89 protein-coding genes, 1 tRNA gene, 2 other RNA genes and 1 pseudogene (2 of these 93 only partly in view) are annotated in these 115343 nt (G+C 35.8%); 50 read left to right on the forward strand and 43 right to left on the reverse strand.

The genetic code is table 11. The annotated features are described in order from the left end of the window. Together D9V35_RS02830 and ssrA are read right to left on the reverse strand one after the other, a co-directional pair. Positions 1-562, reverse strand: partial view of an SspB family protein gene (locus D9V35_RS02830; protein WP_122123289.1) — the 5' portion only. Its footprint begins 5 nt before the window's first position; 562 of the gene's 567 nt are visible here — the first part of the coding sequence; its start codon is at positions 560-562; its stop codon lies off the left edge, out of view. Between the two features lie 34 nt (positions 563-596). Beyond that, positions 597-907: a transfer-messenger RNA gene (gene ssrA / locus D9V35_RS02835) on the reverse strand. Between the two features lie 115 nt (positions 908-1022). Between ssrA and D9V35_RS02840 the strand changes: the two genes are divergently transcribed. The 4 genes from D9V35_RS02840 (at position 1023) to D9V35_RS02855 (ending at position 5146) form a co-directional block, all read left to right on the forward strand. Further along, the gene (locus D9V35_RS02840) at positions 1023-2426 is read left to right on the forward strand and encodes a hypothetical protein (RefSeq protein ID WP_122123290.1); all 1404 of its coding nucleotides are present in this window, start codon (positions 1023-1025) and stop codon (positions 2424-2426) included. A gap of 1228 nt (positions 2427-3654) precedes the next feature. After that, positions 3655-4578, forward strand: a complete 924-nt coding sequence (gene thyX / locus D9V35_RS02850) for an FAD-dependent thymidylate synthase (protein ID WP_122123292.1) — start codon at positions 3655-3657, stop codon at positions 4576-4578. 38 nt (positions 4579-4616) lie between these two features. Beyond that, complete coding sequence (locus tag D9V35_RS09325; RefSeq protein ID WP_155565153.1) at positions 4617-4757, forward strand: hypothetical protein; 141 nt, start codon at positions 4617-4619, stop codon at positions 4755-4757. 26 nt (positions 4758-4783) lie between these two features. Next, positions 4784-5146 (forward strand): hypothetical protein, encoded by a 363-nt coding sequence (locus D9V35_RS02855; RefSeq protein ID WP_162988549.1) that lies wholly within the window; start codon positions 4784-4786, stop codon positions 5144-5146. Between the two features lie 19 nt (positions 5147-5165). Here the strand turns inward: D9V35_RS02855 and D9V35_RS02860 are convergent, their stop codons facing one another. Beyond that, complete coding sequence (locus D9V35_RS02860) at positions 5166-6335, reverse strand: Mrp/NBP35 family ATP-binding protein (RefSeq protein WP_122123294.1); 1170 nt, start codon at positions 6333-6335, stop codon at positions 5166-5168. 237 nt (positions 6336-6572) lie between these two features. On the opposite strand from D9V35_RS02860, the gene D9V35_RS02865 reads away from it, so the two are divergent. The 3 genes from D9V35_RS02865 to D9V35_RS02875 all read left to right on the forward strand — a co-directional run bounded on the left by D9V35_RS02865 (position 6573) and on the right by D9V35_RS02875 (position 10521). Next, positions 6573-7622, forward strand: coding sequence for an OpgC family protein (locus tag D9V35_RS02865; RefSeq protein ID WP_240993396.1), 1050 nt, complete (start codon positions 6573-6575; stop codon positions 7620-7622). A 263-nt stretch (positions 7623-7885) separates the two neighbouring features. After that, on the forward strand, positions 7886-9454 hold the full coding sequence (locus D9V35_RS02870; protein WP_240993397.1) for a Do family serine endopeptidase: 1569 nt from the start codon (positions 7886-7888) through the stop codon (positions 9452-9454). A gap of 47 nt (positions 9455-9501) precedes the next feature. Then, positions 9502-10521, forward strand: a complete 1020-nt coding sequence (locus D9V35_RS02875) for an FUSC family protein (RefSeq protein ID WP_122123296.1) — start codon at positions 9502-9504, stop codon at positions 10519-10521. Positions 10522-10537: 16 nt separating this feature from the next. Here D9V35_RS02875 and D9V35_RS02880 read toward each other — a convergent pair whose 3' ends face one another. Together D9V35_RS02880 and D9V35_RS02885 are read right to left on the reverse strand one after the other, a co-directional pair. After that, positions 10538-10756: a Trm112 family protein gene (locus D9V35_RS02880; RefSeq protein WP_110438718.1), complete on the reverse strand. Its 219-nt coding sequence runs from the start codon at positions 10754-10756 to the stop codon at positions 10538-10540. A 46-nt stretch (positions 10757-10802) separates the two neighbouring features. Then, positions 10803-11780 carry a thioredoxin family protein gene (locus D9V35_RS02885; RefSeq protein ID WP_122123297.1) on the reverse strand — a complete coding sequence of 326 codons (978 nt, stop codon included), beginning with the start codon at positions 11778-11780 and terminating at the stop codon, positions 10803-10805. Between the two features lie 189 nt (positions 11781-11969). Between D9V35_RS02885 and D9V35_RS02890 the strand changes: the two genes are divergently transcribed. From D9V35_RS02890 to D9V35_RS02905, 4 genes are all read left to right on the forward strand, one after another. Then, positions 11970-12044, forward strand: a tRNA-Gly gene (locus D9V35_RS02890). 396 nt (positions 12045-12440) lie between these two features. Next, positions 12441-13178 carry a DNA/RNA non-specific endonuclease gene (locus D9V35_RS02895; RefSeq protein WP_162988550.1) on the forward strand — a complete coding sequence of 246 codons (738 nt, stop codon included), beginning with the start codon at positions 12441-12443 and terminating at the stop codon, positions 13176-13178. An 89-nt stretch (positions 13179-13267) separates the two neighbouring features. Then, positions 13268-13867 carry a LysE family transporter gene (locus tag D9V35_RS02900; protein WP_122123299.1) on the forward strand — a complete coding sequence of 200 codons (600 nt, stop codon included), beginning with the start codon at positions 13268-13270 and terminating at the stop codon, positions 13865-13867. Positions 13868-13967: 100 nt separating this feature from the next. Then, entirely contained in the window at positions 13968-15086 is a 1119-nt protein-coding gene (locus tag D9V35_RS02905; RefSeq protein ID WP_122123300.1) for a glycerol dehydrogenase, read from the forward strand. Between the two features lie 51 nt (positions 15087-15137). Here the strand turns inward: D9V35_RS02905 and D9V35_RS02910 are convergent, their stop codons facing one another. The 3 genes and pseudogenes from D9V35_RS02910 to D9V35_RS02925 all read right to left on the reverse strand — a co-directional run bounded on the left by D9V35_RS02910 (position 15138) and on the right by D9V35_RS02925 (position 17401). Beyond that, on the reverse strand, positions 15138-15599 hold the full coding sequence (locus D9V35_RS02910; RefSeq protein WP_122123301.1) for a hypothetical protein: 462 nt from the start codon (positions 15597-15599) through the stop codon (positions 15138-15140). After that, entirely contained in the window at positions 15596-16114 is a 519-nt protein-coding gene (locus D9V35_RS02915) for a hypothetical protein (RefSeq protein WP_122123302.1), read from the reverse strand. The genes D9V35_RS02910 and D9V35_RS02915 overlap by 4 nt, the downstream gene beginning before the upstream one ends. Before the next feature lie 165 nt (positions 16115-16279). Then, positions 16280-17401, reverse strand: a pseudogene (locus tag D9V35_RS02925) (asparaginase). Between the two features lie 142 nt (positions 17402-17543). Between D9V35_RS02925 and D9V35_RS02930 the strand changes: the two are divergent. Further along, a complete protein-coding gene (locus tag D9V35_RS02930) occupies positions 17544-19256 on the forward strand; it encodes a hypothetical protein (RefSeq protein WP_122123305.1) in 1713 nt (570 codons plus the stop codon). Positions 19257-19500: 244 nt separating this feature from the next. Here the strand turns inward: D9V35_RS02930 and D9V35_RS02935 are convergent, their stop codons facing one another. Next, complete coding sequence (locus D9V35_RS02935) at positions 19501-19986, reverse strand: ecotin (protein ID WP_122123306.1); 486 nt, start codon at positions 19984-19986, stop codon at positions 19501-19503. A gap of 184 nt (positions 19987-20170) precedes the next feature. On the opposite strand from D9V35_RS02935, the gene grxB reads away from it, so the two are divergent. After that, positions 20171-20821, forward strand: a complete 651-nt coding sequence (gene grxB, locus D9V35_RS02940) for a glutaredoxin 2 (protein ID WP_122123307.1) — start codon at positions 20171-20173, stop codon at positions 20819-20821. 7 nt (positions 20822-20828) lie between these two features. Here grxB and cysG read toward each other — a convergent pair whose 3' ends face one another. Beyond that, entirely contained in the window at positions 20829-22220 is a 1392-nt protein-coding gene (gene cysG, locus D9V35_RS02945) for a siroheme synthase CysG (RefSeq protein WP_230873405.1), read from the reverse strand. Positions 22221-22662: 442 nt separating this feature from the next. Here cysG and D9V35_RS02950 point away from each other — a divergent pair, with 442 nt between their 5' ends. Continuing rightward, positions 22663-24237 (forward strand): inorganic phosphate transporter, encoded by a 1575-nt coding sequence (locus D9V35_RS02950; RefSeq protein WP_240993398.1) that lies wholly within the window; start codon positions 22663-22665, stop codon positions 24235-24237. A gap of 336 nt (positions 24238-24573) precedes the next feature. Here D9V35_RS02950 and D9V35_RS02955 read toward each other — a convergent pair whose 3' ends face one another. Further along, on the reverse strand, positions 24574-25155 hold the full coding sequence (locus tag D9V35_RS02955) for a YqgE/AlgH family protein (protein WP_122123309.1): 582 nt from the start codon (positions 25153-25155) through the stop codon (positions 24574-24576). Between the two features lie 187 nt (positions 25156-25342). On the opposite strand from D9V35_RS02955, the gene D9V35_RS02960 reads away from it, so the two are divergent. From D9V35_RS02960 to D9V35_RS02970, 3 genes are read left to right on the forward strand one after another with little or no spacing between them, the layout of a single operon-like run. Continuing rightward, positions 25343-26098, forward strand: a complete 756-nt coding sequence (locus D9V35_RS02960) for an SDR family NAD(P)-dependent oxidoreductase (protein WP_122124253.1) — start codon at positions 25343-25345, stop codon at positions 26096-26098. A 41-nt stretch (positions 26099-26139) separates the two neighbouring features. Further along, on the forward strand, positions 26140-27123 hold the full coding sequence (locus tag D9V35_RS02965; protein ID WP_122123310.1) for a PPK2 family polyphosphate kinase: 984 nt from the start codon (positions 26140-26142) through the stop codon (positions 27121-27123). 6 nt (positions 27124-27129) lie between these two features. After that, positions 27130-27600: a DUF3465 domain-containing protein gene (locus D9V35_RS02970; RefSeq protein WP_110438732.1), complete on the forward strand. Its 471-nt coding sequence runs from the start codon at positions 27130-27132 to the stop codon at positions 27598-27600. An 86-nt stretch (positions 27601-27686) separates the two neighbouring features. Here the strand turns inward: D9V35_RS02970 and clpA are convergent, their stop codons facing one another. Both clpA and clpS read right to left on the reverse strand, forming a co-directional pair. Beyond that, positions 27687-30014 (reverse strand): ATP-dependent Clp protease ATP-binding subunit ClpA, encoded by a 2328-nt coding sequence (gene clpA, locus D9V35_RS02975; RefSeq protein ID WP_110438999.1) that lies wholly within the window; start codon positions 30012-30014, stop codon positions 27687-27689. A 123-nt stretch (positions 30015-30137) separates the two neighbouring features. Continuing rightward, complete coding sequence (gene clpS, locus D9V35_RS02980; RefSeq protein ID WP_196424101.1) at positions 30138-30458, reverse strand: ATP-dependent Clp protease adapter ClpS; 321 nt, start codon at positions 30456-30458, stop codon at positions 30138-30140. A gap of 532 nt (positions 30459-30990) precedes the next feature. Between clpS and D9V35_RS02985 the strand changes: the two genes are divergently transcribed. From D9V35_RS02985 to D9V35_RS02995, 3 genes are all read left to right on the forward strand, one after another. Continuing rightward, the gene (locus D9V35_RS02985; protein WP_231504074.1) at positions 30991-31947 is read left to right on the forward strand and encodes a D-alanyl-D-alanine carboxypeptidase family protein; all 957 of its coding nucleotides are present in this window, start codon (positions 30991-30993) and stop codon (positions 31945-31947) included. A gap of 107 nt (positions 31948-32054) precedes the next feature. Then, positions 32055-32843, forward strand: a complete 789-nt coding sequence (map, locus tag D9V35_RS02990) for a type I methionyl aminopeptidase (RefSeq protein ID WP_162988552.1) — start codon at positions 32055-32057, stop codon at positions 32841-32843. Positions 32844-33363: 520 nt separating this feature from the next. Next, positions 33364-35025, forward strand: coding sequence for a dihydroxyacetone kinase subunit DhaK (locus tag D9V35_RS02995; protein WP_122123311.1), 1662 nt, complete (start codon positions 33364-33366; stop codon positions 35023-35025). Between the two features lie 79 nt (positions 35026-35104). Here the strand turns inward: D9V35_RS02995 and D9V35_RS03000 are convergent, their stop codons facing one another. Beyond that, positions 35105-36454 (reverse strand): discoidin domain-containing protein, encoded by a 1350-nt coding sequence (locus tag D9V35_RS03000; protein WP_122123312.1) that lies wholly within the window; start codon positions 36452-36454, stop codon positions 35105-35107. A 179-nt stretch (positions 36455-36633) separates the two neighbouring features. Here D9V35_RS03000 and ggt point away from each other — a divergent pair, with 179 nt between their 5' ends. The 7 genes from ggt (at position 36634) to folB (ending at position 43068) form a co-directional block, all read left to right on the forward strand. Continuing rightward, positions 36634-38469 (forward strand): gamma-glutamyltransferase, encoded by a 1836-nt coding sequence (gene ggt / locus D9V35_RS03005; RefSeq protein WP_122123313.1) that lies wholly within the window; start codon positions 36634-36636, stop codon positions 38467-38469. An 87-nt stretch (positions 38470-38556) separates the two neighbouring features. Beyond that, positions 38557-38651, forward strand: an RNA gene (gene ffs, locus D9V35_RS03010) — signal recognition particle sRNA small type. 95 nt (positions 38652-38746) lie between these two features. Beyond that, positions 38747-40738 (forward strand): DNA polymerase III subunit gamma/tau, encoded by a 1992-nt coding sequence (locus D9V35_RS03015; protein WP_122123314.1) that lies wholly within the window; start codon positions 38747-38749, stop codon positions 40736-40738. Positions 40739-40768: 30 nt separating this feature from the next. Next, the gene (locus D9V35_RS03020; RefSeq protein WP_110438740.1) at positions 40769-41092 is read left to right on the forward strand and encodes a YbaB/EbfC family nucleoid-associated protein; all 324 of its coding nucleotides are present in this window, start codon (positions 40769-40771) and stop codon (positions 41090-41092) included. 81 nt (positions 41093-41173) lie between these two features. Continuing rightward, positions 41174-41767 (forward strand): recombination mediator RecR, encoded by a 594-nt coding sequence (gene recR, locus D9V35_RS03025; protein WP_122123315.1) that lies wholly within the window; start codon positions 41174-41176, stop codon positions 41765-41767. An 84-nt stretch (positions 41768-41851) separates the two neighbouring features. Then, positions 41852-42658 (forward strand): SDR family oxidoreductase, encoded by an 807-nt coding sequence (locus D9V35_RS03030; RefSeq protein WP_110438742.1) that lies wholly within the window; start codon positions 41852-41854, stop codon positions 42656-42658. A 14-nt stretch (positions 42659-42672) separates the two neighbouring features. Beyond that, positions 42673-43068, forward strand: a complete 396-nt coding sequence (gene folB / locus D9V35_RS03035; RefSeq protein ID WP_122123316.1) for a dihydroneopterin aldolase — start codon at positions 42673-42675, stop codon at positions 43066-43068. 174 nt (positions 43069-43242) lie between these two features. Here the strand turns inward: folB and D9V35_RS03040 are convergent, their stop codons facing one another. Beyond that, entirely contained in the window at positions 43243-43566 is a 324-nt protein-coding gene (locus D9V35_RS03040) for a TIGR02300 family protein (RefSeq protein WP_122123317.1), read from the reverse strand. A gap of 155 nt (positions 43567-43721) precedes the next feature. Here D9V35_RS03040 and aroA point away from each other — a divergent pair, with 155 nt between their 5' ends. The 9 genes from aroA (at position 43722) to D9V35_RS03085 (ending at position 61503) form a co-directional block, all read left to right on the forward strand. Further along, the gene (aroA, locus tag D9V35_RS03045; protein WP_122124254.1) at positions 43722-45065 is read left to right on the forward strand and encodes a 3-phosphoshikimate 1-carboxyvinyltransferase; all 1344 of its coding nucleotides are present in this window, start codon (positions 43722-43724) and stop codon (positions 45063-45065) included. A gap of 42 nt (positions 45066-45107) precedes the next feature. Next, complete coding sequence (gene cmk / locus D9V35_RS03050; protein WP_122123318.1) at positions 45108-45752, forward strand: (d)CMP kinase; 645 nt, start codon at positions 45108-45110, stop codon at positions 45750-45752. A gap of 244 nt (positions 45753-45996) precedes the next feature. Beyond that, positions 45997-47724: a 30S ribosomal protein S1 gene (gene rpsA / locus D9V35_RS03055; protein WP_110438746.1), complete on the forward strand. Its 1728-nt coding sequence runs from the start codon at positions 45997-45999 to the stop codon at positions 47722-47724. A 242-nt stretch (positions 47725-47966) separates the two neighbouring features. Further along, positions 47967-51320: a glycosyltransferase gene (locus D9V35_RS03060; protein ID WP_122123319.1), complete on the forward strand. Its 3354-nt coding sequence runs from the start codon at positions 47967-47969 to the stop codon at positions 51318-51320. A 95-nt stretch (positions 51321-51415) separates the two neighbouring features. Continuing rightward, a complete protein-coding gene (locus D9V35_RS03065) occupies positions 51416-56488 on the forward strand; it encodes a glycosyltransferase (protein WP_122123320.1) in 5073 nt (1690 codons plus the stop codon). A gap of 9 nt (positions 56489-56497) precedes the next feature. Further along, positions 56498-57502 carry a CgeB family protein gene (locus tag D9V35_RS03070; RefSeq protein ID WP_110438749.1) on the forward strand — a complete coding sequence of 335 codons (1005 nt, stop codon included), beginning with the start codon at positions 56498-56500 and terminating at the stop codon, positions 57500-57502. Between the two features lie 60 nt (positions 57503-57562). Further along, positions 57563-58249 carry a DUF805 domain-containing protein gene (locus tag D9V35_RS03075; RefSeq protein ID WP_122123321.1) on the forward strand — a complete coding sequence of 229 codons (687 nt, stop codon included), beginning with the start codon at positions 57563-57565 and terminating at the stop codon, positions 58247-58249. A 324-nt stretch (positions 58250-58573) separates the two neighbouring features. After that, positions 58574-59032 carry a DUF805 domain-containing protein gene (locus D9V35_RS03080; protein ID WP_162988553.1) on the forward strand — a complete coding sequence of 153 codons (459 nt, stop codon included), beginning with the start codon at positions 58574-58576 and terminating at the stop codon, positions 59030-59032. Between the two features lie 95 nt (positions 59033-59127). After that, a complete protein-coding gene (locus D9V35_RS03085; protein WP_162988554.1) occupies positions 59128-61503 on the forward strand; it encodes a P-loop NTPase fold protein in 2376 nt (791 codons plus the stop codon). A 60-nt stretch (positions 61504-61563) separates the two neighbouring features. On the opposite strand, the gene D9V35_RS03090 is transcribed toward D9V35_RS03085, so the two are convergent. The 4 genes from D9V35_RS03090 to bfr all read right to left on the reverse strand — a co-directional run bounded on the left by D9V35_RS03090 (position 61564) and on the right by bfr (position 67086). Beyond that, positions 61564-62247, reverse strand: a complete 684-nt coding sequence (locus tag D9V35_RS03090) for a M16 family metallopeptidase (RefSeq protein ID WP_240993399.1) — start codon at positions 62245-62247, stop codon at positions 61564-61566. A 71-nt stretch (positions 62248-62318) separates the two neighbouring features. Next, positions 62319-63572 (reverse strand): DUF6250 domain-containing protein, encoded by a 1254-nt coding sequence (locus D9V35_RS03095; protein WP_122123325.1) that lies wholly within the window; start codon positions 63570-63572, stop codon positions 62319-62321. Between the two features lie 81 nt (positions 63573-63653). Continuing rightward, entirely contained in the window at positions 63654-66368 is a 2715-nt protein-coding gene (locus D9V35_RS03100; RefSeq protein ID WP_122123326.1) for a M16 family metallopeptidase, read from the reverse strand. Between the two features lie 229 nt (positions 66369-66597). Further along, complete coding sequence (gene bfr, locus D9V35_RS03105; protein ID WP_110438757.1) at positions 66598-67086, reverse strand: bacterioferritin; 489 nt, start codon at positions 67084-67086, stop codon at positions 66598-66600. 219 nt (positions 67087-67305) lie between these two features. Here bfr and D9V35_RS03110 point away from each other — a divergent pair, with 219 nt between their 5' ends. The 3 genes from D9V35_RS03110 to D9V35_RS03120 all read left to right on the forward strand — a co-directional run bounded on the left by D9V35_RS03110 (position 67306) and on the right by D9V35_RS03120 (position 69160). Continuing rightward, positions 67306-67485: a (2Fe-2S)-binding protein gene (locus D9V35_RS03110; protein WP_110438758.1), complete on the forward strand. Its 180-nt coding sequence runs from the start codon at positions 67306-67308 to the stop codon at positions 67483-67485. Positions 67486-67642: 157 nt separating this feature from the next. Continuing rightward, positions 67643-68167: a hypothetical protein gene (locus D9V35_RS03115; RefSeq protein ID WP_122123327.1), complete on the forward strand. Its 525-nt coding sequence runs from the start codon at positions 67643-67645 to the stop codon at positions 68165-68167. A gap of 195 nt (positions 68168-68362) precedes the next feature. Further along, positions 68363-69160: an STM4504/CBY_0614 family protein gene (locus tag D9V35_RS03120; RefSeq protein WP_122123328.1), complete on the forward strand. Its 798-nt coding sequence runs from the start codon at positions 68363-68365 to the stop codon at positions 69158-69160. Here D9V35_RS03120 and ccmI read toward each other — a convergent pair. From ccmI to D9V35_RS03155, 7 genes are read right to left on the reverse strand one after another with little or no spacing between them, the layout of a single operon-like run. After that, a complete protein-coding gene (gene ccmI, locus D9V35_RS03125; protein WP_162988555.1) occupies positions 69142-69870 on the reverse strand; it encodes a c-type cytochrome biogenesis protein CcmI in 729 nt (242 codons plus the stop codon). The genes D9V35_RS03120 and ccmI overlap by 19 nt on opposite strands. Positions 69871-69885: 15 nt before the next feature. Then, positions 69886-70344 carry a cytochrome c-type biogenesis protein gene (locus tag D9V35_RS03130; protein WP_122123330.1) on the reverse strand — a complete coding sequence of 153 codons (459 nt, stop codon included), beginning with the start codon at positions 70342-70344 and terminating at the stop codon, positions 69886-69888. A 3-nt stretch (positions 70345-70347) separates the two neighbouring features. Continuing rightward, on the reverse strand, positions 70348-70896 hold the full coding sequence (locus D9V35_RS03135; protein ID WP_122123331.1) for a redoxin family protein: 549 nt from the start codon (positions 70894-70896) through the stop codon (positions 70348-70350). Further along, positions 70893-72887 (reverse strand): heme lyase CcmF/NrfE family subunit, encoded by a 1995-nt coding sequence (locus tag D9V35_RS03140; protein ID WP_122123332.1) that lies wholly within the window; start codon positions 72885-72887, stop codon positions 70893-70895. Before D9V35_RS03140 ends, D9V35_RS03135 begins: the two co-directional genes overlap by 4 nt. Positions 72888-72902: 15 nt before the next feature. Further along, positions 72903-73397, reverse strand: a complete 495-nt coding sequence (gene ccmE / locus D9V35_RS03145; protein ID WP_122123333.1) for a cytochrome c maturation protein CcmE — start codon at positions 73395-73397, stop codon at positions 72903-72905. Further along, the gene (gene ccmD / locus D9V35_RS03150; protein WP_162988556.1) at positions 73387-73527 is read right to left on the reverse strand and encodes a heme exporter protein CcmD; all 141 of its coding nucleotides are present in this window, start codon (positions 73525-73527) and stop codon (positions 73387-73389) included. The genes ccmE and ccmD overlap by 11 nt, the downstream gene beginning before the upstream one ends. Positions 73528-73529: 2 nt before the next feature. Next, positions 73530-74309: a heme ABC transporter permease gene (locus D9V35_RS03155; RefSeq protein ID WP_122123335.1), complete on the reverse strand. Its 780-nt coding sequence runs from the start codon at positions 74307-74309 to the stop codon at positions 73530-73532. Between the two features lie 127 nt (positions 74310-74436). On the opposite strand from D9V35_RS03155, the gene D9V35_RS03160 reads away from it, so the two are divergent. Continuing rightward, positions 74437-74730, forward strand: coding sequence for a YciI family protein (locus D9V35_RS03160; protein ID WP_122123336.1), 294 nt, complete (start codon positions 74437-74439; stop codon positions 74728-74730). Here D9V35_RS03160 and D9V35_RS03165 read toward each other — a convergent pair whose 3' ends face one another. From D9V35_RS03165 to D9V35_RS03175, 3 genes are read right to left on the reverse strand one after another with little or no spacing between them, the layout of a single operon-like run. Further along, entirely contained in the window at positions 74731-75501 is a 771-nt protein-coding gene (locus D9V35_RS03165; RefSeq protein WP_122123337.1) for an ABC transporter permease, read from the reverse strand. Then, positions 75498-76238 (reverse strand): ABC transporter ATP-binding protein, encoded by a 741-nt coding sequence (locus tag D9V35_RS03170; protein ID WP_122123338.1) that lies wholly within the window; start codon positions 76236-76238, stop codon positions 75498-75500. The genes D9V35_RS03165 and D9V35_RS03170 overlap by 4 nt, the downstream gene beginning before the upstream one ends. Next, positions 76231-78240 (reverse strand): glycosyltransferase, encoded by a 2010-nt coding sequence (locus tag D9V35_RS03175; protein ID WP_122123339.1) that lies wholly within the window; start codon positions 78238-78240, stop codon positions 76231-76233. The genes D9V35_RS03170 and D9V35_RS03175 overlap by 8 nt, the downstream gene beginning before the upstream one ends. Before the next feature lie 186 nt (positions 78241-78426). Here D9V35_RS03175 and D9V35_RS03180 point away from each other — a divergent pair, with 186 nt between their 5' ends. The 3 genes from D9V35_RS03180 to D9V35_RS03190 all read left to right on the forward strand — a co-directional run bounded on the left by D9V35_RS03180 (position 78427) and on the right by D9V35_RS03190 (position 83257). Next, positions 78427-79968, forward strand: a complete 1542-nt coding sequence (locus tag D9V35_RS03180) for an OprO/OprP family phosphate-selective porin (protein WP_122123340.1) — start codon at positions 78427-78429, stop codon at positions 79966-79968. A 211-nt stretch (positions 79969-80179) separates the two neighbouring features. Then, the gene (locus D9V35_RS03185) at positions 80180-81574 is read left to right on the forward strand and encodes an OprO/OprP family phosphate-selective porin (RefSeq protein WP_122123341.1); all 1395 of its coding nucleotides are present in this window, start codon (positions 80180-80182) and stop codon (positions 81572-81574) included. Positions 81575-81754: 180 nt separating this feature from the next. After that, a complete protein-coding gene (locus D9V35_RS03190; protein WP_122123342.1) occupies positions 81755-83257 on the forward strand; it encodes an OprO/OprP family phosphate-selective porin in 1503 nt (500 codons plus the stop codon). A 4-nt stretch (positions 83258-83261) separates the two neighbouring features. On the opposite strand, the gene D9V35_RS03195 is transcribed toward D9V35_RS03190, so the two are convergent. The 3 genes from D9V35_RS03195 to D9V35_RS03205 form a co-directional block, all read right to left on the reverse strand. Further along, positions 83262-87836, reverse strand: a complete 4575-nt coding sequence (locus D9V35_RS03195; RefSeq protein WP_122123343.1) for an AAA family ATPase — start codon at positions 87834-87836, stop codon at positions 83262-83264. Between the two features lie 21 nt (positions 87837-87857). Further along, the gene (locus D9V35_RS03200; RefSeq protein ID WP_122123344.1) at positions 87858-88490 is read right to left on the reverse strand and encodes a thioredoxin domain-containing protein; all 633 of its coding nucleotides are present in this window, start codon (positions 88488-88490) and stop codon (positions 87858-87860) included. 153 nt (positions 88491-88643) lie between these two features. Further along, positions 88644-88988, reverse strand: a complete 345-nt coding sequence (locus D9V35_RS03205; RefSeq protein WP_110438778.1) for a DMT family protein — start codon at positions 88986-88988, stop codon at positions 88644-88646. Between the two features lie 260 nt (positions 88989-89248). On the opposite strand from D9V35_RS03205, the gene D9V35_RS03210 reads away from it, so the two are divergent. Beyond that, on the forward strand, positions 89249-90208 hold the full coding sequence (locus tag D9V35_RS03210; RefSeq protein WP_122123345.1) for a carbohydrate kinase family protein: 960 nt from the start codon (positions 89249-89251) through the stop codon (positions 90206-90208). Positions 90209-90238: 30 nt separating this feature from the next. On the opposite strand, the gene D9V35_RS03215 is transcribed toward D9V35_RS03210, so the two are convergent. The 5 genes from D9V35_RS03215 to D9V35_RS03235 form a co-directional block, all read right to left on the reverse strand. After that, a complete protein-coding gene (locus tag D9V35_RS03215; protein ID WP_122123346.1) occupies positions 90239-91222 on the reverse strand; it encodes a hemolysin family protein in 984 nt (327 codons plus the stop codon). A gap of 2 nt (positions 91223-91224) precedes the next feature. Next, positions 91225-91722, reverse strand: a complete 498-nt coding sequence (gene ybeY, locus D9V35_RS03220) for an rRNA maturation RNase YbeY (protein ID WP_122123347.1) — start codon at positions 91720-91722, stop codon at positions 91225-91227. A 14-nt stretch (positions 91723-91736) separates the two neighbouring features. Beyond that, positions 91737-92822 carry a PhoH family protein gene (locus D9V35_RS03225; RefSeq protein WP_408869336.1) on the reverse strand — a complete coding sequence of 362 codons (1086 nt, stop codon included), beginning with the start codon at positions 92820-92822 and terminating at the stop codon, positions 91737-91739. A 12-nt stretch (positions 92823-92834) separates the two neighbouring features. After that, positions 92835-94217, reverse strand: coding sequence for a tRNA (N6-isopentenyl adenosine(37)-C2)-methylthiotransferase MiaB (gene miaB / locus D9V35_RS03230; RefSeq protein ID WP_122123348.1), 1383 nt, complete (start codon positions 94215-94217; stop codon positions 92835-92837). Positions 94218-94492: 275 nt separating this feature from the next. Further along, positions 94493-95272, reverse strand: a complete 780-nt coding sequence (locus D9V35_RS03235; RefSeq protein ID WP_162988557.1) for a lysophospholipid acyltransferase family protein — start codon at positions 95270-95272, stop codon at positions 94493-94495. A 458-nt stretch (positions 95273-95730) separates the two neighbouring features. Between D9V35_RS03235 and D9V35_RS03240 the strand changes: the two genes are divergently transcribed. Together D9V35_RS03240 and D9V35_RS03245 are read left to right on the forward strand one after the other, a co-directional pair. Next, complete coding sequence (locus D9V35_RS03240; RefSeq protein WP_240993400.1) at positions 95731-97770, forward strand: autotransporter assembly complex protein TamA; 2040 nt, start codon at positions 95731-95733, stop codon at positions 97768-97770. Beyond that, complete coding sequence (locus D9V35_RS03245) at positions 97770-102050, forward strand: translocation/assembly module TamB domain-containing protein (RefSeq protein ID WP_122123350.1); 4281 nt, start codon at positions 97770-97772, stop codon at positions 102048-102050. Before D9V35_RS03240 ends, D9V35_RS03245 begins: the two co-directional genes overlap by 1 nt. A 145-nt stretch (positions 102051-102195) precedes the next feature. Here D9V35_RS03245 and dld read toward each other — a convergent pair whose 3' ends face one another. The 3 genes from dld to D9V35_RS03260 form a co-directional block, all read right to left on the reverse strand. Further along, positions 102196-103926, reverse strand: coding sequence for a D-lactate dehydrogenase (dld, locus tag D9V35_RS03250; RefSeq protein ID WP_122123351.1), 1731 nt, complete (start codon positions 103924-103926; stop codon positions 102196-102198). Between the two features lie 204 nt (positions 103927-104130). Beyond that, positions 104131-104718, reverse strand: a complete 588-nt coding sequence (locus D9V35_RS03255) for a CarD family transcriptional regulator (protein ID WP_122123352.1) — start codon at positions 104716-104718, stop codon at positions 104131-104133. A gap of 97 nt (positions 104719-104815) precedes the next feature. Then, positions 104816-105697: a bestrophin family protein gene (locus D9V35_RS03260; protein ID WP_122123353.1), complete on the reverse strand. Its 882-nt coding sequence runs from the start codon at positions 105695-105697 to the stop codon at positions 104816-104818. A gap of 407 nt (positions 105698-106104) precedes the next feature. Here D9V35_RS03260 and D9V35_RS03265 point away from each other — a divergent pair, with 407 nt between their 5' ends. Together D9V35_RS03265 and D9V35_RS03270 are read left to right on the forward strand one after the other, a co-directional pair. Continuing rightward, positions 106105-108048, forward strand: a complete 1944-nt coding sequence (locus D9V35_RS03265; protein WP_122123354.1) for a site-specific DNA-methyltransferase — start codon at positions 106105-106107, stop codon at positions 108046-108048. Positions 108049-108058: 10 nt separating this feature from the next. After that, a complete protein-coding gene (locus D9V35_RS03270; protein WP_122123355.1) occupies positions 108059-110704 on the forward strand; it encodes a restriction endonuclease in 2646 nt (881 codons plus the stop codon). 94 nt (positions 110705-110798) lie between these two features. Here the strand turns inward: D9V35_RS03270 and D9V35_RS03275 are convergent, their stop codons facing one another. Both D9V35_RS03275 and D9V35_RS03280 read right to left on the reverse strand, forming a co-directional pair. Next, a complete protein-coding gene (locus tag D9V35_RS03275) occupies positions 110799-111518 on the reverse strand; it encodes a GNAT family N-acetyltransferase (protein WP_122123356.1) in 720 nt (239 codons plus the stop codon). 113 nt (positions 111519-111631) lie between these two features. After that, positions 111632-112543, reverse strand: coding sequence for an AraC family transcriptional regulator (locus D9V35_RS03280; RefSeq protein WP_122123357.1), 912 nt, complete (start codon positions 112541-112543; stop codon positions 111632-111634). Between the two features lie 187 nt (positions 112544-112730). Between D9V35_RS03280 and D9V35_RS03285 the strand changes: the two genes are divergently transcribed. Both D9V35_RS03285 and D9V35_RS03290 read left to right on the forward strand, forming a co-directional pair. Continuing rightward, complete coding sequence (locus D9V35_RS03285) at positions 112731-113756, forward strand: aldo/keto reductase (protein ID WP_122123358.1); 1026 nt, start codon at positions 112731-112733, stop codon at positions 113754-113756. A gap of 77 nt (positions 113757-113833) precedes the next feature. Next, a complete protein-coding gene (locus D9V35_RS03290; RefSeq protein ID WP_122123359.1) occupies positions 113834-114823 on the forward strand; it encodes an aldo/keto reductase in 990 nt (329 codons plus the stop codon). A 131-nt stretch (positions 114824-114954) separates the two neighbouring features. Here the strand turns inward: D9V35_RS03290 and rlmN are convergent, their stop codons facing one another. Next, positions 114955-115343 carry the end of a 23S rRNA (adenine(2503)-C(2))-methyltransferase RlmN gene (rlmN, locus tag D9V35_RS03295; protein ID WP_122123360.1) on the reverse strand. 817 nt of this gene lie beyond the right edge of the window, so the window shows 389 of its 1206 coding nt (coding positions 818-1206); the start codon falls outside the window, past its right edge — the gene reads right to left on this strand; it ends in the stop codon at positions 114955-114957.

Below are 115343 nucleotides of genomic sequence, written 5' to 3' on the forward strand. Positions count from 1 at the left end.
CGGTTTTTTTTCTAAAAGCATCTAAACTTATAACCTGTGATTTCTCTTTCAATGCGTTACTTTCCTTAGAAGGTTTAGCATCTTTTAATTCTTCCATATTATTTGTAACTTTACGGAGTGTTTGAACAGGTGTCTTTTCTTCAGATTGAATCACGGTTAGACTAGAAGGAATAGGCTGAAAATTAAATGCTAGATTAACAAACGGATCTGCAAACCCAATAATAGATCCGAATGGAATAACCAATATACTCCCAACTCCGCCAAATGAAAGACCAACAGACATTTGCTGTTTAATTCTGTTGATTTTCAGATCCCAAAATTGATGTTGTAAAACAATCGTCATTTCTTCTGGATATTTTTCTTTAAGTTGGGGTGGAATAATCACATTAGGATAGTCGGTTTTAAACTGGATATAGAAATTATGACTCCCAGGTAGTCCATTTTTTGCAACTGATTCCAGAGCTTTTAACATGACCTCACGATAGGCAGCTTCAATCCATTCATTATATGGTAAAAGGGAAGGAGGGTTTTCGTTAGAACCTGAATTATCTGAATTGGTCATTGTCTAAACTTTAACTATAAAATCAATAATCTAAAGTGAAGGGTTTCTGTTGCCCGGCACCCTTCAAGCCGCGCTTGTCACATTGGCTTATTAGGCCGCGATAGCGTGTGCCTCGAAATTATCGTTGGCATTTGTAAAAAACAGTCCGATAACGGTGGTACAATACCGAGCAAAAAATATATCTTTACTACGCGTGTCGATCCTGTTTCGTCCCCATAAGCTTTATGGTGGAGACGCCGGGTACCGCCCCCGGGTCCACTACGCCTATTTCATATACCGTTTATTGCCATAGTTGGGTAAACCAACAATTTTAATATAATAATATTTCACTAATAAAAAAAGGGGAAATTAATTTTTTTTGATCCAAATTAAATTTCTGGGTAACCGTAATTAATTTCCAATTGTTTTTACTTATTATTTCTTTATAATTTTCCGTAATAATCTTAACAGGAAATAAGCGATGAAAAAATCAGTAATCTTTGGAACAACCGCAGCCATTCTTGTACTAGGTTCAAGTCTTGGAGGTGGATATATCTATCTTCAGCATCAGCTACATAATCGTCTTGATGCGGGAATTAAAATGTTGGAGCAATCCTTTCCGGGTTCTTCTATTGTTTATGATCGCAGTGTAACCAATGTATTGACACGTAGTGCCATTTTGGAAAAAGTGAAGATCAAAGGCCAGTCTGGGCAATTATATACAATGGATAAATTGAATATCAAATCTGGTTCACGTAATGGATTGATGAGCGCTACAATTGATAATTTTGAAACAAAAATTGATAGTGACTTGATGATGAATAACGGGCAGATTCACGTTGATCATATTGATTTTAACAATTTTGTTCCCAGAAAGGATTTGCTTGACATCGATGCATCTGGAAAAATCAAGAGTGTTTATTTTTCAAAGGCAAAATTTGATTTATTAAATCTGAAGAATATTACAATGAAATTATCTTCTGGATCGGAAAAGATAGCAATAGCTCAATATCAAATTAAAAATTATGGATTAGATCGAAAATCCGACCAAACTTTGAATGATTTCCGTTATTATGATAAAATTAATAATCGGGACAATTATTTCAATATTCAATCACTTCAGATTAAGGATTTGAGTTTTGCTAAATTTTTCCAAAATATTGAAAATGGAAAAACGTTTGAATTTGCAAGTGACGAACCTAAACTTTTTCATATTAAAAATGTCGAATTAAAAATTGATGCTGCACGATACCAGCTTGGTGACATGCAAATTTCGACAGAAAAAGATGGAAAAAACCGTTTGTTTAGAGGTAATAAATTCGATAACTTACAATTACAAACCGATAGTGATCCAAGACTGTACGCTTTAAAGCAATATGGTTATGATCAACTAAATATGTTCGGGAATTTGTCCGCGCAGTATCATTATGATCTGCAAGAATGGAATCTTGAACCGTTCCAGATTGGTGCAAAAAATATTGGGAATGTAAAAATTAATGCTCGTGTAAAAGGTCCGGAAAAACCATCAGCAAATAATGAAATGGCAATGATAAATGATTATAAAATTGTATCCTTTACAATGCATTTTCGTGATGATGGATTAATACAACATTTGGCTGATCTTAAAAGCCGTGAAAAGAATGAATCCGTTGATCAGATTAAGCAAGAATGGATTGAGGATTTACAGAAACCTGATAGAGATTTTCCGGAATTGTCTAAACAAGCTGGAAATGCTGTCATTGATGTTATTCATCATCCGGATCATGAGCTTACAATTGAGGTTAATCCGGATAAACCTTATTCATTTTTAGATCTAACTTCATATAATGCCAGTCAGATAATTGATCATTTGAATATTAAGGTTCACAGTGATTCTAAGCATTAATAATGGATTTCATAAAATAAATTCATGAATTTATTCGGCTGGATTGAATAAACTTACATAAATTACATTTTCAAGATGTGCAAAATGAATAAATTGAAAAAAAAGTATTTTTTTCTCTATTTGTTTTGCTTTTTTATTTATTATAGGAATGAATTTATATAATAGTACGTTATGGGGAGGTCCAGTTCATATTAGAATACACGCATAATGCCCTGATACGGATTGCAGGAAAAAAGGGCATTATTCATATTCTAGGGCGTTTGTCCTTAAAGTTTTCCAAATGGTCATTTTTGAGAATATAAATGTGACGCTTGAAGATGGTGTAGTCATTTAAATGTTAAGAAAATAGGGATTCAAATAACGCTTTCTGGGAAACATCAATATAAAAAGTCGTTTTAAACAAGATTCATGTGAACTTTGATATTGGCAGAATAAATATTGAAAATTGGCAGATTAAAATTTTATCCAACCATGAAAATTCTTTTTCCCATCAGCTAAGCGGGATAGATTATTTTTACAAGACCAGAGTTTCGGAAAAGTCAGGGTATCAAATTTATATTAACTATTTGAGAACAGAGGGGGTACCAAAATTACTTTGGAAAGTATAGCCAATTTTTTATTTAAAACAGGCTATCATTCAATTACGGCTGATTTAACGGTTGATTTTTCATATGATGATAATCAGTTTTTTTTTACTAATGAAGCCTGCTATATATTTCGGAAAAAATTTTGTCCACATTGATCTTTCCTGTTTATTGGGTTTGAATTTAAAGCCGCAAAATTTTGATATGGATATTTTATATAATCGATTAATTTTAAAATCCGGAGAACTATTTATTAAAGATCCCGGTTTAAAAGAGCAATTTCTAAGGGAGAGAGAATACAAATCTAATCTTTCCAGAACGGATATGATCGATAAAATTTATTAATCTTGAATCTTTCCAACAGGGAAAAAATTTTACTCTTGATTATCATTTTTATCAGAGTTTGCCAAAATCTTTAGGGATCCACATAATGGAATGAAAAATATCAGCTGATTTTGGAAAGGGTGTGAAAGTTAATGATTTGTTTAAAAGCAGTTTTCTTGATTTTTTTTAAATAGCTAACGAGGGGAATATGCAAATCATGGCTGTTAAAAACCATTAAAATCATATATTTTAGGAAAATAGTTTTATATTGTTTTATAAATAATTTCTTAGTCGTACTTAAAATGAGTAAATAGATTATTATGGCACTTACAGAAGAACAACAGGCAGATATTAAAGCGCAGTCAAGTCAGCAACTTTATACAAAACGGCCAATTTCACCGGGTTTGGAAGAAATGCTTTATCAAGCTTTTCCAGTACTGGATCATGGATTTGTCAGGGTTGTCGATTATATGGGTAATGATTCTGCAATTGTTCAGGCAGCCCGAGTTTCATATGGAACCGGTACAAAAAAAGTATCGGAAGACCGTGGTTTGATTCGATATTTAATGCGTCATTATCACACAACCCCTTTTGAAATGTGTGAAATTAAGTTTCATGTTAAATTACCAATTTTTGTAGCACGACAATGGATTCGTCATCGTACGGCTAGCGTGAATGAATATTCGGCCCGATATTCAATAATGGATAGAGAATTCTATATTCCCGAACCTCGCGTATTGGCAATGCAAAGTAAGGTTAATCATCAAGGTCGTGGAGAAGTTCTTTCTGCTGATCAATCAGAGGCAGTTCTATCGCTTTTACGTAATGATGCGCAAAAATGCTATGATGATTATGAAAAAATGCTTCGTAATCCTGAAGAAAATGGTTTTGGGCTGGCTCGTGAGCTTGCCAGAATGAACTTGACCTTGAACAGTTATAGTCAATGGTACTGGAAGGTTAACTTACATAATTTATTTCATTTCTTGCAGCTAAGAATTGACTCGCATGCACAATATGAAATCCGTGTTTATGCCGAAGTAATGCTGAAAACGGTTCGGGCATGGGTTCCTCTGGCTTGTGAGGCATTTGAAGATTATCGCAAAGGGGCTGTAACATTTTCCTCGACCATGATGAATGTTATTGGCAAGTTGTTAAATGGACAATCTGTTGATCAAGCTGACAGTGGATTAAGCAAACGTGAATGGACAGAAATGATGCAGATTCTGGATCATTACAAATCCTAGAGTTAATGTGTATATAAAATCTCTTGGAAAGATTGAAAATGGAAAAACTTTTATATGTTGCTGGTATTATCATTTTATTTATCGGCATTGTTGCAGCGATGTGGTTTCTTCCTTTTGGACGTAATCTGGATGCGGATAATCAGTATCTACATGAGACTTTTTATACAAAGAAAAAATGAACTATGCTAAATATTTGATTATAAATATGAAAGTAGTTGAAAATTTCATTATGGATTATAAAGATAAAAAGAATTTTCCTGTCGATGAATATGAGTATGAATTACCTGGTAAATCCGTCCATTCATCATCTGAATCAATGGGAGAAAGTTTTTTTACCCAACCTTCAAATCTTGATTCTAATATTAAACCTCTAGATCCAAATCAAAAAATCGAATTTGCCACTTTACGCCCTTGGTATATTGCCTGTACTTTCGTTTTGGTTTTGGGGTTGATTTTTGAATTTGGAATTTTAGGAAAAAACGGAAAGCAGGGACCTTTATGTCGGTATATGCCAAAAAATAAGGTTTGTTATGTTTTGGCAGGTCCTGGATCTTCTTTAGAGAAATAGATTCGGGGTGACAGGGTTTTTAGGAATTTTTGCTATTTGCAAGTCCTGTTTTACAAATGGCGGGATAAATTAAATCTGCAATAGCATGGTAGGCTTGACTTTCTGGGCCATCAGGTTGTTGAACGGTTATGGGAATTCCCTCATCTGATGCCGTACGGATCGCAGGTAAAATAGGTATTTCCCCCAAAAAAGGGATATTCAAAGCTTTGGCTTCTTTTTTAACACCATCCTGTCCAAATATATAGGTTTTTTCCTGACAACGAGGGCAAAGAAAATAAGACATATTTTCAATGATACCCAATATAGGGGTTCGCGTTTTCTGAAAAAGAGAAATACCTCTTTTGGCATCCAATAAAGCAATATCCTGAGGTGTAGAAACCATTATCGCACCATCTAATTTAATGGATTGGCCAAGGGTAATTTGAACATCACCCGTCCCAGGAGGCATATCAATTAACATGATATCCAACTCTCCCCATTTTACGTCTGACAATAGTTGTTTGACCGCTCCCATTACCATGGGTCCCCGCCATATAACCGCCTGATTCGTGGGAACCAGCATGCCAATGGAAATTGCTGAAATACCCCATGCCGTCATTGGGATCAGTTTGTGGTCTCTTACTTCTACCTTGCCTTTTAGATCAAGCATATGTGGAATGGAAGGGCCATAGATATCAGCATCCATGATGCCAACCTTTAATCCTTTTTGAGACAAGGCAATCGCAAGATTGACAGTTGTTGAGGATTTTCCAACCCCTCCTTTTCCCGAAGCGATTGCAATGACACATTTAACCGAATTGAGAGTTTCAATGGATTTGGCATTTTTTATATTATTTGCTTTTATTGAAGTTGTATCTGATTTGGTATGACCGGTTTGTTTGGGTGGGAATACCAAGCGTTTTGATATGGTTGGATCACGTAAGCCGGAAGAAATGGCATTCATAAAAACACGAGCTTGTTCCACATCTTTAAGTTGACTTAAATGGTGTTCGATTTTTGCCCGTAATGGTTCCACTTGAGCGGGATCGACATTGGGGACTTTTAACGTTATATGTATTTTTTGGTTTTCAATATGAAGCGTTTCAATCAAATCAGTGTCTAGCAGCCGAATATGGGGAGACCATGGAAGCGTAAAATCTTTCAAAGCCTCTTTGACTTTTTGCCGGTTAATTGAAATAGGGTTATTCATGTAAAACCTTGAAGAAACAATCATTAAAAAATGTAATTATCAAGTTTATTTTAAAAAGTATATAACAGATTTGTAAAGTTGTAATGAAGCTCTGAAACTAATTTTCTACATTTTATTTAGAAAAAAAAATGTAGAATTAATTGGAAAGAATCGTTAAGGAATAAAATTCTGATCAAACAGCAAAAAAAATCAAAAAGGGATCATCGTATCGATGCTTTGCGTGGATTGGCGCTGATCATGATGTATATTGACCATATTCCTGAAAATCTTCTAAATCGTTTTACCATGCGGAATGTAGGGTTTGCCGATGCAGCAGAAATTTTCGTATTATTAGCTGGATATGCTTCTTGGCTTGCATATGGAAGAAGGATTCCGCTTGATGGGTTTTGGAAAATTTGCAAAAGGATTTTTGCACGTTGCTGGAAAATTTATCTTTTTCAGATAGGCTTGGTATTAATTACATTATTCAGCATCTATCAGTGGCGTCGAATATGGATATTGCCAGTTGATTTTTTAGAGCCTGAATTGGCGCATGGTCACAGTATCTTAAGAGTATTCTGGCGGTTGTTACTTCTGGACGCATTGCCAAGTAATCTGAATATTTTGCCACTCTATATCATTTTACTCGCCTTTTTTCCCATCCTTTATTTAATCATGAAATATCGTTGGTGGTTGGCGTTGGGAATAAGTTTTTTGCTATGGGGTTGGGTTAATCTTGATCCATGGTTCAATTTTCCTAACTGGCTTGATCCTGATGGTTGGTTTTTTAATCCTTTAGCATGGCAGTTTTTATTCACGCTTGGGATTTATGGTTCTATTCTTGCAGGTAAGCATGAAGGTGATTTTCCATATTTTGTATGGTTACAGGGACTTGCTATCGTTTATTTAATCTTTTCTTTCTTAGAAGCGTTTCCATGGGGATATTGGGGATTACCTGATTTGAGATTGATAGAACTGCATACTCCTGCAAAGGCTTATCTTTCACCATTGCGATTGATGGACGTTATCGCAATATTTTACCTTGTTCAATCTTCAAAATGGACCAAACAATTTTCTGAAAATAAAATTGGGCAGCTTTTGGCTTTATATGGTCGACACTCGCTGGAGGTTTTTTCTTTGAGTACGGTTTTTGATCTATGGGGGCGTTTGATGTTCGCTAGCTGGGGACAATCAGTATTTTTGCAGCTAGGTATAAATTGTATCGCAATATATATTCTTTATCTCCTGTCTTTATATCTTGATAAAAAAAGACAACGATTAAGAACTACCAATCTAAGATCCCAATAATATTATTAAAGTTCAATAATTTCAAAAATCAGGATTTATTCAGAAATAAGCTTATCATGAATTCATGTCTAAGATGTTAGAATTTTAAAACAGTGTAACCATAAAATCATGATTTTAGATAGATTTATATTTATTTTAATGAATTTTATGGTTAAATTAATTCAGTTATTTGATCTCTGCATGATTTTTAGAAAAGAGATAAGTTTGCGCATGAAGTAACCTGTAATAATGCTGTTATTATTTTTAATGAATAAAGAATAAGTATGTCAAAAAATCTTTTTCAAGGGGATTTGACACGTTGTTTGATCCTTACCATGGGGATATTCGGTTTGGTTTCAGCTCATCGGTTGCAAGCTCAACCTGCTGTTAACTTACCTTTTATAGGTCGTTTAACTTGGCCAGATAAATTTAGTTCTCGATGTTCTTCTGGTAGTTTTGCAAATGTTGCCGAAAAATTATTGCCAACGGTGGTTAATATCTCAACCAGTCGAGTTCTTAAACCGGGGCAGCATGACGATGAAGATGATGACAATACGGAGGATACCGCTTCTGATCCAGATTCTCCTTTCGAAAAATTCTTTCAAAACTATATGAATGGCAAGAGTGGTCCTGATGACGGTATGGATCATCTTCAGGCGTTGGGTTCTGGTTTCATTATTGATTCATCAGGCCTTATCGTAACAAATTATCATGTTATTAAAGATGCCGATCAGATTTTGATAACTTTACAGGATAATCGGACGGTTAAAGCTGTATTAAAGGGATATGACGAAAGAACAGATATCGCCTTACTTAAGATTAATGTGAAAGAACCATTAACCATTGCGCATTTTGGCAATAGTGATTATTCAAGGATAGGTGACTGGGTTTTGGCGATTGGTAACCCATATGGTTTATCTGGAACCGTGACATTCGGTATTATTTCATCAAGGGGAAGGGATATAGAACAGGGGCCATATGACGATTTTATTCAGACAGATGCCCCAATCAACAAGGGAAATTCCGGAGGTCCCTTATTTAACATCAGGGGAGAGGTCATAGGCATTAATACAGCTATTTTTTCACCTTCTGGAGGGTCAATAGGCATTGCTTTCGCCATACCTGCCAATGAGGCAAGGGATATTATCAATCAGCTTCGTGTAAACGGCAAGGTGACTCGTGGATGGATTGGTGTTCGTATCCAGGAAATTAATGAAAGTATAGCGAGTAGCCTGAATGTAAAACCGTTTCAGGGAGCCTTGGTTGTAAAAATTGAGAAGGGTAGTCCTGCTGATAAAGCTGGATTAAAATCTGGCGATATCATAGAAAAAATAAATAGCCAGGTTGTTACAGTCCATACAATGCCAAGGATAATTGCTGCCGCTCCCATTCATTCACAAATTAATTTAACAGTTATAAGACGGGGAAAAGTTGTTGATTTACCCATAGAGATACAAAATCTTGAAGAAAATGAGGAAAGTAAGGAGAGTGATATTCAGGATGAAAAGGCAAGGGTATTAGTAATTAAAGATCTGAATATTACGGTCAGTACGATAACGAATTTACTAAGACAGAAATATAATCTGGCAGAAAAACAGCAGGGCGTTGTGGTGACCACCGTACATCATAAAGAGAAAAATTTGATGCAGCGTTTAAAGCCTGGAGATGTAATTGTGGGAACAAATACTAAAACTGTAAATGATGTTGATATGCTTCAACAGGCAATCACAAGTGTAAAAAAAGAAAACAGAAATCCTGCTTCAATGCTTTTGCTGGTTCAAAGCGGTTCCGTTATGCATTGGGTTGCAGTCCCGTTCGTTTCCGAAAGAAACAAAAGCGATCATAAACGATAATTCTGATCATGGATTCCAGGATTTACGGTTAATCGAGCAAGGTATAAATGAGGTTTGGAATTAAAAGGCTGAATTTATATCCCGCTGTTATTCAAAGTGTTCGGTTATTATTATCTGTAGCAACAGCAAGCCTACTTGCACATCTATGTAAATTGAACGAACCTTATTGGGCTTTAATTACAGCTGTTATCGTGACGCAAAGTCGTATCGCTCAAACTCTTCAGACCAGTCGTGATCAAATTATTGGTTCTCTGATTGGTGGAATTGCAGGGATCATAGCCATTGCCTTGCAGATTTATTGTGGCTGGTCACCGATTATAGTGTTTACAATCGTAATGATTCCGATGGTTATGTTCGTTTCATGGCGTCCCACCATGAGGCTTGGAGTTGTGACACTTGCAGTCGTTTTTCTATTCCCTTCACCCGGAGGGATTTTTGAAAGACCTTTTGATCGTATCTTTTCAATTGTTGTAGGTGTATTGGCCTCTTTATTGGTTAGTTATTGTATATTGAGACCTCAGGCTAGATATCATGCCTTTTTACATGCCAAGGAAGCTTTTAGTAAATTATATAAATTATTGCACGCTGTATTGATTGAAGGAATTTCATGGGATGCTGTTGAAGCCAAAAATGATGAAATCATTACAGAACTTCGCGAATTGGCCAGTGATATAGATGAAGCACGTAAAGAACGGCCTACCTGTGTTTTGGAAGAAACGGATCCTGTGCTTGTGCAATTATTTCCAATTTTGCGACGTTTGCAAAGTGATAGTATTTTTGTGGCAAGAGCAATGGAGGCTTATGGTCAAAAATTACATCCCAATACCGAAAAAGCCTTGGAACATGCTTTAAAAGAAATATTTTATTTTTTTAAAATTCAGTCTGTAAGACAGGCCAACGGCAAACATAAAAAATTGCGGAATGCCTGTGATATTCATGTTGATTTTGATTCCTTGTTAAATCCACTGCTGGAAGAGGCTAAAAAATCTTGCCCTTCCATCATTCAATTTACATTAAAGGCGCTTTGTAATGATTTTTGCAGAGGTCATGATATCTTTTTCTCATGAAATGCTTTTAACGATATTATTTTGGTTTCTTATAGTTTGAGATTTCATCATCGCTTAATGTTCTTGCTTCATTGGCAAGCATTATTGGTATGCCATCCCTAATTGGATAAGCCAGACCTGCATTGCAACTGATCAGTTCATCAGCTTTACGATCATAAATAAGAGGGCCTTTTGTCACAGGACAGACAAGGATTGAAAGCAGTTTTGGATCAATGGGAGGGGTATTTTGAGACATTTGTTTATCCTTTAATGAATTAGATAAATTCTATTGGCAATCGGGCTTAAGAAAATAATAAGGTTGATAATTGACGACGCCCCTGTAACGTGGCTGGATCGTCAAATCCCCAAGATTCAAAAAAACGTAACAATTGTTTTTTTGCAGCTTCATCATTCCAGCTTTTGTCTCTTTTCATAATTTCAAGCAATTCATGTGCGGCTTCATTTCTTTTTCCGGCACCATTTAAAGCGGTAGCCAGTTCATAGCGTGCCTGATAATTATCTGGATCCGATTTGATTTTATCCATTAATGCCTGTGTTTCCCCAGTGTTTTTTTTACCTTCCAGAGCAAGCTCAATGGCAGATTTCGCACCTATAATTTCGGCATGATCCTGTATGGATTCCGGAACTTGTTCAAGACTTTCCTGTGCCGCTTCTGGTCCTGCACTGGCAAGAATTGATCGTATCAACCCGCCCCATGCTTCCGGTTTTTCAGGTTCCAGTTCAAGGGCTTGGGAAAAAACACCCATTGCCTCATCGAATTTTTTGTCATGCAACAATGTTTGTCCCTGTTCAATTAAATCCGTGCTGGGCATTGCACTGCCAGCGGTTTTTAATAATTGACTGACAAATTGTTGAATTGCACTTTCAGCTTGCACCCCTTGAAATAAATCGACTATTTGCCCCTGCCAAAAAGCAGCAACCAAAGGGATAGACTGAATGGGAAGGCCGATCTGCATCAATTGTTGGACAAGGGCTTGATTCGCGTCTATATCGATTTTTACAAGTTTCACGCGTCCTTGAGTGGCATTTGCAATTTTTTCCAATAATGGTGTAAGTTGTTTGCAAGGGTTGCACCAATTTGCCCAAAAATCAACTAAAACAGGAATTTTTTGGCTGGCTTCAATGACTTCCTGAACAAAGTTATTTTGATTACCTTCAATAATACTCGTTTTGGAAGAAGAAGCCGATGAAATGGCTGTTCCATGTTCAGTCAAAAGTTGACCTTTTGCAGGTTGGGACGGGGAGTTAAAAAGCGCCATAAATCATATCCTGTTTCATTTAAATGAAAAATTTGATTCTCATATGTTTAACAATTTCTAGATATTAGAATTGATTTTTGTATATATTATAGTGGATGAGAGACAGGAAATAAAAATAATTTTTAATTTTTGTTTTTTCCGCTTGCATCTTTAATAGAAATATCATAAAAGGCTTTTACGCTCTTCAGAGCGGGCGTAGCTCAGGGGTAGAGCACAACCTTGCCAAGGTTGGGGTCGTGGGTTCGAATCCCATCGCCCGCTCCAATTAATAATTTATTAAGTTAAATCTTACTTAATATAGATTAATCTTTTAATCAAATAATCATTATATTTTCTGTAGCGTAAAAAATTATATGAAATTAATTCATATATTGTTATTAAATGTATAAACGGTTGAGAATTAGATATTATCGTCATAATTTGATATTTATTTTAAATATTCCAATTAAATATAGTTCGTAATAAATCAAAAGGTTATATGATTTTTTATTTCAAAAATAATTCATAGAAACTGAAAATTTCCATTATTAATTTATATCGGAATTTATTATTTGAATTTCTATCAGAAAAATATTGTCTTTATATTGTGCAATAAGTTCGCAGTAATTATGTATCAATCATTATTTTTTTAATGGACTTGATAAAGATTGAAGAGTAATTGTGAAAAAAAAGTTATTGGTTTTACTTTTTATTTTATTGGGATTTGGAATTTGTGTTCAAGCGCAAATTCCATGTCAAAATAAGTTTTTATATGGAAAACCGCCAGTTATTGAATGGCCGATAAAAACAGTCTGCTTCAAAGATTATGTCGCTTCTTTTTCAGATATAACTTTAGGGAATATTTATTCAGCTGAATTTTTGACAAAAAATCAGGTAATGGCCAGTAAGAATATGAAAAGATATGGTAAATTTGATAATCGTGATCCTGTTGTCAGGGATTACAGAGGATCAGGTTTTGATCGTGGTCATATGACGCCTAGTGGGGATATGCCTGATTATCAATCTCAGTTACAGACTTTTATCTCCAGTAATATTGTACCTCAGACAAAGCAGCTGAATAGTGGAAAATGGAACTGGATTGAACATAATGTAAGGAAAATGGCAATATCCTATGATCAGTTATATGTTATAACGGGTTCTTATTTTCAGGAACCGGTCAAAAGAATCGGTTATGACGGAGTATGGGTTCCTTATGCAGTCTGGAAAGCGGTTTATATTCCGTCCTTAAAAAAGGCTGGGATTTATTTTTGTAAAAATTCACATAGGCCTGTATGTTATCGCATGAGTATAGCTTTTTTCATTTACAAAACCGGGATTGATCCTTTTCCAGCGTTATCCAATGATATCAAGGAAAATAAATTTCCCTTGCCTAAACCTGTTCGTCCAAGGGTTAAGTAATATTTTTATATTTTGAAGACAAGAATTGAATTTAATATGGAATACTGTTTCTGACCTTTTTGAATAGTTAATGAGAATTTTATTGTATTATGCTTTTTATCAGCATATTTTTCATACACTTATGTGTATTGGTAGTACCGGGCCCTGATTTTCTATTAAATTCAAGAACAAGGTTAATAGGCAATAAAAAAGCTGTCATTCAAGTTGTAACGTGTACAACATTGGGGGCAATTATCTGGGCTTTGTTCTCGTTGTTGGGATTGCACCTTATTTTTCAATATTACCCTTTTTTACGAGAATTAGTTTTATTTGGCGGGTTAGTTTATTTATTTTATCTGGCATTTCAGATTTACAGATCGGCTGATTTACCATTGCCAGCAGAGCACGGCATTGGTCATTCATATTTTTTTACCGGATTGCTTACCAATTTAACCAACCCGAAAGCTTTACTTTATTTTTCAAGTATTTTTTCAATTATTCATTTTGGGTCAAATCCTTCCAATGTTTTTTTTATTTTTATTATGATAACGCTTGAAAGCCTGATCTGGTTTCTTTTTGTAGGATTGGTTTTTTCACATTCCGGGATACAGGCCTTTTATCAAATCTATAAGTTCAGGATAGATAGATTGTCAGCATGTGTTTTTATAATGTTTGCATGCTCAATTATATTTAAATTATTTGTAAAATAAACTATCCTTATTATGTATAATTAAGTTGGTATTAAACTATTTAGTATATTCCATGGTTGTGAATATTTGAAAATAGGAACACATAATCAGAGGATTTGTGATGTTAACGATTATTCAATCTCCGTCAAAATATATCCAAGGTGCTGGTGCACTTGAAAAAGTTGGTAAATATGCCTTGATGCTGGCCAATAGTTATTTGGTTGTCGCTGATAGTTTTGTAATGAATTTGACACAAGCCACATTGGAAAAAAGTTTCCAGATTTCCTCGGTGCAGGCATATTTTGAAATTTTTAGGGGAGAGTGTTGTAAAAAAGAGATTAATCGTTTAGGTGAAATTCTAAAGAGACACGGTTGCAAAGGGGTTGTCGGTGTTGGTGGCGGGAAAGCCCTTGATACAGCGAAAGCCATTGCGTTTTATAATAAGGTTCCGGTTATAATTGTGCCGACAGCTGCATCGAATGATGCGCCAACCAGCGCTTTATCTGTAATTTATACCGAAGATGGCGCTTTTGAGGAATATTTGATGTATCCTTCCAATCCTGATATGGTAATTATGGATAGCACAATTGTTGCCAATGCACCCCTTCGTTTATTGATTTCAGGAATGGGAGATGCATTATCTACCTATTTTGAAGCCAGAGCCTGTTATGAGGCAAGAGCTGTCTCCATGGCAGGGGGGCAATCAACATTGGCAGCCTTGAATTTGGCCAGGTTATGTTATGAAACCTTGTTGGAAGAAGGGTTGAAGGCGAAAGCGGCTGTCGAGGCTGGAGTTGCTATAAAAGCTGTCGACAACATTATCGAGGCGAATACGTATTTAAGTGGCATCGGATTTGAAAGTTCTGGCTTGGCAGGGGCACATGCAATCCATAATGGATTAACCGTTCTTGAAGAATGTCATTCCATGTTACACGGTGAAAAAGTTGCATTCGGCACTTTAGCTCAGCTTGTACTTGAAAATGCGAAACAGGAAGAATTGGAAACCGTTCTTGATTTTTGTGTACAAATAGGTTTACCGGTTACTCTTGACCAAATTGGTATACAGGATAATGATGATCTTAAGGGAAAAATAATGAAAGTGGCAAAGGCAAGTTGTGCAAAAGATGACACTATACACAACATGCCTTTCGAAGTTTCTGAAGATCAGGTTTATGCCGCTATTATGGCTGCTGATAGAATTGGTCATAAATGGTTAAAAAACTATAATATTGTTTTGTAGTTGCATTCAATCATACGCAATTTCGTGAGATTGTGTATGATATTTTGTTAATTATTCTGTATTGGATTGAAAATTAATTTTTCTTAAATTAGAAAGCGCCTTAAAATTACATTCCTTGACATGATAAATCATACATGCTTCAGTTTCATGTGGATTTTTTAGGGATTGTCCATCCTGGTCAAAAGATATCCTGCATTTCTTATAGCTGATAATTAATTTATTTTTCTTGAGTGCAAAAGGATCAACAAAACCCGTAATCTCAATTTTGCAGCTTGGAGTGTTATAATGAATCATGCCATAAGCGGGATAGTATGGCATATAACCTACAGCCGCATAATTACCCTGAGTTCTGTTTTCATAGAGGATCAGATTAACGGTGTCCTTTTCGACAGTTTGTTCTGTAATGGATTGTGAGGAATGAGATGGATTCATTGCCATTGTGGGTAAAGATAAAATAATGCAGATAATTGTATATGCATATTTTATTTTTGATATCAAGGATAAGGATTTCATTTGGGTTGACCCTTTTCTTCGGATTTGCTTGAAGAAATATTCTCTTTAATCGTTATCGGATAAATACGGTTTACTATTGGCAATGTTTCAAAAGAGCAAAAATCCCCATGCCATGTACTACAAGGAATTGTCTCACTAAGTATTTTCAATTGATGGTTTTTTGTAATTTGCATAGATATTTTGCAATAGGGATCTTCTTTGGCAGTGAATTCTAGTTTTGATGGATCATGATGGTTGAATTTCGTATTTCCATGGGTATTTGCCTGACAGGTAGGAGAATTGTAGGCTATTAAAGTTGCTCCAGGATGGATGGGATCTAAGGCTATGACATAATTTTTGCTTATGCCGACATGGCTTTCGAAAATTTCTATTTGTGGTAAAATTCTAGACGATTTATTTAATGGACCGATTTTAACACTGGATTTTGTATTTACAGATCTTGCATATGCCAAATTCGATAAAACAGTCAAAGAGATTATTAGAGACAGGATTGTATACGATAAAAATTTTATCAATCTAAAACTCCACATTTGGGTTTTAATAAAAATTATTCTAAATGAAGGTTTAGGATAAACGTAATCTTGTTCTGATTTCAAGCTTGTAAAAAAAATTAAAGCTTACGAATCAAATTGTGAAAATTAGGATGCCATATTTATAATAATAATGGCATTTATTTTAACTCAGTTCATTTCATAAAAAAGTTGTTGAATAGTATCTAATTCATTAATCTTGTTTGCCAAGATAAGTTGTAACAAAATTCTGGCTTTTTGCGGGTTTAAATCAGCTGCGGCTATAAATTTGTTGGCATCATCATTAACTTCAACATTACGATTGACAAATCCGCTTCCCGTTCTGCTGGATCGAACAACAATAACACCCTTGCTGGCGACCTCTTTCAATGCTTGTATTGCCTAGGTTGATGTATTTCCATCACCAACGCCAGCAAGGATTATGCCTTTTGCACCTCTTTTGACCGCATCATGAATAAGATCTCCATCCATCTGGATATGAGAATAAATAATTTCAACACGCGGAAAAGGGGCTTTCTCAGGTATGGCGTAAATATGTTTCCTTGCATTACTGGACGTACGGTAAAAATATACATGATCATTATTGATAATGCCGATTGGCCCTGTATTGGGGGATTGAAAAGTTTGGAGGCTGGTTGTATGGCTTTTTTGAACAGAATGTGCATCATAAATCATGTCATTCATTACAATCATGACAGGTTGGTGATAAGCCTCGGGGCGTGTAGCCAATTTAACAGCATTGACAAGATTGGATGCACCATCTGAACTGATAAAATTGGTCGGGCGCATTGCACCCGTCAAAATAATTGGTTTTTTCGAATTTATAAGTTTATCAAGAAAAAACGCGGTTTCTTCCATGGTATCAGTGCCGTGGGTAATGACAATTCCTGATATTGAAGGATCATTTTCAGCAGTCTGAACTTTTTTGGCCAATTTTAATAAAATTGTATCAGACATATCCTGAGAACCGATTTGCGCCACGGGATCAACATGAATTTTTGCCATGTTTTGTAAATCAGGTATGGAAGCGACAAGATCTTCTCCTTTGGTGTTACCTGCTTTATATTCGAGCTTGTCTGTTGTCGCTGATCCTGCGATGGTTCCTCCGGTAGTTAGTACAAGAACCTGTTTTTTTTCAGGTCTGATAACACGATCTATATCATTCATCGGTTTATCTTTCTCAGTTTTTGCATAAGAAGGGGAAAGTAAAATCAGACTTAATCCCATGAGGATAATTAAAAACTGAAAGAGGGGTCTAGGTAAAATATTCATTATATCAGAATTAATTTTATATAATTTAATTATATTGATTGATCCAGGTTACTACCTTACCCATATTCAATATACTATTTTTCTATTAATTAAAAATATTATTGTTAATATGCTCTAATAAAGAGACAAGGTACAGGTTAAAATGGTTTTGAGTGTGTTCAAAAAAGGCTGTAAACGGTTCATGATGCCTTATTTTTCACAGTGGAAGATGACAATTTTACCTGTTTTGCAAAAAGGATATAAAACAGATTTTATACAGGTAACTGAAAATTGTGACATGACCTGTTTAATTGATCTATCTTACGCCCTGCATCCGCAATCATTAATTAATACGATAGAATTTGAATGTGGAGATCCTACGATAATTCTGAATGAATTCTTGATTTCAAAACGTAAATTTTCAGTCAATATTTCCGGAGGAAAAATAAATACGAAATCGACGATTGCATTTAAAATCATTACTGATACAGGATTAGAGCAAATTTTTACGGTTTTACTGGATGTTATTGGTCAAAATAAAACAGTTTATAATCAAAGACATGGTTTAAGAAAACCTGAATTATGGGTTATTAACAGCGATCCAGATCAACATTATAAGCAGGAATTTGGATTATCCTGGATTGAAGGTGATTTATTATTAAATCTTAAAACATACAATCTCTGGCAATATGATCCTAAAATTAATTCAAAATGGTTCAAGATTTTTACAATGCAGGGGGTCGTTAAGCCGGTTCCAATTGAATATAACCTTTTTGACAAATCTTATTTATCGCAAATTGAAAAATCATCAAGACCTGATATAAAAAGGAATTCATTGTGTAATGAGAATATTGATGTCAAGTCCATTCATACAGATGCATTTATATCAGGGAATCCTATAGGAAAAGGGATTTCTGTCGTTACAGAAGGAATGATTGCCGGACAAAGTCTTTATATTGGAACAGCAGGAATAAAACCTAAAAATATTTATCTTGGTTGTAATGGGGTTGTTTCGACTAAACATCTTTCAGCAGATTTTTTGCAACTCGCATTCTTTTCCATTAAAGAACTACCAAATTATGTTCCAATAGGCACATTAATATTATGCCATGATTATCCAGGTTATTCTTCACCAGTTTTACTTTGCTCCATCAAGGATAAACCGAAAAATTCTGGGGAATGGAATATTGTTAATGATAAAGTCTTGGTAAAAAATAACATATCGGGAAAACCGGATTTAACTGTAGTTTCTTCCAATTTATCATTATTGGATGATGATAAAATTGTAGAGATAAGACCCTCGGTCACAAATATTTCAAATCGGACTGTTAAGCCTGTTTCATCAGAAAAATCTTTTTCTGCAAATGATCACCATTATATAAGGTTGTCATCCAAAGATTCAATCATACCATATTCAAAGAAAATAGAAAATTCATGGACTAAACTTAAACTGGATAAAATATCCCCTGTTCAAAACATTTCAGATGAATGGCAAAATAAAAATGAATTATGGCAAATTCCCGCAACGGGCTTGTTACAAATAAATGGCTCATTCATATTCAAGGAAGAAAATATGGATTTGTCAGGACCAATCTCTTTTCATGGAGGCGATCAATTGGTTTTAAAAATTGTTAAAACCGATAAAACAATTCGGTTTCAACCTGTTAATCAAATTGAATTTCCCCTGATTCCTTATATCAACGATGTGATGAATACAATTTGTGCCAGTCCAAAGCTAACTTTTTCTAATGCGATTCCTGTAACAAAAGGAGATCAAATAAGTTTTGAAACGGTTTATTTGCATCAGCCTGATACCTTGAAAAACAATCTGGACCTGAAAATTAGTAAAGCTGTTTTCGAGATATATATCTTATAAGTAATTTTATCAGGTTCAAAGTGAAAAATAGTTGAATAACCATATGATTCTATAGCCTGAAACATATACTCATCGATAAATCCAAATTTGTTTGTAAAATATATGACATTATGACCAAAGAATATAAATCTTATAAATCAATGGGAAGTTATTTAAATAAATATTCAGTTTTGCTGAGGTAGATGAACCAAAAAATTTTGTTTCAATCTTATCTTTGTTGTTTCTATGAAGTTATGCCGCAAATTTATTTATTTCTAGCTTGATGCATTGAAGAAGATGTCCAAATCCGATAAGCAAGGGTTATATCGTTTGGCACATAAACAACGAGGGGTAGTTTGCTATTGTAGTTTATAAAGTTTAAATTGGTCGTAATTGAAACCTGCTTCTCTTGTTTAATGTTCTGTGGACAGGCCATCAGGGTAGAAGCAGGTTTGCTGATCCTGTCTAATCTGTAAAAATCATATCCCCATCCTTGAATTGTTTGTGTTGTCATATGACCGTGGATTATGACCGTGTTACAGTCTGATTTAATTTTTTTCTGGGGAATCAATTCAACACGTGCATTGTATTCATTGGAAAGGGGTGGTAGTTGAATTACGATTCTTTGATATCCTTTTTCTGCTTTAGGCCATATGGATAGTTGATTTTTACCAAGATTAGCGGAAGCATGATATAGTGGTATTAAATAACACATGGATAAAAGAAGAAGAAATTGTTTTCGAATTAACATTTTTATTTCCTAAATGATAATTTTAGTTTTTAATTATAAGTTATGATAGTAAAATTATTCAACAAGACCTTGTAATTTTAATCTCAAATATAATTTTTAATTAAAGTAAAAGGGATTTAAATATATTAATTTAAATTTTGACAATTTGCAGGGTTGATCATTTGAGGGGTGTTGTTTAATTGCTATGAAACTTTATATTTACGAACATTGTCCTTTTTGTGTCATGACGAAAATGATTTTTGTTTTGAAAAATTATCCCGTCGAAATATCATATTTACTATATGATGACATTCATGGTCCCATGCAAATGGTAGGGCGCAAACAGTTGCCTATATTGGAATATCAGCAAAATCGCTTTATGCCGGAAAGTCGTGATATTATTAACTATATTGATACAACCATAGATAAGCCAAAGATTACGTTGCCTGATAATGAAGAAATTATGGAATGGATCAGTCATGTTCAACGTTTTATTTATCGCTTGACCTATCCTCGTTGGGTAAATGCACCGTTTCCTGAATTTTCCACAGAAGAGGCAAAGAAATATTACCGTAAAAAAAAGGACCCCTCTGGCGGGGGATTTGTTTCTGATCTGGCTGATCCTAGCTTGATCCAGAGAACTCAAAAGGCGATTGACTGTCTGGAACCCTTAATGAAAAATTATCCTTTGTTGGATTTGAAACGGCAGCTATCTTGGAACGACTTTTCACTTTACAGTATGCTTCACTCGCTATCGATTATCAAGGGGATTACCTATGGCGTCAATGTTGATCGATGGCGTAAGAAAGTTTCTGAAACATGTTCCATTCCTTTGAATGATGCTTTTGCAAACTGAATGTGTTTTATGTAACTCTGTGATGAATGACTTGACCGATTATTATTAAAACGGGACTACCTATTTTTTTTTGCATAACCAAATCAGGTAAGGTTTTTAAATTTCCGATAATTACCTGCTGATCGTGAAAGGTTCCTTTTTCAATCGCAGCAGCAGGCCATGTTTGTTCCAATCCTTTATCAATAAGTGTTTTACATAAAAGAGGTAAAGAAGAAAGTCCCATATAAATGACCAAGGTTTGGTCTTTAAATATCATGTTCTCCCATGGTAGGTTAAGTTGATCTGTTTTCTTGGTATGACCGGTTAAAAATAAGCAGGCCTGTGCACATTCACGATGTGTTAGGGGAATTCCGGCATATGCCGCACAACCATTAGAAGCGGAGATGCCGGGTATAATTTTAAATGGAATTCCAGCATGCATTAATGCCTCGGCCTCTTCCCCACCGCGACCAAATATAAAAGGATCACCACCTTTCAATCGTAAAACACGTTTGCCTTGTCGTGCATATTTGATTAGTGAATCATTTATTTCTTCTTGTTTTAAAGTATGGTGATTTTTTTGTTTTCCTACAAAAAATAATAATGCATCACGACGTATGTAATCTAGGATTTTGGGTGATAATAAATTATCATATAAAATAACATCAGCATTTTGCAGGTGATGAAGTGCTTTTATGGTTAGTAAATCCGGATCACCCGGTCCTGCCCCAACCAGCCATACCTCACCTTTCTTCAAAAAAGATTCTTTTGCAATATTCTTGAGAAAATCAAATGCTTGTTTTTCTTTTTGTTGGCTAATAAGGGAAGTGCCATAGCCATCAATGAATCTTTCCCATAACCGTTGTCGTTCTTGATGGGTTGATAATATTTCCTTGGCCCAATTCCTGTGTTTTCCGATGAATGAAGCTAATGGACCGATGACTTGTCCGAGTAGAGGTTCAATTTTTTGACGTATTCGCCGTCCCAATACAGGAGCGGAACCTCCTGTGGAGATGGCGATCTGCACGGGATCACGATCAATAATCGAAGGGGTGATAAAGGTAGATAATTCCGCATTATCAACGGTACAGACGGGAATATTTAATTTTTTTGCCCATAGGGAAATAAGAGTATTATATTCATGATCGTCAGTCGTGATAAAAATTAAGGTAGCGTCTTTCGCATTTTGAATAAAATCATTTTCGTTTAGTAAAGGGGAACAAAATTTAATCAGTTTTTCTTTTTCATAGGTTTGCAATTCTTTATTAAAGGTTTGCGCATAAACTTCAATTTGTACATTTTTTCTTAATAAAAGCCTGATTTTACGTGCCGCAATTTTACCCCCGCCAATTATCACTATTCGCGTTCCATCTATACGCAAAGTTATTGGAAAATAAGAGGGAACTTCCGAATTTATCAAATTGTCATTCATGGATAGTAGAGAGTAAATAGAGTTTCAACTGAAGAAATTGATCTGACAAAAAGCCTCATATTTATTTAAACAAATAATTTGTAAAAATAAAGAGAAAACAGAAAAAACACGTAAGAAAATAGTTCTTAATTGTTCGGGGTGTATCTTTGCGATGACGGATATGATTTTTTATTCATAAATGTGAAAGATATAAATCTCATATCTTGAGAAGCATATTTTTCTTTTGTAAAAAAAGATTGATGATGATAAATATGAAAACATTATAAATTAAGGTTTGGATGACTATATGAAGACCTATGATAAAGGGGTCAGGCCATTGTAAACAATTAATCTATCCGTAAACAATTCTATCCAACTAAATTGTAGCGTTTCTGAAATAAAGTTAATTTTATGATCAATTTGATGATGCAAGAAACGGATTTTGTCTATAGTGAAAAAAGCCTTGAATATGATCCTACCTAATAATCCACGTTTCAACAAGATCGCTTTTATCTTAGTTTTATTGGGTAGCATAATCTATATTATCCTTCATTTGCGTGAAGACATAATAGGCGTTACCAATCCATCTTTTCTGGCATTTGTATTATTGGCTCTGGCTCTTGTTATTGCTTTGGGTTTTGAATTCATAAATGGTTTTCATGACACGGCCAATGCTGTTGCAACTGTAATTTACAGCAATTCCTTGCCGCCAATTGTAGCTGTTGTCTGGTCAGGTTTATGGAATTTCCTGGGTGTTTTGTGTTCAAGCGGCGCTGTTGCTTTTACAATAGTTTCTCTTTTACCTGTTGAATTAGTTCTCAAGGTTGGAAGTGAAGCTGGATTTTCAATGGTTTTTGCATTACTTCTGGCTGCAGTGATCTGGAATCTGGTAACCTGGTTTTTCGGGATTCCGAATTCTTCATCTCATACTTTAATTGGTTCGATTTTGGGCGTTGGTCTAATGAATCAGTTGCTTATGGGAAATAACAGGGCAAGTGGTGTTGACTGGGGACAGGCTTTACAGGTTTTCAAGGCCCTTGTATTCAGTCCTTTGGCAGGATTTACGATTGCATTACTGGGAATGTTTCTGTTGAAGAATATTTTGCCCATCACCTCTTTTTACAAAGTACCTGAAGCAGGAAAGACACCTCCTTGGCCGATCCGTTTATTATTGATTCTTACATGTACCGGTGTAAGCTTTAGTCATGGTTCAAATGATGGGCAAAAGGGTATGGGATTAATCATGCTTATTTTGATAGGAACCGTACCAACCGCATATGCGTTGAATAATGCGGTTTCATCAAAACAAGTCGAGAATTTCATGAATAAAGCGGTAGTTATTGATCAAGTTCTCATGAAATATAATAATAATCCTGATTTACCTACAATTGATCAAAGTCGTCAAATTCTGACAAAAACAATTCAGTCCAGTAAAATTTTTCCCGAAACTATTCCTGCTATTCGGATGATGTTGCAATCCATTCAGCATGATGTAAATAACAAGGAAACTTTTAAGCAAGTCCCTGTTGAATATCAGGCCAATTTAAGAAACGATTTGTATTTGGTTGAACAGAATCTGGTGCATTTTACCAAGGTATCTCCCTTGACATCTTCTCAAAAGGATTTATTTGAAAAATTCGAGAAAGAGATTGTCACGGCAATACAATTCATTCCTCCGTGGGTCAAGGCTGTAATTGCAATTGCCCTAGGTTTGGGAACAATGGTTGGATGGAAAAGAGTGGTTGTTACAGTAGGCAGGAAAATTGGTAAAAATGAAATGAGCTATGGTCAAGGTGCGGTTGCAGAAACTGTCGCAATGACAATGATACAAATGGGAAATCAGTTTCATATGCCTATTAGCACCACACATGTCGTGACTTCTGCGGTGGCAGGAACTGCACTGGCCAATGGTGATGGTATTCAATGGAGAACAATACGTAATATGGCAATGGCGTGGATTTTAACCTTGCCTGTTTCAATTATGTTATCTGCAGTTTTATTTTGGATATTTTTAAAATTTTTTTAGTTTGGAATTTATGTTCAATAAACGAATAAAATTTTTGTGTAAAATGTCTATCTACTACTTGAAATAAATAAAAAATCTGTAAATAATTTGGTAAAATTACATATCGTTTTTCTATATTTGTATATAGAAAAACGTAAAGATAAAAATCTGTTTATTGTATGTTTTTATTTCTTTCAATAACAAACTGTAAAGAACTAACAAATGTATCATTAAATAATCAAATTTGTTTTGTCATATTAGAAAAAAATCATAACATGCTTTGTTAAAGTTGAGCTGGCTATTCAGGAAACGGAAACGATTAAATATTTGAGTTATTTTTTTATGTATCAAACTAAATCACGCTTCTCCGGAATATAAAGATATTTTTCTTGGATTTGTTAGAATGGATTTATAGCAGTCTGACCATTTATTCTTGAAATTTTTGTTGTATAAAATGCTTTCCTGACAGGGAGCAACATACCAAAGATTATTATTAAGTTCCTCTTCCAGCTGTCCTGGTGACCAATTGGCATGACCAAGGGCTAGTAACGCTTTTGAAGGACCATGCCCTTCTGATAAATCACGTAAGATATCCAGGCTTGTACTCAATTTGATTTGTTTTGTTACATAGACTGATTCCTTACCTTTCCAGTCATTTGTGTGCAGAACCAGACCATGGGCATTTTCAATTGGACCACCCGCTGTAATAGAAAAATTATTTGATGTTGGCATCGTTTTAATTCCAAGCTGATTTAGCAATTCTTTTGGAGTTGGTTTGGCAATATGACGGTTAATGACAATGCCCATTGTACCTTCCTTCGGAGAATATGCACAAATAAAAACAACCGTCTGTGCAAATGCGGGTGAGGTTGTAAAAGGACTTGACATTAGAAAACAGCCTGCCAATCCTTTGGTAAGATCAAGGAAAGAATGTGTCATTTTTCAAAGAAACCAAATATAATAATTTATTTAAAATGAGATGATTCAAATTAAACTATACTATCAGATTTAATGAAATGTAAATGAACAGCTTTTAATGGTCCGTTTCAAAAAAATAATTTATAATTGCGGTGATGTAATTATTATAATTTACTTAGTTTTTTTTATAGTTAGGGGAACGAAAATCATGAGGGGAACGGTACTGGTCACAGGTGCATCGGCTGGATTTGGAATGGCAATAGCCGAAGTATTGGTGCAGGAGGGTTATCAGGTTGTTGCAGCGGCACGTAGGATGAATAAATTGGAATCCCTATCAAGCAAACATCCTGGAAAAATTTTTCCACTTGAAATGGATATGACCAAATCAGAATTGTTTTTGCGTCAATTAGGTAGTTTACCAGCCAAATTTCAGAATATTGATGTTTTGGTCAATAATGCAGGATTGGCACTTGGCGTGGAGCCAATTCCCAATATTGATTTAAAGGATTGGGATCGGATGGTTCAAACAAATATTATCGGATTAATTCATTTGACTCAGTTGGTTATTAGTGGAATGCTTGAAAGAAAGAGGGGACATATTATTTCCTTGGGCAGTATTGCAGGTACGTATCCATATCGTGGTGGGAATGTTTATGGTGCGACAAAGGCATTTGTTAAACAGTTTATGTTAAATCTTAAAACTGATCTGGTTGGCACTGCATTGAAGGTAACGAATATTGAACCGGGTCTTTGTGGTGGAACCGAATTTAGCGAGGTAAGACTAAAAGATTCTGCTAAAGGTAAAGAAGTTTACAAAGGTACAATTCCCTTAACAGCTATGGATATTGCTGAAACGGTACGTTGGATTTTAAGTCTTCCCTCTCATGTCAATGTTAATCGAATTGAACTTATGCCTGTTTGCCAAGCGCCGGGTGGGGTTGCAGTAGTAAAAACAGGGAATTGATATGTCGTAATAATTTATTGTTAACATTAAAGGAGCTTTAAATGTCGGATCAATCAATACGTGAGTTGTTAAGAACAAAATATCGTGTAGAGGATGGAAAAAAATTCCTTATAACGGATTATAATGCGGATGATACTGCCGGATTATCCCTATCTCCCAAAGAAGCAAAAAAAGTGCTGAAAAAACGTATTAAACGGTTAAGCTATTTACAAGAGCTGTTATTTGCGAATGGACATTCAGCTTTATTGGTCGCTTTGCAGGGTATGGATACTTCTGGTAAGGACGGCACGATTAAACATGTCACTTCTGGAATAAATCCGCAGGGTATTACGATTACTTCATTTAAGCAGCCTGGGCCTGTAGAATTGATGCATGATTATTTGTGGCGTATTCATATGGCCGTTCCTTCCAGAGGTAAGATTACGATTTTTAATCGAAGTCATTATGAGGAAGTGCTTGTTACCAAGGTTCATCCCTCTATTTTGGCCAATCAAAAACTACCGTTGCGGGTGCTTAACAATAAAAATTTCTGGTCTGACCGTTATGAAGATATTCGTAATTTCGAAAAATATATTTATCGACAAGGTATTGGAATAGTTAAATGTTTTTTAAATATATCCAAAGAGGAACAGCGCAAGCGTTTATTGGCACGTTTGGAAAATAAAGAAAAACAATGGAAATTTTCCCCCAATGATCCAAAAGAGCGTCAATTTTGGGAAGAATATCAAGGTGCATATCAAGAGGTTATTGTACAGACAGCGGCACCAAACGCCCCCTGGTTTGTGATTCCTGCCAACAACAAATGGTTTGCACGTTTGGTTGTTGCGGAAATCATGATTGATGAATTGGAAAAACTTCATATTCCAGAACCCAAGCCAAGTCAAGAAGTTCTGGAATCTTTAAATTCACTGAAAGCTGAATTAGGAGGTAAATTTTCTGACAATAAAGTAGGAAAAAAAATCAAAAAGAATAAAAAAATCGGTAAAGATAAAAAAATAAAAAATCTAAATAAGTCTAAGGAATAATCTTCAATGATTATTGAAGCTCGTTTTTTTTCTTGGCTGTTCATATTGTCCAGCCTCTTTTTTTACTCTTTTCAAAGTCTGGCACAACCTGCTTCTGATAAATGTGATAATGAAAATTTTTTACATATTCAACAAGAGTATGAAAATAATATTGAACATTTAACTTTCAAGGATGTTCCTGTTCATCTTTGTGGTAAGGTGATCACAGTAAGTGATGCACGTTATACCAGAAGTGGCTTACATGGTTATTTTTATCTTTATATCGGGAAAGGTGTATCTATTCGAATTGTGAATAATCTCGATGAAATGAAAGCTCCAACCTGGCCTTGGGTAAAAAGAGGGGACTATGCTGAAGTTGTCGGGCGATATTATTATGATAGTCCAAGACATCAGGGAGTTGATTGGACGCATAAGGGAGCAAGCAGAAAATGGCCCTATCCAGGTTATGTGATTATAAATGGTATAAAATATTATTAATTCAATTAGAATTTTAAATATAAAAATAAGATTATGCGTTTTGAAACATCATTTTTTGAAATTTTGATGATAAAGTAGAATATATTTTAAACCAGCTCGTTTTTTCTTGATAGAATTGAATTTATTTCTTTTATGCAATTAAGGAATATTTTATTATTTTTTACTATTACATGAACTTTGCCACCTTTTGTTAATGTACCAAACAATATTTCATTAGAGAGGGGTTTGTTAATAAAGTCCTGAATAATACGATGCATAGGGCGTGCTCCATATAATGGATCATATCCATTTTCAACCAGCCAATCCTTTGCCGATTTGGAAATTTCTATAATAATGTTTTTATTTGATAATCTAGTGTTTAATTCATTAATGAATTTATCAATAATTTGAGCAACGATTGGTTTTGATAAAGGTCTAAAATTAATAATCGCATCAAGACGATTTCTGAATTCTGGTGAAAATTTTTCGTTTATGGCCTCGTTTGCATATCCTGCTTGATGATTTTTTACAAAACCAATTGCTGAACGAGCAAATTCTGTTGCCCCTGTATTGGTGGTCATAATAATGATAATATTTCGAAAATTAATTTCCTTACCATTATGATCTGTTAAAATACCATGATCCATTACCTGTAAAAGAATATTATGTAAATCAGGATGAGCTTTTTCAATTTCATCAAGAAGAAGAATGGCATAGGGATTCTGGTCAATTATATCTGTCAACAATCCACCCTGATCAAAACCGATATAACCGGGTGGTGCACCAATCATTCTTGAAACAGAGTGTTTTTCCATATATTCAGACATGTCGTATCGGATAAGCTTGATGCCAAGATGAATTGAAAGTTGTCGAGCGATTTCTGTTTTTCCAACGCCTGTTGGTCCTGCAAAGAGGTAGTTACCTATTGGTTTTCTTTCGGAACGCAATCCTGCACGGGAAATTCTTATGGCTGAAGCTAATGTCTCAATTGCTTGATCCTGCCCAAAAATAACTTTTTTCAGTTTATTATCAATTTGAGAGAGAACCTTTTTATCACTGGTTGAAACAGTATTTTCAGGAATGCGGGCGATATTAGCAATTGTTTTTTCAATGTCATTGACTGTAATCGTTTTTTTGCGTTTTTTGGCAGGGGAAATGGCCTGTATAGCACCAACCTCATCAATTATGTCTAATGCTTTATCAGGAAATTTACGGTCATGAATATATCTGGCAGATAGGGTAACCGCTGTTTCAAGAGCATCATGAGTGTATTTTACATTGTGATATTTTTCATAATTTTTTTTAAGACCTTTTAAGATGTTGATTGTTTCATCTATCGAAGGTTCGGGAATATCGATTTTTTGAAATCTTCTGACTAAGGCATGATCTTTTTCAATATATTGCCGATATTCCTTATAGGTAGTTGATCCGATACATTTTAAACTGCCTTCGGCGAGTGCAGGTTTTAAAAGGTTTGATGCATCCATGGATCCGTTTGAAGTGGAACCAGCCCCGACTATTGTATGAATTTCGTCAATAAAAAGAATGGCATTTTTTTCTTGTTTAATGGATTGAATGAGGGATTTTAAACGTTCTTCAAAATCACCTCTATATCGTGTACCAGCCAATAAAACTCCCATGTCTAATGCATAAATTATAGAATTATGCAATAACTCAGGTGCTGTCTTGTTTACAATCTGTAAGGCGAGACCTTCTATAATAGCGGTTTTTCCTACACCAGGATTTCCAACCAATAATGGATTGTTTTTTGTCCGGCGTGCCAATATTTGGATTGCACGCTGAATTTCATATTGCCTTCCAATCAAGGGATCAATACGGTTTTGACGGGCTTTATCGTTTAGATTAACGCAATAAAGTTGTAAGGGATTGGTATTCTTAGAGTTTGAATTTTCTTTTTCAGTATAGGTAAACAGATCATTCAACTGGTTATCGATATCATTCTGAGGTAAAAAATTTGATCCAAAAAAATGGGTGGATTCTGTATTTTTTGTTATACCATGTGCGATAAAATTCAGAATGTCCAATTTTGACAAATTATGCATTTGTAAAAAGTAAACCGCATGACTTTCCTGCTCAGAAAAAAGAGCAATTAAAACATGCACGGCACTAATTTTTTCACTTGGGTCTGAAGAAAGATGGACAGACGCGTTTTGAATGACCCTTTGAAATGCATGCGTGGGTTTGGGGGATGGTTTTTTTTCAGTTACTAGAATATTCAGGTCATTTTTAATAAATGTGAAGATATCTTGACGTAATTTTTCAAGATTTATCTGACAGGCTTCAAAAATTACAATAGCATCGGGATCGCCTGTCAATGCATAGAGCAAATGTTCAAGCGTCATGTATTCATGTTGAAAATTTAAAGCAAACTCAAAAGCTTGTCGTAAGGAATGTTCTAAGTTATCAGATAACATCATTTAAACTTTCAAACTGTGAAATATCGAAAGAGAAATCCTACATATTCCTTTTATTTATTATATAGTTATTGAAAAGGGTTTATACAGTTAATATTTTGATCAAATCATATTTAATTAAATTTATTCTTTTTCTAATAGGCATTGCAGTGGATATTGATGTTGTTTGGCAAGATTCATAACCTGCATAACTTTTGTTTCAGCAACCTCGTATGTGAATATACCACATATTCCTATTCCATTGTGATGGATTTTTAACATGATTGAAACAGCATTTTCAGTTGTTTTTCTGAATATTGTTTCCAATGTGTAAATGACAAAATTCATGGGAGTGAAATCATCATTGAGCATAAGAACTTTATACAGGGTGGGTTTCTTCAAATTTGTTTTTGTCAGCGTTTTTGTGTTCTTTCTAGAATCATGCTGGTTCTGGTTGGAAGTCATACAATAAAGAGAAAATGATTTACTAAAGGGATTCATTATGATGTATTTGGAGTGCATTTTATAAATTTCATAAAATATTTTGTTAAGGTTCAAATTAAGGAAGAATCAAATTGTATGATTTTGATTTGGACTTGTATGGTTGCAAAATATGGCGTAAATTCAGATGTATATTTTTTATATGAATATAAAGTTCCAAATATATATTCGTAAAGATAGTAGTGCAATTTCTTGTAACGTTTTGTTTAACATGGGGATTTGATTCCAAAAATAAACAAAACAATTTAAGAAGTTAATCATTTTTAAAGGTTAAGTAAACGTTTAATGAAAAAGAAGCTGGAAAATTAAAGTGTCCACTTATTGCAATCATATAAAAAAATTGAAACAGTTAAACTTTACCGTAAGTCTTAAGAAAATTATGAGAAAAACGTCTAGGAATTTTTTCTTAGTTTTTTTTACGGCTGTATATTCTTATACACTATTTTATGCGCATTGTGCGCATGCCCAGTATGTAGGACGAATCAGTTCAATTGTAATGGACGTTAATGGCCGAGTCTTGTCAGAACAGGATGCTGATTTGAAACGGTTTCCAGCCAGTTTGACAAAAATGATGACCTTATATATGGCATTTCGTGCCTTAAATGCCAATGCCATACGATTTGATCAGAGAATTCCTATAACCATTCATGCAGCTTCAATGGAACCTTCCAAATTAGGAGTCCGTCCAGGTTCATATATTACTGTCAGGGAAGCTGTTTTAGGCTTGATTACTAAATCCGCGAATGATGCGGCTAGCGCTCTTGGTGAATTTATTGGAGGTGGAGACGAAGAACGCTTTGCCAAAATGATGACACAACAGGCCAAAGTTTTGGGAATGAATCGGACACGTTTTTATAATGCTTCTGGCCTTCCAAATCCTGGGCAACTAACAACTGCGCGTGATTTGGCAATTTTGGCACAACATTTGATTTCGGATTTTCCTCAATATTATCCTTTGTTCAGAACACCTTACTTTTATTTTCGTGGACGGACAATTCCCAATCACGATCCCTTGTTAAAAGGTTATGCTGGCGCGGATGGGTTAAAAACAGGTTATACAGCTGCGGCAGGGCATAATCTTGTAGGATCAGCCGTTCATGATAATGTCCGTTTGATTGGTGTTGTTATGGGTGCACCAAGTAATGGTTCACGAAATCAATACATGATGAGTGCACTAGATGACGGATTTGCAAAAAGTGGTGTGGCTCCTGTTGCTAGACCGGTTTATCTGGCAAGAACAAATTCCTTGAAAAAACACCCACGTTATAATAAACATCCAAAAGTAATTCTTGTTCGTGCAACCCGTACTACAAGAGGTAAAAAGTCGGTTGAAGTGGCACAGGCCTCGTCACGTACTTCAATTGCAAAAAAACGGGATTCGATTTTTAAGCGTAATATCAAAAAGGCGGCTGTGAGACATCATACCATATCCAGACATAATCGGAAAAAGTAAGACTGGACAGGGATCATAATCCTAGCTAGGTATATAAGAAAAGTTCGTAAATTATACCAAGTTATTTATTATTGGTAATTTGATAAAGTCTTATTGGAGAGTTAGGAATGACAGATCGTCGCATGATGTTTTACACTCAAGAGGATTTTGTTGGGTTAAGAGCTGTGGGACGTTTGGCAGCAGAAACACTTGACATGATTACTCCTCATGTTCAGGAAGGTGTTACAACAGACGAACTTAACCAGATTATTCATGATTATACAATTGATAAAGGTGCCATTCCAGCACCACTTAACTATCGTGGTTTTCCAAAATCTTGTTGTATATCTATCAATCATGTAGTTTGTCACGGTATTCCTGGAGATCGTAAATTAAAAAATGGAGATATTGTTAATATCGATGTTACATCTATTCTTGATGGATGGTTTGGTGACAGTAGCCGTATGTATGTCGTTGGCAAGGCCTCACGTTTGGCACAACGATTGATAGATGTAACCTATGAAAGTCTGAAAAGGGCAATAGATATTGTTAAACCCGGGAACACTTTGGGAGATATAGGTTACGTCATTCAGCAATATGCAGAATCACAGCGTTTTTCTGTTGTACGCGATTTTTGTGGTCATGGAATTGGACGCGTTTTTCATCAAGAACCCAATGTATTGCATTATGGAAAAAAGGGGCAGGGACTTGTGCTAAAACCAGGAATGGTTTTCACTATTGAACCTATGTTAAACGCTGGTAAGGCAGACGTTAAAATTCTTGATGATGACTGGACAGCCGTAACGCGTGATCGATCTCTCAGTGCGCAATTTGAACATATGATGGGAGTAACTGAAGATGGATGTGAAGTATTCACCTATTCACCCAAAGGTTGGAATTGTCCTCCTTATATTTGATGATTTTTATCAAAATGGAAATTAATAAATCAAAATTTGATAAAGAGTTATATAAAATGAATATTTGTTTGAAATTCTAATTTAAGACTAATAAATTCATCAAAACAATATAGATGAGAATTTCAAAAACGTTGTAATATTGAGTTATTTAGAATTTCTAGATAGAGTTGAAACTTAATTTCAATCAAGTTTTTTATTTTTGGAAACTCCAAATAATTATTTATTTATAAAATTATTATAAATTAAAGTATTTACCATAGGATAAGAATGCTTTGGTCTTGTATTTAAACAATATATCAAGACCAAAAGTTTTAATTAATGTTTTAAAAACGTTCATTAAACTGGCATTATTATAAAATTGACTATCGAGCATTATAAATGATGTTAATTTGTTTAGTTCAATTAAAATTATAAATAATAAAACAAACGGTTGTCTTATTAAGTCTTTATTTAATTATTATATATAGATATTATAAGTCAATTTATAGTGATTTGAACTTTCAAAAATGAAAGATATAAAATGTCCAATTTCTTTTTTAATGATCGTGCTTCATTAGTGAATGATGCTATTGAAGGTACATTAGTCACAGCTCCCTATAATAATCTTGTGAAACTTGATACTGACCCTTCTATGCGAATTGTGGTTCGTAAAGACTGGGATAAGAAAAAAGTTGCCGTTATTTCGGGGGGGGGATCTGGACATGAGCCTACTCATTTGGGATTTGTCGGTAAAGGGATGTTGACAGCCGCTGTATGTGGCGATTTGTTTGCCTCTCCTTCAGTTGATGCCGTATTGACCGCCATTACAACAGTAACAGGTGAAGCTGGCTGTTTATTGGTAATCAAAAATTATACAGGAGATCGTTTAAATTTTGGACTTGCGGCTGAAAAGGCAAAACAGTTAGGCTACAAGGTAGAAGTTGTTATGGTTAAGGATGATATTTCTTTACCTGACAATAAACAGCCACGTGGTATTGCTGGCACTATTTTTGTCCATAAAATGGCCGGTTATGCTGCCGAGACCGGGTATTCTCTTGAGGAAGTTAAAAAATTTGTTGATTATGCAAATAGGCAGATTTTTAGCCTGGGAGTTGCCATGACTGGGTGTGATTTACCCCAGTCCCAAAGTGATGATAAACGAATTCCGGAAGGGTCTATTGAACTGGGTCTTGGTATTCATGGTGAACCAGGCGCCACGACAATTAATACTCAAAATAGTCGTGAAATCATGGATATCATGACAGCAAAAATCAAGGCTTGTATAAATGATTCGGATCGTCTTGCCGTCATGTTGAATAATCTGGGCGGTGTTTCGGTTACAGAAATGGCCATTTTGGCTAAAGAACTTTCATATTCTGCACTTGCTTCAAATATTGACTGGATTGTAGGACCAGACTGGTTTACGACAGCGCTTGACATGAAGGGTTTTTCATTATCAGCCATGGTTTTGGATGACAAGATCGTCAGCGCTTTGACAGCACCTGTTGAAATTACAGGATCTTTTAAGGCTGTTCAACCTGCTAAAATTGTACATATGCCTGTTAATCCTGTTGAAACTAAAGTGCAATTCACACCTTCTGATAATCCAGTTGTGGCACATATTATCGCCGTTGTTACAAAGACATTAATTGATCTTGAAGGAAAATTGAATGATCTGGATGCCAAGGTTGGGGATGGAGATACAGGTTCAACATTTGCTGCAGGGGCAAGAGGTATTGCCGAATTGTTAAATACCAATCAATTACCCCTAAACGATCTGACAAAACTCTGTCTAGTCATTGGTGAAAGACTGGCTGTTGTTATGGGGGGCTCCAGTGGCGTTTTAATGTCGATTTTCTTTACTGCAACAGGTCAAAAAATAGCTGAAGGTTCATCATTTGTTGAAGGTCTTGTATTTGGCTTAAAACAGATGAAACATTATGGTGGGGCTGACCTGGGGGATCGTACGATGATTGATGCGTTACAACCTGCTTTGGAAATATTGCTTAAAGATCAGAATGATTTAAAAGGCGCCGTTCAAGCGGCTGAAAAAGGCGTTGAAAATACGGCAAAAGCAACGAAAGCAAATGCAGGACGTTCATCCTATTTGAACAGTGGTAGTTTGGCGGGAAATCCTGATCCGGGTGCTGTAGCTGTCGCAGATGTTTTTACAGCCTTGTCAAAACAGTGTCCAAATAGATAAGTTATAAATTATTCTTGAAAAGCTGGCTATGTTGTAATAACAAGCTAGCTTTAATTTTTGGATAATGAGAAATCAAATTTTATTGGTCATATACTTCTACTTGATTTAAATGTAATATATTTTCGTCATAAAGACTTATTTTGACATACTGGGCGTTAATATTATTCACTCTTATAATTAATGGATTGCCATCGGCTCCACCAAAAATAATTCCGTCAGGATAATCAGCGACAATTATCCAGTTTTCGTGATCATCAGATATTTCAACTTTTATTTTTGAGGCACGATCTTCAAAGTTTAGACGGTTATAAATTATTATATGTTTAATGTTGATTGTGCGAGGTAATTCCAGTTTCCACCAAGGGTTATATTCCGTTGCAGTATGAAAATTGTAATCTGGACCAATACGTCCATTAACTGCGCCCGCAGCATCTTTGTATATGTCATTGAATTTTGAATGTGCACAAACGGATGATTGTGAAGCTTTACCACCAAGCGCCCAGTTCACGGCCTCAGGTTTTTTTATCCATCTTTCCTGAAGTGCAATTTCATTGAATTGTTGATAAAAACCCACATTTCCTGTCTTTTTTATTGTATCATGAATATATTGATAAAAGTCACTGGGCTTAAGATTCTTTAGACCTCTTCTTAATGAAGAACGTGGATTGAAAATTGGATTGATACCGTCATGTGTTATGCAACGTTCCACAAAATCCTTGCCTTTGACAGGATGGCATATCGTTCCATGAATATTAACATATGGATCAAGATAGTAATAACCACTACAAAAATCATATGGTTGTAATTTGCAGAAATTGCGCAATTCTTCTACAATAGGGTTTTCCATTTCAAAAACAGCTGATGGAATAAATCCCTCACAATATGGCCATATGATGGAATTATCATTATTGTATAGGTGTGAAATTTCCTGTTTTTTTACAAGAAGATGGTCAATTGCCCGGGCGGATAGTGCCAATACTGGTAAAAAACAATATTTAGAATTTTTAAAATAGGGTGTTATCGTATCTTTGAAAACCCAATGATCTGGTATACTTAAAATGTTGTGGGCAATTAAATCTGTCTGTTTTTTTTCAAGGGATGTTATTAAGGGGTCTAGATTAATATTTATTAAGACATCATTTTCAATCATTATATAATGATTATAGTTAGGCAAGGCTTTGCGTAAGGCATATAAAGGATAATCAGCGTTATACCATAAAGTTTTTTGACCGGGAATATTCGGGATATTGAATTCAGAAAAATCAGAGGTATGACCTATTTTAGGAAAATCACCTACATCCAAGATCTCCCTGCTTTCATCAGCAAGAATAACAAAATCAGCTTTGCTAAAAGAACCTTTAAGGCGTCTTGCCATATATTCGATATCATCATTCCAAATATGAGTTCTAAATGCAATAATAACACTCATTGAAAAAACCTTAAAATAAAATATTGAAAGTTAATATATATTTTGTAAGTGTTATTTTGTCTATTTTTATATTAAAAATAAAATTGTGTTATGTTTGTTTATGCAAGATATAAAGAATATTTCTTTAATAGATTTTTTCAGAAATATTTTAATTAAATAATACACGTTCAGGAAGTAATATGAAAAGCGTAATTAAAGAAATAAGACAAAAAAAATATAAATATTCATTAGGTATATTACTCCTTTCAAGTGGTTGTTTTTCTGGGGTAGTTTATGCGCAGGTTGGTAATGGGGTTGATGCCTTAGCATTTGGTGAGGTTGCTCAAGAAACTATGTCTTCAGAACCTGTTGTGGCGTCAAAAGGAATGGTTGTTTCGGCAAGTAATCTTGCTGCAAAAATTGGATCTGAGGTTTTAAAGAATGGTGGAAATGCAGCTGATGCAGCTGTGGCAGTTGCCTATGCAATGGCGGTTACCTATCCTGCCGCTGGAAATTTAGGGGGCGGGGGGTTCCTCACGCTTCGTTCACCAAATGGACAGGCTTATTTTATAGATTTTCGAGAGAAGGCGCCAAAAGCAGCAACTTCCAATATGTTTGTTGACAGTAATGGAAAGAAAATTCCCAATGCTTCTATATTGGGATGGAAAGCTGTTGCTATTCCGGGAACGGTGGCAGGTATGGAAATGTTGCGTAAACGATGGGGAAGCAAGTCTCGTGCGGAATTAATGGCTCCAGCTATTAAACTTGCGCAAAATGGATATATCCTGACGCAGGAAGATATCGATCTGATGGCGACTTCTCTGTCTGATTTTGCCAAAGATCGCAATGCAGCTAAAATTTTTCTTAAATCAGACGGAAATCCATGGAAAAAAGGGGATATCTTTCGTCAAAAAGATTTGGCAGATACCTTGCAAACTATTTCAAAGCATGGGGAAGATGTTTTCTATCATGGTTCAATTGCAAAAAAAATAGTTGATGCCAGTAAAAAGCATGGTGGAATATTGTCCTTGAAAGATTTTGAAAATTATCATCCACGAATGATGCTGCCATTAACTTGTTCTTATCGAGGTTATCATATTGATACAGCCCCGCCTCCAAGTGGAGGGGGAATAGCTTTGTGCGAAATGTTAAATATTTTATCCGGTTATGATTTACATAAAATGGGTCTTCAGACAGTTCCTGCGGTGGAAAGACAGGTTGAAGCAATGCGTCGGGCCTATTCAGATCGGAGAGATTTGGGGGATCCAGAATTTGTTGATAATCCTGTAAAACACCTGAATGATCCCGATTATGCAGAAAAAATACGTCAAAGCTTGACCTTTAAAAAAGCGGTTAATTCCTCTGATTTGATTCCCGGAAAGGTTACCGAGGTAACATCGTCGAATAAGAAGGAAAGAAAAGCAGTAATATCACATGAAAGAAATGAAACGACGCATTTTTCTGTTATTGACAAGGATGGCATGGCGGTTTCATTAACCTATACGCTTAATGGCTGGTATGGAGCGAGGGTTGTTGCTGGCAATACCGGTATAATTATGAATGACGAAATGGATGATTTCTCCACGGTGCCAGGTGAAGCAAATATGTATGGAATAATCGGGGGTAAGGCTAATGAAATTGCCCCGGGAAAAACGCCCTTATCTTCAATGACACCAACAATAGTTTCCAAAGACAATAAGGTCTTTATGGTAATAGGCAGTCCCGGGGGGTCAAGAATTCCCACTATTATTCTTTCTGTGATAACAGGTGTCATTGATTACAAAATGAATATTCAGCAGGCGATTAATCTCCCCCGTATACATGAACAATGGCAGCCTCAGGGAATTCAGCTTGAACATAATGCGTTAAGTGGTCAAGTTCGTAAAATTTTAAAAAGAAAAAACTATCCCTTGGATCTTTACTCTACTTGGGGAATTGCCGAAGGGATTCTTGTTGGACATGATAAAAACGGAAAGACTGTTTATTATGGCGGGATGGATTATCGTCATGCTGGCGGGGGAGCGATAGGATATTAATTTTTGATTATACATATAAAAAATAATTTTTTTGAAAATCAAAAAAAATACTTGCCAATTTTTTTTAATTTGTAATAGAAAGAAACTGGAAAGCTTGGGTGGACGAACACCTTGTGAACTCGGTCAGGTCCGGAAGGAAGCAGCCATCACGAGTATCGTTTGGGTCATTCAAGCTTTCCTTGGATTTAAGACAAATAAATTAGAATCTCAGGTAATTTAGTGGTATAATCAAAATTCGCAAAACCTGATTTTATCATATTTTCTGGAATGGTTGTTAATGAAAGATATTCCGGACGAGCAATTACCCACCCCAGATATAGAGTCTGCTGGATTATTTGAATCCTTATCGAGCGATGATTCTGAGGTCAAACCCTCATCTGATGAAAAGTTCTATCGTGTCTTGGCACGAAAATATAGACCTCAGGATTTCAAGGATTTGATCGGTCAAGAAACGATGGTACGCACTCTGCGCAATGCTTTTGCAATGGGTAGAGTTGCTCATGCTTTTATGCTTACGGGAGTTAGAGGAGTTGGCAAAACAACAACCGCCCGTATTATCGCGCGTGCATTAAATTGTATAGGGGTTGATGGTCAGGGTGGACCTACGGCAGATCCCTGTGGTGTTTGTCCAAATTGCAAGGCAATTTTGGCAGATCGGCATCCTGATGTATTGGAGATTGATGCAGCTTCTCATACGGGTGTTGATGATGTAAGGGAAATTATAGACGGTTCACGTTTCCGTCCCATTCAGGCCAGGATGAAGGTTTATATCATTGATGAAGTTCATATGTTATCGCGTAATGCGTTTAATGCATTGTTGAAAACACTCGAGGAGCCACCTGACCAGGTTACATTCATTTTTGCGACAACTGAAATTCGCAAGGTTCCCGTAACGGTATTATCACGTTGTCAACGGTTTGATCTGCGACGTGTCCCGCAGGATCAGCTAAGTCAATTTTTTCAAAAAATTTCAAATCGGGAAAAAGTAAACATATCTGATGAGGCTATTCATTTGATTGCGCGTGCAGCTGATGGATCGGTCCGGGATGGTTTATCCTTGTTAGATCAGGCTATTGCACTTGGCCGTGCCACTATCCCTGATCAGCCAGAAAATGATAAACTGGATCATGAAATAACGGCTGAAGCTGTTTCAGGCATGTTGGGATTTGCGGATAAAACCCTAATATTCGATTTACTTGAAGCAATTATGTCAGGAAAAGCTGATCAGGTTCTAAGCTTGACTGAACAGGCTTATGCAGGCGGCGTTGACCTAGGTGTGTTATTATCCGATCTTCTGGAACTAATTCATCTTCTTTCAAGAATGAAATCATTGCCAAATCTGCGAAATGGTTCTGAATTATCAGAACTTGAACGAAATCGTGGTGGTCATATGGCTTCCATGCTTTCCATACCCGTATTGGGTCGCGCATGGCAAATGCTGCTTAAAGGGATCAAGGAGGTTGATATGGCTCCCAATCGTAAGGCAGCAGCTGAAATGATTTTGATTCGTTTATGTTTTATAGCCGATTTACCCACTCCTGGTGAAATAATCAATCATTTATCCAATTCCCCGGAACAGAAGTCAGACCAATATTCTCATCATTCCTCATTATCATCTTCAGATATGCAATCATCAAAGCCAATGTCATTGGTATCTGTATCAAAAGAGGGTGGCAATTTTCATGGATATGGTAAAACTTATGCCTCAAATTCTTTGATACAACCAAAATCTGAAGTCCTGTCATTACCTAAACAAAATCCCGAGATCGAAAACCCCAAAATTTTATGGAACAGTTGGCGGGAAATCATATCTTTTGTAAAGCAGCAACAGGCTGCAATTTTGCATGCCCATTTACGTAACGCGGTTCATCTGGTTAAATTCGCACCACCAATGATTGAAATAAGAATTGAAGATAGGGCTCCCGCAAATCTGCCCCAACAATTATCAAGATTGTTGAATGAACATTCAGGGTTGCGATGGACAATTGTTCTTTCCCAGCAAAAAGGTGAACCAACCTTGATGGAACAGGAATCTTTACAGGTTCAGGCCGATTTTGACAAAGTTGCATCTGAACCAATCGTAAAAGAAATTATGCGTATATTTCCTGGGGCTGTTGTTAATAAGGTTATCAATCCACATCTTGATGAATATGGTCTATTTCCAGAACACAATTCATTTACAGACAGGGATGAGCAAAGTATGTCAGATCTTGAAACTGAAAAAAAATCAGCAATGATAGATGATTTTGACGAATTGACATATAATTAGTCCCAAAATTAAATTTTGAAAGAGAATTGAATGAAAAATTTTGCCAATCTTATGAAACAAGCTTCTCAAATGCAAAGCAAGATGACCGAGATGCAAGAAAAGCTTGCCGCCATTACAATTGAGGGTGTATCAGGGGCTGGTATGGTAACTGTAACATTGGGTGGAAAAGGTGACATGAAATCTATAAAAATCGATCCGAAATTGGCTGATCCAGCTGAAATGGAAATGTTGCAGGATCTTATTGTTGCAGCTTACAGTGACGCACGTAGGCGACTTGATGAAACAACACAGGAGGAAATGCAGAAAGTTACCGGGGGAATAAATCTTCCTGAAGGTTTAAAATTTCCTTTCTAATTTGACCAGAAGTTATTTTGTGAATATTGGTAATAAAGGTAATTTGTTGTTAGTTAATTATCTTGGTAAGAAGAGGGTATCGTGGGTGGTCCTGAAATTGAACGGCTAATTTCTTTATTTGGTAAATTACCTGGTTTTGGACCACGTTCGGCGCGTCGTGCTGTTTTGTCATTACTAAAACAGCCACATTCCCGTATGATTCCCTTGGCAAACGCGTTAGAACAGGCAGCCAAGATGGTGAGAATCTGTTCTTCCTGTGGTAATTTGGATAGCAGTGACCCATGCCAGATCTGTAATGATTTAAATCGTAATCGTGACTTGATTTGTATCGTTGAGACAGTTGGGGATTTATGGGCACTGGAAAAAACCGGAGCGTTCAGGGGATATTATCAGGTGTTGGGCGGCACCTTATCCCCCTTGGCTGGGGTAGGGCCAGAGGATTTAAATCTAGCGCCTCTTTTAAAAAGGTTGAAGCGCAATGAAGTCAAGGAAATTATTCTTGCACTTGGTGCTACGGTTGAGGGTGTAACAACTATGCATTGGCTATATGATCAATTGTTACCCTGGCATGTAAAAATTACCCGTGTTGGTCAAGGCATTCCAATGGGTGGCTCACTGGAAATTCTTGATGAAGGAACCCTGACAGCGGCTTTGACCGCCAGACGTCCAGCTTAGTTATGCAAATTCGTAATTTTTTACTGCAAAAATCATGTTGTTTATGATAATAAGTTGCATCTTTACAAAATAAAGGAAAGTTCTGTGTCCAATCAAGGGAGATCAACTAATTTTTTCCCAGTTTCTGATTCACTCCCTAAAGTTGCTTTTATTACGGGGGCGACCGTAAGGTTAGGGCGTGAAATTGCTTTAACCTTGGCAAGATTTGGATTTGATATTGTTTTACATGCCCGTAAGCGCACTCAAGAAGCTGAAACATTGATAGAGGAAATTCGGCAGCTTGGGAGAAATGTAATTCTACTGACAGCCGATCTTTCCGATGCTGATCAGGTTAAACGCCTGATGGGACTGGCAGTAGAGCAATTGGGATCAATGGGTATTCTGATTAATAATGCAAGTGTATTTGAGCGCGATGAATGGGATAGTGTAACCCTGCAATCCTGGCAAGAACATTTAATGCCCAATTTATGGGCCCCTTTTCAGTTAATTCAGGATTTTGCAAAATTATTACCGAAGCAATCTAGTGGATGTGTTATTAATTTGCTTGATCAACGTGTATGGTCTCTAACACCACATTTTGTCAGTTATACAGTATCCAAATCCGCATTATGGACATTAACACAAACAATGGCCCTAGCATTGGCACATAAATCAATTCGAGTCAATGCAGTTGGACCCGGTCCAGCAATGGCCCATAAACGTCAAACCGCCGAACAATTTGCCAATCAATGCAAATCTGTTCCGTTGCAGCGTGGCACGTCTGCACAGGAAGTGGCGCGAGCGGTACTAAGCTTGATATGTTTACCATCTGTGACGGGACAGATGATCGCTTTGGATGGAGGGCAACATTTACAGTGGTCACCGACATTAATGCCAGATAAAAACGAGTAAAACAGGATTTATTTATGAATTTTTCCCTAGTATGGTCAGGGCATTATGACATACCCTTACGTCGTATTTTTATTCGTGACTTAATTTTGATGGCACGTATAGGTGTTTATGATTTTGAACAGGAAAATATTCAGCGTATTCAATTGAATATTTCCATTGGAATTCAGGAAGAAAAAGGCGTTGGTCCAGACATTTTATCCCGGACGGTATCCTATGCGGATATTGTTGATGATGTAAAAGACACTGTTCTTCAGACCCATTTTCATTTGGTCGAAACGTTGGCTGAGACCTTGGCTGACCGTATCTTGAAGGATAAGAGGATTCAGGTTGTTCGCGTCATGATTGAAAAACTGGATATTATTCCGGAGACAGCTGGGGTCGGCGTAGAAATTGAACGATGGAATAGATAAAGTCTGCTATTAATACCAGAAAATTTGCAAAATACTTTTTTATCTTCAATTGATTAAATACAAATTTATTAAAATTCAAGTTTGTTATGATATCAAATGCGATTTAAATGGTAAGACTGGTTGATGTATTTATAACCAGAAAAGAGGAATTCATAATGAATTCCTGTATCATTTTTAAGAATCGTTATCGTCGTCGTTATTTTTAATTGCTTCTATTTCAGAGCCGATAGCATCAACATCGTCCTCAAGATCTGAAGCATCCTCAATTACATCATCGACATCAGCATCTGAATTTTCCAGATCATCAGTATCAATCATGGTATCGATTTCTTTTTCTTCGTCCAGATTGCCACTTCCTTCAATTTGACGATGACGAGGTAGTTCAATGGGTTGTTCAGTGCCACATTTTGGGCATACAGGTAACATTTTGTTTAAATCATAAAAACGAGTCCCACAAGCACAACATGTTCTTTTAATACCCAATTCTAGCTTGACCATTTATGTATCCTGTTCTCTGATCGAAAAAATAAAACATAAATATGGCGAAATGCCAGTTTATTGTCTTATTGTCAAATGATAAAATACGATTTGTTGATTTAAATCAAAGTTTTTTTTGTTTTTATACTCTATTTGTTAAATTGGAAAATAAAATTATGACAGTTACTCACTCAAAACAACCACTTGTTGTTTCTTTTCTACAACAGCCTTTGAAAGGTAAAGTGAATGTTCCAGGTGACAAATCAATCAGCCATCGTGCTCTAATGTTATCGGCTCTGGCAAATGGAGAAACAAAAATCACGGGGTTGCTTGAGGGTGAGGATGTTATGCAAACCGCTCAGGTCATGCGTGCTTTGGGAGCAATTATTCATCAAAAGGCACCCGGTGAATGGCACGTTATAGGCAAGGGGGTTGGATATCTGAATGAACCCGATGATGTTTTGAATATGGGAAATTCCGGAACGTCGGCGCGGTTGTTGAGTGGGATTTTATCAACACATAATATTTTCAGCGTTATGACAGGTGATTGCAGTTTGAGAAAACGCCCCATGAGAAGAGTTATAGAACCCTTGAGCCAGACTGGTGCCCAGTTTATTACGCGCAATGAAGGACGTTTGCCTATGGCGATCAAGGGAGTGGAAAAGGCTAATCCCGTTACATACCGGTTACCTGTTGCGTCTGCCCAGGTAAAATCCGCCATTTTGTTGGCGGGTCTAAATGCCAATGGCATGACAATTGTAGAAGAACCGATTGCAACAAGAGATCATACAGAAAATATGTTGAATCATTTTGGGGTAAAGGTTGATATTAGCACTTTAGCTGAAAAAGGTCGCAAAATCTGTTTGCAAGGCCCAACAAAACTAGTAGCTAAAGATGTTAATGTTCCAGGTGATCCATCCTCTGCTGCATTTTTGATGGTAGCTGGCTTGATTATTTCCGGATCAGAAATACTGATAGAGAATGTCGGACTTAATCCTTTGAGAACCGGGGTAATTGAAGCGTTGAAAATGATGGGAGCAAATTTGCAGATATCTAATAAGCGTCAGGAAGGTGGTGAAATAACGGGTGATATCATTGTTAAAAACACAACATTAAAGGGTGTTGATCTTCCGGCTTCAATTGTCCCATCCATGATAGATGAATTTCCAATTCTATCGGTTGCTGCTGCGTATGCCAAAGGCGAGAGCCGTTTTAGAGGATTGGAAGAATTACGGGTTAAGGAAAGTGATCGGTTTAATAGCATCATAAACATGTTGCGGAAAAATGGTGTTTCTGTTGAATCTCACGGAGATGATATGATTATTGAGGGTACCTTTGGTAATATTCCAGGGGGAGGCGAAGTTGAAACCCATATGGATCATCGATTGGCAATGAGCGCTTCAATCTTGGGATTAGTTGCAAAAAAAACGATAACTATCGATGATATTCGTTTTATACGCACCAGTTTTCCTGGATATTTTGAATTGATGAATTCACTGGGATGTGGATTTCAAATATAAAATATAATTATAACTTAATATAAAGGCTAATAAATATTCATTATGGATAAAAATATAATTATAGCAATCGATGGACCTTCAGGAGTGGGAAAGGGAACATTGGCCAAGTCAGTAGCTGATTATTTTTATTTACCTTATCTTGATACGGGATTGCTTTATCGGGCAGTTGGTAGAAAAATGCTGGATGCAGGTGAAAAACCAGATTCCAAATCTGTCCTGGCTTTTGCTGAAAATCTTCAAGAAAAAGATTGGTTAAGAAATGATCTGCGTATACCTGAAGTGGATAAAGCGGCCAGCCAGGTTGCTGCCAATCCAAAAATCAGAGCCGCTTTATTAAATGTTCAACGCAATTTCGCCATGTTAAGAGGCGGGGTTATGGATGGTCGGGATATTGGAACGGTCATTTTTCCTTCCGCTGATTTTAAATTTTATCTTACGGCCTCACCAAGGATACGGGCAGAAAGACGCTGGTTGCAATTTGCGAATTCTTCAAAAGCGGAAAATAAAGAACAGCAGATTAACAAAATAGAGATGGATTTGAAAACCAGGGATGAAATGGATTCGTCTCGAGAAGTAGCTCCGTTAAAACCTGCAGAGGATGCTATTGTAATTGATACAGATCATTTGACAGCTCTGGAGGTTCTAGAAAAAGTGGTTAATAAAGTAAAAAGACATAATAATTGTTAAAAAGATAAGAAATTTAAATTTATCTTTAATAAAATATTGAAAAAAAAGTAACTTCCTTATATGCTCCCCTCTATTCTTAAAGAATAGAATAAATTATTTTTTCGTTGAAATTGTTTCATGAATTCAATCGTGAAAAAGTCGTATTTTTATAAATAGATTCATTCTATTTTGGAAACGCGCAAATTAAAGTCTGTATATAAAAGGCAATATTTGTCTTTAAATGTGACTGGGATTACAGAAACTCATGGCTGCAGCCACCACACAAACCCCTAATGATCATTTTGGTGGGGAAGATTTTGCTACGCTTTTAGATGAAACCCTTGGACAAGATATTGGGTTCGAAGGCTCCGTTGTTGTAGGTAAAATTGTTCGTTTAACGGATGATTATGCAATCGTTGATGTCGGTTTAAAAAGTGAAGGACGTGTTCCTTTAAAAGAATTTGCACCTGCGGGTGTAAAGGCAGAAGTTAAACCAGGCGATATGGTTGAACTTTATGTGGAACGTTACGAAGATCGTGACGGTTCAATTCTGCTTTCACGTGAAAAGGCACGTCGTGAAGAGGCATGGTCTGCTCTTGAAAAAGCATTTGAAAATAACCAACGCATAAACGGAACCATTTTCGGTCGTGTCAAAGGTGGATTTACTGTTGATTTAGGTGGGGCAATGGCTTTCTTACCTGGATCACAAGTTGATATTCGCCCTATCCGTGATATCAACCCCATGATTGGTGTGGCACAGCCTTTCCAAATTTTGAAAATGGATCGTGCCCGTGGGAATATTGTTGTTTCTCGTCGTGCGGTATTGGAGGAAACACGTGCTGAACAACGCAGCGAGTTGATACAAGGATTAAAAGAGGGCATGATTCTGGATGGTGTTGTAAAGAACATCACGGATTATGGCGCCTTTGTTGATTTGGGTGGTGTTGACGGATTATTGCATGTCACGGATATAGCCTGGAAACGTGTCAATCATCCAGCTGAAGCTTTACAGATTGGTCAGCCGGTACGTGTTCAGGTTATTCGTTTCAATCCTGAAACTCATCGTATTTCTTTGGGTATGAAACAGCTTGAAGCTGATCCATGGGAAAATGTCACAACAAAATATCCTGTTGGCTCACGATTTACTGGTCGCGTTACAAATATCACGGATTATGGTGCTTTTGTTGAATTGGAACCTGGAGTCGAGGGGCTTGTTCATATTTCCGAAATGTCTTGGACAAAGAAAAATGTTCATCCCGGCAAAATTGTATCAACATCTCAGGAAGTTGATATTGTTGTATTGGATGTTGATAGTTCAAAACGTCGTATTTCATTAGGTTTGAAACAGGTTCAACCAAATCCTTGGCAACAGTTTGCTGATACACATCAGGTTGGTTCTGAAATTGAAGGTGAAATCCGCAATATCACCGAATTCGGCCTGTTTATCGGTCTATCAGCCGATATTGATGGTATGGTTCATATGTCTGATCTTTCATGGGATGAACCTGGTGAAGTTGCTATTACTCACTTTAAAAAAGGTGACGTTGTTAAAGCAAAAGTACTTGATGTGGATGTTGAAAAAGAACGTATTTCATTGGGTATCAAACAGTTAAGTGAAGATTCTGTTGCAGATGCACTTGCAAAAGTCAACAAGGGCAGTATTGTTACATGTACCATTACCGGTATTCAACAAAATGGTATTGATGTAAGTGTTAATGACATTTTAAGTGGATTCATACGACGTACCGAACTTTCTCGTGACAAGGCGGAACAACGTCCGGAACGTTTTAACGTCGGTGACCGTGTAGATGCTAAGGTTGTTTCAATTGATAAAAATGCACGTCGTTTAACCTTAACGATTAAAGGACGTGAAGTTGAAGAGGATAAACAGGCTATTTCTGATTATGGGTCTTCAGATAGTGGCGCCTCCTTGGGAGATATTCTTGGAGCAGCTTTCCGACGCCGGAATGAAAATGAACCGGATGTAGAATAAGTTTTTATTATTTTTAATTTTTAAAAAACAGGCTTTGTAAAAAGTCTGTTTTTTTATTGATACAATTTATTCTTTTAATGAAAACTGTTAAAAGATAATTTTTATAATTTTAAAAAATTATAATTCAAATTGGTTGTGATTACGCAATCTTTTGTAGTATATCGTATATAAATTATATTTTTTACTAAAATCATAGATTTTGTTACTTTTTCTAATTAATTAAGAATTATTAAGTATTTATCATGGCAGTCATTTACAATACAAATTATACGCATAACTCTAATTCTTACCTAACTCTAGCTGTTTTTTGGGCAGCAAAAAAACTATGGGGGGATGATAATGTTGTTGTAGTTGATAATATGGATATCTTGTCAGTTGCAGCAAGTGGAGAACATGAAGTTATTATTTGTATTGATGGACAGCGAACTGATTATGAATTGATGAAAAGGCTTAGACCGTGTTTTAAAACCATGATTTTCTGGGCTTTTGAAGATCCTTTCATGTTGGATTTCAATGTTCAGGTAACGACTATTTTTGATTATGTGTTTACAAACGACCCTATTTGCGTGAAGGCCTATCAAACAGAAGCATTTTATTTACCTTTGGCTGCAAGTGATCAAATTCATTATCGTAAAGTGAAAGAAACTGATGCGCTGGATTATGATATATGTTTTGCGGGGACAATGTGGCCAAACCGTGTTGATATTTTACGTCGTGTTATAATTGCCTTTCCCCAGGCACGGTATAAATTGATTTGCCCTGGGAATGAATATTTGCCACCTTTGCCAGCTGATTTGAGTGAAAGGGTTATACATAGACCTGTAAGTATTGAAGCGTTTACTGATTTTGCCAATGCAAGTAAAGTTACCTTAACAATGTTTCGCAATTATGCCAGTCATGGAGATATAGGGCAGGCAACTGCACCTGGTCCACGTCTATATGAATTGGGTTTGGCTGGTGCAGCACAGATTGTGGAATTGCCAGCAGGTATGAATGAGAAATATTTAAAAGAGATTAATGGCGTTGCTATTGCTCATAATACTGAAGAAATCATTAAACAGATCGCAGAGGTGATTGAAAAAAAGAATATCAGAAAGAAAATGGCGATTTCCTCCCAGCAATCTGTAATGAAATCACATTTGTATCAAAATCGTTTGAAAATTATTGAAGATGTGACTCAGGCGGATTTTTCTTTAAAGAAAAAAGAGAAAAAAATTATTGTTGAATCTCAGTTTAAAAAAAAATTGAAGGTCTTATTTGTCACGCATTCCACTATTCGTGAACAAGTATGGGGTGGCATTGAAGTATATCAGCAGATTATTTCTTTTGGACTAGTAAAAGATGTGGAATTTTATTATTGGCTTCGTAGAAGAGGTGCATGTACGCTAACAGATTCCAATGGTCAAGAATTGGAACGGTTTGACATGCCAGATGTGGGCTGGTTGGATTCCATGAATGATGCCGGGGAAGAAACTGCCTTTTCGAATATAATTAATCAATATGGATTTGATGTGGTCCACATTCAGCATTTAGGCCATCACACTCTTTCCTTACCGATTATAGCCAAGGCTTGCGGTGTTGGAACGGTTTTTTCTTTTCATGATTTTCTGGCGGTTTGTTCTCATTATAATCTTTTGAATTACGAACAACGTTACTGTCGTATTGAAGAAAATAAAGATGTTGGAACTTGTGATGTTTGTCTTAAAATTTCTGAAAAGCTGGATTTTGGTGTGCAACAGACACGACGTGCATTTGTTGGAAAGGTCATGAAATCCATTGATGCGTTTTTATATGGAACACAACATTCGTTTGATGTGGCAAAATATATTTATCCTGTTGTGGAAAGTAAAAAAAATTATATTCTTGGTATCCCTTCGCCAGACACAACAATACCTTTGATAAAAAAAGAGTTCAAGCCCTTGGAAGGCAGAAAACTGAAAGTTGCGACTGTTGGTAATTTTATCCGTTCAAAGGGTGCAGATACGATTTTATCCATATTACAGACTGCCAATCCAAATTTGTATGAATTTCATATTTTTGGATATATGCAGCCTGACTATGAATCTGTCCTAAAAGATTTGAAACTTGATAATATTATATTGCATGGTTCATATGGATTGGGTGAAGTTTCGGCATTGCAAGTAGCAGATGTAGCCCTGATATTGTCAATATGGCCCGAAACTTATTGTATATCGCTTTCTGAAGTTTGGCAGAATGGGCTAATTCCCATTGTGACAGATGTTGGTGCGTTAAAAGATCGTGTGCAGGATGGAATTAATGGATTTACGGTTCCCATCGGGGATGTGAATCTGGTTATTGATCGATTGGAACTGATACGTTCGGATGAAATATTGCGTCAGAAGCTTATCAATAACATTTCACCTGATTTATGGGTCAATTCAAAAGATTATGCTGAAAAATTATTGCAAGTTTACGATGAAGTCGTTCCTATAAATATGTTGGGTAACAGCGGGTTGCGATGGGATATAGGGCGGCTTCATTATATTCCACATGCATCTTGGAAAGAGCAGGCACCACCTCGTCATATTTTTGATGCGCCCACAAGTAGCAGTCTTTATATCGAGCTTCCACAGGAAATTGAAGATTGGGCAGTTGTACAGGGAGCACATTTTTATATTGATGATATCTGTTATCATATTCTTAATGTCGATGATGACAGCAAATTTAAAGAGGCAGATGAATTCCATATTCGTGGATGGTTTATTTATCCTGATATGTCCAATGCGGGAAATTTGTATACGGTTTTGATTCATCAGGATAGTGATTTGACAATTTTCTTAAAATGCGATCGAGAAAGTCGGGAGGATGTGGCATCTAATTTTGTTAATGCTCCTGTACGAAATGGATTTTCGTGTAAATCAGCATTGAGAGGAAAATGGTGTGAGGGCCGTTTCAGAATTGGCTTGATTAATGTTGTCAATGGAATAGCGGCATTTCAACTAGCTGGTTACGAAATAAAGGTTAACGCCGGAAAAGTTGTTAAAATCTATAATGAATTTCATGATAATCAGGTTATATTAGATGATTTTCTGCGTATTACTGAAAAAGATGGTATTATGCGTGGAATAAAATTAAATGATATTTCTGAAAATAGATTGTTTCATAAAAATTTAGGTAAACTAGAATATTATATTCAAAATTTATCTACGGATGTTAATCCGGAAAATGAAAAAGCAGGGAATTTGCTTAAAATTTCTGGATGGGCCTTTGATCGCACAACAAGTAAGGCAGGGCAGATATATCTTGCCTTTGTTAATGAATCTTTTAAAAACTGTTTTTTTGTTGCCACATCAAGATTTATTCGTCATGAAACAATTTCAGTTTTTCAAAATGTTCCATTAAACAATGGCTTTTACATACAATTGGATTTACAGAAAGGATATTCTCTAAAATTAGAAGGAAAATTTCAAATTTTTCTGATTAATCTCATTCATAATGAATTTTTGGTTGTTCCAGTGAATATTTCTGTGAATTTTAAAAATAACCAGGTCAGTAATATTATGGATGATATAATAAATGAAGATACAATTGATCAATATACGGATTTTTTGAAAAGAAAATTATTTAGGGAGTGATTTTAATTAATAAAAATAATTTCAAATAAATTTTAACTAGCGATAAGTATAATTATTTAAGTAGCTATTTTAATTAAAATATAAGGTGGTAAATTGTGTATGATAGTGAAGAAAAACAACCCAAATGGATGGTTTTCGACTTAGAATGGTATCGTAATCGGTATAAAAGTTTTTCGTTACTGATACAGGATATATATCAAGGCGATGTTTTTGCTTATCATTCAACTAATGGGTATAAGGTTGGAAATTCGCCCAATCCGTATTTTGATGAAAAATGGTATTTGACAAAATATTATGATGTAAAGGAGCTTATAAAAAAAGGGAAATACACTTCTGGATTTGATCATTACTGTAAAATTGGCTTTAAAGATCATTCACCACATTGGTTATTTTCAGAAACATTTTATAAAAAGCATAATCCAGAAATAAATGACCTGATTGGCGAGGGAAAACCTTATATTAATGGTTATGATCATTATTTACGGGTTGGAGATAAATCCTGTCTTAAAGGAAGTTTTTTTTTCAATCCCTGTTTGTATTTATCCCAAAAAGAGAATTTAGACGAAATCACAGAATATGGTCCATATCAATATGTTTTAACAAATGATACGGATGATTTCGATAAATTCAGACTTTCATGGTTTTTTGATCCAAAATGGTATGGAAATACATATTCAAAGGAAACATTAAAAACCACCAATTATCAATACTTGAATCTTCTCCATCATTATCTATCCAATCCAACACCAACATTATTCTCACCTTTGGAACAATTTTCCGAAAAATTTTATCTTGAAAATCATAAGGATTTATCTCCTTCGATTTTGATGGATGGTCATGGACTTTTTCGAAATGGTTATGAACATTTTATTGTATGTGGATGCAAGGAAAAACGAAAACCATTGAAGGATTTTGATTATAATCAATTTTCTGATGAGATATTTGAAAAAATTGCAAAAGACAATCTATATCTGAATATATTTGAATATTGGGTGGCTCAACAGGATTTGCATCTTTTAAATAAATTCATGGAAATCCAAAAAAAATATTCAAACGATAAAGACAAAATCGAAAATAGTTTTAATATACAAAAATCAGTAAAGAATCAAGAGACCGTTGAATCTGGGGATGTTTCAGACGCCATATCTACGCGAAAAAATGAAAAAGGGTTTCCAGTTATCGAGGATAACATTTCTAATATTGAAAAGGAAATAGCCTCTTCAGATTATATGCCAATATGGCAGGCTTTTGATGAAAAATGGTATGTTCACAAATATGATCATGTAACTTCAAAAATGAAGGCACTGGAAGTTGATAGTGTTGAAGAATATTATAAAACATTTGGTTGTTTTGAAGGTCATTCCCCCAATCCTTATTTTGATGAGGAATGGTATTTACAGAAATATCCTGATGTAAAACTAATGGTTGATTGCCATCAATTTAGCAGTGGTTTTCAGCATTATTGCAAGGAGGGATATCATACCCATGATCCACATTGGTTATTTTCTGAAAAATATTACAAAAAAGTAAATCCACATTTGACAAATGAGAATTTGGAAAGGAATGGATTTGTTAATGGATATGACCATTTTCTGAAAGTCGGAGATATTGAAGGAAATAGTGGCAGTCTTTTTTTTAACAGTAATTTTTTCATTGGAAAATATCAACAGGCCATTAAGGAAGGGTTATCGCCTTATCAACATTATCTAAAATATTTGGATGAAATTGATAGTAAAATACAGGTATCCTGGTATTTTGATCCAGAATGGTATGCGCAGAATTATCCAGAAATAACAAAGGCAATTTCAGAAGGAATATTCAACAATTATATTCATCATTATCTAGTAAACAATCAAGCTTTCAATTTCAATCCAAATGCCTGGTTTGATGAATCCTTTTATGATCAAAAATATAAAAGCCAGCTTGAAAATGTTCAAGCGTTCAAAAAATATAGAAATGGATATGCTCATTTTATTTACGAGGGAATACAGCTTTTTTGGGATCCCTGTGAAGAAATAAATTTACAGCAATATGCTGCGGATAAAGCTGTTAAACAGGATATTCAAAAGGGACTTTATCCAAATGCCTATATTCGATTGCTAGCTAGCGGAACAAATTATGGGGGACAGAATAAAGATTTACCTGTTTCGTCACAATCTGATGGTTTGCCAATTCAAAAAAATATAGAAAATGACAAGGATGCAGTTGATCAAGCATTATGGGCTAAATTTGATGGGGAATGGTATATAAAAACCTATCCTGACCTAAATGAAAGAATGAAAAATTGTGGTTTAGATGATGTGGAAATTTATTATAATCAGGTAGGTTCAATTTTAGGACATTCTCCCAATCCCTACTTTGATGAGGAATGGTATTTACAACGATATCCTGAATTAAGAAAAAATATTGATCGTGGAGCGTTTAAATCAGGTTTTGAGCATTATTGTAATCAGGGTTATTTGACACATGATCCTCACTGGCTTTTTTCAACACATTATTATTTAAAAAATAACGCTGATTTTATTCATGAAGTTATTAATGATTCCCAATATATTAATGCCTATGATCATTATCTGAAAAAAGGGGATGGATTACGTCGTACAGGATCCTTGTTATTTGATCCTTCAATCTATCAACAGGCATGTTATGAACGTGAAGATGTAAAGCACAGTCAAAACCCTTATAGAAATTTTCTTTATTATCTTAGTGATGTTGAAAAAAATACAAATGTCTCTCTTTATTTTGACACATCATGGTATTTAGAAAAATATCCTGATGTAAAACAAAAAATTGCTGATGGTGAATATCTTTGTGCTTTACATCATTATTGTTTGAATGAAACACCAAAACTATTTAATCCATCTCCATGGTTTGAAGAAGAATTTTACCTAGATCATTATAAGGATATAAATCAAGCCATTGAATCAACAGCAAGTTTTAGAAACGGCTATGATCATTTCATACATTATGGTGCGTTAGAACTTCGTTCTCCAAGGATCGATATTAGTCTGCATGAATATTATCTATCAGGGGATATTCGTGATAAGGTTGAAACGGGTATATTTAGGGATGCTTTTGCTGCTTATGTATTTGAACAAAAACTTGATCAGTGGATAAATAAGCAACCTGATGATTCTCATTATCGCTTAACTAATGAAACAAAGGAAAGCAGAACATATTTTAAAAAAAAATCAAGACTTGTTTTACCATCGGTTGTTCATGAAAAGCTTGATTTCTCCTATAAGGGTCAGGCGGATATCTGTGTAATTATGTTGATGCACAATAATCTGACGGTAACATTGACAGCGTTGGCATCCCTTCGCTCTAATTTTAATGGAAATATACAATTGCTTTTGGGTGATAATTACTCGATAGATGACAGTAAATTTATCCAAGGTTGTTTGATCGGTGCTTCCGTAAACCGTTTTCCCTATAATTTTGGCTTTGGTAAGGCATGTAACATATTGATGGAAGACGTTGATGCCCCGATTGTTATCTTTTTGAATAATGACATTAATTTATTGCCGGGAGCAATTGATGCACTTTGTAAACGGTTGACTTCAGCAGATAATATTGGTGCAGTCGGAGGTAAAATAATTCATCCAGATGGATTGCTTCAAGAGGCAGGCCAGATTATTTGGCGGGATGGAACAACGACAGGGTATTTGAGAGGAAAAGACCCATTGATTCCCGAGGCGAATTTTGTTCGGGATGTTGATTATTGTTCAGCGGCAATGTTGGCAGTAAAATCAAAAGTGCTGAAGGAATTGAATGGATTTTCCCCTATTTATTATCCAGCCTACTTTGAGGATACGGACTTTTGTGTTCGGATGATAAAGGCGGGATATCGTATTGTATATGATCCCAATGCAGTTGTGGAACATATGGAGTATTGTTCAAGCAATCCGATTATTTCAAGTGGTTTGATAAAGCGAAACCATCGATTATTTGCCAGAGAACATGCGGATTTTTTAAGGTTTCAATCTCCCCGGCATAGTGACAATGTTTTAATTGCGCGACAGAGACGAAATATAAATAAAAGAATTTTATTCATTGAGGATAGGGTTCCTTTAAAACATCTTGGGTCTGGGTATATTCGTTCAAATGACATTATCTTTCAAATGTCTGAATTAGGGTATGAAGTGACGGTTTATCCTATAAATTACTTTTATCCCCATGTTTATCAGATTTATTCAAGCATGCCTGATACGGTTGAGGTATTGTTCAATCATACAGTTGAACATCTTCGTGATTTCTTTAAGGAAAGGGCGGGATATTATGATTTGGTCTGGATAGGAAGAACCCATAATTTAAATAGAATATTGCCCATGATGGGTGAAGCTAGCCGTTATTTACCCCAGGAAATAATCCTTGATACAGAGGTTGTTGCGACACCCCGGACACGATTGCAGGCAAAGCTATTGGAAAAGGAAATAGACGAAAATTTTCAACAGGCTCTGGAAGAGGAGTTATCCTGTGCAAAACATTGTCAAGAAATTGTAGCCGTTAATGAAATTGATGCAAATTATATTCGACAGGCAGGATTTAACAATGTCGATATCCTCGGACATAGTATCAACATACGCAAATCACAAAAGGAATGGAAAGAGCGCAAAAATATTCTTTTTGTTGGCGCTTTGCATGATGATCAGGCACCTAATTATGACAGTTTGAAATGGTTTATAACTTCTGTGATGCCGATTTTGATTGATAAAATGGGATCGGATTTTACTTTTTCAATTGCAGGCTATGTAAATCCCTCTGTTGATATATCCGCCTTGATTAATTATCCTGATATAGATTTTTTGGGAATGGTGCCAGATTTGTCCAGTTTATATGATGATCATCGTGTCTATATCGCACCAACGAGATTTGCGGGTGGCATTCCCTATAAGTTACATGAAGCTGCATCCTATGGAATTCCTATCGTGGCGTCAAATTTATTGGTGGAACAACTGGGATGGCAAGATGAGAGGGATATTCTTGCAGCCTCCACGGATAATCCGGAATTTTTTGCCTCGCAAATTATTAGGTTGTACCAGACGGAGGAATTATGGAATCAACTGCGTCAAAATGCCCTTGATCGTATTGCTCGCGAATGCAATCGTGAACGGTTTAAGGAGCAGTTGCAGTCAATTTTATCAAAAGTTATTTTACACAGGTGTTAAAAGGTTCATATGGCTATAAAATCAAAAAATAAATTTCAAAAAACTAAAAATGAAAAAGTAATGGTATGCAGTGGTGGACGTTATGAATCGCAAGCCAATGCGCAGATCCGTGAAGCCATTATATCAGGTTGGGAAAGTGTTTTTGGTGAAGGTAATGTAATTTCCACGAATATTGCAGGAGCCGCGGCTGCAATTGAGTATATAAAACCTAAAATTGTTTTTTCAATTGGATCATATTTACCGGAAAGCACCTATTTTGGAGAAGTATGTCACAGGGCAAAAAAATTCGGTGCGATCACCATTTTTTGGGCGACAGAAGATCCGTATGAACAAGATGCCAATTACAGAATTATTGACGATTTCGATGTAATATTTTCCTGTGATCGTTGGGGGACGAATTTTTATAATCATCCACATACCCATTTTTTACCTTTGGCAGCTTGTGAAAAGTTGCATTACCGTCCCATTGACGAAACCATTGAAAAAACGGTTGATGTCATGTTTTGTGGTGTTGCATTTGGTAGCCGCAAGGATGTCATGCGCAGCATAAAACCAGCCCTGACAAATCTAAAAGTAAAAATTATCGGCCCGGGTTGGGGTGAATTCGGGATTGGCTTTTCAGATGCCAGGATAGAGAAAGATCAGTTAATTGAGTTATATCAGCGCTCGAAAATTGTTCTTAATTTGGGTCGTAGCCTTCATTTTGAAAATAAACGGTATATGATTATGCCTTCAAACCCTGGACCAAGAACGTTCGAGGCATCTGCTGCAGGTGCTATGCAGCTTTTTCATGAAGATAATTATGCAATTCATGATTTTTATGAACGGGATGAGGTCCCGGTTTTTTCAACACGTTATGATTTTCAACAACAACTTGATAAATATTTGAATGATCCAGATTTATTATTGGAAACGGCTAAAAAAGCACAGGCACGCACTCTGCGGGATCATCTTTATAATAACCGTATTCAGACCGTTATGGAAATTTTGAAAAATGATGGATTTCTAGATTAGATTATATTTTAGAAAAATTATTTGATATCATTTATTTAAGACAGGAAAAAAATTTTAAATATGCGGGGATTTATACTCAATTTTATTATTCAGACTAATACAGGGTATATCTCAGGCGATGATGGGCAGCGTTACGAATTTAGTGGCGATGAATGGAAAGAAAATATCGCCCCTCAAAAAGGGACCTGTGTTGATTTTCAAGTCAATCAACTCGGTAGGGCTGTTGCAGTTTTTATATTAATTGATGATAAAAATGTTCATTTTATGAATAAAATTCAATCGCGGACCCAATATGAACAACAACTTGAAAAAGAAAAAAACTATACGATCATAGGATGGTTTAATAAATGCATCAGAAATTATGTTAATTTTGAAGGAAGGGCCAGAAGAATGGAATTTTGGTCGTTTCAAATTTGTTACTTGACCGTTTTTTTTATTGGACTACTCATAATTGGCCTGTTATTTTCTGCTACCGTTTTTCAAACGGATACTTCATTTGATGGAATACTAATTTTTGAGGTCTGTCTATATCTATCAATATTCTTGTGGAGTATATTTAGCATTGTAATGTTTATTCCCATGATTTCCGTTGCGGTCAGACGTCTTCATGATATTAATTTGTCAGGTTTTTGGTTGCTTCTTCATTTCATACCCGTTGGTTCAATTGCTGTTTGGATCATGTTTTGCATTGATACTAAATATGAAGATAATCAATGGGGGCTTCCAGCAAAATTAAAATATAGATAACTGATTTTCATCCTTTTTCTTTAACAGTTTTACAGAAAAGGGATTTTTGTTATCAGTCTGGATAATATAAAATAAAAAAAATATAAAATAATCTATGTTAATAATTTTAACAGTATTGTTTGTAATTCTATAGAAATATTAATTCTAATATTATGTAATTATTTTGGTTGTTTGTATAATTATTTATTATTACAATATAAATACAAAGATTGGGATATTCCGGAATATTGACCAGAATATTCAATAATCAGGTGTTTCTGATAATTCGGTGAATGCAAAAAGTCCAGCATTTATCTTTACTGAAAAGGGTGCAAACAGATGAACATGTCAGAGAATAACATTGATGTATCTAACCAATATGATAATGAAGAAAATAATACAATCATTGATTGGTTTAATAGATGTATAAAAAATTATTTGACAATAGAGGGAAGGGCTGGAAGAAAGGAATTCTGGTATTTTCTGCTTATCTTTCTTGCCGTTCTAGTTATAAGCACGGTCGTTCTTTTTTATGTTGTATATAATATAGGATCATCATCCCATCCAGTCTTGTCAATTCTTGTATGGGTTATTTATCTTTTTATTTTCTGTTGGCTTTTATTTACGTTCATTCCCCTGATTTCGGTTTCAATCAGGCGTTTGCATGATATTAATCTATCGGGGTGGTGGTTATTGCTATATTTTACCGTCATAGGGTCATTAGCCCTTATTATCATGTTTTGTATTGATAGCAAACCAACGGAAAACAGATGGGGAAAGCCTGCACATAATATAAATCAATAGTGATTACTTGACTATGAAATAATATCTCATTCATTCAAATTTCAGGTTAAAATATTACAAAATCAAAATAAGTGATATTATGAATGAGATATACTGTGGATAAATTTTCTGACATTTTAGGTGGTGATAATCAGCATATCACTGAATATCTGGATTACTATGTTCTTGATAAAAAAGAGCCAGAATTTGCTGTATTGTTAACTGGTAAATGGGGCATCGGTAAAACATATTATATCGATGCATATTCAGGGGCTGATAAATTACAAAATAGCAAAGTTATTTTAAGCGAGGGAGGATTATTTAAATATATAATTGATATTGTTTATAATATATTGGCATTTATTTGTCGAAAGTTGCTAGCCGTTTGTATAAAATTTGATTATTATCTTGCATTCGAACCTGATCGATTAAATAAAGTATTATCAAGAAAAGTATTATCAAGAAATGAAAAATTAAAAAAATATAATATACGATTTATCAAGATCAGCGTATTCGGTATCAAAACTATAGAAGAGCTTGAAAGTAGATTGACTAAATCAATTTTTGGTAATTTTAATATTCTATCAGATATTGCTTCCTTATTGATTAAAAATTCAAATTTTTCTAATTTTGCCAACCCTTATTTTTCCTTACTCAAGGCATTTATTCCATTAACAACTTTTCCAGATTTTAAAAAAAGATTGAAATCGATTATTTCATCAGAGAAAAAACATAATCTGGTTTATATTCTTGATGATTTGGAAAGATCAGATATTCCCTTAAAAGAGTTGCTGGGCTGGATCAATCAAGTTGTAGAGATTGAAAAAATGAAAGTTATCCTTATAGCGAATGAGGAAAAGTTTTTGATTGAACAATCTGAAATTTCTGAGATTGAGGATAACGAAAAAAACAACAAAGACAGTAACAGGCAACCTGATAATGAAAATCAGGGTAAAATAGTTGATTGCAATAAACAGGCTGTAGATCCTGAAATTTTGAAAAAATCCGATTTATATAAAGAATTTAAAGAGAAAGTCATTGGGCAAACTTTCAAAATTCATTCCAATTTTGAAGCTGTAGTGGATTATTTTTTATTTACTGACAAGAATGGCATAGAACCCAACAAATATAAAAAGCTTATCGCACAACATCATGATTTTATTAAACGGATTTATAAAGATGGTATGATTGCCACACCAAATTTAAGGGGGCTTAAACAGGCCATAGATGATTGTGGATATTTGTTACATAATATCAAAGACGATTATTATCCCCTGGAAAAGGATAATGAATTAAAGGGTGAAGAAAGAGTAGAGAATGAAATAAAAAGAAAATTTATTGATATGTTAATTGAAAATTTTTTCATTTTAAAATTAGTAATTATTGAATGGAAAATAACGGGCAATGATTTATCTAAAAAAATCATGAGGGATATAAATAAAATAATTAATCCACACCATTTTATTAATAGTGATCCACCAGAATTAGAAGAAATTTATGCTAAAAATTATAAACTTCTGGAAATTATGGATAAAAGAAGATTTTTTTTTAATAATTATTTAGAGAGGTTTTTTCTTGGACTTAATTCAATACAAGTTACTATATTTGAATGGCATGTATGGATTAATATTCTATTTAGATCAGATTTTACCAATATAGATAAAAACATTAAAAGTTTTTTTGATAAGAATCGTAAGGATTTATTGGATAAATTATTTTTTTATAGATCATTAGATGAAAAAGATTTTCAAAATTTACTTAATGAATTTAGGGTTAATTATTTTTCGTTAGAATATTTGGATTTACCTATATTTTTTCACTATTTGGGATTAATTATTCATTTTAATGAAAATAAATTGATTAAGGAAGATATAAATTCAATTAAGAGGCTTGCAGTTGATTATATCAAGAAATATTGCAAGACATGGATAATAAATTATGGAAATATTACAAATTTTAATGATTTATATTGGAATAATCCAAAAAATTATAATTTTGCATCGTATGATAATCCTGTTTTTTCTGAAATATTGAAAAAATTTATAAAGCCCAAAGAAGAATGTATTTCTGAATTGTCTAAAGAAGAAGCAAGTGATGAAAAATTAAAAAAAATAATTCAGATGTTAAGGGGAGAGGAAAATAAGGGTTTTGATGATATAATTTTCTATAATGATGAAAATCTGCAAAAAGAAATTTTTATCAACAATGATTATATTGATGAATTTGTTCAGGCAATAGTAAATTGCAAAAATTCTTTGATATATGATTTTCATCATGCATTATATTTACGGTATAATAGTAACCATTCTTATAATGAGGAAATTATTATTAAAGAAAAATTCTTTTGGCAAGAAGTTGTCGAAAAACTTACAGAATATATAAAAGATTACGATAGTAATAATTCTCTTAGAATCGTTAAAATTGTAAATTTGGAATTGCTGATAAAAGAAATTCAGAAGTTTATAAATAAACCTCAAAAATCTCAGGAATAATAAATTAAAAAGGCAAAAATTTAAATCTGCCTATATAATAAATAACAATAATATATAATTTTATTTCTGGTTAATTGGCCCTTTGGTAATCTGGGCGAGGTCATCAATTCTGATCCATGTTTTAAAGGCTTTGCGAATATCGCCGGCACTCATCTGATAATAGATTTGGGCTGATCTTTGCGGTGTGTCCAGGGGCAATCCCAATTCGCTGAAGGTCAAATATTGTGACGCGAGTTTGTCAATGCTGGAACGTTGCAACGGGATACTCCTCAGCAATGACGCCTTGGCCAGTTGCAGTTCATGTTCGCTGACGGGTTGCGTCTGCATGGCCTGCAAGTCTTTCAGGGCTGCCTTGCGGGCGAGATCAACCTTGTCAGGATCCGCACCAAAACTGATGTTATATCCCGCACGTGTGCGGGACCAGTCAAAAGAGCTGTTTACGTTATAGACATATCCTGTCTTAACCCGCAAGTCCTTGTAAAACCGTCCTGCAAATCCGCCACTTAATATTTCATTGCCAAGGTTCAGGGCATAATGATCCGGATGGTAAATGTTCAGCGGGATGGATTCAACCAATGCAACGCTGCTTTGCACTGCGCTTTTATCGGGAACATGAATGTAGGAGGTCTTGCTATTTGGACGTTGAGGCAAATCAAGATTGGGCCTGACACCTTTCGCCTTCCATGACCCGAAATATTTTTCAACGGTTGCCTGCGCTTTTTCAGGCGTTATGTTGCCTGCCACAACAATTGTTGTAAGGTCTGGACGAAAGGATTGCTGAATTTTTTCAGATTAAAACCGGAAATTACTGATATTTAAATATTATATTTTTCTTTTCTCAATCTTACATATTCATTGATAAGTAATCCTGTATTCATATGAGATTCTTGTGAATAAAAACTTAAATGAGAGACAGTAAAATCGGAAAATAAAGCTGTTTTACGATTTAAATATTGTGGTGTATTGCTTGTTAAAATTTGTTCATCATCGCATTGAAAAGGCAACATCATAAAGCGTAAATCTCTTCCTTTCCAAGATATAAAATTAATTGATAACCTTTTGTCCCATTCTACAATTTTTGATGTTAAAGGTAGGGGCTTTCCACGATTTTTAATGAAATAAGAGTGCAGCTTTTCAGCTTTTTCTCCATTTTCCCATAAACTACCCTTAAAACCGTTAGGTGGAAGTTCAAATTCACCTACCTCATCAGGGATGGATAAATTCTCTTTTTGAAAATAGGCACATACGCCGTTGTTGACAACGTTTGCTGATAACAGGAAATATTCATCATTTCTTCGTCTGAAATCAATGAATTCCTTCAGTTTTTCAAGTTCAATATAAACTATATCATCATCACATTTCAGGAAAACATCATCTTTGAAAAGGTCAATTCTTGATGCATAATATCGATAGGCATGATAATAGGGATAAGATTCGTTCGGGTTGCCTATGAATTGTTTTATTTTGTCATTGACATAACAGAACTCCAGCCATGCACCAAATCCGCCTTGCAAGTATAGTTTTGGTATATCGTCTCTATTAAGGAGGTTGAATGTTGGAAATTCATATCCGTTAATTGAAATATTTATGTCGTTATCACTTCCTCTGCTGATCGTGAGGATATTATCACAGTAAGCGTTTAGGAGAGTGAAAAATTCTATTTTAAAAATTTTCTCTGTATCGTCTCTATTATTGTCATATAAATATTTGGAATCAATTCTTCTTATTTCTGAACCAGAATTACCCCATCCACCTATGACAACCTCTGTAAATTTATCCTGGTTTTTTTCTACAAATGCAATATGAAAATCATTTGATATTCTTAAAGGAATGGTAAGTTTAGAATTCTTGGGTAAATCTTTATAAAATTGGTAACCGGCATTATCTTGCATATATGCTATTGGCCCATAACTGTTTCTGATATATTCTTTATCAGTTTTATTACGGGTAAAATCCCATATATGCCATTCATCTAATAAATTATTGTTTAGTGCATATCGTATATATTGATTTAAATTTTCCATCCTGTCTTGGCGACCGGCAAATGTAATTAAAATATTTTTTGACATATAAATCCCCAAAACTTAATTTTTATAAGATGATGAATAAAGATTATAATTTTTGTTTTAAAATAGCAACAATATATAATTTTATTTCTGGTTAATTGGCCCTTTGGTAATCTGGGCGAGGTCATCAATTCTGATCCATGTTTTAAAGGCTTTGCGAATATCGCCGGCACTCATCTGATAATAGATTTGGGCTGATCTTTGCGGTGTGTCCAGGGGCAATCCCAATTCGCTGAAGGTCAAATATTGTGACGCGAGTTTGTCAATGCTGGAACGTTGCAACGGGATACTCCTCAGCAATGACGCCTTGGCCAGTTGCAGTTCATGTTCGCTGACGGGTTGCGTCTGCATGGCCTGCAAGTCTTTCAGGGCTGCCTTGCGGGCGAGATCAACCTTGTCAGGATCCGCACCAAAACTGATGTTATATCCCGCACGTGTGCGGGACCAGTCAAAAGAGCTGTTTACGTTATAGACATATCCTGTCTTAACCCGCAAGTCCTTGTAAAACCGTCCTGCAAATCCGCCACTTAATATTTCATTGCCAAGGTTCAGGGCATAATGATCCGGATGGTAAATGTTCAGCGGGATGGATTCAACCAATGCAACGCTGCTTTGCACTGCGCTTTTATCGGGAACATGAATGTAGGAGGTCTTGCTATTTGGACGTTGAGGCAAATCAAGATTGGGCCTGACACCTTTCGCCTTCCATGACCCGAAATATTTTTCAACGGTTGCCTGCGCTTTTTCAGGCGTTATGTTGCCTGCCACAACAATTGTTGTAAGGTCTGGACGAAAGGATTGCTGATAGAAATTTTCCAAATCATTTAAGGTTAATTTCATAACTTTTTCAGGGACTGGCTGACGTAAACTTGGGTCATTAATGGGATTAACCGCTTTTGCAACGGATCTGTCAAAATGATAACCTGGGGACTGGTATAATCCTTTTAGAGACTGCGCTGTTTGTGATTTGACGATATCTAGGTTTTCTTGTTTGAAAGACGGATTTAACTCGCTATCAGCCAATAACTGCATACCACGGTCAAAATAGGGCGTAAGAACAGATAACGAAAAGTCGCTTCCTGTATTGATATCGGCAGCGATGTCATCAATCTGTTTGCGAAAAGCCAGACGATCATAAGTCTTGGTCCCATACTTGAACATCTCATCTGTAATGTCTGAAATACCTTCCTTATCTTTTTCCTCTTGCAGACTTGAGTTCTGTCGAATGGCACCGAATACACTTATGGTATCACTGACATTGATTGGCTGAACAATCAAACGAATACCATTTTTCAGGGTTATATCTGTAGGTAAAGGGGATGCCTTGGGTATATTAAGTTTTTTCAGTGCCTTATCAGCCCATTCAGGCAAGGGGACAGGTCTATCAGGAATTGAGGTAAAAGATTCAGCACCTCCATAACCTTTTTTCGATAGAGGATTTCCGGAATCCTCAGGTGTGAGAATCGCCGTGATCGCTTCTTCCGGTTTTAAAATCCTTTTTGCTAATTGGTTAACTTTTTCTGGAGTGACTGCATTAAGAGCGGCAATCATATCATCAGGACTATTTAATTCCTGAAAAGCCAAGGCATTTGACCAGCTGCTGGCCAATCCCGTGATACTGTTGGCAGAGAATTTGAGGGATGCAATCTCCTTGCGTTTTGCCGCTTCGACAAGTTCGGCCGGAACACCATTTTCATGAAAATATCTAAGGATTGTCTGAACCTCGTTCAAAAGGGATTGATGATTCCTGTTTTTTGGAAATGCTGCAATAGCCACGCCAAAGCCCGTATTGCCTTTGGGAATATATTCAAAATCAGCTGACAGGGCCTTTCCCTGTGGCACTAAACCATATAACTTTTCCCGCTGGCTTGAAATAACGTCACTCAGAATGGTCGCGGCGGCATAATCACTGGATTTTTCCCCAGGCATACGCCATGCCATTGTTATAAGTCCAGCTGGGAGATCCGTTGGAAAATGTATTGTTTTGGCTTTTATGGGCTTTAATTTGAAAGAGGTTTGCTTGGGTAGATTTTTGCGAGGTAGGGAAGAAAAATTTTGTTTGACAGTTGCCAGGGTTTTTTGGGGATCAATATCGCCTGAGATAACAAGGATTGCATTATTGGGTGTGTAGTAAGTTTCATAGAATTCACGTAAATCCTGAACGGTTGTTTTATCAAAAGATGGACGGGTTCCCAAAGCATCATGTTCATATGGGGTGTCCTTGAATAAAATCTTTTGTAATTCAGAAACATATTTATAAATTGGATTGGACAAATCCCTTGAAACTTCTTGTTCAATCGCTCCACGTTCCTTGTCCCAATCCGCGGCATTTAGGCTTAATCCATTCATTCGTAAAGCTTCAATTTTCAGGATAACATCTAAATCTTCGGCAGGAGCTGTGTAATAATACTGTGTGACGTGTTCTGTGGTAAAGGCATTATAGCTTCCGCCCAATTGTGCCCCGATAATTGCCAGCTGATCCTTGTCTAGACCTTTGCTTCCACGAAACATCATATGTTCCAATGCGTGTGCAGTTCCCGGGAATCCCTTTGGCGTTTGGTTGGAACCGGCAAGATAGTTGACTTGCGCCGTAACAACAGGGGCCAAATTATTTTTAATGATAATCACCCGTAATCCATTTTTCAAAGTGGCGCGAATTACCTGCTGTTTTGAAGAAGATATATTTTTTGATGAAATATGATTGGTGGGAACAGAATAGGCAGGATGAAGAAACCCGCTAAAAGGGGTGGTTGCAAGCAAAGTCAAGCTTAGTGTCAAAGGGGGTAGGATTGATCTCATGTCTTTGATTTCCTGTTCGGGTCTTGTCTATATAAAATATTTAAAACAGGGTTGTTTAATTTGTAAAAGCTAATCTTGCTTAATTACAGAGGATCTGTCAAAGACAATCTATTGTAAGATTGGATATATTAACTTGATTTGTATGAAAAAGGATAATTCGTAATTTTCTTAAAAAGTAAGATAGTAACATCTTACTTTAATAAGATATCCATATTGAATAAAATTTGAATTATGATTCTTGTTCCGTTGCGTGATCGGAATTTAAAGTGATGTATCGACCTATAGAAATTTGTTTGATCAGATCAAATTGTTTGTCAATGAAGTCAATATGTTTTTCTTCAGAATCTAAAATTGAAACAAAAATATGACGAGTCACGTAATCCTGTATCTGTTCACAATAGGAAACTGCCTCGCGTAAATCTTTGCAAGCCTTCATCTCCATCTGGCGATCAGCATGGAGGATCTCTTCAACTGACTGACCAATTTGTACGGTGTTTAGTCTTTGCATATTGGGCAATCCGTCAAGCATGAGAATACGTTCAATCAGCGAATCTGCATGTTTCATTTCCTCAATGGATTCCTGGTATTCTTTTTTGCCAAGAATGGTGACCCCCCAATGACACAGGGTTTTGTAGTGAAGATAATATTGATTGATGGCTGTTAATTCATTTGTAAGTTGAATATTCAAATATTCAATTACTTTTTTATCTTTGATCATTAATGAAATCCTAGTTGCTGTATGTTTAAATTACTTGCATTTTATTTAAATAATCTTTGTGATTATTTCATTAATTATATGTTTTTTTTGTAAATAAAAAAAGAAATAAATCCATAATCAAAAAAAGTTTATATACGTAATAAAAAAATTGTAGACACAGTTATTAAGAATGGTTATTATAATCATTATTAACAACCTAGTTGTGATGGGGCCTTGGCGATGTATATTTGTTCATGTCGTGCATTAACCGACAAGGATATAGGAAATGCTATTAAGGATGGTGCAGACTGTCCAAGCAAAATCTATAAATCTTGTGGTTCAAAACCCGACTGTGGTCGATGTATTCAACGGATTTTGATTATGTTGAAAGAACATAGGCAAAACGCGATCCAACCCTAATTTTGTATGTTTGTTTCTTGATATCCTTTAACCCGCTTTTTAATTAAAGCGGGTTCTTTTTGTGAAGGTTAAAATATAATTTTTTGGAAATGTATATTGTTTGATTAAGCTTGATATAATGCTATAACTTTTTTAAAAGTTGCTGGATAAAAGTTTCATGTTTTCAAATAATAAACCTCCCATTTCTGATCGAATTCTCGCTCTTGATCTATGGTTACTGGATCGTTTTTTTCAACCAATTGCTGACCGTCTGCCAGAAAAATGGTCAGCATTGAAAATTGGAATGAGTTTACAGCTTGGATCGCTGGTTTTTTCAGCCGGTTCCCTGATTCTACTTGTTCTTTATTTTGAAATGAGTGTTTTTTCTGTGCTTTTTAATGTAATGGCATGGTGTCTTGGCGTGTTATTTTATTTCTCCATTTATCGTATGCAATCCATTATTCGGATAGGATTTCTCAATCCGTTTCGTATGATGCTGGCAGGCATAAGAATTATCTCGATTCCATTTGCAATCTATTCAATCTATCTAGGAATCGTCGCGGATCAGCGTTTTCAGGAAACATTATTATTGAACAGCATAAGTAATACAATTTTTGTATTTGGTATCTATCTTATCTCCTGTCAGCCCAACCCTCCGCCAGAAAAGAAACGTCAAACGGCTTTTTCATTGAATACAATGTAATAAATATTTTAATTCCATAAAAAGAAGTTTTTAAAAATGGTAATCATAAATCTATATTCAAACCGTATAAAAGCTGAAAAAGCTATCAAAAATGATGTCTATGTTTATGACTGTTTTTCTGAAGAATTAAAAACATAGATTTTTTTCATTTTAAAGAATTTATTAGAAATAGAATTTAATTATTATCCAATAAACATGGATAGTAAACAGTTGTGGGTTTTGACTTATGAAGCTGTATCAAGGGAATGGGGTAACAAATTTTTAGATTCTAATTCATTGAATTTTATTGATCGATTCGAATCTTATATTGTCAGTAATGATAATTATGAACATGTTTTAGATCTTATTGAATGTGTAATTGGAATAAGGATATCAATTCTCTCAAAAGTTGATCCTAATTATAAGTTCAATAATGATGAAATCTTAATTGGGTTGATTGAGGAATTGAATAAACGTTTTCTTTATGCAGGCGTAGGGTATCAGTATGAAAATGGTGAAATAATCCGTATTGATCATCAATATGTTCATAAGGAAATCGTTAAACCTGCATTGGAGATTATTCATAATAAGGCTTTTGAAAAGGTTAATGAAGAATATAGTAATGCACATAAACATTACCGGAATCAATATATCAAGGATTGTATTGTCGGATGTAATCGTGCTTTTGAATCATTGTTGAAATCGATTTGCAATGAATGTGAATGGGAATATGATCCAAACAACCGGGCCAGTGATCTCATAAAAATTATACACAAAAATGGATTGTTTCCTGTTGGGATGGAAAAGACAATCGACAGTTATATCATGACTCTCAAAACAGGGGTGCCAGAATTGCGAAATCATTTTGGTGGTCACGGCAGTTCGTCTCAATCTCCATCGCCATCAATTTATATGGCGGAATATGTTTTACATCTTACCGCGACAAATATTGTTTTTTTATATAATGCTTTCAGGGATTATCAATCCAAACAGAATCAAGGATTGTTTTTCTGATATTCCATGACTCTCTGTTCAGCCATATTTCGCCACGGTGCATCTGAAGATGCGCGTTGTAGGGCCTGTTGGAAAAGAGTGAATGATTCTTCGGTCATTTGACCATTTTTTTGAATTATCAGTTCGGCAATTTGCGCGGCCAGGTAAGGGTCAAAACGTTGGTCAAGAGCTGTTTTCCAGGCTTGAATAGCATTGTCTAACTGACCTTGTTCAGCTTCAATCCGACCCAGTAAGAGGTAACCTTCTATTCGTTTCGGATCATTATAAGCAAGCGTGACAATTTTTTCTTTCAATTGTTTTACATAAGGTGCGAGATCTTTATTCTGTTTTTGCTGTTCAGCTATTCTTGTCCGTAAGGGTTGAGAAGGCAAGGCAGGTACACCATTAAGCAAATAGAGACCTATGGCGGTCAGGGGAATGCAAATCAAGCCGCACAGAATAAAAAAATGACCATTGGTTGCCGGATCACAAGATATGGAATTATTTTTTTCACTTTGATCGTCAGAATTTAAAAGCCGACGTTGAATTTCAAGTTTTGCCTGATGATATTCTTCTGGTAAAATCAATTCCTGCCGCAATTCACTTTCCAGTTCTTTAAGTTGTAACTGGTAAAAAGCTATTGAAGGATTATTCGCTATTGAAGGATATTTTTTTTGGTACAGACTTATAAAACAGGGTATCAAACTGATAAGACTGATTAAAATCATCATTATCCATAACATGGATCAAGGTTCTTTCATCAATTTTTCAAGACGTTTTTCTTCATCTTTATTTAAGGGAGAAGGCTTCAATCCTTTTTTCCTGAAATTTATGAGAGCTATTAGACACCCTGTCAAAAGGGCAAGTAAAGGCATAAACCACAATAACGCGGTTGCAAGATTAAGGGGAGGACTTAACCGCACGAAATTGCCGTAACGGTCAACCATCCATTGGATGATTTGATCATCGGTTTCACCAGCCTGAACATGTTGGCGAACGACTTTTCTTAGATCCCTTGCCAGTTCGGCATTACTGTCTTCTATGGATTCATTCTGGCAAACAAGACAGCGTAATTGCGAGCCAATTTCTTCGGCTTTTTTTTCCTGCCGTTGGTTTGGCAATATTTCATCAGGGCTGTCGAGACCATAGGTGGGAATAGAAAAAAAGTTAATGATTATCAGGACAAGAATGATAACTAATCGCATTGATCAAGTCCCTACAAGCGAAAGCAGGGATGAAACGGCAGTTTTATCCAAAGGTTTGGCATAATGCCAACGTATAATTCCCCCCGGGATAATAAGAAAACTTTCAGGCACGCCAGAAATTCCCCAATTGATTCCAATCATCCCCTCATCATCCTGTCCTAGATATTGATATGGATTGTCATGGCGGTTTAGAAACTTGTCTATCGTATTATATTTGTCTTTATAAGCTATGCCCCATATGGAAAGCCTAATGGAAAGCTGATTTAAAATTGGCATCTCACTGATACAGGGTAGACACCATGAAGCAAAAAAATTGATTAATACGGGTTTGTGCTGTTGCTTTAACAATAGACTGTCAAAATTTTTGTGGGATAATATTGGCTTGAGTTTGAAATCCGGAATAGGTTTGTTCAAATTGGGAAGTTCTATTTTATGCGGATCGAATTTTCCTTTTTTTAAACTGGATAGCATCGTGGCAAACCCTCCACCTGCAAGAACGGTTGCACCCAGTGGTAATCCCCATATCAATCGTCGTCGGGTAATGGATTTCATGATGATTGTTCCATATTTTGCATGGAAAATTTTTTATTGTTCTTATTGGCGCAAAGATCAATAAGGGTGATGATACCTCCTAATATCATAATGAAACCACCGATCCAGATCCAGGGTGCCAAGGGGTTGAAGTGTAATCTCAGGACATAGACGCTAGCTTTGTCATGATTGTTCCTGTTATCTCCAAGAACAGCGTACAAATCAGCGATAAAATTGGTATGAATGGCTACATCTGTTATGACCTGTTGCTGGCGAGGAAAAAAATGTCGGGCAGGAAACATCCAGCATATTGTTTTATTATGTCTACTGATTTTAAGAACCGCTTCCTCGGATTGATAGTTGGGTCCATTTCTTTTCTGTACAGATTCCAGGGTCCATTCATAACCCGCCAGATGCAGAGTTGTCCCAATAGGTACCTCAACAATTTTTTGTTGACTATAGGCCATTCCCACAATCCCCAATAAGGTAACAGCAACGCCAATATGAGCAATATAGGCAGCATAAAATGATCTGGGTAAATTTTTCATCCGGCTGATATTATTTTTGAACGAGGTATGAAATAAAGATAATTTACCGCTGAAATCTGTGATGGCACCCATGATTACCCAGAATGAAACCCCTGTCGCAATGGCTGGCAAGAAACGATGTAAATAAATAAAACTTACGATGACGATAATGATCGTAATAATTCCCATAATGGATAAAGGACGAAGCAAATTTTTTATTTTTGCTTTTTTAAATGCCAACCAAGGTGCAAATGCCATAAAAAAAATAGCAATGAGGGCCGGAGGGATAAAGGTTTTGTCAAAAAATGGTTTTCCAACGGAAATAGTCTCTCCATCAATCATTTGTAAAACAGGAGGGTAGAGGGTGCCAACCAAAATAATGGCAGCCAGGGAGCAGAATAATATATTATTGAGAATGATTGAGCCTTCTCGAGATAAAGGCGCAAATAATGCCGTGAATAAAAGAAGTGGAGCCTGCCACGCAAACAGAACCAAAGCGCCTCCACAAATAATTGTTAGTAATATAAGAATGAAAATTCCACGGGTTGGATCTGATGCAAATGCGTGTACGGAATTTAATATGCCAGAACGCACCAGAAAAGCTCCACATAATGCAAGAGAAAAAGTTATAATGGAAAGAAAAATCGTCCATGCTTTCAGGGCTTCACGTTTTTCAACGATCAAGGCTGAGTGTAATAAGGCGGTTCCCGTCAACCATGGAATTAATGCGGCATTTTCGACAGGATCCCAAAACCAGTAGCCTCCCCATCCAAGAACATAGTAGGACCACCATGATCCAATTGCTATACCAGCGGTAAGAAAAACCCATGCAGTAATAACCCAGGGTCTAATCCATCGTCCCCAGACTGCATCAATTCGTTTTTCCATCAATGCGGCAACAGCAAAGGCGAATGGAATTGAAAAACCTACATAGCCAGTATAAAGAATTGGGGGATGAAACGCCAATCCCGGGTCCTGAAGTAGCGGGTTCATTCCTTGACCTTCCATCGGGGCAGGCCAGATTCGCAGGAAAGGATTTGATGTAATCAGGCAAAAAAGTTCAAAACCAGCTGCGCATCCGCCAAGAATGGCAATGATTTTTATTCTCAATGAAAATGGAAGATGATGACTGAAACTTGAAAAAAGAATTCCGAAAAAGGAAAGTATAAATGCCCACAAGAGAATTGAGCCTTCGTGATTTCCCCATATGCCTGTTACTTTATAAAGAATTGGTTTGTCACTTGCACTATTCTGTAAGATATTTTGCACAGAAAAGTCATTATTCAATGCTGCTGTAACCAAACAAATAAATGTTATCAACAGAGTGAAAAACTGTCCCCATGCCAAGGGGGACGCTAGATTCATTAAATGAAAATTATATTTTTTGTTTCCTAGTAATGGCAGAACAAATTGAGCCCCCGCCAAACAGCAGGCAAGTGCCAATGCAAAATGACCAAGTTCGGGACTTAGAAGAATTGAAAACATTTGTCATTCCATTGCTTATTGGGGTTTTATCATGTGGTTCCAGCTGTCTGGATCGGGTGGTGGACCAAAACGCGGATCCCACTTGCCATTTTTGCGCAAAGCGTCGGCGATTTCTTTAGGCATGTAAGTTTCATCATGTTTGGCCAATACTTCAGTGGCGATGAATATTCCTTGAGGATTTAAGTAACCAATGGCAATAACGCTTTGTCCCTCTCGAAATAGATCAGGTAAAATGCCTCTATATTTTACATGAATGGCGGCTTTTCCATCTGTAATATCAAATATAGCCATTGGTGTGTGATGGTCATTCTGATGATGAAGGGAGTTGGCAACAACCATTCCTCCCAATCGTATTGTGGTAGAATTAGATATGGATTGGTTTATGAGTTGGGAAGGAACTTTGAAATAGACTAAATTGCTTGAAAAAGCTGATAAAATCAATGTGATTGCAATCGCGAAGCCCATCATGCAAGTTAGGATTATCCATAGACGTTGAGTTTTACGTTTCATGATTAAGTTTTTTCATAATGTCCAGTTTATTTTTTGCCTGGTGAAACCGTCTATAAGTGGTAAGCCATAAAGTCAAAACAGTTAACAGGGTAATTCCATAAGCGGAAATCAAGTAGGGGAGATGCGACATGATCATTGCATTGACAAAGATTGTGAATTGATAAGTAGGCGATGGATCTGGTTTTCAAGAATGGCGGTTCGAATTCGTGTAAATAGTATACCTATAAATCCAAGGGAAAAACCCAGTGAACAGAAAATCAATGGGGTAGCAATGGAAAGAGTGATTGAAGAGGCATGGGTTAAACTGAATGTATTTGGCTGATGTAATGTGTTCCACCATTGAACACTGAATTTGATTATAGGGAGATCAAAAACGCCTGCAAGGACAAGAATGGAAGCTGCCTTATAACCCTTTTGAGGTTCATCAAAGGCATGACATAAAGTGATATGTCCTAAATAGAGAAAAAACAATATCAGAACTGATGTTAATCGTGCATCCCAAACCCACCAAGTGCCCCACATGGGTTTTCCCCAAATGGACCCCGTTATTAAACATAGGGCAGTTACAATAGCTCCAACAGGTCCAATTTCTTTGGCCGCTAGATCGGCTAAGGGATGTTTCCAGACTAGGGATGAAAAACCGCAAAAAGCAAGTAAAATATAACCGGCACTGGCAAGCATGGCCATGGGAACATGAATATACATAATTCTTACGCTATCCCCTTGCTGCCAATCTGCTGGGGAGATAAAAAGGCCCCATATTATTCCAATGACGATGAAAAGCAAAGCAAACCCGTTGATCCAGGGCTGCAGTTTTGTCGTAAACTGAAAAAAAATTTTCGGATTTGCCAATCGATTGATTGAAAAAAATCGATTACTTCTTGGTTTTGATAGAGTTCTTGAATCAGTCATTGAAAAATAATCAGGGTTTATGGAAAATAAGAGGATATTTTATATTTAAAAAACTGGCAAGCTTATCCATTCTTGGTCATAATATGTTTTTTTATTTATGATTTGTAAAGTAGTGATGGGAGAACAAATGTTATTTGTAATAATGTGTAATGACAAACCTTCGTCTCTAGAAATGAGAATGGCTGTTCGCTCTCAACATCTGGCGTATCTTAAGACTTATGAAAAACAAATAAAAATTGCTGGCCCCTTATTGGATAATGAGGGAAAAAGTTGTGGCTCACTCATTATTCTGAATGTGGAAGATCGTGCAGCTGCCGAGGGATTTGCCATCAGTGATCCTTATGCAAAAGCAGGTTTATTTGAAAGTGTCATAATTCGTTCCTTTAAGGAAGTTTGTTCCGAAGGTCAGATGCTAATATAATTAATTATATTCATTTGACCAGGAAATTAAGGTTTTTGTTGTTAATGTAACGATTCCCCACAAACTTATTGTCATGAATGATAATATCAAAAGGGCGGCAAACATCAAATCTGTTTGAAAACGGTTGTTGGCGTTTTGCATTAAATATCCCAAACCGGAAGACGCGCCGACCCATTCTCCAATGACCGCACCGATGGGAGCGATAGCTGCTGCGATTTTCAAACCTGACGAAAAAGCGGGTAAAGCAGCAGGAATACGTATAAATAAAAGTTGTCGTAAGGCAGAGGTATTCATGGTTTTGCTTAAATCAAGATATCCTTGAGGTGTTCTGTTTAGGCCATCAAAAAATGATGAGGTTACGGGAAAAAAAATCATTATAACGGTCATTACAACTTTTGAACTTATTCCGAAACCAAACCATAATACGAGTAAAGGGGCTAGAGCAAAGGTGGGAATTGATTGACTGATAATGATGATGGGCATTAACCAGTGACGGAGAAAAGGAACAAGTATCATAAAAAGAGCAAGAAACATTCCAAAAAAACATCCAATTACCAACCCTATTATGGTTTCTTGTGTTGTTGTAAGTGTGGCTTGCCATAAAAGCTGATGATTATTGTTTAGAGCCTGAACGACCGCTGAAGGTGAGGGTAAAAGATAAGCGGGGACGTAATTGAAAAAACTGATCAACCACCAGATAAAAATCAAGCTTCCGATTAATGAAACAATGCGGATACTTATTAACAAAGATTCATGTAAATGAGTTTTCATGATTGTGTTTTTTCTATTAAAAGAGATAATAAATGGGCTTGGGCCTTTTGTAAGTCGAGATTTTCCAGCGGATGAGGTATAGATCCAGGAACTACCAAAGAATCGTATAGTTTTGCAGGAGTTCCTGCCATAATCTGAATTTGTTCTCCCAATCGACAAGCTTCGAAAGGATCATGTGTGATAAGAATAACTGTTTTACCTTTCAACAATTTTGCCGTATAGGTTTGCATGTTGGTTCGTGTTACACTATCCAATGCTGAAAAAGGTTCATCCATTAAAACGATGGGGCGATTTTCATACAGTGTTCTTGCAAGAGCGATACGTTGACGCATTCCGCCAGACAGTTCGGATGGATATGCATTTGCAACATGGGATAAGCCTACTTGTTCAAGGATATCTAAAGCTTTATGCCGATTTGGTTTTTCACCACGGAGTTTACTTCCTAGGGTGACATTATATAGTATTTTTGCCCAAGGCATTAACAGATCCTGTTGTCCCATATAACTGATCCGTTTTGATAAAGATTTGTTATCATCCGCTTTTACGCTTCCCAACTTATAATGTTGCAATCCTGCAATAATTTTTAAAAGACTACTTTTACCCACGCCACTTGCACCAAGAATAATACTGAATTTTCCGGCTGGAAAAACAGTGTTTAGATTTTTGAACAATTGACAATTATTGAAGGTTAATGAAACATTCTCTATCAAAATGCTTGGGGGATTGGAATCAGACATTATTTTCAGTTAATCCAAATGGAATTGAAATGCGAGGAGGAAAGGCAAGCTGGTAATCTCTTCCACGTTGCAGGGAATAATTGGGATTATAAAATGGATCATAATTTATGATTTTAAAATGTTTTTTTTTCAGGGAAAGAATTTCCTGTCGTTCTTTTCCGGCACGTTCACCCTTGTAATGATTTCCGAGTGAAAGAGATTCGTAATGGATCAGTTGTGCATTCTGACACTGGATGATATGATATTTTTTCTCTCTTAAACGTAAACAGAAATCAATATCATTATATGCTATTTCAAATGTCTCATCAAATCCATTAACCTCGTTAAAAGCCAGACGACGAATAACCATACAGGCACCTGTCACGGCACTGACCTCATGATCATGCGTCAGGTAAAAATTATCTGACTTGTGAAAACGACCGGCATGTTCACATAAATTAGCGGCACCCATTATAACGCCCGCATGCTGAATATTTTTATCAGGATAAAATAGTTTTGCACCAACAGCGCCTACTTTTTCATTTTGCATATGACCCATCATTAAGGATAACCAGTTTTGATCCAGAGGTTCAATATCATCGTTTATTAGGGCTATAAAAGGGTATTTAGAATGCCTGATGGCAACGTTGCAACTTTTCGAAAAATTGAATTGATCCGTTTCAACAAACAGAACTTTTAAATGTTTATGATACTGGAATGAACTGAGAAATTTCTCCTGTTGTTTTGTCAACGGTTTATTTTGCGAGATGACAAGAATAATTTCTAATCTTGGGTAAAAGGTTTTTTTTATTAGTTTTGTAATACATTGATGTATGGTTTCGGAACTGAGGGTTGTCGGGATGATGAGACTTACGGGATCTTGATAATTTATATAATTTATATCAAAGGGAAATATATGCGTATTAACACTAAATTGCCAATTCAGCTTAGTTTTGAAAATTTTGATGATTTCAATTATTTCATTTTTATCATGTAATGATACTTTTGCAGTCCTATGACTTAAGATCAGAGGGACATGATAAATAAAATGATTTTTTTTCCATAAATAAAGGGCCAAAGCCATTCTAATGGCATGGATGGAACGAATTGGAGAATCAAATTCTTTTATGAAATCATCAAATATATCTTTTCTGATAATCCATATATCTTGGGTAAGAAAACCTGTCAGTAGAATCGACAAGTTAAAATTTTGCTTGAATACAGGGTTGCTGTGTTCATTCAGATTATTGATTTCATCTGAATCAGCGTAAAGTGCGGCCGGATAATGTTGACGAGCAGCCTGATCGGCAAAAACAGCCAAACTGTGTTCTTCTAAAATTTCGTTTGAATTTTTAAGAATGATATAATGTGCTTGAAAAGCTTGGGGAGTGGTTCTTTCTCTAGTATTCGGATGCTGGTAAAAATTGTTCCAGTCAATTTCCATGGTTTTACCATAATATGTAAATAATGAAAAAATAGGCCATAGATGAATATAATTACTTTCATATAGTTTCTTTATCTCGTTACCATTCCAGTTTTCATATAAATTGTACCAATATTTATATGGTAAATTAGGAAAAAATATTTGTTGATTTTGTAATAATCCCATTCGAATACGTTTGTTTAGATGAATGAAGGGATAACAAAAAATTTTTATAAAAGTAAAAGGATTTATAATAATTAATATTAAAGCCGTCGTTAAGCGGCTCAGAGCCCGAATTTTTACTGATGAAACTGATTGTAAAGCGGAATTAAAAATTTTGGCGATTGGATAGATTCGTAAACAGTTCGTTTTCTCAGGAAGATAAACTAGAGATACACGCCAAAAGTTGGGAAGAAACCTACCGGAGACAAGATAAGTTAAAGGTTCAAATGTTGGGTCATCCCTATGGTTTATATATAGATACAATGGGATCGTTTTGGGTAATTTTTTATGTAATTTTACGGAAATCAGGCACCATTTTTTTTGATATTTAGAGGGTAATAACCTTTCAAAATAGAAAAAATCTCGGAAAAGTGACATCTCATCTCACGTTTGTTATTCGACAATTATTTTAAATTATAAAATTATTAAAAACTTAATTTGGTTTATTTTAACATTTTTGAATAAAAATTGAAATATTTGTGAAATTATATTTCAATCTTAAGTGGCTACAAATGGGTATTGAGCTTATTTTCGTCTAATAAAATTATATAGGGGTCATTGATAATGGTAAACAATATTGAAGCCGTACAAAGTAACCTCTCATATGGACGTAAAAAAGGGTTTTTACGATCATGTACAATGGGTATTCTTTTTTTGAAGATCTCGATTTCATTTTCTTATGCGAATGTCTATCAGACTAACCGATGGAGATCAAATATAACTCCTTTTTTAAATAAAGAAAAAGAAGAAAAAAAAGATAAAGATGAAAATGATCAACAGGCTGAATATATTTGTTATGAAAAATCCATCCGTTGCACAATGTGGAATGCGGATAGGGTCGTAAATGTTGATCCATATAAAGACCTTCATTATCAAGTAGGTTATTCAACGCTTGCCTTTCCAAAGGGAAGACCGACATTTTATTCAGCGAGTAAAAAACTTAGTATTGCTTTTGGTCTTTATATTAATTACGACATTGGGGCTTTATTAGGTCCAAACAAACGAGTAAATGGACCAAAAGTTTCGAGTTATCAAGGAACTTTACGTCGTGGACGTCCGATTATTGTTGTAAAATATACTGATTTCGCCTTAACGGTTACACCAGATATTGGACGTTTTGGACTTGAACATCATGATCTGTTCGGAGCGGATTTGAAATATACAGGTATTAAGAATCTGGTAATTGGAGGGGGTTTACTCCAACCCACTTTATCAATGTTGGATTCTGAAACTTCCAGGGGATTTTTTCTTGCAGAACGACCCATGGTTATCGATATGTTAAGAAATGTTGCCGGAGGGGAACCTCGTGCTGGTTTGAATGTTATTCATTGGGGGCAGCGATACCTTATCAGTGTTGGCTATACAGGGCAACGCGTTGGTAAAAAATTTACCAATTTTCAACAGGGGCAGAAGGGAGGCGTTTTAAGATTGGCGGGTCGTCCAATAGCTTCAAGAAATATTGATCTTCATTTGGGCGTAACAGGAACATTTGCCGTTCATGGTGAAAATAGAAAATATTCTATTGTAAGTTATAATGAATCCCGTCTTTTCCCTTCCGCGGCAGATGCCAAGACAGGAACCATCAATGGTGTCAACAGTATATGGGCTGTAGGTCCTGAATTTGCCTTACGATGGAAAAGGTTGATTTTTCAAGGGGAATATTATTCATTTTTTATGCCAAGAAAGAATGAGGGATATGGACATAATGATAATCTTCATTTTTGGGGATGGTACGGAAGTTTAAATTACGCGATTTTCGGGGCTCATCGTCATTATTTACCCTCTCGCGCTATTTTTGCAGCACCAGAAGGTTCACTGTTTAATCCTGCCGCTGGGGATTGGGGAGCTTTGGAATGGTCAGTCCGTTGGAGTTATCTGAATCTCAATAGTCATGCTGGAGATTATGAAAATAACAAATATGCAGCAGGGGTGCAAGGTGGAAAACAGAAAGTCATAGCAACGGGGTTTAACTGGTATCCGTCACCACATTTCAGGGTGATGATTGATTATAATCATATAATTTCATCAAGTGCTAGAAACAATTTATGGCATTTAAGAAAAAAGGACAGCAATCTAATAATTTCACGTTTACAACTAACTTTTTAAGGTTTTGAAGTGATATTTTTAATATTTATTTAACAAGAAAAATTATTTTTATAAATAGTAAAATACTTTATTTTAACGTAAATAAATATATATAACAAAAATATTGTATATATAATCAATACTGGATACATTAATCTTTGAAAAATTAATTGAAAATTCTTTTAAAGATTAAACAGGTCTTTAATTAAAGAAAATCCATGGAAATTGTAAAATGCGAAAATCTTATAAAACTTCTATGGCTTTTTCAAAATTTGGGATTTATTCAATATCTTTATGTTTTTTATTGAATTGGGTTTCAGCCGCGAAAGCCAATGATGATTTTTTATTCCAAACAAATCAAATCACTTATTTGGATCCATATAAAAATATAATTTATGACATGGGTGATTTTAAAATCAGCTTTCCCAAAGGTAAATTTTTATTAAAATCAATAGATAATCATTTCAGTCTATCAATTGGAACGTCCATTCAATATGATATTGGTGGTTTCATAGGATCCGATAAAAAACATAATCAACCCGATATGGGTGGGTCACAGGCTGTATTGAGGCGTGCAAGATTTATCATAACAATTGCCTATGATAACTTTAAAATTATTGTTGCTCCTGATGTTGGACGTGGTGCATTGGTTAATGATTCATTTCATGAGATTAATCTTAATTATACCGGGTTTCATCATACAGATTTATCCATTGGTTTGATACAACCATCAGTCACTTTGCTGGGATCTGAAACATCTGCAGGATTTACCCTGGTAGAACGCCCCATGATCATTGATCTTGTAAGAAATATAGCTGGTGCGAATGCCAGAATAGGATTTACAGCCTCTCATTGGGGAAAAAATTATTATATTGGCGCTTCAGTTACCGGACAGCGTTTTGGTAAATTTTATCAGGATTTTCAAAAGAATCAAAAAGGGGGAATTATTCGTGCTGTCATCCATCCAATAGGATCTCAAAATTATGATTTGCATATGGGAGTGAGTGGAACGGTCGCATTTCATGGAGATAATCGGAGATATTCCATGAATGCACTGCCAGAGGCCTTTATCTGGCCGGGGCGTCCCTATATTCGTACCGGAAAAATTAACGGGGTAAACAATGTTTGGGCAATAGGTCCTGAATTCGCCTTTAGATTCAACCGTTTTATTATTCAGTCAGAATATTACTCAATTGATTTGCAAAGAAATTCGGAAAATAATTCACGCCGATCAAATTTAAAGTTTGCTGGATGGTATGTCAGTACAAATTATGTCTTGTTCGGTCAACCAAGACAATATTTTTCCGAACGTGCCTATTTTTCCGCACCAAAAAATACGCTTTTTAATCCAGTGGTAGGGGATTGGGGAGCACTGGAATGGACAGCACGCTGGAGCACCATGAATTTAAACAGCCATCGATACGATTGGGATAACGGCAAACCAAAAAATATACATGGTGGAAAACAGCACGTTATCGCAACAGGTTTCAATTGGTATCCAGCTGATCAGATGCGATTTTCGCTTGAATATAATTATGTTTTTGCCACTCGTTCAAGAAATAATTATTATAATAGTGCTGGTCGTAAAAGTAATATTCTCATTTCTCGTATCGAATTTAATTTTTAGAAATTTAATTCTCCCAAGGGCTTGATTTTTAGAGGTAAGGCTTTAAGCTGTTTTTGAGAATATACAAATTTAAAAGGATTTGAATGATTATTCATTACTGAAATGAGACAAAATTTATAAACAGAACTGCTCTGTTTAATCTTTCTTCAGTTTAAAGCTGTTAATACAGTAGGATCCTTCATGATTCAAAAAAATCGAATAAATAGTGTAGAGGCCTTATATAGGAATATAAGACCTATTTTGTCATGTTCATTTAATATTATTGTTTTAAAAGCTACTATTTCTTTTGCCTATGCTCAAACAGAATGTATTTCTAATTCATTGATTTCTGCGTTGCCTAATTCCAGGAACAAACAATCCATCTATCTATGTTTGGATCATAAACAGGATTGTACAATGTGGAATGCTGACAAAATTCTAAACATTGATATTTATAGGGATATTTCTTATCAAATAGGTCATTTCAATTTGAATTTTCCCAAGGGACGTCCAACTCTGGTCTCCAGTGATCGTCGATTCAGTATCTCTCTTGGGGCAAGTATACAGTTTGATATTGGTGGGATTATAGGTCCGGATAATAAACGCAATGGATCCAGAATGGATGGTTCACAGGCATTTTTGCGTAGGGGGCGATTTAATGTTGCTATCCGCTATGATGATTTCATCATTAACATAACACCGGATGCAGGGCGCCCAGCATTGGTTAATAATTCCATTTATGAGGCCTATTTAAAATATGTCGGATTTGAAAACACCATTATCGCTATCGGTCTGTTACAACCTCCCATAACTATGCTGGATACTGAAAGCTCAAATGGATTTATTCTGGTTGAACGTCCAATGATTGTTGATCTGGTTAGAAATTTAACAGGATCAGATGCTCGTCTTGCCTTGATGATGACTCACTGGAATAAACGGTATTATCTTAGCGCTTCAGTTACCGGGCAAAGGTTGGGAGGAACCTATCAGGATTTTCAAAGAAATGAACTTGGCGGTATTGTAAGAGCGGCGGTAAGACCTTTAGCTATCAATCATTATGATATGCATTTGGGTTTATCAACAACTTTTGTGACACATGGTGATAGCCGAAAATATTCATTAAGTACGGGACAGGAGGGGCAAGTTTGGTTGGGCCGTCCTTATTTGCGAACAGGAACTGTTCAGGGTGTAAATAATATATGGGCAATAGGACCTGAATTTGCGGTAAGATTGAATCGTTTTCTGATACAGTCTGAATATTACTCCATGTTTTTGCAACGGGTTGCGGAAAAGTCAGGCAATAGGCCCAATTTGCATTTTTCTGGCTGGTATATTAGCGTCAATTATGTCCTGTTTGGACAACCAAGATCCTATGATGAAAGTAAAGCTGTTTTCACTCCCCCTGTCGGGAGCTTTTTCAATCCTGTCGCGGGAGAGTGGGGAGCTTTGGAATGGTCAATCCGATGGAGTAACATGAACCTTAATCATTATAAATATCGTATGAATGAAAACGGTCATTATCTTGGGGTTCAAGGAGGAAAACAAAATATATTTGCAACAGGGTTGAATTGGTATCCCTCGTCACATATGCGGATATCACTTGATTATAATCATGTAATGGCGACACGGTCTAGAAATAATTACTATAATTCAACTGGACGCATAAGTAATCTGGTTTTGTCCAGGGTACAATTTACATTTTGACAAACTAATAAAGTTCCAGTTGTTCATGTTGTTTATTTTGTTGAATTTTAACAGCATCTTCAAGATCAATTGAAATCAGTTGGCTTATGCCGCGTTCCTGCATCGTGACACCATAGAGGCGTTGCATGTGACTCATGGTAAGTTGATGATGGGTTACAACTAAAAAACGTGTCCCTGCATGTGACATGTCAGACAACAATTTACAGAAACGTTCAACATTGGGATCATCTAGAGGGGCATCAACTTCATCAAGAATACAAATTGGAACAGGATTACATCGGCTGACAGCAAATACAAGCGATAAGGTTGTCAACGCTTGCTCACCACCAGAAAGTAAAGAGAGCGTTGAAAGATTTTTTCCTGGAGGTTGAGCATAAATTTCCAAACCGGATTGTAATGGATCTTCATGAGGTAAAAGCTTAAGATAAGCTTGTCCGCCATTAAACATACGGCTAAATAATTCCTGAAAATGATGATCCACTTCCTTAAAAATAGCGTTTAATTTGCTTCTTCCCTGTTTATTAAGTTTACAGATAGACTCACGTAACTGTTGGATTGCTGTGGTTAATTCATTGAATTCGTTTTCAAGATGGTTAAGTTCTGTCAGTTTTTCCTGATATTCGAAGTCTGCCCGCAAATTGACAGCTCCAAGTGCTTCCCGCTGTGCCTTTAATGATGCAATTGAATTTTTTAATTTTTTTTCTGCCTGATCATCCAGATCATGATCATTTCTCTCGTTTGACAGGTTTTTGATTTCGTCGGTAATGTCGCTATCAAGTTGAGCAAATACAATCTCGGCTTGTTCTTTTTTGGTTTCGGCTTTTATAAGTTGTTCTTGAATTTTATTTTTTTCCAGCTTTATATTTTGTAAATTCTGTTCGGCATTTTTTTTTGCTTGATCATATTCTATATTTCTTTTTTGCAATTCTTGATAATTTGCAACAGATTGCCGTTCTGCATTTTTAAATTCATTAAGTTTGGATTTTAAGATCTCAGGTAGTTTATCTATATCTTTAAGTTGATTTTCAAGATTCAGTATTTTTTTAAGAATTTGCTCTTTTTCGTTTTGTCTTTCTCTGAAATGTTCTTGCCATTTGTCCAATTGCTGAGCAAGGGATTTTTTTTGAAAGTCCAGATTATCTTTTTCTTGAAGAATTAAATGATAGTCAAGCCGTTTTTTTTCTTTTTCTGTTTCATTAATTCCATAGTCCTCTTTCAGTTTTTTTAATTTATTTTCCATTTCTTCACAATTAATGCGATGATTAAGATTATATTCCGCTTGATGAAAAAGAATAGAAATTTCTTTTAGATCGTTTTCAAGTTTCTGACATCGTGGAGTCAGGGCATCCAGTCGGCTTTGCTGCTGAATAGTAATTTCCTTAAGAGATTGATAAGAAAGCTGAGCCTGATTTAATTCAGTTTCCGTTTTTAGAAAAAATTCATTTTCATTATCTAACTTTTTGCTAAGCGTATTGATCGTATCTTCAATAACATGAACAGATTGAAACATTTCTTTTGGATTTTCTGCTTGATTAAGTTGTCTTTCCAAATTATTTAAATTTTCCCTATTTCTATCAATCTCTATTTCAAGATGTGCAAGTTTTTCCTGTAGAGATTCAATCTGGATTTTGTTTTGTGCATTTTGATTCAAGTGTTGTTGATATTGTTCCTTGACTAAAGAATATTGATGTTCATATCTATTGATATCCTCTTTTTTTTGCTTAACAATCTGTTCTTTTTCTCTTTCTATACGTAAATATTGATAAATTTTCTCTTTATCTGGCAAGGGTATCTGAGTCTTTTTTTGTGCTTGTTCAAAATATAATTTTTTTGTTTTAAGTTCGTTTTGAGCCTGTTGGACAGCAGGTTCAATGGCATTAAATTGCGTCTCAGTCATTCTGGCTTCATTTTGCAAAGCGTAAAAATCCTGAGTAATTATTTGTGCCCGTTTTTCAATATCCCTATATTCGCTTTTGATTTGCAATAATTTATTTTTAAATTGTATTTGTGTATTTTTTAATTGTTCATACAACTTTTCTATCTGTGGTGATTTTTGTAAATGACGTTTTAAATCCTCTTCGATATTTTGCAGAAGGTGTTTTTGAACCAATCGTTGTGCAGATTTGTTTTGAATGGCATGTGTTTGGTAATAACCATCCCAGCGCCAGATATCCCCTTGTTGAGTAGCCAGCATTTGCCCTGGTAAAAGATGGGGAAAAAGTTTATTCCCTTCTTCAACTGAATTTACAATTCCAATTTGCTGAAATGCTCTTTGTAAGGGTGGCGGCGGGGAAATAACATCAAGCAGGGTTGGCAATGCACCTGTTAATGTTGTCTTGATATTACTTAGGGTAACCCAGCCCCGGGATGCATCAAGACCAGTTGGTGCATCAATAGTGTCGTCAAAAATTGCAGCTATAGTTTTTATCCATTTCTGAGGTATTGATAAAGGATCAAGAACGGCTGGTAATTCAGTATTGATGTTTTCCTCTGATGTTTGTTTAAGGATTTGTGCCAATCCTTGCTGTCTTGCTTCTAAATTACGAATTTCACTTTCATGTTGTTGAACAATGGAAGACTGTTTTTCCAAAGCTTCTGTATTTTTCTTTAGGTCATTTTCAATTTGTTCAATTAATTGATGCTGTTTTTTTAATTGTAAATTAATATTTTCATATTGTGTTTGTTTTTCCTGAAGATGTTCAGGAGCAATTAGCTGTTTGGCCAGATATTCCTGTTGTTTGGTTAAATTCTCGAATGATTTCTGTGCCTGTTGCAAGTTGGTATGGATTATGTCAAGATTCTTTTTGTTTTGATCATGGATCTGTACTGCTTGATTATAAGAATTTTCTTGTTCAAGGCGTTTTTTTATGGCTGCTTGGTGATCCTCGAGTGCCAAATCAATTTCTTTTTTACTTTTTTCAAGAGTAATTTGTGTGTTGAACAACTTTTCCTGAAATTGCTGTTGTTCTTCTGTTGCTAAAGACTGACTTTGCAGTTGAGTGATCTGATTTATAACATTTTGATAATTATCATTTAATCGCTTTTCTTGTGATTTGATTTGTCTTATTGTTTGATTGAGATCATTATAATTTTTTTCTACCTGTTGGGCATGATAAGTTTGTTTTTCCTTTTCAAATTCCTTGGACTGAATGGTTTTCTGAAGAATTTTTCGGTTTGCTTCAATCTCCTCTAGTTTTTTTTCGAGAATATTTAGTTGCTCTCGTTTTTTTTGCAGTTTTTCAGCTGAAGGAAGTTTTTCAAGACAACTTTTTTGTTCGGATAAAAGCTGTTCATATTCGGATTGAAATTTGGTTTTTTCATCATTCACCTGATTAAAATATTGCGTTATCTCATGATTTTTATTTATAGATGCAGACAGTTTTTTTTCATCTTCATGGATTAAATCAAGCAGGATAGCATTTTTTTCTTCTAGGGTTTTAACCTCCTGTTCAATCTGGAGAATTTTTGTTGGATGATAGTCAAGTTTTTCATTAATTGTGTTGATTTTGATTAGAATATTTTCCTGATCGGATTGATTATTTTCAAGATGAGACTGTATGTCTATCAATTGGGTTTTGTTTTCTCTCAGCCGGTCATTCAATTGTTTTATTTCTTGTGTTTTCTGATTTAATTCATTTTCAAGTCTAGAAATCTGCTGGCGCTGATGATCACAATGAACGCGCGCCTGAATTTCCTGTTGATGCAGGGTAGCAGATTCTTTTTCCATAGCTTTCAGATTGTTGTGCAAATCCAGAATACAATTTTCTTTTTCCCCAATTCTACTTAGAATAATTGAAATTTGCATTTTAAGATCAAGAAGCTGTTTTTGCGCCCGTTGGTAATAAAGTATCTGCAAATTGGTTTCTTTATCGCGTACAGCTGTAGATATCTCACGGTATCTAGTGGCTTGTACAGATTGTTCTTTAAGTGTTTGGGTTTGATTTGTAAGCTGCTCTTTCAGGTCATTTAATCTGTCTAGATTTTCTTCAGTTGCTTTTAATTTCAGCTCTGCCTCTCGTCGACGGTTATATAACCCAGATATCCCTGCAGCCTCTTCTAGAACCTGTCTTCTTTCCTCTGGTGAGGCGGAAATAAGTTGTGCTATGCGATTTTGACTTATAATTGCTGTTGAACGTGGACCTGATCCAAGATCAGCAAATAGGGTTTGAATGTCTCTGGCGCGTTGTATTTTTCCATTAAGGCGATATTGACTGCCTCCTTCCCGTTCAATTTGGCGGGAAATCTCAATTTGATTTTGGTTATGAAAACAGTTTGGAATAACCTCATCAAACCCGTTTTCGGTTTGGTTTTTAATATTTTCAAGAGTTATTGCAACTTCGCCAATGTTAAAGGCTGCACGTCGTGCAGTTCCTGCAAATATGACATCATCCATTCCTGTACCCCGCAGGGAACGGGCGGAACTTTCCCCCATAACCCAGCGAATAGCCTCTACAATATTTGATTTACCACATCCATTGGGACCAACTATACCAGTTAATCCGGGTAAAATATCAAGTGAAGTCGTATTTGCGAAACTTTTAAAACCAGAAATTTTTAAATGGGTAAAATATATTGGCATATAAGTTTGTTGGTAATGAAATTATGAAGGTACAGTTCTTGTCAACGCATCATTAACTTCCTGATCAAATTTATCAAGCGTTAATTCACCGACAACCTTTTTACCGTTGAAGATAAAGGTTGGTGTACTGTCTATTTTGAAATGTTTTTCAGCGTAATTGCTTTCTTCCAATATTATTTTTTGAATTGCGTCATCATGAGTTACCTGCTGAAAACGCTCTTTGGACATACCAGCTAAAATTGAATATTTTTGCAATTCTTGCAAGGGATCAGCATTTTCATTGAAAGCCCATTGATCAAGATTACTCAGGAGGGCTGTAATAAACGGTTTATATTGATCTACTGGTAGGGAGCGTGCCACAATCGCGGCTTTTAGAGCTACTTTATCTAGGGGAAAATCTTTAAAAATGTAGAAAACTTTTCCAGTATCAATATATTTTTTTTGTATTTGGGGAAGTATATCATGTGCAAAACGTCCACAATGCACACAGGTTAGCGAAAACCATTCTTCAACATGAACTTTTGCATTGGAATTCCCGAGTGTACGAGGAGTTGAAAAATTTTTAGGTATTTCCGCATGAGTGGGAATTTTGGTCGCCATAATAGTCAAAACAGGCAAAACTGAGGCTAGTAAGGAGCGTCGTGTTATGGACATGATATTATTTCCAGTAAAATAAGTTCAAGTATGAGAGAAATTACAATTTAGATAATAATCCAAAGGATTGGTAAAATTATTAATTATTTCTCATTTATAATTTTTATAACAAAGAAAAACCATACAGTTCTGGAAAGCAAGTTAAAAAAATTCTCAACCACTACGAAATATAAAGTATACAGCACCCATAACGCATAAACCGGCCCATAAATAATCAAGCTTAAAAGACTGATGCATGAAAAATATGCTGAAAGGGATAAATACGGAAAGAGTTATTGCTTCCTGCATGATCTTTAACTCACCAAGGGATAGTTTTGTAAACCCAATCCTGTTGGCAGGAACCTGGATAAGATATTCTCCAAGAGCGATGCCCCAGCTGATTAATGCAGCTATATACCAGGGTTTGCCGGATAATGTTTTTAAATGACCATACCATGCATAGGTCATGAACAAATTTGAGCAGACAAGCATCAATGCTGTAATAAGCCAAACAGGCATATATTTTCCTTATGTTCGTAGGGTTGTTGGTGATATCAATCTTGGAATGATTGAAATGAATAAGGTGTAAAGAGTAATATTATTTCCAATATAATTTATTTAAAAATGAATTTTTAAATAAATTGGGATTGTTATTTGTGTCTCGATTTCTATTTTTTAAAATATTAATACTGGTTTTTTAATTTGTATTCCCTAATATAATGTTGGTAACATCTTGGTGATTCATCAAAATATGCAGTATTTTCAAAAAGGAGATTTGGATGATTATTGTTTGTGGTGATGTTTTAATTGACTTCATTCCCGATAAAACAAAAGATGGTGCAGATTGCTATTGTCCAGCCCCGGGCGGATCTTGTGCAAATATATCTGTTGCAATAGGTCGTCTTGGTGGCGCTGTCGGATTTATGGGAGGAATTTCCACTGATTTTTGGGGTGAGAAATTGATGGAATTTCTCGAAACATCCAACGTTGATGTAAGATATGTTGCCAGGGGAAACCAACAAACAACCCTTGCCTTTGTTGAATTGGGCAATGAAGAACCCGCCTATGCCTTTTATGATGAAAATACTGTATCGAGATTATGGGTCCGTTCACAATCACCCGGATTTTCCGACGATGTCAATTTGATCCACATTGGTTCTACTTCTCTGATTGAACCTCCTATTTCTGAATCTTGTGAGCAGATGTTCAGAATGGAAAAAGGAAAAAGAATTTTATCAATTGATCCAAATTGTCGACCCAGCAATACACATCATCCAGCTGTTTATAGAGCACGTATGGCACGTCTGACAGCCATGGCGGATATTATTAAATTATCCAAATCTGATCTGGAATTCTTATTGCCTGACACCAGAGTTGATGATGCTGCCAAACATTGGATCAATCAGGGTACCTCCATTGTTATCATTACACGTGGAAGCCAGGGTGTTCTTTGTTATTTGCCAGGTCATGAAGTCATTGAGGTTCCACCTGATTATATTGATAATGTAGTGGATTCAATCGGGGCAGGGGATACCTTTATGGCGGCAACCCTGACCTATTTACAAAAAAATGGATTTTTGACACTTGACAAAATTAAGACTATCACGCCTGCTGAAATTACCAAAGCCTTAAAATATGCATCGGTTGCTGCGGCAATGATTTGTGAACGGCGTGGAGCCAATCCTCCTTGGGAACAAGAAGTTGATGAACGGATTAAAAGGAAAGCTATAAAATTATAGAGTGATATGAACCCTGTTTGATAATCAGGGTTATATATTGTTTGAATTGGTTTCTGATAGGGTGTCTGAATCGTTGGATGCGGGTAAAGACCAGTTCTGAGGGATATGCATTCGCAGACGACGTATATGTCGCGGGTCAGCCTCCAGAACCCTGAATATCAATCCAGATGGGTGAGTTAATACCTCTCCCTTGGTCGGAATATGTTCAGCCAGATGGAAAACAAGTCCACCCAACGTATCCATATCTGAATTTTTTTCTTCTTCGGTCAAGAATGATCCAATTTTTTCCTCAAGATCTTCAAGATGTGCTCTTGCATCCACATCCAGCGTATTGTTTCCCCGTTCGATAATCATGTTGGCCTCAGGTTCATCATGTTCGTCAGCAATATCGCCCACGATTGTTTCCACCAGATCTTCAATCGTTATCAATCCATCAATGCTACCATGCTCATCAATTACCAGCCCCAAATGAATCCGGTGTACACGCATTTGTAGTAGGAGATCAAGAACTGGTATTTGAGGTGCGATAAAAAGGGGCTGTCGAATGACTGTACCAAAATCGAAATCTTCACTGTGTCCAATATAGGAAATAAGATCCTTAACGTGCAACATCCCCTGGATATTGTCTAATTCCTGATGATAGACAGGAACTCGGGAATGATTTTCATGCTGCATAATTTCCAGTGCCTGCTTGAAACTGATTGAATCATCAATGGCAAATATATCAGCCCTTGGTATCATTACATCATCAGCCGTTTTATCTTTCAATCTCAATATATTGGAGATCAGTAATCGCTCATGCGGATTGAATTCCTCCTTGTTGTCATCGGGAATTGTAGGTAAATGATTGTTTCTGTCATCTACAAGGTTGACAATTGATTGTCGCAAATTGTGCTGATGTCTTTGATGGAACCAACGTTTAAAAAAAGATTTGTAACGGTTTGGCTTTGTATTTGATTGTGACTGTTCTGATGCGGTATTATTCGGCGCATTATTACCTGGCGCACGAAACATGGCTATATACTCCCAAAAAACGAATTTTTCCAAGGATTCGGGATCCCGATTTTACCTAAAAAATAGGATTCCTTCATTTCCATGATTTTTGTTTCATTACATTTAAGGTGGTCATATCCCTCTAAATGCAATAAGCCGTGAAAAATAAGGTGTGTCAAATGATGGCGCATTGGTTTTCGAGCTCGACGGGATTCTTTTTGAATGGTTTCCAAGGCAAGAATAATGTCCCCTCCATAGGATTGGGGATCTGGATGCTCAAAAGTAAGAACATTTGTAGGCTTATTTTTATTCCTGAATTGGCAATTCAATTTTTGTATTTTCTGGTCATTGGCAAAACAAAGCGTGGTTTGTTCAGCAAAAGGATGCAGGGTATAAATACGGTATATCAATTCCTTAAGATCAGGAATCAGTTTATACCACCTCTTGTCTTGTATAATTACTACTTCACTAAAAAGAAAATCAAGAATTTGATATCGATATTGCCGGAAGAGGAACGTCATCAGGAAATTTCTTTCTAGGATTTATTCTCGGAAGATATTTTTAATTTTGCTGACTGTTTGTCATAAGCCCTTACAATACGATTAACAAGAGGATGTCTGACAACATCTTCCGCCTTGAAACGAAGAATTTCAATACCGGAAACACCCTGTAATGTATCAACTGCATCCTTTAATCCTGATTTGATCATGGGTGGCAGATCAATTTGGCTAAGATCGCCGGTTATGACCATTCGTGAACCAGCCCCTAACCGTGTCAAAAACATTTTCATCTGAGCAGGAGTGGTATTTTGGGCTTCATCAAGTATGATATAGGCATGTTCAAGTGTTCTGCCTCGCATAAAGGCAAGAGGAGCCACTTCAATTTCCCCGCTGGTCAGTCTTTTGACAACTTGATCTCCTGGCATCATGGCGTATAGAGCATCGTAAAGGGGACGAAGATATGGGTCAATTTTGTCTTTCATATCTCCAGGAAGAAACCCCAATCGCTCGCCAGCCTCTACAGCGGGACGAGATAGAATAATACGATCAATCTGACCAGATAAAAGCATGGAAACTGCCTGGGCTACAGCAAGAAATGTTTTTCCTGTTCCAGCAGGACCAATTCCGAAAACCATTTCATTTCTTGCCAGCATTTTCAAATAGTTTGCCTGTCCCGTTGTGCGAGGTGAAATGGTACCTTTACGTACAGAAATTGTTGGAATTGATTCTGGTTGTTTGAGTTCCATGGATTCAGGAGGTTCATTTTGTTTTGATGGATAAAGAATGGATAAGAGTCCGTTATAGGCCATGCGTATGAAATTATTAACGATGGTAGAGTTAATTTCATTATGAGTATATATATGTTGATACAGATTGCTTACTACTGTTTTGGTAAGTTCAACCTGTTGGATATCCCCTTCAATGACCAGATAGTTTCCCCGACAACCCATAGTGACCTGAAGTTCGTTTTCAATTTGAACCAAATAGCGGTCATGATCTCCCAACATTTGAGCCAGTAATAAATTGTCAGGAAATTGCAGGGTTGTTTTTAAAAAAGATTCGTTTTTTACTTCTTCTGATAAAAGAATGGGATAAATCTGTAGGGAAACTTTATTATTCAAAATGGTTCCTTTTTAAACTAATGTTCCTGAAAGCGAATTTGTCAAAGATTTATCAATTCTAACTTGACATTCCCGACCGATTAGCGATGTATCACCCTGAATGTGAACCGCTTGCAAATAGGGGGATTTTCCCGTTATCTGACCTTGTTTTCGACCTTTACCAACAAAAAGGATGGGAATGGTACGTCCGACCGTATTCTGGTTAAATTGATCTTGCTGTTCTCTTAACAAAGCCTGTAAGGCCTGAAGACGAGCATCTTTTTCTTCTTCCCTAACCTGATGCATGGAAATAGCGGCAGCCGTTCCGGGTCGGGGGGAATATTTAAAGGAAAAAGTTTGTGAAAACTGAACGTCACGGACAAGCTGCATGGTATCTTCAAAATCTTTCAGGTTTTCACCAGGATGACCGACAATAAAGTCTGAAGATAAAGCAATATCAGGACGTGCCTTGCGCAATTTATCAATAATCTTACGGTATTCATCAGCTGTATGCCCACGGTTCATGGCCTTGAGAATACGGTCTGATCCAGACTGAACCGGCAAATGCAGAAATGGCATTAATGCAGGTAAATCACGATGTGCGTTGATAAGGCTGTCATCCATATCCCTTGGATGGGAAGTCGTGTAACGAATACGGCTTAATTCTGGTAATGTTGAAAGTTTTTCTGCAAGACGAGCCAGATTCCAAATGTTTCCGTCAGGACCCTCTCCATGATAGGCATTGACGTTTTGACCAAGTAAAGTGATTTCCTTTACGCCAATACTGCAAAGATGAGTAGCTTCATCAAGAATTGTCTGTACAGGACGACTGACTTCGGCACCACGTGTATAGGGAACAACACAGAATGAACAAAATTTGTCACATCCCTCTTGAATTGTTAAGAAAGCACTGTAACCTGTATTTTCCTGAGGTATGGGCAAAAAATCAAATTTGCTTTCAACAGGAAAATCGGTTTCGATTATACTCCCCGATTGCCGGGCCACTTCCAAAATCATTTTTGGAAGACGGTGATAAGTTTGAGGGCCTAACACGATATCAACATAGGGAGCCCTCTGAAGAATGATATTTCCCTCAGCCTGAGCTACACATCCAGCCACTGCTATAAGGGTGGGGTTCCCCAGCTGATTGCGATATTCCTTTATCTGTTTCAAACGTCCTAGTTCTGAAAAAACCTTTTCAGTGGCTTTATCGCGTATATGGCAAGTGTTAAGAATGAGAACATCCGCCTGTTCAGCTTTATCCGTTACTTTGTATCCTAATGGACGCAGCAAATCGACCATTCGGTTGCTGTCATAAACATTCATTTGACATCCCCATGTGATTATATGCAGATATCGCCGTGATGTTTCATTATCTAAATTTGTATTTGTCAAAGTAAAGTCTCGTTGAACCATATCAGGATTTGGCCTTGGTATTAGGGTATTTTTGAATTACAATAAAATACATTTTTTATAAAAAGACAGGAATAGATACAAGCTATTTATTCATTAATATATGAAAATTAATATTCAAATTGAAGATAAGTAAAAGGTTTTTATTATTTAAATATGAATTAATATTTTGTATATCCAGAAATGTTGCAAGAAAAAATTGAATTCGTTCATTAACATTTATATAATTTAATACAGGTATGATAAATCGTAATTCATATTTTATCAGATAAAAAATATTAAATTATTTTCTTTATTTCATCTTTAGAATGATTTGATCTTAATGCAACAGTACCCTTGGCAATAATATCCCAGGTTTCCTGCGCAAGATGTTTACGGGTCTTGAAATTTTCTGGATATAAAGGATCATGAAAAATAACGGATGCATGCATATCGGAATATTGACTGAGATTCCATAAATGTGGTGCCAATTCCATATCACCATACCAGCAGTAAATGGGTCGGGTGAACCTGTTGACAGGTAACATGTCCAAACGATCATATGTAATTGAGATTGGTTGAATAATGGGTATTTTATAAGTTGTGGTGTTCTTACCATGGGGTTTTGCCAATGCAAAAAAAGAGGACATAAAAGGGTATAAATGCGATCCATCAGAAGAGGTGCCTTCTGGAAATAAGATTAGGCTATCATTGTTTCTTAATCTTGATTGTAGTTCAATTTGTTCTTTAGCTGTTGAGTGTCGTTGCCTGCTGACAAAGGAAACGCGGCCAAGTTTACATAAAATACTGATAAGAGGCCAGGTTCCGACCTCCTTTTTTGCAACAAAACATCCAGGCAATAATCCGCCTATAGTGACGATATCCAGCCATGAACAATGATTGGCAATGTATAAGATTGGACGATCCTGTCCTTTTTTTGAGTCCAGGGCAATAATCTTGCCGAAGGTATGAAGGCGTAGCCCCAGTAATTTTCCCACAATATACCAATAATACCTTGCAAAATTGGTTTTTAATTTTCCAGGGAGTTTGACAAAGATTGATTGTACTGGAATAGCCATTCCAGTCCATCCCAAAATGGTGAAGATTCTGAGTATTGCCCTAATTTTTTTCAAAAATTTAGGATTATAGGTATTAACTGCATTTTCATTATTGTCAAATAATGAATTGAAACCTATACGTGACCTATCTTTAATTTTTTTATTATTTGACTGAAGAATAATATTCTTAATTTTGGATAACATAAATAACAAAATTCATAATTTTAACAAAAAATAAAATACAGTTTTCTAAGTATTGTAATATAAAAGTAATAATCACGGGCTTTATAATTGTTATCTGAAAATATGTGTAACGACAAGATTTATTCATAAAGAAAAATTTAAAATAATTTACCAAATTTTTGGCGTTTTTTTATTTTAATGTATTTTTCTTTTGAAGAGTTCCTTTAATTTTTATAAAAGAAAATACTTTTTATAAAATCCAATTTTTATTCAGTATACTATAGGGAATATGCGTTTTGTCATCTTTGTGGTTTTGGTTTGAAAACGAAAAATCCATACAATATAAAGGTGATAAGACAAAATTAGGCATTCGTGATTATTTCATATTCATAGTGTTATTTATTTTGAGCTGTTTTAAGCAGGGAGTAGCTGCAGATCCTCAATATTATAGAGTGAAAATATATTCAACAGGAAATGGGACAATTGATAAAGTTTTGTCAAACACATCCAATTTGGTTACTTTACAAAAAACAAATGCTGTAAATGCGTTTGCGTTGGCTGGTCGAATTAAAAGTGATTATGCCCGTTTTAAAAATGCTATGGACAGTTTCGGATATTATGATGCGAAAATCAGTATCAAGGTTGGAACTGCGGCTGCGTTACATAATCAAAAAAATGTAAAATTGAATAAAAGAGAGCAATCCGATGATATATTCAAACATGAAAAAGATATCATTGCCAATGGAATAATTGATGGCGCAAGTACGGATTTACCAAATTTTATTGATAAAGTGCCTGTCCAGCAGGATGTTATCATTATTGTTCATATCCAAAAGGGATCCCAATATCGCATAGGTCAGTTAGAGTTCAAGAACTTACAAAAAAATGAAATCATCCAGTTATCAGCTAGGCAGCAAAGTGAATTCGGATTGAAAATTGGTGATCCTGCCGTTTCCGCTGATATCGTTGCCGCTCGGGACAAACTGATCAAGGGGTTGCAGGAAGAGGGACATGCCTTGGCTAAAATGGGAGAGCCCGTTGCCTATCTGCATCCAGACAATAAAACCTTGAATGTTGTTTTTGATATGAATATGGGTCCTGTAGTGGACATAGGTGATATCGATTTCAAAGGTTTGAAAAAGGTCAACGCGAAATATATTCGTCGCCGGTTGTTATTGCATGCTGGACAGTTATATCAACCCTCAACTATTGAAAACGCACGCATGGATCTTTCTTCAACTGGTGTTTTTTCGAGTATTGATATGCACGTTGCAGATCATGTTGATCAATCGGGTCGAATACCATTAACCATAACCTTTAAAGAGGCTAAACGAAGAACCGTAAGTGTTGAAGCGGGATATTCGACGGATCTTGGGGGAAGGTTAGGTGCAAAATGGACGCATCATAACATATTTGGTAATGCCGAACAGTTAAAATTGGCAGCCATAGCGACGGGTATAGCAGGAACAGCCCAACGGGGACTGGGATATGATGTGTATGCGGATTTTACCAAACCTGATTTTGGACATCGTAACCAGGATTTTAATGCACGTATTGAAGCTGTAAAACAGAAGCTGTACTCGTATAATCAAACAGCGTTTCTTGCAAAGGTTGGAATGACAAGAAAATTTGGTAAACGCTGGAGCATGTCAGCTTATTTGGGTGGAATACAAGAACATATTATTCAGCGAGGTGAAAGAAACAATTATACCATGATCAACCTTCCACTGGGTGCGGCATATGATGGAACAGACTTGGTCAATCCAATGATGTCTCCAGATCACGGAATGAAAGCATCTGTATTTATAACGCCGACGGAATCTTTTGGAGACAAGACTATATTTTTTGCAATCATGCAAGGAACAGCCTCTACCTATTTTGATTTAACGCATCTGGGATTAACGAAACCTGGTCGTTCAATTTTTGCATTTCGTGGAAACATTGGCAGTATTCAAGGGGCCTCACGAATGAATCTTCCCCCTGACCAACGTTTATACGCAGGAGGTACTTCAACTGTAAGAGGATTTCGTTTCCAGGGTGTCGGTCCTCAATTTAAGGGGAGTAAATATGCAAAAGGGGGAAAGGCAATGGATACGGGAACGGCTGAATTCCGGCAAAGAATACTTGGACAATTTGGTGCCCAAGCCTTTATTGATGCCGGTCAGGTCAGCAGTGACAGTATGCCTTTTGAGGGGAAGGTTCAAGTAGGTGTTGGTGGTGGATTTCGATATTATACGCCCATGGGGCCCATACGTTTAGATATCGCAGTACCCGTTAAGCGACCATATCGAGGAGATCGGTTCGAAGTTTATATAGGTTTGGGGGAAACTTTTTAATGTCTCAATCTAGTAAGGAACCTGAAAAGAAGCAATCCATTGACAAAGTGCCAAGGAATATAAAGGTTAGAAAAGTCAAATATTCTATAATCAAGGGTATATTATGGTTTCTGGCAAGCATACTCATATTGCTTGTAGCTATGGTTTTTGCATTATTCATTTATCTTAATACGCAGAGTGGAAAAGAATTTCTTTCAGATAAAATTGATGTTTGGACCGATCATTCCATAAATGTTAAGGGAATTCACGGGAATTTTCCTAATCATCTGATTGTTGAAGAAATCACGTTGAAAAAATTGCCATCAACGGATAAACCGTGGTTAATATTAAAAAAAGTCAAACTTGATTGGTCTTTTTTTGAATTACTGTATAAAAAATTATTTATTCAAAGTCTTTTGGCTGAAGAAATAGATATTGAGGATTTACCAAAATCCACACAATCACCAGACGCATCATATGCCACATCATCTGATTTGTCATTTTTATGGTTATTTGCCTCGATTAACCATTTACAAATTAATAAATTGCATCTTGCTCAGACAATTTTTTCAAAAACGTTTGATTTAAAAGTTAACGGAAAACTATTGACTTCTAATCTATTATTCTTTCTAGATGAATTTAAACTGAATGCATTGCCTGACACAAATCTGGAGCTTGATGGTGAAGAACTTAATAAATCAACAAATCTTTCCTTGAAGTTAACAGTTAAAAATCATCAGGTTTCAAAAGGACAGTTAACTTTTTTGGCAAAATCCAATCCAGATGGAATTCTTGAACGTTTATTAAAGTCCGATCAATTAACTCCCTTATCATTTAATTTGTCGCTTGATGGACCGTTTGATTCATTGAATACAAAAATGGAACTGAAATCAAATCAGACGTATTTAAGGGAAAACGGATATATTGACCTTAATCATTCAAAAATGAATGTTGATTTATCTGGTCATTCTCCAGCAGTGACCTTGAATCCACAAATTCATTGGGATGGATGGGATCTAGATGCCAGATTAACTGGATTATTGACAAAACCAATCGGTCAGGGAAAGTTCAAACTGGTCAATCTAGTAGCTGGTAAAACGTTTTTGAATAATCTTATTGTTTCTTTTTCGGGAGAGCAAAATGATGATTTGCAAGCCACAAATTCAAGGCAAATCGATAGAGCCCATATACATTTAATTGCAGAGGGGTTGCGTGTTCCCGGAAAACATCCCATGATGTTTGCCAAAGTCCCAATTATAGCTGATGCTGTATATGGAATAAATGAACCTGAACAATCAATTGATTTTCGAGTTCAACATGACCTTGTGAAGGCTGTGGGACATATCTTTTTTCACCCTGTCTTAAAAGGATCAATTGATCTGGCTCTACCACATTTAAGTGATATAGCCGAATTGACAGGTGTTAGGTTGGGAGGTCAATCAGTATTCAATCTTGCTTTTACAATGCTAGAGCATGCAGATAATCAAATTTTATTTGATTTGGATGGTCCCATACAGGTTAATCAAGGATTACCTGAAATAGTAAATATGGTTGGATCCAAGGGACATCTTGGTATTCATGCACGTATTTTCCATAAAGAAAAACCTGATATCTATTTGGATAATTTGACAATATCAGGTCAAAATTTATCAATTCAAGGTAATGGACATTTATTGGATCAACAGGTCAGGGCGGTTGTTAATCTTAATATAGATAATCTTATGGCACTTTCCCCGTTATTGACGGGTCAGGGAAAGGCGGTTTTAAAAGCTGATGGATCTCTGGAAGATCTGGGTTTGAAATTTGAAATGGCTACTAAATTTCAAACATCATCAAAAAGAGATTATGCAATAGCGCCAAGCGATTTAAAAATGAAGGCTGAGCTGAATCATTTATTTGCGCTACCAACGCTTTTGGTATCCTTGAATGGAAATCTTGACCGTTCACCGATAGAAATGGAACTGTTGGCAAGTCAAAAGAAAAATACTGATAATTATTATTTTAATTTAAGAAAATTGAATTGGCGATCCTTGAATGGTCTCGCTGATTTTAGTATTTCCGGTAAAAATATAATTCCTAATGGTAACCTTGATATAAAAATAACTCGACTGGCCGATTTTAAAAAATTGGTTCGACAGAATATTGAAGGCAATCTTGCCTTACAAATCCATTCCTCACCGCATACAAACCAAAAATTATTCGTTAATGCAAGCAGCAAAGTGAATATGCCTAATTACAGGTTCAATAATTTGCTTTTAACGGGTTATATTGATCATCCATTAGACAATCCCTTAATCAATTTAAAGGCGCAAATTTCAGATTTTCAGCTTCCACAGGCAAAAGGTAATATCCGGTTAAGTGCCAATGGTTTTATCGATAACTTGAAAGTAGTGGCAAATGCTGATTTTCCTTCGTTAATGCAAAGTAAAGGTGCATTTGATACGGCACTACTGTTGGATTTGAAGAAAAAAAATGTTTTTTTGCAAAAACTAAATGCATTGACAAAAGGTGAAAATATACACCTGACTGCTCCAGCCAAGGTGGATTTTGGGGAGAAAATAGCCATAGATCATTTTCGTTTAACTTTGGCTCCTCCAAATGCGCCCTTGGCCATTATCGATTTGGCTGGAGTAATTATGCCAGCATTAAATTTAAATGCTAGTATTCAAAATGTGACTCCTGCCATTTTAAAACCTTTTTTACCTCAGTTACAAGCGAAAGGAACCTTGGATGCCCAGGCCAGGTTAAAAGGGACGTTGGAAAAACCGACAGGTTCAATTCAAATTAATGCAACAAATATTAAAATGCTTATAGGAGAAGCCGCCTCTCTACCTGTTGCACAATTGATTTCTCGGACAAATTTGATGGGTAAAAATGCCCAAACGCATACGCATTTACAGATGGGAAAGAAATTTGATTTGAGTATGAATGGTTTAATACCTTTAAATTCAAATGGTAAAATGGATTTGAATCTCGAAGGGAAAATTGATTTGGGATTGGGAAATGCGATTGCGGGTGCCTATGGTCAGCAAGTCAAGGGAAACATCAATCTTGCCATGCAAATTGCGGGAAGTTTTATGGAACCAATTGTTAATGGAACTGTACAGCTTTTCAAAGGAAGTTTTAGAGATTACGCACAAGGGACAAGTATTCAGGATATACAGGCAAAGCTTGTTGGGAAAAAAGATCATATAACCCTTGAATCACTCACTGCCAAGGCGGGACATGGGGATATATATGCCAATGGACAAATTGGAGTTTTTCAACCGGGTATTCCGGTAAACTTGCATATGAATATGAAAAATGCCCGTCCATTGGTTAGTGATTTGTTAACAGCCATTCTTGATGGCGATATCGATGTTAGTGGAATGGCAAAATCAAAAATTGATATGAAGGGAACAATTAGGATCAAACATGCCGAGATTAATATACCGCATTCTATTTCAAGTTCTGTTGTTCCATTAAAAGTAATTCGTCCAGGTGACAAGATTGAAACAGAAAGCAGGCCAAATCTTCCAGGACCCATTATCGGTTTGGATTTAACCATTAAATCTGCCGGTCAAATCTTGGTTCAAGGTTTCGGGCTGTTTACAGATATGGCAGGCGCATTGCATATCACGGGAACAGCTGATGCGCCTTCAGTTGCGGGAGGAATGAAGATGCAAAACGGTCATATTGATCTTTCAGGAATATCATTGGATTTCACAAGGGGTGTGATCGGGTTTCAGGGAAGTAATGTAGATCGCAAGATTGATCCCTCTCTGGATTTTGAGGTAAAAAAAACGGTTGAAGGAAACACGGCCAGATTATTGATTACAGGTTTTGCAAGTTCACCCAAAATCACGTTAACCTCTTCCCCTCCATTGTCACAAGACAGGGTTCTAGCCATTTTATTATTTGGTGTTGATTCACAAAGTCTTTCGGCAACCCAAATGGCAGAAATAGGATTGGCATTGGCAACGTTGGGTGGACAAAGTGCAGGGATTGATCCCTTGGGTACCGTGAGAAAAAGCCTTGGATTGGATCGACTTTCTTTAGGAGGGGGGAGTCGTAGCAATGAAAATGGAGGCTCCAATAATGGAGCAAGTGTTGCGGCAGGGAAGTATGTGGCAAAAGGTGTTTATATTGGTGCCAAACAATCTACAGGGAATGCAGGTACACAGGCCGAGATGCAGATTGATATCACCAAACACTTGAAAGCTACTGCAACGGTTGGTACGGGAAAAGACAATTCAAGATTTGTTACCCCAGATAATGATCCAGGTAGTAACGTGGGATTGCTTTATGAGTTTGATTATTAAGGTAAATTAGAAAATATTAATTTTAATTTGATATCAAGAATTTATACAACTAATCAGGAATTCGCTTATTTAACATTAAAAAAAGACGATTTGTATATGTTTTGAAACAGTATGATTATTCAAGCGTCTTTTTTTCTTAAAGCTGTTATTCTTTCCAGTTTTTTAATTTGCTAGTTTTTCCAATGCCAGGATTGAAAGCATTGCAAGGATCAAGATCTTTGTAAAAATTCTTCAAAGGATCTTTGGCTGGGTAAAGATGACCGACATTATGTTCAGCGGGATATTCCGCTCCTCTTTGATCAAGAATTCTCAACATTTTTTCTTCAAGTGCAAATACATCATATCCTTTTTGAATAATATAATCCTGATGAAAAACGTGACAAAAGAAATGACCGTAATATAATTTATGGAGAATTGGTTCTTCTATTTCTTCAGGCAAATGTTCCACCCATTCTTTATCATTACGGCGTAGGGCAACATCAATGGCCAGAATATTTTCAACCGTATCCGTATGGACATTCCTGTAACGAACAGCAGCGCCTGCCACGGCAAAGCGATGCAGGAATGCTTTGCGGCCTTCTTCGGCATTGCATTCAAAAAAGCTTCCCGATGTTTTTTCCTTAAAATAAGATTTTAAATGGGAACGAACAGGTTCAATTTCTTTTTTGCCCACTTTCAATAGCAAATGATGTTCATATTTTTTTGCATATTCGTTCATTCGTTCCGGCAAATGCTGAGGAAATAATTTGCTAAAAAACTGCATTGCCTTGTCACTGAAATGTTTTGGGAAAAACGGGATTTTATTTGTAATAAAATCAAATTTGTTTTTCAGGGAGAATAATTGTGGAATATGTGCAGTACCCAGACAATTTATAAAAATGAATGTATCTTTTCCGTAAATAGCGGCAATATTGTAAGCATCTTGATGGATATACTCACCGGATATGGGAACTATTTTCTTGCTGAGCATATTATATCGAATATTGGTAAGATCATTTGGATCGTTTGTACCGATATAAAAAACTCTTGTTTCCTTTTCCTGTGGAAATGTATCAAGGCGTACAGCAAAAATTGAGAGTTTACCGGCACATCCAGAGGCTTCATATAAATGATTGGGATCGGCATTATAACGGGCGGGTGTAGGGGCATCAACTTCGCAGACATGATCCCTATAATGATGGTCTGAACAGCATTTATCAGATTGTTTTATCAATTCATGATCAAAATTACCGTGATCAAGTCGTCCCAGAATTTCCTCAGGTGTGTTTCCCAACTCAACGCCAAGATGATTAACAAGTTCTAATTTACCCTCTTTGTTACATTGGGCATAAAGGGCCATCTCGGTATAGGCGGGGCCTCGCTGAACCAATGCCCCACCAGAATTATTGCTTATTCCTCCAAGAACTGAAGCACCGATGCAAGATGATCCGATTACAGAATGAGGATCACGATGATAGGGCCTTAATTTTTGTTCAAGTTCATTTAAAGTCGCCCCGGGAAGACATATTACCTGCTCACCATTATTAATCACATAAATTTTTTTCATTTTCATGGTGTTAATAATGACAATGTCACGATCATAATCATTGCCATCGGGGGTAGATCCACCGGTCAATCCAGTATTGGCGGCCTGCATGATAATTATTACATTTGATTCTATACAGGCCTTGACAACATTCCACTGATCCAAAATATGCTCTGGCGTTACAATTGCGATTGCTTTCCCTGATCCATATCGAAAACCATTACAATATAATCCCATTTTGGATGGGTCAGTTATAACGTTTCTGCTTCCAGATATTTTTGTTAATTGAGCAATCAAATTTTGATTGGATGTATTATGAGAGGCAGAAATCGATTTTTTTTGAAAAAACATTTTGTATACGCTTTTGACAATCTAAAAATTATTCAGGTTCTAATAATTTTTATAAATAGTTAATAAGCCTTTTATCATACTTGTTTAATATCATTTGTAAAGACTAACAAAATGTCATTATATATTCATTTATTACAAATAAAGACATAAAAAAAGGAGAGTAACTCTCCTTTCGTTGTAATTGTAATGATCAATTGATAAATTCTAAGCTGTTTTCATCACGTTTGTTAATTCGTTGAGAACGTCTTCTGGTTTTTTTGATTCCAAAACGGCCACCTCGGTTACAAAACGGTCTTGAGCCGCTTCAAATAGTTTTCTTTCGCTAAAACTGCCATCAAGACTGTCAGCGTTTCTGCGTAGATCCCTTAAAACTTCAGCAATCTGCATCAGATCACCAGAATTGATTTTTTCCTGATAAACCAAAGCCCGTCTTGCCCACATACCTTTGCTGGTTTGCGGCTTGCTTTTAATGATTGACATGGCTTTTCCGACAATTTCACGGGAAGCAATTTTGCGTAATCCAGCTTTTTTTGCTTTATCTAAAGGGATACGCAGGGTCATCTGATTATCTGGAAAAGAGATCTGGATCATTTCCAGTTTCGTGCCTGCAATCTCTTCCACGCCAATACGATCAATTCGGCCTACACCATGTGCAGCATAGACAATGGCATCGCCTTCTTGGAAAGGAAAAGAGGTTTTACTATTGGATTGTTGTGCGGCGGTTTCTGCGACGGCTGCTTGAGCCATTTCGTCGGTTACACCACCTTTGGAAGAATTTTTCAATACACTCATTTAATATACTATACCATATTCAGGATAAATTGTCATTTGATATTTTAGAAAAGGCAAAATTTTATATAATGTGAATATATAGGTATTTTATTTTAATTTACCATTGAATTCCGTTAATGGAAGGAATAGGGCGTTGAGAATATTGATTGATTTGTTCAAGCAAATCGATCTCGATGCTGCGTGACATTGTTAACATGGGCAAGGAATGCGGACTTTCATCAAAGGGATCTTGCAAATCATTTCCAATTCGGTCCAGAGCCAAAAATAAAAAACCCACAAGTGCGGACCCTAATGGTGTGATCCACCCAAGTGTATCCACCATTGAAAAAGGAAGAATGATGCAGATAACTTCACTTAGTAAACGGGGCAGGGTGGAAAACTGGATTGATAAGGGTGTATTTTTAATTCTTTCCAAGGCACCTTGTGCATTGGCCAAGTCAGATAAAATTCTGTCGATTTGAGAGTGAAGGGCACCGTCAATGTTTTTTTGACGGCTTTCCTGGGTTACCATATAACCGATCTGAACGAGAATGCCATTAGGCTGGTTGCGCTGATTTTTAATATAGGTTTGAATGGAATGGGGCAATATTTTTTTAACATTATAGCTGGTCAGGGAATTTTTACCTCTTAAATGATAGGATAGACTGTATGCATATCCGGCCATGGCATAAATAAGCTCGGGTTTGCTATCGAGAATACTCATGCATTGCCTGGCAAATGATCGACAGTTATTTGTAACTGACCCCCAATGTATACGTGCCTCCCACCATCGATTATATGCCGTATTGTTTCTGAAATTCATAAAAAGGACGAGCACAGATCCAATCAGGGCGGTTGGTAATGCGGATTGATCAAACCAGTGCAGATTAAAAATTTTATATCCAATGACGACTAGCATGTCCCAAATAAATAAAATGAGTAAAGGTTTAAAACTTGTCTGTATAAGAAAAAGAAGTCCACGTTTCGGGTTTACAATCATAGTTTAATTTTCATCATTATAATGGATAGTTATTGATTTTACTAAACAAACTAATGGAAAACTATGGTTTATTTTTGTTGATTGTATTTTTTCTTTAAAAATTGATAAGATTAAAAAAATAGCTGATTTACTTTCAAGCGCATAAAATCACCAAAAACTAGACAAAAAACGAGTATAAACACTTTGAATTGATTCAAGTTATCTTATAAAATTATGCTGATTTTAAATCTATATAATTATAATACTAAAACATGTTTAATTTGTGTTTTAGATGCTAAATTAAGCTACTTTTGTATGTAGAATTCAAACCGGATATATATTGTAGTAAAAAAATTAGTATAAAATCAAGTTTGTTTAAAAATTCTCCATTCATAAGGGGATTTTTTATTAAAGGGTTAATTATTTAAATGAAGAATTCTTTGTCTCCGCAACAAGAAAAATTAGAACAACTAAAACAATTACTGCCAGAGGTTTTTACGGAAGGTAGGGTTGATTGGGAAAAGCTAAAATTATCTTTGGGAGAAGATATTAATATTGCAAATGAACGTTATGTTTTGAATTGGGCGGGAAAGAGTAATGCTTATAAAGTATTGCAAGAACCGACATCTAAAACACTCTCCCCAGACAAAAATGAATCTGTTGATTTTGATAAGACAGAGAATTTATTCATTGAGGGCGATAACCTAGAAGCTTTGAAAATACTTCAAAAAAGTTATTTTGGCAAAGTTAAGATGATTTATATTGATCCTCCGTATAACACGGGTAATGACTCTTTTATTTACCCGGACCGTTTCAAAGAAAATCTTGGAGATTATCAAAAAAATGTGGGGGATAAAGACGATGATGGATATTTAATACAAGATTCTATTTTTAAGAAAAACAGGAAAGAAAATGGGCAATATCATAGTAATTGGCTCAATATGATGATGCCGAGATTATATCTTGCCAAAAATTTACTTCGGAAAGATGGCGTTATTTTTATTTCTATTGATGATAACGAAGTGTATAATTTGCGATTATTAATGAATGAAATATTCGGTGAAGAGAATTTTGTTGGATTAATTACTGTACAAAGTAATCCTAGAGGTTCTCAAGCAAGTAAATATATTTCGAATGTACATGAGTACATATTAATTTTCTCTAGGCAAAAAGAACTTGTAAATATTAGAGGGGAAGAAAAATCAGATACTAGTTTAAAGGAGTATTCAGAAATTGATGAAAACGGTCATAAATATAGACTGTTGGGACTCAGACAAAGAGGAGGAGCTTGGAAAAAAGAAGATAGACCTTCATTACATTATCCTATTTATATACAACCAGATACGGGTCGAGTATCTATAGAAGAATCTAGTTTATATACAATTAAAGTAATACCTAAACGTCCTACAGGTGAATTGGGTCGTTGGACTTGGAGTAAGAAAAAACTTTCCTCAGAGTTAGGTCAGGTTATAGGAAAACCTATTAATAGAAAAGAAAATACTGATGTATGGGATATTTTTAGAAAAGATTATCTTTTAGATATTAATGGTAGGCAAAAGACTACTAAAGTAAAAACGATTTGGATGGAAAAAGAAAATAATTATCAAAATGCAAAAAATGAAATTAAATTTTTATTTGATAATTCTGAAATGTTTAGCTTTCCAAAACCCATTTATATTTTAAAAAAATTAATATTAATGCTTGATTTGAATTACCAGGATATCATCCTTGATTTTTTTGCGGGTAGTGGAACGACAGCGCATGCGGTGATGCAATTGAATGCTGAGGATGGCGGTAGTCGAAAATGTATCTCTATTCAATTACCAGAAATATGTGATGAAAAGTCAGAGGCCTTTAAAGCTGGATATAAGACCATTGCTGATATTGCCAAGGAACGCATTCGAAGAGCAGGTAAAAAAATCAAGGAAGACAATAAGGATAAAGAAAATATTGATCAGCTTGATATTGGATTCAAAGTCTTAAAAGTTTCTGATAGCAACTTTAGAGAATGGCGAACCGATATATCCAGTGAAAAACTTGATGAACAATTAGATCTTCACGTTGATCCCATTGCGGAAGATGCTTCAACAGAAAATATGGTTTACGAATTAATGCTTAAAAATGGCAAGGATTTAAATAGTCATATCAAGCATCATAATCATATCTATTCTATATCCGACCAAGAAAATCATGATGAAAACATCCTCGTTTTGCTTCTTGAAAAGGTGAATGAAGATGTTATTGAGAATGTTCTTCAAGAAAATCCCAATAAGGTTATTGCCCTGGATAAACTTTTCAAGAATAACGATCAATTAAAGACCAATACCGCATTACAAATGCAAGATGCAGATATCAAGTTCGAAACAATCTAAGGGTTTGGTTATGAAGTTAGAATTTGAATCAAATTTAGAATATCAAAAAACTGCGATATCTGCTGTGGTTGAGTTGTTTAAAGGGCAATCTAAGCATACAGCATGGTTTAACTTATATTCAAATGGAAATAATGATCCAATTGCTCCGGTAAAAAATAATTTGGATATTGATCAAGCACAAATCTTTCAAAATTTACAGGAAATTCAAGAAAAGAATGGTGTTGCAAAATCTCGGTCGTTAGACAGTATGGACTTTTCTGTGGAAATGGAAACAGGCACAGGAAAGACCTATGTTTATTTAAGAACGATATATGAACTCAATGCCCACTATGGGTTTAGTAAATTCATTATTGTTGTACCTTCTATAGCTATTCGTGAAGGCGTTCAGAAAAGTCTTGAAATAACACGTGAACATTTCCAGAATATTTATGCAAGAGAGCCTCTGAATTATACTATTTATAATAGTAAGCGACCTGGTGATATCAAAAATTTTGCCAAAAGTAATAATATAGAAATCATCGTTATGAACATTGATTCATTTGCTAAAGATCAGAATGTTATCAATAAAATCAATGAAACAGGTCATAAGCTTATTGAATATATTCAGGAAACCTCTCCTGTTGTGATTATTGATGAGCCTCAGAATATGGAGACAGAAAAGCGGAAGGAAGCGATTAAAAACTTAAACGGTTTATGTCATCTACGATATTCCGCAACCCATAAGCATCAATATAATTGCGTCTATCAGCTTGATCCGGTAAAGGCTTATGATCTGGGATTGGTTAAGCAAATTGAAGTTGATTCCATTTACAGTGATGCAGCTTTTAATGATGCTTATGTTTTTGTTGGTGATTTTAAGACAGCCAAAACCAGTTGTTCTGTTAAACTTACTATTCATGTGAATGATAAGGTTGGTGTAAAGAAAAAGACCATTTCTGCAAAGGTTGGTGATGATTTATTTGAATTATCCAATCACAGAGAAGTTTATAAAGATGGATATATTCTTAATGAGATGAATGTACAAGATGAAAGCATTAAATTTTCTAATGGTCATACTCTCTATAAGGGGCAGGAAAACGGTAATGATGCAAAAGATGCTATTAAAAGATGCCAAATTAAAAAAACGATCATAGAGCATTTGGCTAAAGAAGCCAAATTAAGCAAAGATGGTATAAAGGTCTTATCCTTATTTTTTATAGATAAAGTATCTAATTATCGAGACTATGAAGAGAATCAAGCAGTAAAAGGTAAGTATGCACTTTGGTTTGAGGAAATTTATAGAAAGGTATTCAAGGAATGTTATAAAAAAGATATTTCAGGTGAGGAACTTGATCGATTGCATAATGGTTATTTCTCCCAAGATAAAAAAGGAATATTAAAAGATACCAAGGGAAATACAAAAGATGATGATGATACCTATAGTTTGATTATGAAAGACAAAGAGAAGCTTTTAGATATTAACGAGCCGTTACGGTTTATATTTTCTCATTCTGCATTAAGAGAAGGTTGGGACAATCCTAATGTTTTTCAAATATGTACTCTGAATGAAACAACCTCTGAAATGAAGAAACGCCAGGAAATAGGGCGAGGATTGAGATTGGCCGTTGATAAAGATGGGAAAAGAATACGGGGTAAAAATATTAATCGTCTGACGGTTATTGCCAATGAATCTTATGATGATTTCGCAAAAGCTTTACAAAGTGAGATTGAAGAAGATTGTGGCGTTAATTTTCAAGGCCGGATTAAAGACAAAGCACAAAGAACGAAGGTTATTTATAAAAAAGATTTTCAGGCAAACCCGTTATTTTTAGCAATATGGAATAAGATTAAATATAAAACAACCTATCGTGTTCATTATGATACCAATCAATTAATAGACAAAGTTGTCGAAGCTATCAAAATTTTACCTAAAATAACAGAACCTATTCTTTATTCGGAAAAGGTATTTTTGAATATTGATGAAGAAGGTGTCCAGACTAATTATTTGGCAAGTGAGCGTAATAAAACTCAAATAATTGCTAAAAATATTCCTGATATATTTGCTTATATTGAAAATAAAACTCAACTGACGAGGACAACAATTTTAGAGATATTGAAAAAATCTGAACGAATTGGTGATATTTCCAAAAATCCTCAAGATTTTCTTGATAAGGTTTGCGATGTTATTTCTAGAGAAATGCAGGAATTAATGATTGATGGTATTCGGTATCAAAAAGTTGGGCTTACTGAATATGAAATGAAGCTGTTTGATAGTAAAGAACTTGAAATCTATATGAATGACAATTCTTTTCAGGTCACAAATACTGGCAAAACCATTTATGAAAATATAGTTCCTTTAGATTCAGAAACAGAAAATCAGTTTGCTAAAGAGTGTGAGACTAGTGAACAAGTTAAATATTATTTTAAACTTCCAAATTGGTTCAAAATAAAAACGCCTATTGGAAATTATAACCCTGATTGGGCATTAGTGTTTGAAAATGATGCAAAGATATATTTTGTTGTGGAGACTAAAAATACAGGAAATGATGTTGTTGATTTATCAAAACTATCTAAAAGTGAGCTATTGAAAATTAAATGTGGCAAGGCACATTTTAAAATTATGGATGATGTTAGGTATGAGGTTGTAACTAAAGTTTCAGATCTTAGTCATATTTAAAATAATTATTACATCTTGTAATAGACGGTAATTACAACTCATCGTCTTTTTTTAACAATCGGTATGTTTGTGTATTGATTTGATTACATGTGTTTTATTTAACATAATAATTCATCAATTTCTGCAAGGATTCCTTCTGAATTCCTTCAGAATCAAAATTGTCAGGCTCAAGCCAGTCATTAAATGCCTTGGAAAGTTTTGGAAATTCAAGATCAAGAATTGAATACCATGCTGTATCCCGGTTACGGCCATGAATAACCAAAGCTTGACGGAATATTCCCTCGAATGTAAAACCGTAGCGTAAGGCCGCAGCACGAGAGGGTGCATTTAATGTATCACATTTCCATTCAAGACGACGATAACCAAGTTCCTCGAATGCATATTTCATTAAAAGATAGATTGCCTCCGTGGCCATTGTTGTTTTTTTTAATCGTCCAGAAAAAATAACGCTACCAATTTCTATCACTCCATTTGTTGGATCTATTCGCATGAGAGCAATTGAACCGATTGCTTGATTGGAATTTTTGTCAAGAATGGCATAATGAAATGGATCTTTGATATTTTCTAATTTAAGTAGCCATTCCCGATATTCATTAAAGTCATTAAACGGGCCGGATAAAAGATAGGTCCATAGCCCTTTATCAGTACCGTTAAAAAAGGCATCATAAAGTTGCAAAGCATGTTGTCTGACATTTATGCGTTCAAGTCGGCAATATTGTCCCGTGATTGTTTCTTTTTTGGGAAGCTTTGCTTTTTTCCATGAAGGAAGAGCTTGACCAATCGGTTGTTGATAAGCATTAAAACGGATCGACATCGTGGACCTTTCTATGAGGAGAATAATTCTAGTCAGGTAAAATTACTGTTAGAAACTGAATAAGCATTTTTTTAGTGGAGCTATACGAAAGAATGACATTCTGGAATGAAAAACTATATTTGATTAAAATTTTTTATATCTTTTTGGGGAGACTTGCCAAATATGGCTTTGTAATCACGACTAAAATGTGAGGGACTTTCATAACCAACCTGATAGGAAGCAGTGGCAGCGTTAAGATTATTATTGATCATCAGACGTTTTGCTTCATGAACGCGTAACCATTTTTGATATTGTAACGGGCTTTTTCCGGTTAGTTGGCGGAAATGATGATGCAAGCTTGAGGGACTCATGTTAACGGCACTGGCAAGATGGCTTATTTTCAAGGGTTGAGAATAATTTTGTTTAAGCCATTCGATTGCTTTTCTGATATTAGATCCTGTATTACCAGTTGTTATAATCTGTAAAAGAATTGGTGCGGCATCGCTGGTTAGCAGTCGATAGTAAATTTCCCTGATGACTAACGGGGCAAGAACTGGAATGGTTTCGGGCTCATCCATTAAGGATAGAAGCCTGTACATGGGTTCCAAAAAGGATACATTAACACTGCAAATAGATACACTGCTACATTTCGTTTTGTTTGAATTCCTAAGATCAATTTGTGTACTTAATTCAGCAATAATATTGCGTTCCAAATTTAAGGAAATTCCAAAACAGGGTTTAATAGGGGATGCTTCCATTATTTGGCTGTTCGTAGGGATGTCCAGAGAAGTAATGAGCAAATGATGTTTGTCGTATGGAAAGATATTTTTATCAATAATTATCTGTTTAGTACCCTGGCATAACAAACTGATACTCGGTTGATAAAAACAGGCACATGCTTGACGAGGTGTCTCTTGTCTAAAAAGTTTGAGATCTTTAATCAGGGTGTTATGTGCACCCGTTGTTTTTACATGTCGTTCAAGAATATTGATTATTTTTTGATAAAATAATTCGGTTTGACTGTCTGAAGACTGATTGAGTGTCATTATAATGGATTAGACAAATTGATGATTATTCAGATTTTATAAGTAAACATAAATTATTTGCAGGATCAGGTAATTATTACGGAATATCAAGATATTATACAACGCTTTTTTTATCGTATTATTTATTTGAAAATCAAACAATAGAAAAGATTTTCGATAATTTTCATATCATATTTGAGATAAAAAAATGAAGTATATAAATCTAGGTCGTACAGGTCTTAAAGTATCGAAATTATGTTTGGGATGCATGAGTTTCGGTGAACCCAACCGGTTGCCACAAGCCTGGTCAATTGATGAAACTGCTGCACGCCCTTTTTTTAGACAGGCCATTGAGGCGGGAATTAATTTTTTTGATACGGCAAATATTTATTCTGGAGGCAGTTCAGAGGAAATAACGGGGCGAGCATTGAATGATATGGCACGGCGAGAAGAAATTGTAGTGGCGACCAAGGCTTTTTTCCCTTGGCGGAATTCGCCTAATACAGGTTTTCTATCGCGTAAAGCTCTTTTTCAATCAATTGATGACAGTTTGTCACGATTAAAAATGGATTATGTAGATCTTTACCAAATTCACCGTTTTGACCATGGAACCCCGATCGAGGAAACCATGGAGGCCTTGCATGACATCGTGAAATCAGGAAAGGTTCGCTATATTGGAGCATCCTCTATGGAAACATGGCGTTTTGCCAAAATGCAACATATTGCAAGGCAAAATGGATGGACACGTTTTGTTTCCATGCAGCCTCAATATAATTTGCTTTATCGGGAAGAGGAACGGGAAATGTTGCCTTTTTGTGCGGATCAAGGTATTGGTGTCATTCCTTGGAGTCCAATGGCAAGGGGACGATTGACTCGTGATTTTGATGAAGTTACACGACGTACTCAAAATGATGCTTTTGCTTTGAAAATGTATCAGGATGCAGAACAGCAGGATCGAAAAGTCGTGGAGGTTGTCGCAAAGATTGCCAACTTGCATCATGTCCCTCGTGCATATGTCGCATTGGGCTGGTTATTATCAAAAAAATACGTAACGGCACCTATTATTGGGGTAACAAAGGCTGAACATTTGACAACGGCTGTAAAGGCGCTTGATTTTTCTTTAACAGAAAATGAAATAAACAGTCTTGAAGCACCGTATGTACCGCATCCTGTAAATGGAATTATTCCTCCATTGTCAAAGGAACCTATGGCGATTACACCGCCCAGGGTTTAGATATTCCAATTCATTTGAATTGCATTATCTGCAAAATCAAAAATATTTAAAATTGCAAACAAAAAGATTGAGCTATCATGAGATATCGATTTTTGGGAAGAACAGGTCTGAAGATAAGTGATTTATGTCTTGGAACCATGAATTTTGGTGATGTCACGGATGAAAAAGAAAGCTGCATGATTATGGATAAGGCAATTGATGCAGGAATTAATTTTTTTGATACGGCAGATGTTTATGGAGGATTACAATGGCCAGAAATTCCTAAGGGATATGGCATTTCTGAAGAAATTATTGGACGATGGCTTAAAAAGAGCGGTCAGAGAGACAAGGTTGTATTGGCTACCAAAGTTTACCAGCCTATGGATTTTGGGCCGAATGACCGGCATTTGTCAGCTTATCATATTCGAAAAGCGTGTGAAGACAGTTTGCGACGTTTAAAAACTGATCATATTGATCTTTATCAAATGCATCATATTGATCGAGAAACTCCATGGGAGGAAATATGGCAGGCAATGGAGTTATTGATTCAACAGGGAAAAGTTTTATATATAGGAAGTTGTAATTTTGCTGGTTGGCAAATAGCCACAGCTCAGGGATTGGCCAAGGAACGTCATTTTTACGGACTGGTTTCTGAGCAAAGCCCCTATAATCTGACAGAACGTACAGTTGAGCTGGAAGTCCTTCCATCCTGTCGATATCATGGTCTTGGATTTATTCCCTATTCTCCATTGGCAGGTGGATTGCTTGGGGGTGTCCTCTCGAAACAGAAAAATGGCGAGCGACGTTTTAGAGAACAGGAACTGAAAATAATTGAAAAATTAAGATACCAACTTGAAAAATATGAGAATCTTGCTGCTGAACTTAAAATAACTCCTGCAAATTTAGCCCTTGCCTGGTTAAGATATCAACCTGATGTCACAGCACCGATTATTGGACCTCGTACTGAAACACAGCTGGATAATGCTATTGAAGGGCTTTCCATTACATTGTCAGATGAAATAATATATACCTTAAATGATATTTGGCCCGGTATGGGGGGTGAGGCACCTGAAGCCTATGCCTGGTAGAAATTTTTCAAGTCTATAATTATTGATGATAAATTCATATAATCATGTGAATTAATTTATTTCGAAAAATTGTGAAAATAAGATTAAATAAATTATTTTCACAATTTTTATTTGATTTTAAAACAATGTTGTCAGTCAGAAATTGTTTCGTTATGTTTTAAATTTTTAGAAATTTTGGCTTTTTGACTTTCAGTGCGTAATTGTCCGCATGCTGCAAGAATATCACGCCCTCTTGGGGTGCGGATGGGCGAGGAATAACCTGCCTGCATAATGATATCGGCAAACTTTTGCACCTGTTCAGTTTTGGAGGGTTTGTAATCACTGCCTGGCCATGGATTAAATGGAATTAGATTAACCTTGGCATGAATACCCTTTAATAGATGCACCAGTTCACGTGCATCTGATTCACTGTCATTAATTCCCCTTAACATAATGTATTCAAACGTTATACGACGTGAATTACTTGCTGCAGGGTATCGACGGCAGGCTGCCAGAACGTCTTTTATAGGATATTTACGAT

The sequence above is a fragment of the Commensalibacter melissae genome (assembly GCF_003691365.1).
In the GTDB taxonomy this organism is placed as follows: Bacteria; Pseudomonadota; Alphaproteobacteria; order Acetobacterales; family Acetobacteraceae; genus Commensalibacter; species Commensalibacter melissae.

What these genes read in the sequence shown, in the direction of transcription:
- D9V35_RS02840 (WP_122123290.1), top strand. Translation starts at nt 1,023, where the DNA reads ATGAAAAAATCAGTAATCTTTGGAACAACCGCAGCCATTCTTGTACTA.
- thyX (WP_122123292.1), top strand. Translation starts at nt 3,655, where the DNA reads ATGGCACTTACAGAAGAACAACAGGCAGATATTAAAGCGCAGTCAAGT.
- D9V35_RS09325 (WP_155565153.1), top strand. Translation starts at nt 4,617, where the DNA reads ATGGAAAAACTTTTATATGTTGCTGGTATTATCATTTTATTTATCGGC.
- D9V35_RS02855 (WP_162988549.1), top strand. Translation starts at nt 4,784, where the DNA reads ATGAAAGTAGTTGAAAATTTCATTATGGATTATAAAGATAAAAAGAAT.
- D9V35_RS02860 (WP_122123294.1), bottom strand. Translation starts at nt 6,335, where the DNA reads ATGAATAACCCTATTTCAATTAACCGGCAAAAAGTCAAAGAGGCTTTG.
- D9V35_RS02865 (WP_240993396.1), top strand. Translation starts at nt 6,573, where the DNA reads ATGATGTATATTGACCATATTCCTGAAAATCTTCTAAATCGTTTTACC.
- D9V35_RS02870 (WP_240993397.1), top strand. Translation starts at nt 7,886, where the DNA reads ATGTCAAAAAATCTTTTTCAAGGGGATTTGACACGTTGTTTGATCCTT.
- D9V35_RS02875 (WP_122123296.1), top strand. Translation starts at nt 9,502, where the DNA reads ATGAGGTTTGGAATTAAAAGGCTGAATTTATATCCCGCTGTTATTCAA.
- D9V35_RS02880 (WP_110438718.1), bottom strand. Translation starts at nt 10,756, where the DNA reads ATGTCTCAAAATACCCCTCCCATTGATCCAAAACTGCTTTCAATCCTT.
- D9V35_RS02885 (WP_122123297.1), bottom strand. Translation starts at nt 11,780, where the DNA reads ATGGCGCTTTTTAACTCCCCGTCCCAACCTGCAAAAGGTCAACTTTTG.
- D9V35_RS02900 (WP_122123299.1), top strand. Translation starts at nt 13,268, where the DNA reads ATGCTTTTTATCAGCATATTTTTCATACACTTATGTGTATTGGTAGTA.
- D9V35_RS02905 (WP_122123300.1), top strand. Translation starts at nt 13,968, where the DNA reads ATGTTAACGATTATTCAATCTCCGTCAAAATATATCCAAGGTGCTGGT.
- D9V35_RS02910 (WP_122123301.1), bottom strand. Translation starts at nt 15,599, where the DNA reads ATGAAATCCTTATCCTTGATATCAAAAATAAAATATGCATATACAATT.
- D9V35_RS02930 (WP_122123305.1), top strand. Translation starts at nt 17,544, where the DNA reads ATGGTTTTGAGTGTGTTCAAAAAAGGCTGTAAACGGTTCATGATGCCT.
- D9V35_RS02935 (WP_122123306.1), bottom strand. Translation starts at nt 19,986, where the DNA reads ATGTTAATTCGAAAACAATTTCTTCTTCTTTTATCCATGTGTTATTTA.
- grxB (WP_122123307.1), top strand. Translation starts at nt 20,171, where the DNA reads ATGAAACTTTATATTTACGAACATTGTCCTTTTTGTGTCATGACGAAA.
- D9V35_RS02955 (WP_122123309.1), bottom strand. Translation starts at nt 25,155, where the DNA reads ATGACACATTCTTTCCTTGATCTTACCAAAGGATTGGCAGGCTGTTTT.
- D9V35_RS02960 (WP_122124253.1), top strand. Translation starts at nt 25,343, where the DNA reads ATGAGGGGAACGGTACTGGTCACAGGTGCATCGGCTGGATTTGGAATG.
- D9V35_RS02965 (WP_122123310.1), top strand. Translation starts at nt 26,140, where the DNA reads ATGTCGGATCAATCAATACGTGAGTTGTTAAGAACAAAATATCGTGTA.
- D9V35_RS02970 (WP_110438732.1), top strand. Translation starts at nt 27,130, where the DNA reads ATGATTATTGAAGCTCGTTTTTTTTCTTGGCTGTTCATATTGTCCAGC.
- clpA (WP_110438999.1), bottom strand. Translation starts at nt 30,014, where the DNA reads ATGTTATCTGATAACTTAGAACATTCCTTACGACAAGCTTTTGAGTTT.
- clpS (WP_196424101.1), bottom strand. Translation starts at nt 30,458, where the DNA reads ATGACTTCCAACCAGAACCAGCATGATTCTAGAAAGAACACAAAAACG.
- D9V35_RS02985 (WP_231504074.1), top strand. Translation starts at nt 30,991, where the DNA reads ATGGACGTTAATGGCCGAGTCTTGTCAGAACAGGATGCTGATTTGAAA.
- map (WP_162988552.1), top strand. Translation starts at nt 32,055, where the DNA reads ATGACAGATCGTCGCATGATGTTTTACACTCAAGAGGATTTTGTTGGG.
- D9V35_RS02995 (WP_122123311.1), top strand. Translation starts at nt 33,364, where the DNA reads ATGTCCAATTTCTTTTTTAATGATCGTGCTTCATTAGTGAATGATGCT.
- D9V35_RS03000 (WP_122123312.1), bottom strand. Translation starts at nt 36,454, where the DNA reads ATGAGTGTTATTATTGCATTTAGAACTCATATTTGGAATGATGATATC.
- ggt (WP_122123313.1), top strand. Translation starts at nt 36,634, where the DNA reads ATGAAAAGCGTAATTAAAGAAATAAGACAAAAAAAATATAAATATTCA.
- D9V35_RS03015 (WP_122123314.1), top strand. Translation starts at nt 38,747, where the DNA reads ATGAAAGATATTCCGGACGAGCAATTACCCACCCCAGATATAGAGTCT.
- D9V35_RS03020 (WP_110438740.1), top strand. Translation starts at nt 40,769, where the DNA reads ATGAAAAATTTTGCCAATCTTATGAAACAAGCTTCTCAAATGCAAAGC.
- folB (WP_122123316.1), top strand. Translation starts at nt 42,673, where the DNA reads ATGAATTTTTCCCTAGTATGGTCAGGGCATTATGACATACCCTTACGT.
- D9V35_RS03040 (WP_122123317.1), bottom strand. Translation starts at nt 43,566, where the DNA reads ATGGTCAAGCTAGAATTGGGTATTAAAAGAACATGTTGTGCTTGTGGG.
- aroA (WP_122124254.1), top strand. Translation starts at nt 43,722, where the DNA reads ATGACAGTTACTCACTCAAAACAACCACTTGTTGTTTCTTTTCTACAA.
- cmk (WP_122123318.1), top strand. Translation starts at nt 45,108, where the DNA reads ATGGATAAAAATATAATTATAGCAATCGATGGACCTTCAGGAGTGGGA.
- rpsA (WP_110438746.1), top strand. Translation starts at nt 45,997, where the DNA reads ATGGCTGCAGCCACCACACAAACCCCTAATGATCATTTTGGTGGGGAA.
- D9V35_RS03060 (WP_122123319.1), top strand. Translation starts at nt 47,967, where the DNA reads ATGGCAGTCATTTACAATACAAATTATACGCATAACTCTAATTCTTAC.
- D9V35_RS03070 (WP_110438749.1), top strand. Translation starts at nt 56,498, where the DNA reads ATGGCTATAAAATCAAAAAATAAATTTCAAAAAACTAAAAATGAAAAA.
- D9V35_RS03075 (WP_122123321.1), top strand. Translation starts at nt 57,563, where the DNA reads ATGCGGGGATTTATACTCAATTTTATTATTCAGACTAATACAGGGTAT.
- D9V35_RS03080 (WP_162988553.1), top strand. Translation starts at nt 58,574, where the DNA reads ATGTCAGAGAATAACATTGATGTATCTAACCAATATGATAATGAAGAA.
- D9V35_RS03095 (WP_122123325.1), bottom strand. Translation starts at nt 63,572, where the DNA reads ATGTCAAAAAATATTTTAATTACATTTGCCGGTCGCCAAGACAGGATG.
- D9V35_RS03100 (WP_122123326.1), bottom strand. Translation starts at nt 66,368, where the DNA reads ATGAGATCAATCCTACCCCCTTTGACACTAAGCTTGACTTTGCTTGCA.
- bfr (WP_110438757.1), bottom strand. Translation starts at nt 67,086, where the DNA reads ATGATCAAAGATAAAAAAGTAATTGAATATTTGAATATTCAACTTACA.
- D9V35_RS03110 (WP_110438758.1), top strand. Translation starts at nt 67,306, where the DNA reads ATGTATATTTGTTCATGTCGTGCATTAACCGACAAGGATATAGGAAAT.
- D9V35_RS03115 (WP_122123327.1), top strand. Translation starts at nt 67,643, where the DNA reads ATGTTTTCAAATAATAAACCTCCCATTTCTGATCGAATTCTCGCTCTT.
- D9V35_RS03120 (WP_122123328.1), top strand. Translation starts at nt 68,363, where the DNA reads ATGGATAGTAAACAGTTGTGGGTTTTGACTTATGAAGCTGTATCAAGG.
- ccmI (WP_162988555.1), bottom strand. Translation starts at nt 69,870, where the DNA reads ATGATGATTTTAATCAGTCTTATCAGTTTGATACCCTGTTTTATAAGT.
- D9V35_RS03130 (WP_122123330.1), bottom strand. Translation starts at nt 70,344, where the DNA reads ATGCGATTAGTTATCATTCTTGTCCTGATAATCATTAACTTTTTTTCT.
- D9V35_RS03135 (WP_122123331.1), bottom strand. Translation starts at nt 70,896, where the DNA reads ATGAAATCCATTACCCGACGACGATTGATATGGGGATTACCACTGGGT.
- D9V35_RS03140 (WP_122123332.1), bottom strand. Translation starts at nt 72,887, where the DNA reads ATGTTTTCAATTCTTCTAAGTCCCGAACTTGGTCATTTTGCATTGGCA.
- ccmE (WP_122123333.1), bottom strand. Translation starts at nt 73,397, where the DNA reads ATGAAACGTAAAACTCAACGTCTATGGATAATCCTAACTTGCATGATG.
- ccmD (WP_162988556.1), bottom strand. Translation starts at nt 73,527, where the DNA reads ATGTCGCATCTCCCCTACTTGATTTCCGCTTATGGAATTACCCTGTTA.
- D9V35_RS03155 (WP_122123335.1), bottom strand. Translation starts at nt 74,309, where the DNA reads ATGACTGATTCAAGAACTCTATCAAAACCAAGAAGTAATCGATTTTTT.
- D9V35_RS03160 (WP_122123336.1), top strand. Translation starts at nt 74,437, where the DNA reads ATGTTATTTGTAATAATGTGTAATGACAAACCTTCGTCTCTAGAAATG.
- D9V35_RS03165 (WP_122123337.1), bottom strand. Translation starts at nt 75,501, where the DNA reads ATGAAAACTCATTTACATGAATCTTTGTTAATAAGTATCCGCATTGTT.
- D9V35_RS03170 (WP_122123338.1), bottom strand. Translation starts at nt 76,238, where the DNA reads ATGTCTGATTCCAATCCCCCAAGCATTTTGATAGAGAATGTTTCATTA.
- D9V35_RS03175 (WP_122123339.1), bottom strand. Translation starts at nt 78,240, where the DNA reads ATGTCACTTTTCCGAGATTTTTTCTATTTTGAAAGGTTATTACCCTCT.
- D9V35_RS03180 (WP_122123340.1), top strand. Translation starts at nt 78,427, where the DNA reads ATGGTAAACAATATTGAAGCCGTACAAAGTAACCTCTCATATGGACGT.
- D9V35_RS03185 (WP_122123341.1), top strand. Translation starts at nt 80,180, where the DNA reads ATGCGAAAATCTTATAAAACTTCTATGGCTTTTTCAAAATTTGGGATT.
- D9V35_RS03190 (WP_122123342.1), top strand. Translation starts at nt 81,755, where the DNA reads ATGATTCAAAAAAATCGAATAAATAGTGTAGAGGCCTTATATAGGAAT.
- D9V35_RS03195 (WP_122123343.1), bottom strand. Translation starts at nt 87,836, where the DNA reads ATGCCAATATATTTTACCCATTTAAAAATTTCTGGTTTTAAAAGTTTC.
- D9V35_RS03200 (WP_122123344.1), bottom strand. Translation starts at nt 88,490, where the DNA reads ATGTCCATAACACGACGCTCCTTACTAGCCTCAGTTTTGCCTGTTTTG.
- D9V35_RS03205 (WP_110438778.1), bottom strand. Translation starts at nt 88,988, where the DNA reads ATGCCTGTTTGGCTTATTACAGCATTGATGCTTGTCTGCTCAAATTTG.
- D9V35_RS03210 (WP_122123345.1), top strand. Translation starts at nt 89,249, where the DNA reads ATGATTATTGTTTGTGGTGATGTTTTAATTGACTTCATTCCCGATAAA.
- D9V35_RS03215 (WP_122123346.1), bottom strand. Translation starts at nt 91,222, where the DNA reads ATGTTTCGTGCGCCAGGTAATAATGCGCCGAATAATACCGCATCAGAA.
- ybeY (WP_122123347.1), bottom strand. Translation starts at nt 91,722, where the DNA reads ATGACGTTCCTCTTCCGGCAATATCGATATCAAATTCTTGATTTTCTT.
- miaB (WP_122123348.1), bottom strand. Translation starts at nt 94,217, where the DNA reads ATGGTTCAACGAGACTTTACTTTGACAAATACAAATTTAGATAATGAA.
- D9V35_RS03235 (WP_162988557.1), bottom strand. Translation starts at nt 95,272, where the DNA reads ATGGCTATTCCAGTACAATCAATCTTTGTCAAACTCCCTGGAAAATTA.
- D9V35_RS03245 (WP_122123350.1), top strand. Translation starts at nt 97,770, where the DNA reads ATGTCTCAATCTAGTAAGGAACCTGAAAAGAAGCAATCCATTGACAAA.
- dld (WP_122123351.1), bottom strand. Translation starts at nt 103,926, where the DNA reads ATGTTTTTTCAAAAAAAATCGATTTCTGCCTCTCATAATACATCCAAT.
- D9V35_RS03255 (WP_122123352.1), bottom strand. Translation starts at nt 104,718, where the DNA reads ATGAGTGTATTGAAAAATTCTTCCAAAGGTGGTGTAACCGACGAAATG.
- D9V35_RS03260 (WP_122123353.1), bottom strand. Translation starts at nt 105,697, where the DNA reads ATGATTGTAAACCCGAAACGTGGACTTCTTTTTCTTATACAGACAAGT.
- D9V35_RS03265 (WP_122123354.1), top strand. Translation starts at nt 106,105, where the DNA reads ATGAAGAATTCTTTGTCTCCGCAACAAGAAAAATTAGAACAACTAAAA.
- D9V35_RS03270 (WP_122123355.1), top strand. Translation starts at nt 108,059, where the DNA reads ATGAAGTTAGAATTTGAATCAAATTTAGAATATCAAAAAACTGCGATA.
- D9V35_RS03275 (WP_122123356.1), bottom strand. Translation starts at nt 111,518, where the DNA reads ATGTCGATCCGTTTTAATGCTTATCAACAACCGATTGGTCAAGCTCTT.
- D9V35_RS03280 (WP_122123357.1), bottom strand. Translation starts at nt 112,543, where the DNA reads ATGACACTCAATCAGTCTTCAGACAGTCAAACCGAATTATTTTATCAA.
- D9V35_RS03285 (WP_122123358.1), top strand. Translation starts at nt 112,731, where the DNA reads ATGAAGTATATAAATCTAGGTCGTACAGGTCTTAAAGTATCGAAATTA.
- D9V35_RS03290 (WP_122123359.1), top strand. Translation starts at nt 113,834, where the DNA reads ATGAGATATCGATTTTTGGGAAGAACAGGTCTGAAGATAAGTGATTTA.